Here is a 115,343-nt window from a genome sequence, read left to right as displayed (position 1 = left end):
TTTCATGCGGGCAGTTACGGATTCCGGCAGCACGTTGCGGCCTTCGTTTAGCTTGTATTCCCATTTGCCCAGGCCTTCCCAAGTAGATAAGTCGCCGGCATGGCCCTGCACTTCAAACTGGGAAGGGGCTGTGTAAACGGCAGGCAGCAACTCCCGCGCGGGCAGGCTGTAGGCTTCCAACTCCAGTGCTGGCAGGTTCGCTACGCTCCACTCGTGCACCGTCTGGTTTCCCACCGTCTGATGTTTGATTTGCACATGGGCCGGCAGGTTAAGCTCGCGGTAACGCAGGGCCGGCAGCGAAACGGGCATCAGGACCTGAAAATGGGATTGTTCTACTCCCAGATGCGTGCTTAGCAGCGGCCGCCACACCGGGTAGAACAGCGTGTTGGTGGTAATATATTCCTCCTCAAACTCTACCGTGTAAGGATAGCTGCCTTGCTGCAACTGCGCTACCCGTGCCCGGTTATCATCCGAAAGGTTAGCGCCGCCGGACAGGCTGACGTCCTTAATATCAGCTGAGCGCAACGTGCGCAGCACCTTGCCATTAGCATCATAAGCCGTGCCGCGTAGGTAGTTGACGGTAGTGAACCGGTCGTAGTTTACTACATCCGTAGCATAATCGTCTCCCTGTTCATCCAGCACCGTAATAGCAAACCGCAGGGTATTCACCGCCTGCTTCGCTGATTTTACCGTGAAGGTATGCTCATACAGACGTATCACGGCGTGCGCATTTTCCCGTAGGGCAGCCGGCATAGCGGCCACCGGGTAGCGCAGGTTTGGCCCGGCTGAGGCAGCACTGGAAACGGCCAGCATGCCAAGCAAAAGAAAGAGGTGCCGCATATCAGGATTTCTTTTTAAGCACGATCTGCTCGGCATGCTTGGCCACAATATGATTGTAGAACTCCCGCAAATGGGCATATTCCTCGGCTGAGTACGAAGGCTTGCTGAAAGTAATGCGGCTGACTACTTGCAGGCCGGCGGGGCCAGGCGTAACGCTGTACTGAAAACGACCACCATTATCAGGCAGACTCACCATCACACTTTTGGGTAGCTCCTCTACTTCGTAGCCGGCCGGCAGTGTAAATGTGAGCATCTGGGTTTCTTCGTGGGCGGCGCCAAAGTCAACCGGAAAAAGACGGTTTTCCAGCAGGAAGGGGTTTCGGTTTTCTCCGAAATAACGCATGGGGTTGAGGTAGATGGTAGAGGAGGCTGTTTCGCCACCGGCCACTTTTACTTCCATATCCAGCGCCAACGGCTTGCTTAGCATGTCTTTCTGCTGGAACGTGTACTTCGATATTTCCCATCCATCCTGGTGCTTCAGGTAGTTATTCTCCACATATTTCTTCTCTCCGTCTTTGTGCAGCTTGGTGCGGGCCTGCAGGGCCTGATAGCCACTATGCTCATCATGCACTTTGCCGGTAAGGCCGCCGCGCTCATCCAGGGTCAGCTGGGCCATTTGAAAATGCACGTAGCGTTGAGAAGAAGTAACCCCGATCCAGCGACCTTGATCCGCCTTGTCGGGAATCAGGCGGCCCATTGTATTCAAGCAGCGCTCCGGCAGCATGCCCACGGCAGCCAGGGGCTCGGTGGCATCCAGCAGAAGCTCTTTGTTCTCAGGCAGTGCTACGTGCGCCAGCACATAGTTAAATCGGTTAACTATGGGTACATTTTCATCTACGCGACCATGGTCTCGGGTACTGAGAATAACGGGGGTAGTAGTCAGGCCTGCATCGCGCAGTAAACCAATCAGCAGCAGGTTTACATCGGCTGAGCTGCCGCGGTGCTGCTCAAAGGCCTTGCGGATGCCGTTGTTGCTGGTAAGCTGGTCGTTACCATCAAAGCCAATGCTCTGTTTTGCGAGGCTAACGATGGCGGCGGCCCGTTCGGCAAGGTCAGGGTATTTGGCTACAATGGCTGCTACTTCGGCTTTCAGAAAGCCAGTGCGGTTTAGCTGCAGCCCGAAGTTCTCGTTGCCCATTAGTTCATTGCCCACGCTTACCCACGTGCCCAACTTTACTTCGTATGGCTGCTCGGGCATTTTGGTGCCGGCCAGCTCAAAATCGATGCGGGCTACATAGTCCTGTCGGGTCGTCATGTACGGCTCGTCGCGGAAGGCGGGCACGTTTTTCATAGCCCACCGGTGATTGGTCACCTGGGGCGTGAGGGTAGCCGAGCCGCCTGACTCCCGGCCACCACGTGCCCCAGGCGTAATCTCACTGGACCAGCGAATATTCAGCTGCCCCGTAGACATAGGATGTTCACTCACCTCCAGAGGCTCGTAGCCCTGCATCAGCATCTTGTAGTCAAAATACTCCGGAATGTTGGCGCGGTACTCGCTCCAGCGCACGGGAATAGTATGTTGGAACTCCCAATCCTGGAAGTTGTACACGAAATCAGAGGAAACCGTGTAGGCGTATTCAATCACGGAGCCTTCCTTCACATTGGGCAGGGTGAATTTGCGGGCCGAATGATTGACATCTACCTGCTCAGTAAAAATGCCGGTTGATTCAAGCTTTTCCTTGACAATTTCCCCGTTTACCATATTATAGGTCATACCCTTCAGGGAGGTGACCTTCTCTTCACCCGAGTTTTTCTTGTACAGCGGAATGCGCACGGTAGCCCAGTCGTAGCCTGATTTTTTCAGGATTTTGATGCGGGTAATCCGGTCGAATACTACCCGGAAGCCTTCCTGCTGGTAATCAATCCGGGAACGGCCGAAATCACACAGAATAACAGCTTCGGAGCCACTGTCCGCCACAAAGTTTTTGGCGTCGAAGTCCTTGGGGTCCAGCTTGCCAAACTTAATAGGATCGGCCTGAGCTTGAGCTTGAGAAAGACCGGCTAGGACCAAGCCAGCTGTCAGGCCACAGGATAAGAGTACGCGTGATATCATAGGGAGAGAATAAGGAGAAGATTATCCGGAAAAGGCAGTTAAAAAAGTGGCTATGGCTGCGTGCCGGGCGCTTTGCTGAGTACCAGGGGCTCGGCGTGCTTGGCCGCTACCCGGTCGTACAGCTCCCGCAATGCACTGTATTCAGCGGCTGGGTACTGGGTTTTGAGCAGGCTTAGCCGGCTGGCTATGGTAATGGTATTGCCCTGTTGCTGGCAGGAATAGTGAAACTGGCCGCCCCCATTGGGTAGGGTAAGCGCCTGGGATTTAGGTAGCTCCACCACGGTGTAGCCCTTAGGCAGAGTCATAGTGATGAGGTGTACCCCGTCGTGGCCCATGCCGAAATCCACCGGGAAATAGCGGCTATCAGCCCGGAGCGGGTTGCTCGTCAGGCCGAAATGTTTCATCGGAGTAAGGTAGATTGTGCCTGCTGCCCCGCCTTCGCCTCTGGGAATCTGAATGGCCATGTCCAGCGCCAGGGGCTTGCTGACATCGGCGACGGCTGGCAGCACCGGAGCGGGGCCTGAGGTTTCCTCGCCAAGCTGCTGGCGGACAGTGCGGACCAGGTCGGCAGTGCCGGCGGTACGGGCTTCCAAACCCGCATAGCCGCTCCACTCCCAGTGGCCCTTGCCATGCAGGGCGCCATCGGGGGCCAGGGTAATGCTGGCATTGCTGTAGGTGGAGTGCCGTTGAACAGGCGATAAAGAAACCCAGCGGCTTTGGGCCGGTATATCCGTAATCAGGCGGCCTTGTCCGTTCAGACACCGCACCGGGAGCATGCCAACCGGCAACAGCGGATCGGTGGCATCTAGCAGGTACTCTTTCCCATCGGACAGGCGCATGTGCGCTACCACGTAGTTGAAGTGATTGAGAACCGGCATATCCAGCAGTACCTGCCCATGCGAGCGGGTACTGAGAATCAGGGGAGTAGCATTAAGACCCGCCTCACGCAGTGCCTGTACCAATAGCAGGTTTACAGCCGCCGAATTGCCCTGACCCTTTTGTACTGCCTGTTTCAGAGTGCCTTCGGTATATATCCGCTCCTGACCATTGTACTTTACTGCCTGCTGCACTTGGGCTAGCACGGCAGCAGCGCGGGCCAATGCCTCAGGGTAGCGGGCCGGCAACTCGGCCATAGCGGGTGCCAAAGGGGTAGCACGATGCAGGTCCTGGCCAAAATGCTCCTGCTTCAATAAATCCTCAGTAATCTTTTCCCAGGTATTTGCTACGTCCTGCGGGGGTTGATTGTAATACTGAATTACGGCCAGCTCAAACTCAATAGAAGAAAAATAATCCCGGGTCGTGGTGATGAAAGGCTCCTCGTTCAAAGCAGGAACATTTTGCATAACCCACCGGCTGCTTAGCGCATTGTTGGAAATAGTGGTTTCCTGCTTTGGAGCCACTGAATTCACACTATAAGAGATTTGCGTGCTATAGGGTACTACTTTCTCCTCTTGAACTGCGAAGGGCAGGTAGCCACGAGTTATCTGCTTATAGCGGAAGTAAGCCGGAATTAAGGTGCGGTATTCACTCCAGCGCACGGGTATGGTATGCTGAAACTGCCAGTCCTGTAGATTGAAGAGAAAGTCCGAACTTACCGTGTAGGTAAACTCAATTATGGAGCCTTCCTTCACATTCGGCAGCGTGAACCGACAGCTGTTATGCTCCTTATCTACCTTGTCCTGGAAGATGCTCTCTGAGCCCATTTTGGTGGCAATGAGTTTACCGCCTTCCAGATTATAGGTGGTGCCTTTCAACGTTTTAATGCGTTCCGTGCGCTCATCATGATGATACAGGGGCACCTCCACGGTAGCCCAGTCATACCCGGCTTTGCGACGAATCAGGATGCGGGTAGTGCGTTCAAAGTTTAGGCGAAAACCATCGTCGCCCCCAACTACTTTTGACACGCCAAAATCACAAAGCACCACTGCCGGGGCGGCAGAATCGGCCGCTAGCGGCGTGAAATCAGCTACGCTGACTTTGCCAAACTTAATAGGATCTGCCTGGGCTAGTGCCTGGCTCGCAAAGCCGCAACAAACTACGGCCAGCAACAGCATGCGCTGCCTGATTCGTAAAGTATTCAACACAAGTAATAGAGATTAAGAGAGTGATATAGCAGCCTTCTAGGGCACATATTATTCCGGCTAACCAATTTGCCGGTGCATATGGGATATGCTTAATCAAATGTACAGAATTCAGGTAGTTGTATTATACCCTGAGGTGCCAGGTGTTAAAAATAATTTCTTGAAACCTAAACAAAAACGTATTTATACCGTAGGGCGCGCCCTCACTCCAACAAACAGGTAAATCAGGGCCACCAGCGTGAGCCCGGCACTTACCCCGTGCACGTAGGGTAGATGGGCGGCTACGTTGCCATAAAGCCAGCCGGCCAGCAGAGCGCCCATGCCAATGCCGGCTTCCAGCGCAATGTACATGGTGGCTACGGCCCGGCCGCGCCGCTCGGGGTGGCTCAGATCTATAGTCCAGGCGTACAGGGTAGGGGAGTTTACGCCGGCGGCCAACCCAAAGAGCACCGCGGCTAGCAGAAAGGTAACCAGGGAATGGGCCCCGGCCAGCACCAGCAGCGCCACCAACATGAGGGCCGTGGAAGCACGCAGCACCGGCACCCGCCCGTAGCGGTCGGAAGCGCGGCCGGCCACCAGCCGCACCACCAGCGAGGCCAGCGTGTAGCAGGTGAAAAACAAGCCTTTGTTGCTGGTGCCCATGAGCTGACTCTGGTCGGGCACTACTGTGAGAATGACGCCGTAGGGGAACAGGCACAGCAGCGTAACCAGGGAAGGGGCCAGCACGCGGGGCTCTAGTATCTCCCGCCAGTTTAACCGGAGCAGGCCCCAGCTAAACCGCTCCCGCTGATCCTGGGGCAAAGTTTCCGTTAGGGTGCCCTGTACCAGCAAGGATAGCAGCGCCGCCCCGGAGGAACAGTAGAACATGGTGTTCAGCGAAAACCATTGTGTGAGCAGACTGCCCAGCGCCGGCCCGGCCGCCATGCCCAGGGAGCCGGCCACGCCCAGCAGGCCCATCGCTTCGCCGCGCCGGTTGAGCGGGACAATATCCGCTATGAAGGCGGCCGTGCCGGTAGGCTTGAAGCCGGTACTGAAGCCATGGATCAGCCGTAGAAACAGGAAGCCTGCCACCGTAGTGGCCCAGGGGTAAAAGAAGCCGCAGACAAAGCAAACCAGTGAGCCGAACACCATCACCGGAATGCGGCCCACTGTATCAGCCAGCTTACCGCTAAAGGGTCTGGAAAGCCCCGCCGTGAGGGTGAACAGCGCAATAATAAAGCCCTTGTAGTCAGCGCCGCCCATCCGGGTAAGGTGGTCGGGCAGCTCGGGCACGAGCATGTTAAAGCTCAGGAAAAACAGAAACGACGATAGAGCCATCAGCCAGAAGCCGATGGTATAGACGCGGGAGGAGCTAACAGGAAGCGGCATTGCCGTAAAGGTAGGCACCACAGCTAGTACCCCGGCAGTACCAAAAGCGCACTATATCCGGCTGCCTTAATAAAGATCAAAATTTTATAGGCGGTATTATAAACAGGCTGCCTTTAGGAATGGTATTTTAGATTAGCAATCATCATTTTACGATACGAGTTATGGATAAAAAGCCAAAAAATACCGCTGGCGGCAACGGCAACGGCCACACGCCCGCCGATGGTACCGGAACGGGCGTAACGGGTGCGGGTTCCTCGCAGGACCGGCGCACGGCCCCGGGCGAAACCGGCCAGACGCTGACCACCCGCCAGGGCCACCCCCTCACCAATAACCAAAACCTGCGTACCGTAGGCAACCGCGGCCCGGCCACGCTGGAAAACTATCAGTTCCTGGAAAAAATCAGCCACTTCGACCGGGAGCGGGTGCCGGAGCGCGTGGTGCACGCCCGTGGCGCCGGGGCCCACGGCGTGTTCGAAGCTTATGGCAAAGTAGGCAACGAGCCCATTGCGAAATACACCCGCGCCAAGCTGTTCAACACTAAAGGCAAGCAGACGCCTGTTTTCGTGCGATTCAGCACCGTGGGCCACGGTGGCCACTCCCCGGAAACCCTGCGCGACCCCCGCGGCTTTGCCGTGAAGTTTTACACCGAAGATGGCAACTGGGACCTGGTAGGCAACAACCTGAAGGTGTTCTTCATCCGCGACGCCATGAAGTTCCCGGACCTGATTCACTCCCAGAAGCCCGACCCGGTGACCAACCGCCAGAGCGGGGAACGGATTTTCGACTTCATCTGCAACACGCCGGAGGCCATGCACATGGTGTCGTTCCTGTTCTCGCCCTGGGGCATTCCGGCCAACTACCGGCAAATGCAGGGCTCCGGCGTAAACACTTATAAATGGGTGAATGCCCAGGGCGAGGCAGTGCTGGTGAAATACCACTGGGAGCCGCTGCAGGGCATCAAAAACCTGACCCAGGCCGAGGCCGAAGCCATTCAGGCCAAGAACTTCAACCACGCCACCCAGGACCTATTCGACCACATCAAAGCCGGAAAATTCCCGGAGTGGGAGCTGTGTGTGCAGATTATGAGTGATGATGAGCACCCGGAGCTGGACTTCGACCCGCTGGATGATACCAAAATCTGGCCCCAGGAGCAGTTTCCTTTCCTGCCCGTGGGCAAGATGACGCTGAACCGCAACCCCGAAAACTACTTTGCCGAGGTAGAGCAGGCCGCGTTCGGGACCGGGGTTCTGGTGGATGGCCTCGACTTCTCCGACGACAAGATGCTGCAGGGCCGCACGTTCTCCTACTCCGACACGCAGCGCTACCGCGTGGGCACCAACTATCTGCAGCTGCCCATCAACGCGCCCAAAAAGCACGTGGCCACCAACCAGCGCGACGGCCAGATGGCCTACCACGTGGACTCCGCGCCCGGCCAGAACCTGCACATCAACTACGAGCCCAGCAGCTTGAACGGTCTCAAGGAAGCGCCTCGCACCGCCCCTGACCACATGCCCGAGTACAAAGGCCGCCTGATTCGGGAAACCATCGACCGGCAGAATAACTTCAAGCAGGCCGGCGAGCGGTACCGTCTGCACGAAGACTGGGAGCGGGACGACCTCATCAATAACATGGTGGGCGCCCTAGCCGATGCCAATCAGAAAGTGCAGGACAAGATGATTGAGCTCTGCACCAACTGCGACCCGGACTGGGGCCGGCGCGTGGCCGAAGGCATCCGCACTGCCCGGCAGCACCAGGCCGGCGCCACACAGGCTAATGAAAGCAAAAGCGCTCAGGCTGTAGAGCAGGCCGAAGCTACCGCCCACGAAGCCAAACCGTACTAACTCACGCTTCGATAGGGTATGCCGCCCGGCAGGGGTTACGAAATCAGCAGGAACCATCCGGTGTTCTGGTGGTTGTAGCACCTGCCGGGCGGTAGTACGTTCTGCCAAAAAGGCCGGCGGGCTACTTCGGCGCGAAGTGTGCCATAGCCGCAGCTTATGTCCTGGTATTCCTCCTTTCTTAAGTCTATATCGGCCCAACGCCCCCGGCCGGATGGCAAGCCCACGCTCACCGTGCGAGAGCGGGTATCGGCGCTCCGGCACCTGCCAGCTTTTCTGCGCCTCATCTGGGAAACCAGCCCTTCGCTCACGCTCGGTAATATGGTCCTGCGCCTGATGCGCGCGGCCCTGCCGCTGGCCATGCTCTATGTGGGTCAGCTGATTCTGGATGCGGTAATCAGCCTCAACCGCCTGCCCGCCGCCGAGCGTATGCTCATGCCCGTTATAAGCCTGCTGGCGCTGGAGTTTGGGCTGGCGGTGCTTTCTGATGCCCTTGGCCGCGCCGTGGCGCTGCTGGATTCGCTGCTGGGCGACCTGTTTGCCAACCGCTCCTCGGTGCGGCTGATGGAGCATGCCGCCGAGCTGGACCTGGACCAGTTTGAAGACAGCACCTTCTACGATAAGCTGGAGCGCGCCCGCCGCCAAACCTTGTCCCGCACCGTGCTGATGTCGCAGGTGCTGGCCCAGGCTCAGGATACCATTACCATGCTGTTTCTGGCCGTGGGCCTGGCCGCCTTCAACCCCTGGCTGCTGCTGCTTTTGCTGATAGCCGTAATTCCCGCTTTTCTTGGCGAGTCGCACTTTAACGAGCGCAGCTACTCGCTGGTGCATTCCTGGACGCCCGAGCGGCGGGAGTTGGACTACCTGCGCCAGACCGGGGCTTCCGATGAAACGGCCAAGGAAGTCAAGATCTTCGGGCTGTCGGGCTTTCTCATTGAGCGGTTTCGGCTGCTTTCCGATGAGTTTTACCAGAAGAACAAAGTACTGGCCCTGCGCCGGGCGGGGTGGGGCGCTTTTTTTGCGGCCGTAGGGGCGGCAGGCTACTACGCAGCTTATGTTTTCATCATCAGCCAAGCAGTAAAGGGCGCCATCAGCATAGGTCAGCTTACCTTTCTGGCCGGCTCGTTTGCCCGCATGCGGGGCTTGCTGGAAGGAATTCTCAGTCGCTTCAGCTCGGTAGCTGAAGGTGCCTTATACCTGCAGGACTTTTTCGACTTCTTTCATCTTCAGCCCCGCATTGTGCGCGACGAAGCCCGGCCCGTACGGCCCTTCCCGCAGCCAATTCAGCAGGGCTTCACATTTGAGAATGTGGGGTTCAAGTACCGCAACGCCGCCGGCTGGGCCCTGCGCCACCTTAACTTCACGCTGCAGGCCGGCGAAAAGCTGGCGCTGGTGGGGGAGAATGGTGCCGGCAAAACCACGCTGGTAAAGTTGCTCGCCCGCCTCTACGACCCCACCGAAGGCCGCATTCTGCTGGATGGCTACGACCTGCGCGAGTACGACCCCGCCGAGCTGCGCCAGGAAATTGGCGTCATCTTCCAGGATTTTGTCCGGTTCCAGCTATCCGCGGGCCAGAACCTGGCCGTGGGCCGCATCGACGAAAAAGACAACCAGCCCCGCATTGAGCAGGCCGCCGCCCAAAGCCTCGCCGATTCCGTGGTGCGCAAGTTGCCCGAGGGCTACAACCAAATAATAGGCCGCCGCTTTTCCAAAGGGGTAGACCTAAGCGGGGGCGAGTGGCAGAAAATAGCGCTGGGCCGCGCCTACATGCGCGATGCGCAGCTGCTGATTCTGGACGAGCCCACTGCTGCCCTGGATGCCCGCGCCGAGCACGAGGTATTCCAGCGCTTCGCCGACCTGACCAAAGGCAAAACCGCCATCCTCATCAGTCACCGCTTCAGCACCGTACGCATGGCCAACCGTATTCTGGTCATTGAGAACGGGCAGTTTGTGGAAATCGGCTCACATGCGGAGCTGCTGGCAAAAGGTGGGCGCTACGCCGAGCTGTTTCAGCTGCAGGCCGCCGGTTACCGGTAGTAAAAATAGCCGGGCAGCAAGGCCAAAACATTTCGGGAGGAGAGTAGTTTGTGCTCTAATTATCAGTAGCTAAGCTGCGGTAAGATCTGTATCTTAATAGAACATATTTTACGATAAGCCTATGAAACCATCAGCCACGCTACTGGTTGCCCTGGGGCTTTCCCTCACGGGCTGCTTCACCGCCTATGAAGCCCAGATTGAATCAGATTATAGTTACAAGGCCGACTTTCGCCACTATCGCACCTTCTCCTTCGTTTCAGGCGACGGGCTAGCCGCCGACACCAGCAAACTAGGGCAAATTCTGCGCGATGCCATCCGTACCCGCCTGCGTCAGCAGGGCTACCAGCAGGCAGAACGCCGCCCCGATTTACTGGTGAACTTCAATGTATATGAGGGGGATTTGCGGTTTCGCGGCTTTGCCCAGCCAACCCTTACTTCCTGGATATCATGGGGGCAAGTTGAGACAGAAAATACGCCCTTCAGCCAGCGGGAGGCCTACCAGCCCCTGCGTTTGATGCTGCGGGAAGGCACCCTACTCATTACTCTGATAGATAACCGCACCAACCGGGCCATCTGGAATGGCTATGCCAGCGGCGTAACGGTGCCGGCCGGCACACAGGGAGTAACCGTGTTGCGCCGCTCCGTGCGCTCCATTTTTGATGAATACCGGGTCTTTACCAAAGGCTATATCAACCACGAGAAGTAAACCCATCGGCTTTAGCGCCGCCCCGTCGGAACCCGGAACTGCAGCCCCAGGGAAGGAATAAACGTCATGCCTTTCATCTTGGTAGACGCACCGTTCAGGAGCTCATAGGTGCCGTAATTCTGATAGAAAACGGCTAGCGCTGGCAGGACGTAGGCATAACGGAAGCCAAATTTGCCGTTGACGAACATGCCGAAAGAGGCAAAGTTGTTGCGCTGCACCAGGCCGGGAATACGGTTGCTGCTGCCCGGCAGATATAGCTTCTCCGGCTCAAAACCATAGCGCAGGAAAGTGTGGTTATAAACCACGCCATAAGACAGGGCGCCAATTTCCTCTTCCGGCCCCAGGGAGCGGCTGAAAACCAGCGGAATCATCAGGTCGTGGCGGGTAGCCCGGAAATTCAGAAACGAGGTAACGTCATCCAAAAAAGGCACATTGGGCAGTTTAGCCCGTTGCGTGGCGTACTGCAGGCCAATGCTGCCGTAGGTGGCCCCGGCGGCCCCCCCGGGACTTTCCGGAGTGCCCGTAGGCCCCAGGAACTGATACATGGCATCGAACACGTGCGTGCCGAAAGCATATTTATAGCCTACATCCACGCGGTCCACCAGGCCGTAGCGCAGGTACAGGTCAGAGTTTGGCTGAATGGGGTCCAGCACGTAGGCCAAAGCGGCCGTTTGCACCCGCTCTATCCGCTTATTGTAGTTAACGGTGTCTTTATTGGCGGCGGCGGCGGCTTCGTCCTTCACCGCATTGCCCAACTCACTCAGGGTTTTGGTGCCTACGTTAAAAATAACATCGCCCCCTACTTTGAACTGTCCCCGGGGCGTAACCTTGCCCGAGTGGATAACAGAGCGTGGAGCAGTACAGGAGGCAACAGCCAGGAGCAGACCCAGGGCAGGCAGCCCACAACGACGGAGTAGGAGAGAGTTCATAGGGGGCGAAGGTAAGGAGCGAACCGGAATTGTTACTGCTCAGCTAAAACCACGCCGAAGCCATGGCAGGACTGGCGGGCTCCCGGGAATTTGGCTACTTTGGCTGCGTATGCAACTCCTCCCTTGCTCTCCCCGGGCTGCTTTCACTGCGGCGCTCCTCCTGGGCCTGGCTGCCTGTGCCCCCCGTGTTCCGGTTTCCAGCCCATCCGTTACGGCGCCCGTTGGCCCGCCCAACAAGTACGCCGATGCTACCCTGCGGCAGATAGCCACTGCCCAGGATGAGCGCAGTACCAGCGCCCTGCTGCCTTTCTTGAGTAGCCCCGAGGCCGCGTACCGTCGTGAGGCCGCCCTGGCTTTCGCCTCGGTGCAGGACCCCGCCGCCGTGCCCGCGCTGGCTCAATTGTTGGCTGCTGACCCCGATGCCTCGGTGCGGCGCATGGCTGCCTTTGCGCTCGGGCAAACCGCTGATACAACTGCCGGCGCCGCGGCCCTTTCAGCGCGTATCACTTCGGAGCCCGACCGCGCCGTGCGGCGCTACGCGCTGGAGGCGCTGGGCCGCAGTACTTCCCGGGCTTCGTTTGAAACCCTGGTTCGGCTGCCGGCCCCGCTTCTGCAGGATACCAGCGCCCAGGTAGGGCAGGCGTGGGGCTTATACCGGGCCGCACTGCGCGGTATTACTTCCGAGGCCGCCGTAACGCGCGTGGTCCAGCTGCTGGCCATGCCCACGCCGTACCGGGCCCGCCTGGCCGCGGCCAATACGCTTGCCCGCATCCGCAACCTCAACCTCACGCCCTTTGCCGCCCAGATCACCAAAGCCTGCCAAACCGACCCTGACTATGCTGTGCGGGCGGCGGCTACACTGGCCCTGGGCAAAGTAACCGCCCCTGAGGTGGCGCCCACGCTGGCCGTGCTGGCCCGCCGCGACAAAGACTACCGGGTACGGTTAAGCGCGCTGCGCGCCATGACGAAAGCCATGTACAGCCCCGTAAAGGAAGCGGCCTGGGATGCCCTGGCCGATAAGGAAGAACAGGTAGCCCTGGTAGCGGCCGAATTTTTTCTGGCCAATGCCACCGGGGAACCCGGCTCTTTATTTCTTGATAAAGCCAATAAAACTGCGCCCTGGCGGGTTCGGGCCACGCTGCTGGCCGCGGCCCTCCGGCAGGAAGGGACCAACCGCGCCGATATCCGCCAGGCCATTGAGCAGCGGTTTGCCGCGGCCAGCTCCGTGTATGAGAAAGGATATTTGTTGAAAGCCTTAAGCGAAGACCCGGCGGCGTATGCATTTGTAGAGCAGGCCACCTTTGCCCCCGGCCAGCCCGTAGTGCTGGGCACTTATGGCATCGAGGCGTTGGTAGCCCTGCGCCACCAGCCGGCTTTCCCGGCGGCGCAGCGCCCTGCTTTTGCGCGGGCCCTAAAGCGCGCCATCAGCAGCGGGGATGTGGCCATGATGGGCACGGCCGCCGAGGCTATCCGGGACCCTAAGCTGGCTTCAGGCAATGAGCTGCCCGGTGCTGCTTTCCTGCGGGAGGCGCAGGGCCGCCTGGTTTTGCCCCGCGACCTGGAAGCCTGGCAGTCCATACAGCTCACCATCGATTATCTGGAGAAAAAGAAGCCCACGGCTCAGCCCATTGCCAAAGCCGCCACGCACCCTATTGACTGGGCCTTAGTGCAAACTATTCCGGCGGGGCAGAAAGCGGTGGTGCATACCAGCAAAGGTCCCGTTACGCTGCTGCTGCTGGTAGAGCAGGCGCCTGGGTCAGTGGCCAGCTTTGTGCAGCTGGTAAAAGCCGGGTTCTACAATCAGAAAAACTTCCACCGCATGGTGCCCAACTTTGTGGTGCAGGGCGGCTGCCCGCGCGGCGACGGCTGGGGCAGCTCTGATTACAATCTACGCTCCGAGTTTGCCGACCTGCGTTATGGCGAAGGAGCCGTAGGCCTGGCCTCGGCCGGGAAAGACACGGAAAGCTGCCAATGGTTTATCACCCATTCTCCTACGCCGCACCTGGATGGCCGCTACACCATTTTTGCGCAGGTAGAAAAGGGAATGGAGGTAGTCAGCCAGCTGGAAATAGGCGATAGTATTGACCGTATCGAACTGTTACCGTAATGAGCCGATTTGCCTTGTTACCTGCTGCCCGTAGGCGCAACCTAACTGCGCTGCTGGTCTGGCTGTGGCTTAGTGTTGCCGCTTCGCCGCTCCAGGCCCAAACCCCGGCCCCGGCCGACACGGTGCATAAGTATGAAGTGCCGGGCCAGGCAAAACGCTGGTATCAGACCAAGGCAGTGCGGGCCACGGCTATTCCGGTGCTGCTCATCGGGTATGGTCTTAGCACCATCAACGGCAACGGCATTTACAGCAGCTACGATGCTCAGCGCGACCTGCACCGCCATTTCCCCAACTTCCATACGAAAGTGGATGATTACCTGGTGCTGACGCCCTATCTGGAGCTGGCCGCTACCACGCTGGCCGGCGTAGAGTCGCACAACGACCGCCTGAACATGGCGTTGGTGATTGTCAAGTCCGAGTTGATTTTCGGGGCGGCGGTTATGGCCCTGAAATACACCACGAACATCCGCCGTCCCGATGACTCCAATATGCACTCCTTTCCCTCGGGCCATACGGCCCAGGCCTTTCTGGCGGCCAGCATTGTGCATACCGAGTTTCGGGATAAAAGTCAGTGGTATGGGGTAGGGGCCTATACGCTGGCCACCAGCGTAGCAGCCCTGCGCATGCTCAACAACCGCCACTGGCAGAGCGACGTGGTAGCAGGGGCCGGCATTGGCATTCTCTCGGCGCACCTGGGCTACCTCACGCACCGCAACCGCTGGGGCCGCAAGCCTATCGGCCGCTCTATCGGGCACGTATCGGCCACCCCTTGGCAAAGCCTGGATGCCACCGGCCTGCGCGTAGTGCTGAGCCTGCGCTGATAAGGAAATTCTTTTTATCTGTATAACCGAAACTGCCCGGCCCGTATTTACGGACCGGGCAGTTTCAGTTAGGCAGGCGGCAAATTATTTGTCCTCACGCCCATGCACGTGGGCAGGGGGCGAGGTGGTTTCTACGGCCGTGAAGGGCTCCAGTATTTTGTAACTGTGCTCGGCACCCTTGGGTACTACCCAGGAGTTGCCGGGCTCCAGTAGCACCATTTGCCCGGCCAGGTGCAGCTCAGCGCGCCCACTAATAACGTAGCCTACCGTTTCATAGGGGCGGGCGGCGGGCTTTTTCGCCGCTGCCGGCTGCTCGTTTTCCCAGAGGCGCATGGCCATATGGATACCGGAAGCCAGATATTTTTCGCCATCGTGGCCCTTGGGCGAGTAGGCAGAATCAACTTTGGTGATGGTCGTGTCAGACATAAAGGGAACAGCTAGAGTAAAAATGAAAGAACAGATCTTATATTTCCTGCTAACGCGCCGCTGAGCCGTGCGGTTACCCTGCGCCAAACCTTCCCGTTCCGCCGGGGTTATGTACGCTCAGTCCTGAGCGCCCTCGTATAAGGAGGCCTGCTTAGCTACACTCACCTATGGATCCTACCTTTATTCGTACGCTGGCTCATGCCCATCAGCAGGTAGCGGCCCCGGTGCCGGGCGAGGCCTTGTGCCACCTGGCCGAGCAAGTGATGAACGTCCTGTTCCCGGAGCGTACCGAGCACCCTTTGCCCACGGAAGAGGCTATTGCCGCCACGCTGCAGAAGCTGCAGGAGCACCTGGCAGCTATCCTGACGGCGCTGCCCATGGAGCCTGCCCTGGCCGATGAAACCGCCACGCACTTATTTAGCCGCCTGCCCGCCCTGCACCAGCTGCTCCTATTGGATGCGGCCGCCATTGTGGCGGCCGATCCGGCCGCGCAGGGGCAGACAGAAGTAGTGCGCACCTATCCGGGGTTCTATGCCATTGCTCTTTACCGGCTGGCGCATGCGCTGTATCAGCTGAAAATTCCTCTGCTGCCACGCATGCTCAGTGAGTATGCGCACGCCCGTACCGGTATTGATATTCATCCTGGAGCGCAGATTGGCTCCTCGTTCTGCATCGACCACGGAACCGGCCTCGTTATCGGGGAAACCGCCGTGATTGGGACGCACGTGAAAATATTCCAGGGCGTCACGCTGGGGGCCCTCAGCGTCACGAAAGAGCTGGCCAACATTAAGCGCCACCCCACCATTGAAGATTACGTGGTGATTTATGCCGGTGCCACCATTCTGGGCGGCAGCACCGTAGTAGGCAGCCACAGCATTATTGGGGGCAATGTCTGGCTGACGGAGAGCGTGCCTTCCCACTCCCGGGTATACCACCGGGCCCAGATACACGTCACCCGCACCGAGGACCCTACTGCCGACTTCACGTTTTCTATCTGAGCCGTCCTGGCCTTATTGCCGCGCCAGTAGTTCCGTCGCTTCCTATTAATTCTAATATCTGACATCAGTAACACCTAAGTTTTCCTCATGAAAGTCAACACCATTCTGGATACCATTGGCAACACCCCGCTGTTGCGCCTCAACCGCCTGTTTGCGCACCGCCCCGATGTAGAAGTCTGGATGAAGCTGGAACGGGCCAACCCCGGCGGCAGCATCAAAGACCGGATTGCGCTGGCCATGGTAGAACAGGCCGAGCAAGATGGTACCCTCACCCCGGACATGACCATTGTAGAGCCCACCTCCGGCAATACCGGCGTGGGACTGGCCATGGTAGCCGCCGTGAAGGGCTACAAAATTATCATTGTGATGCCCGAGTCCATGTCCATTGAGCGCCGCCGACTGATGGCTGCCTACGGAGCGGAACTGGAGCTGACGCCGCGCGAGAAAGGCACCAAAGGGGCTATTGAGCGCGCCCAGGAAATTGTAAAGAGCACGCCCGGCACCTGGATGCCCATGCAGTTTGATAACCCGGCCAACGTGAAGGTGCATAGCGAAACCACCGCCGCCGAAATTATGCGCGACGCTCCCGAGGGCTTCGACTACTATATTACGGGGGTAGGCACTGGCGGCCACCTCACCGGCGTGGCCGAAGTGCTGAAGCCTAAATTCCCCAATCTGAAAGTGTTTGCGGTAGAGCCGGAGCTGTCACCGGTCATCAGCGGCGGCGCTCCCGGTCCGCACCCGCTGCAGGGCATTGGGGCGGGCTTCATTCCCGGCAACCTGCACACGGAAGTGCTGGATGGTACCATCCAGATCAGCCAGCAGGAAGCCTATGAAATGGCCCGGCGCGCCGCCCGCGAAGAAGGCATCTTCATCGGGGTGTCTTCCGGGGCTTCTCTGGCGGCCGTAGCTAAAAAGCTGGATGAGGTTCCCCAGGGCGGCCGCGTGCTCACCTTCTGCTACGATACCGGCGAGCGGTATCTGTCGGTAGAAGGGTTGTTCGTCTAAACTATACCCTTGCCCTCCTCTGATAAAGCCAGAGTGGGGTGTGGGGAAGGCTGGCATTTTGCGGGCCTTCCTCTTTCCTGGTTCACCAACAAAAAAAGCCCTGCAGACTGCCGGGCTTTTTTGTTGAGTATAGACCGTTGTTAAAACGAATGAGCATAGGGCATAAAAAAAGCCTGACTGGTACAGTCAGGCTTTTAAAGAAAAGTGGAGAATATCGGAGTCGAACCGATGACCTCTTGCATGCCATGCAAGCGCTCTAGCCAGCTGAGCTAATCCCCCTTATTTCAAATACCAGCCGCCGTGAAGCGTTTGGTGGGACAAAAGTACAGCCGATATCTGAATCTGCAAGCGCTGAGCCACATTTTTTATAAAAAAAGAGGGCGGAGAAATCTCTCCGCCCTCTTTTGGCTAACTAAGCGGTTGACTTAGTTGAAGATGTAGCGCAGGCCAACCTGACCCTGCCAGCGCGAACCGAGACCACCGGTATCGTTGCGGAAGGTGCGGGACAGAGGCACGCCAGCGTTTACCGAAGTAACACCATTTACCGTTGAGGTAGATGGGCGCGTGAGGTAACCGTACTCAAATACGGGCTGACCCTGACCGTTGTAGCCGGCAAACGTCAGCGGGTTAGTGCGGTTCGTCTGCTGGAAAGTACCCCAGTCGCTGTTCAACAGGTTACCCACGTTGAAGATATCAATGCTCAACTGCAGCGTGTTGCGGTTCTCACCCAGGTCGGTGAAGATGTCCTGCAACAGACGCACGTCGAGGCGGTTCTGCCACGGACGAACGCCACCGTTACGCTCGGCATACTCGCCACGGTTCTGGCTCAGGTACTTGTCCTGCTTGATGTAGTAGTCCAGGTCAGCCCACTGCTGAGCAGCCGTGTAAGTATACGCTTGTGGCGTATTGGCGAAGAAGTTCTGATCACGCAGGTTGATTTCGCTCTGGTTACGAGGAATGTACATCAGGTCATTCGACGTCTGGTTGTCACCGTTCATGTCACCGGAGTACACATACGAGAAACGACCGGCCGGAGCAGCTTCAAAGAACATGGAGAGCGTAGTACCCAGGTGGCCCAGGTACTCCTTGCGGTACGACAGCGAACCGATAACGCGGTGCTGCTGCAGGAAGTTTGAGTAACTTAATGCTTCGGCGTTCGGGTCGCCAGAGATGGAACGGTCACGCCAGATAGACTGGGCAATAGAACCACCATCGTTTACCGAACGGGCGTCGGAGTAGGTATAGGCAGCGCTCAGGTACAAACCGCCGGTGAAGGCTTTCTGCAGCTGGGCCGTTACGGCGTATGAATAACCCTTGTTGGTGTTCTTCATCACAATGGCGTCGCTGATGTTCGGGCGAGCAGCGGTGTTTCCTCCCTGGCTGGAAGGCACCGGACCATAGATCTGGAAGTTGCGGGTAGAAGCCGCTAGGCCGTTGCTACCTACAGCACCGAAGGTGTAGAAGATCGGACGGTTGTCTGCACCATTTGCACGAGCGAAAGGAGCACTCTCGCTGCCGGGCAGGTTCACGTTCTGGTGGTATACGGCGTTCAGGTCGCGGGTATAGAAGGCTTCCAGGGTACCAATGATGCCGCCAGGGAGTTCCTGGTCAACAGCCATGTTGGTACGCCATACCTGCGGGAATTTGAAATCTGTATCCGTTACGGCCAGGTTGTAAGCGGTGTTAGCCGTTGCGTTCTGCGGCACATAAGCCTTTTCGTTTGGATCGAAGTAAGACGGCGTGCCATCAGGGTTGGTAGCGGTAACCGTGGTAGGGTTAATAGTGTTAGAACCGGTCAGGGTATAGGAGCCAAACTGCACGCCGTTGTTGCTGGCTTGGTTAGACAGCCAAACAAACGGTACGCGGCCGGTGAAGATACCGGTACCACCACGCAGCTGGGTTTTGCTGTCGCCGTTCACGTCCCAGTTGAAACCAACGCGGGGTGAGAGCAGTACGCGCTTCTTCGGTACTTCGCCGGTGTTGATTTTCACACCGTCGCGGAAGGTCAAAGCAGCCGCATTTGTGTTCTGCTGCAGGTCAGAGGTCAGGAAAGGAAGGTCAGCACGGATGCCGTACGTTACTTTCAGGTTGTTGAGCGGAGACCATTCGTCCTGGGCATACAGTCCCAACTGAGCAGCAGTAATTTCCGCGAAGGGGAACTCTCCACCCGGCAGAGCCGAGTACTGCAGGTTGTAGCGGGCTGGGCCCTGGCGCGACTGATCAGCTCCGAGAGGCGTGTATTTGCCGGTAGCACGGTCATAGTTATAACCTGCCGAAGCATAGAAGTCCTCCAGCGAGTTGAAGGAGTAGTTGCCGTAGTAGTTAGGCGCAAAGCCGTTTTTGAACTTGTAGTACTCATTGTAAGTACCCACCGTTACGTTGTGCTTGCCCAGGTAAGCCGTGAAGTTGTCACCAATCTGCGCTACATCCGAGTTCAGGATGTTATTAGCCGAGAAAGGCTCGTAGCCGAAGGAGGTAAATGAGTTTTGGGCGTTGATGCCGTTTAGGGCAGCACCCGTGCTCAGACCTACGGAGGTTCCAATATCAACCAGCGGGAAAATACCGCCGCTGCTTTCGCGGAAGTCGCGGAAAGCCGTGAAACCGGCCGTCAGGTTGTTCGAGTACTTACCACCACCCAGCGTGCTGTTCAGTTCAGCAATGAACGAATTCAGGTTGTTGTTGATGGTGTAGTAAGAAGACGAGAAGGGCAGACCGAACTGCGACTGGGAGCGTTGGCCGGCAATAGCGCCCGAGGTGCTCGGAGGAATATCGGCGTACGACTGCAGCCAGTTGTACTTGATGTTGAAGCGGTGGTTCTGGGTAATGTTCCAGTCCAGCTTTACAGTAGCCTTGTCACTGTTGGAGCGCAGCTGGTAGTTTTCAAAGTCACCGGCGCTGAACTGATATTTCTCCTGCAGGAATGTGCGCAGGGTTTCCAGGTCACGGGCCGAGGCCTGCGAGGTCTGGGAGCCAATTGCCGGAGGCGTATCGGAGCGGTTAGCGGTGAAGTTGCCGGTTGGCGGGTCGTTACGACGCTCACGCTCGGCATTTACGAAGAAGAACAGCTTGTCCTTAATGATAGGGCCGCCAAAACGGAAACCTTCGTTGTGCAGACGGAACTTGGGGTAGTCCTGCTCAAAGTCACCTACTTTGCTGCCTACCAGTTTCTGGTCGCGGTAGAAGCCGTACAGCGAGCCGGAGAATTTGTTGGTACCGGAACGGGTTACTACGTTAATGCCGGCGCCCGTAAACGAGCCCTGACGAACGTCGAAAGGAGCAATACTTACCTGAATCTGGTCAATAGCGTCCAGGGAGATAGGCTGCGCGCCCGCCTGGCTACCTACAGTAGACTGCAGACCAAAAGCGTTGTTGAAGATAGCACCGTCAATGGTTACGTTGTTGAAGCTGCTGCTGCGGCCACCAAAGCTGTTGCCGTTCGACTGCGGCGTGAGACGCGTATAGTCGCTCAGGGAACGGTTGATGGTAGGCAGACGCTCAATCTGCTCGCGCTGTACCGTGGTAGCGGCACCGGTGCGGTCAGAGTTGATCACCGGGTTCTGCTGACCAGTTACGGTTACGTTGCCCAGCTCCGTGGTAGCTTCGCTCAGGTTGATGTCTAAACGCTGGTTCTGGCCCAGCGAGAGAGATAAACCTTCACGGGTAGCATCCTTGTAGCCAATAAAGGTTACACGCACGGTGTAAGGTCCGCCTACACGCATGTTCTGGATGTTGAAGCGACCTTCCGAGTTGGTAGGGGCCACATACTGGGTGTTGGTAGGCGTGTGGATGGCAATAACCGTAGCTCCGGGAAGTCCGGCGCCGGCCTTGTCGGTAATAGTACCGTTCATGGCCGCTGTGGTTGTGCCTTGGCTCCAGCCCACATGCGCTGAAAGTACTGTCAGCAGCAGCAGTAAGAAGTGGCGTAAACCTAAATTCTTCATAGAAGGGAAAATTGGTGAAAAATGAGGAGCCTTAGAAAACGGATGCAAAAGTACTGAAATCACTTGGTCTCATAGATTACAAAATCATTATCAATGAGAGTTGGATAAAACAGCTATTGCGGCGCAAATGTACACTGAAGTATTAGATTTTTGGGCGTACCGCTTTAATAAAACGACTCAGATAATAGTCCGATTCTAAGCTGTTTTCCACTACACCTAGTGAGGTTGAGGAGTGGATAAATTGCACTCCTTCCGGAGAGACGTCGGTTACTAGGCCTACATGGGTAATGGCGCCGCTGCCAGGCGAGGCCCCAAAAAAGATCAGGTCGCCGGCCCGTAACTCCTGCGGGCGAATGGGAGTGCCCCATAGGGCCTGCTCATTGGAGGAGCGGGGAATAGGAACCTGAATTGCGCTAAAAGAGGCCAGGAGCAGGCCGGAGCAGTCCATACCCATGCGGGTGGTGCCGCCATACTTATAAGGCGTGCCCTGGTAGGAGCGGGCCGTTTCGATAACCGTATTGATTTCCCGGCTGGAGGGTGCTGAATTGCCTTTGCGCTTGGCTACTACTTTGGTGCGGCCGGCCGGCGTATTGCGCACCGTCTTACTCTTGCGGGCGCCGCCCCGACGGCGCTCCTCGGCCTTGATGCGGGCCATCTCGCGGGCTGATACATAGTGGCCGTTGCGGTAATTTACTTTCCGGGTGCTGTTGCAGCCCGTCAGAAACAACACCAGAGCCAGTGCTGTATAGTAAAACCAATGAACCCTGAACGTCGAAACCTGTACCTTAGCAGAGTAATGCCACATCGGGGCAAAGATAAGCGAGTTCCTCATCAAGCAGAAAATGTCTGAGTTTCAAATCATCACCCCGGCGCTGCTGGAGGCCTTTGAGCGTATTGTGGGCGCAACGCACGTTCTCACGGCCCAAAGCGCAGAAGCCGACGTGTACGCCGGCTATGGCCGGGACCATACCGAGGACTTGCATTTTGAGCCGGGCGTTGTACTTCGGCCGGGTAACGCCGAAGAGGTTAGCCAGATTGTGCGCCTCTGCCACGAAAATCATATTCCGGTTACCGCCCGCGGCGCCGGCACTGGCCTGAGCGGCGGCGCCCTGCCCATTCATCAGGGGGTAGTGCTGAGCCTGGAGCGGCTCAATAAAATTATTCAGATAGATGAGCGCAACCTGCAGGCTACCGTGGAGCCTGGGGTAGTAAATGAGGTATTTCAGAATGCGGTGAAGGAGGTGGGGCTTTTCTACCCACCCGACCCCGCCAGCAAGGGCAGTTGTTTCCTGGGCGGCAACCTGGCCCACAGCAGCGGAGGCCCCAAGGCTGTGAAGTACGGAACCACCAAGGACTATGTGCTGAACCTGGAAGTGGTATTGCCCACCGGCGACATTATCTGGACGGCTGCCAATACCCTGAAAAACTCCACCGGCTACAATCTCACCCAGTTGATGGTGGGGTCAGAAGGTACGCTGGGGATTATCACCAAGGCCGTTTTTCGTCTGCTGCCGTATCCGCAGCATAATATCCTAATGCTGGTGCCCTTCCGCCGGGAGGAGCAGGCGGCCGAAGCGGTGGCGGCCGTGTTCCGGGCCGGCATCATTCCCTCCGGCATGGAGTTTATGGAGCGGGAAGCCATTGCCTGGTCTTCTGATTATCTGAAAATTCCCCTGACGCTGCCCGAGGACATCCGGGCCCACCTGCTGATCGAGTTGGATGGGCAGGATCTGGATCAGCTATATAAGGAAGCCGAGCAGGTATATGGGGTATTGGAAGGCTACGACGTAGGCGAAATTCTGCTGGCCGACAATGCCACCCAGAAAGACGAGTTGTGGAAGATCCGCCGCAACATCGGCAATTCCGTGCGCTACAACTCCGTCTATAAGGAAGAGGACACCGTAGTGCCCCGGGCCGAGCTGCCCACCCTGCTGAAAGGGGTAAAGGAAATTGGCGCGCGCTACGGCTTCAAGAGCGTGTGCTACGGCCACGCCGGCGACGGCAACCTGCACGTGAACATCATCCGCGGCAACCTGACCGATGAGGAATGGAATGTAGGGCTGCGTCAGCCCATCACGGAGATTTTTGAGCTTTGCGTAAAGCTGGGCGGTACCATCTCCGGGGAGCATGGCATCGGGCTGGTACAGAAGGGCTACATCGGCATTGCGCTGAAAGAAGTTAACCTGAACCTGATGCGCGGCATCAAGCAGGTATTCGATCCGCACGGCATCATGAACCCCGGCAAAATCTTTTAACCACCCGTGTTGCTTTCTTCCCTGCCTTCTGCATGCTAGCTCCCCACCTCATCGATTTTTCGAAGCTGGGGGAACCCGATATTGGCTTTATTTCCGTGGCCGAAGAAGGCCGCACACTGCCCTTCGTGCCCAAACGCACCTTCTGGACGTATTATACCCCGGAAACCATTGTGCGGGGCCGGCACGCGCATTACAAAACAGAGCAGGTACTGGTGGCGCTGTCCGGACGCATCATTGTAGTCATTGAGCGGCCCGATGGAGAACTGCTGAGCTTTCGCCTCGACAGTCCGCACCAGGGCGTCTACATCCCGCCCAACAGCTGGCACACCATGCAGTACTCCGAAACGGCCATCCAGCTTACGTTTGCTTCCGAGCTTTATAATGAGGCCGATTATATCCGCAGCTATGAGCTGTTCCGGGAAGTCTGGGGTAAGAAGTAAGCGCAACGTAATTGAAAAACAGCCGGCGCTAACCCAGCTAAAAAGAAGCCCGGTCTTTTCCCTTCATTAAGAAAGGAAAAGACCGGGCTTCTTTTCCGGGTGCTTCCCATGCCATTGCGCGGCCGGGGAGCCCCCATTCGTTATTGCTGCGTTTTCAGTTCGTCCTCGCCACCGTATGGCGCTCCGGCGTTCAGATTACCGCGTAGGCCGCCGGCCGAGATACCCGGGCCTTCCCGCTGGGCTTTTTCTGTCCCGGGGGAGGGGAGTTCCTGAGACGTCTGGTCGTTTACCTGGTCGGAAGTAGCAGGCTGGCCGCTACCCGTGAGCAGAACGGCCTCTTGGTCCAGGGGTCCGGCAATTTCTTCTACCCGTCGGATGTACTGCCGCTTGGCTGCCTCCTCGCTCATGCCTTTGTATTTGCTCCAGGAGTCCCACTGCGCCTGCGACATGCATTCGGGCCCATCGGGGTTGTCATGCTGGTCAATATTTACGGTATCCGGCTGGGTATCATGGTCGCCCTGCGTGGCTTGTTTGTATAAGCCGTAAAGCTCGGTCATGTGGGGGCCGGCCTGTTCCTGGGGTAAGCCATCTACGCGCGTCACGGCGGCTTCAAATTGCTGTTGTAAATCCATTTGTTGCTGCAGATTCATAGGAAGGAAAGGCTAAAGAAGAGGATTATAGAATGCTTTACTCTGGGTCAGCGGGTTAGGTTGCGAGGGCCGGATGCACTTTTTCAAAACTTGCTACCCGATACTTCGTACTTTTGCCCGCTAATTATGTGTGGAATCACTGGAGTATTCGCTTTTACTGAAGCAGGCCGCAACTCGCTGGCTTCGCTTCATGCTTCTACTGACGCTATCAGCAGCCGCGGGCCTGATTCGCAGGGACATTATGTATACGATAGGGTAGGATTGGGCCACCGGCGCCTGAGTATCCTGGACTTGTCGTGTGATGGAAACCAGCCGATGACCGATGCGGCCGGCCGTTACACCATCATCTTCAACGGCGAGATTTTTAACTTCCGGGAGCTGCGGCAGAAGCTGGTGAAGAAAGGTTACACCTTTCATTCACAGACGGATACGGAAGTTATTCTGCAGCTGTATATCACCGAAGGCCGGGGCTTCCTGAAAAAGCTGAACGGCTTTTTCTCGCTGGCTATCTACGATAAGGAAGAAGATTCCCTGTTCATTGCCCGCGACCGGATGGGGGTGAAGCCCCTGCTGGTATACCGCGACGAGGACAAGATGCTCTTCGGCTCAGAAATGAAGGCCCTGATGGCCCTGGGCGTACCGCGCAAGCTGGACTACGCCGCGCTCAGTCATTACCTGCAGCTCAACTATATTCCGGGGCCAGCCACCATTTTTAAAGGAGTTAAAAAACTTCTGCCCGGCCATTACCTTTATGTAAAGGGCGAGAAGGTAGTGCGCAAGGCCTGGTATCGTATTCCTTACGATCCTAAGAAGGTAGCCAAAAACAAGCTCACCTACGATCAGCAGCAGCAAAAGCTGGTAGACCTGATGGATGAGTCGGTGGCGCGCCGCTTGGTGGCTGATGTACCGCTGGGATCATTCCTGAGCGGCGGCATTGATTCGTCGGTGGTTACGGCACTGGCGGCCCGCCACACCCCGCACCTCAATACTTTCAGCATTGGTTTCAAGGATGAGCCTTTCTTCGACGAAACGAAGTACGCCAACCTAGTTGCCAAAATGCACAAGACCAACCACACGGTCTTCTCCCTCACCAACCAGGACCTCTACGACCACATCTTTGATGTGCTCAATTACATCGACGAGCCCTTCGCCGATTCCTCGGCTCTGGCGGTGTATATCCTCAGCAAGCAAACCCGCGAAAAAGTAACCGTAGCCCTTTCCGGCGACGGCGCCGATGAGCTGTTTGCCGGCTATAACAAGCATATGGCCGAGTGGCAGGTGCGCCGCGGCGGCCCCAAAGCGGAGGCCGTAGCTGGCTTGGGCATTCTGTGGGAAGTGCTGCCGAAGTCGCGCAACTCCTTCATTGGAAATAAAATACGCCAGTTTCAGCGCTTCTCCCGCGGCATGAGCAGCGGCCCCAAAGACCGTTACTGGGATTGGGCTTCGCTGGCTTCGGAGCAGGATGCCCGCAGCCTGCTCAGCGCGGCTTCAAAACGCAAAGTGGGTAAAAAGCTGGTGGAAAAGCGCCGCAAGGACATCCTCCAGAATCTACGCCCCGAGGGTGACCTAAACGAAGTACTCCTGACAGACATGAACCTGGTGCTGCCCTATGACATGAATACCAAGGTGGACCTCATGAGCATGGCTAATTCGCTGGAAGTTCGCAGCCCATTCCTCGATTATAACGTGGTCAATTTTGCCTTCTCTTTACCCGTTGAAAGCAAAATCGACGCGAAGATGAAGAAGAAAATCGTGCAGGATGCCTTCCGCCCCATGCTACCCGAGGAACTGTATAAGCGTCCGAAACAAGGATTTGAAGTACCTTTGCTAAAATGGTTCCGCAACGAGCTCCGTCCCCTCATCGAAGACGACCTGCTTTCGGATGCCTTTATCGAGTCACAGGGGGTATTTGATGTAGATGCCATTCGCGGACTCAAAGCGCAGCTCTTCTCCCGCAACCCCGGCGACGTACATGCCCGCATCTGGGCGCTGATTGTATTTCAGCACTGGTGGAAGAAGTGGATGATGTAATGCCCTGCTTTTAGCTCCTGATCATTCGAAAACAGACGCAATAACGCAAGCAAGTAATATGAAAGTAGCAGTAGTAGGTACCGGCTATGTAGGCCTTGTAACAGGAACGTGCTTTGCTGAGGTTGGCATTGATGTGACATGCATCGACATTGATCAGAAAAAGATTGACAACCTGCACAAAGGCATCCTGCCTATCTATGAGCCGGGGCTGGAGGAGATGGTGTCGCGCAATGTAGCCGCCGACCGTTTACATTTCTCCACTAACCTGGGCGAAGCTATTAAAGATTGCGACGTAGCGTTTATTGCGGTAGGTACTCCTCCCGGTGAGGATGGCTCGGCCGATTTAAAATATGTTCTGGCCGTTGCCCGTAGCATTGGCGAGAATATGAATAGCTATAGTGTTATTGTAACCAAGAGCACCGTTCCGGTAGGCACCGCAGCCAAAGTGCGCAAAGAAATTGCGCAGGCGTTGGAAAAACGCGGCGTTGATATCGACTTTGATGTGGCTTCTAACCCGGAGTTCCTGAAAGAGGGTGCTGCTATTGATGACTTCCTGAAGCCAGACCGCATTGTGGTAGGCGTGTCATCAGAGCGTGCGGAAGAGGTAATGAGCAAGCTCTATAAGCCTTTCCTGCTCAATGGTCATCCTATCATCTTCATGGACATTCCTTCGGCTGAGATGACGAAATACGCCGCTAACTCCATGTTAGCGACTAAAATATCGTTTATGAACGATATTGCTAACCTGTGCGAAATCATGGGTGCCGATGTCAATATGGTGCGCAAAGGCATTGGCTCCGATGCCCGGATTGGCACCAAGTTTATCTACCCCGGCATTGGCTACGGTGGGTCCTGCTTTCCGAAAGATGTGAAGGCCCTCATCAAAACGGCCTCCGAGAATGGCTATGAGATGCAGGTGCTGAAAGCTGTAGAAAGCGTGAACGAAGCCCAGAAAGAAGTGCTGTTCGATAAAGTAGTAAAGCACTTCGACGGCGACCTGAAAGGCAAGAAAATGGCTATCTGGGGTTTGTCGTTCAAGCCTAAAACGGATGACATGAGAGAGGCGCCCTCGCTGGTAATCATCGACAAACTGTTGGCCCATGGCTGCGAAGTCTCAGCCTATGACCCGGTGGCAATGGAAGAAGCCAAGCATACGCTGGGTGAATCCATTACCTATGCCAATGATCAGTTCGAGGCTGTGATTGATGCCGATGCCTTACTGATTGTTACCGAATGGCCGGAGTTCCGCTCGCCCAATTTTGAGGTAATAGGGCGTCTGTTGAAGGAAAAAGTAGTTTTTGATGGCCGTAATATTTATGAGCCTCAGGAAATGGAAAAGGCTGGCTTTGCCTATCACTGCATCGGTATTCGTACTACCCACAAAGAGCCTGCTGCTTAGCGTTATTTGCTGCTCCTCGTTTCAATCTTAAAGCTCGCCGCTGGCTAAACGCTAAAAAATGGCTACTAATCCCGATCAAAAACGCATTCTTATTACCGGTGGTGCTGGCTTCCTGGGTTCGCACCTCTGCGACCGGTTCATGGCTGAGGGCTACCACGTTATTGCCATGGATAACCTCATCACCGGGGACCTGGCTAATATTGAGCACCTGTTCGGCAAGGAGAACTTTGAGTTTCACCATGCTGATGTATCGAAGTTTGTCTTCGTGCCCGGCAAGTTGGACTATATTCTGCATTTCGCCTCGCCTGCCTCGCCTATCGACTATCTGAAAATTCCAATTCAGACACTGAAAGTAGGCTCGCTGGGTACGCACAACCTGCTGGGCCTGGCCCGCGTGAAAGGCGCCCGCATGCTGATTGCAAGTACCTCGGAAGTGTATGGTGACCCGGAAATTCACCCGCAGGTTGAGGAATACTTCGGCAACGTAAACCCTGTAGGCCCACGCGGCTGCTATGATGAAGCCAAGCGCTTCCAAGAAGCCATTACGATGGCCTACCACAACCACCATGGTCTGGAAACCCGCATTGTCCGTATCTTTAACACCTATGGACCCCGGATGCGCCTCAACGACGGCCGCGTATTGCCAGCCTTTCTGAGTCAGGCCTTGCGCGGTGAAAACCTTACCGTATTCGGCGACGGCTCACAGACCCGTTCGTTCTGCTACGTAGACGACCTTATTGAAGGCATCTACCGACTGCTGCTCAGCGACTACGCTCTGCCGGTAAACATCGGTAACCCCGACGAAATCACCATTAAGGAATTCGGCCAAGAAATTGCCCGTCTAATTGGCGTAGACTTCAAGCATGATTATCTGCCGCTACCAACCAATGACCCCATGAAACGTCGACCGGATATCAGCAAGGCCAAGGAAATTCTTGGCTGGGAGCCGCAGGTAGGCCGTGCCGAGGGACTGCGCCGGACGCTGGAATATTTCCAAGAGAATCTATCCGGTGTAGTGACCGGTGAGTTATATAAAACACCGCGTAGCTTTTGATTAATAGATTGTACTGCTATTAGGAAAACCATTATGCTGTATGTAGGCGAGCATAATGGTCTTTTTCTGTACGATATTCAGGTCGTGCAATCAGGTAAAATGTGGGAAAGAAGTACGGCGTAAGCATATGATGCAAGATAATTTGACGGATAATGAGGTAATCTAGCTAAACCTGACACAATTAGAAAATAGTTTGAAAATGGGTTTGGAATGTGGTTGGGTGAGCGGTAACCAAGGGCTGAGTGGCGATGTTAGGTGTAGTAATAGGCACTGTGGTGTCTGATTTCGAGTTTGGTTTCGGCAAAGCCGTAAAGGCTGCCGTCGTGTAATTCGGCCTTGAAGACCTCGTCGTATTTTCACTCTTTGTCAGGAGCCGCCACGCTGGATTTGTTTGTCATAACATAAGAAAAATAAGTCCATCCATCGTCCGGCTAAACTTTACTACCTAATTATTCGATAATTCTAGTTGTCAGTGCTTAACCATTTACGTTGAGCAGGCGCTAAAAGGTGAACATGTATGACCGTGATGACTTATTAACACTAGTCTCTCTGCGTAGTGCCATAGCGTATTAAGGTCGACAATGAGAGTGAGTTTATCTGCAAATTCATGGATAAATGGGTCTATGAGCAGCAAGTCACGCTGGATTTCTCGAGACTAAGTAAACCGACTGATAACCCTTATATAAAATCGTTCAATGGCAGCATTCGGGATGAATTTCTGAACATGCATTGGTTTCTTTCGTTGGCTGATGCACCGGGGAAAAATCGAGCAGTAGCTGCATGAGTACAACGACTTCCTGCCTCACAACTCATAACAGAATTTAATATCCTATCAGGTAACGACTGCCACTACCGTCGAGCTTCAAGCCGCCATATTTTCCACTTCAAATCTATACAAGATTTAGTAGTAGCTCACAATATGGGGGAATGTACAACTACTCCTTAGTAAAGATGTTCGTATCTTTGCTCCCCGAAATGCATAAGGCAAGTTGTTCTGTCTCCAGTAACAAAATTTAGCGTTGCACGCTGTTGTTACATATTGTCATACCAACTTCCAAGCTTTCATCTTACTTCTGAAAAAAAAACGAACTCATATGCAAGGCCCGCCCCAACTAACTTTTCAACGTCGCGTTTTGAATAAGGCCAAACGGATGATGGGGCTTGCTCCTGTAATAGAATATCCTCATACTCAAGGTGCGTATTTAAACTTCAATCACATCGATTTATATTATTGGCGGCCTTTATGGACTTATGAACAAAATTTTGGTGACCATCTCTCCAAAATTATTGTATCTAAAATATTGGCTGATGGGGAATGTTTTCTGGAAGAAGAAACGCCTGAGAGCCACCGGATGTTCGCGATAGGTTCTATTATGCACGTTGCCAAGAACGACGAGGTAATCTGGGGTTCGGGAGTTCACGGCAATATGAAATCCGAGGACCATACTTTTCAACGCTTGGATGTGCGCGCCGTGCGCGGCCCGCTGACCAGAAAATTCCTGCTAAACCGCGGAATTCAGGTACCGGAAGTGTACGGTGATCCGGCACTGCTGCTACCTCATATATTTCCGCACAAGTTTAAACCAACCAGCCGGATGGCGTATGGGGTAGTGCCGCATCACACGGAATATGAGATGTTTGAGGCACAAAATACGCCCAACCTGATTTCATCGATGGGTAGCTGGAATCAGATTATTCATAAAATTTTGGAGGCGGATTTCGTAATCTCAAGCTCCTTGCATGGGTTGATTATTGCTGAGGCCTACGGTATTCCGGCGCGTTACCTGCGGGTAACTACCAATCAAGACTTGTTTAAATACAATGACTATATGAAGGGTACTGGCCGTGGAGATATTGAATATGCCAGTAGCGTTGAAGAAGCCCTGAAAATGGGGGGCAGGCCCCACCTGTATTTGATCATATCCCGTTGCTTAATTCCTTTCCCTGGGACTTGTGGGGAAAGAAAAAGGATTAGGTAAAAAGCAGGAATTGTATTAAAAATAAGTGTAAGCCGATGAATGGATTGCGAAAAAAAATAAGTGCAAGACTGAAAGCGGTTGGAAATCTATTGTCTTTCTATAAATTTTATCTTAGCAAGCCTAAGTCGGATGTTCAGCAGTTTGAAAAATACGTAATTCTTAATGTTAAGAATACGGTGATTGAGAGGGTGTACGCGCATATTTTGTTCGCTATGCAGGTTAATGGCTACAAGATATATCTCGTCAATAACCCCAGGCTTTTTGCCAATATTATTGAATATCCCGCTCAAATAGCATCTCTTCCGAATCTAACTATTGTTGACAACGTAAATAATGTAAGTCATGAAGCTTTATATATTTATGATTTTGATCTACAAGATGAAACTAGATTTAATAAGGTTAAATTACAGGAAAGTATATTAACTAATTCGAATAAACGAAATTTAAATATTATGCCATTTCCGATGATTCCCCGAAATTACTTTTCGGGTAACTACCGGAACGCTGAAAAGCTCAGGGATGGTAGAAGAAACATTGGAATATATTTTTCCGGTAACTCAGAACCCAAAGTGTATGATCATCCTATCTACAGAAATTTTCTGCGTTTGATGAGCCGTACCAGCGTAATAGATGCAGTAAAAAGGATGCTTCTGCCCAATGAACTAAGTATAGTTACGCAACAGGATCAGATGGCAGTCGATACGGATTTAACTGAAAAATTCGTGTTGTATGAGTGGGTCAGAAGTAGGGAAGGTATTATCGTTGGTAATCGTACTAGCAATGAGGACTGGTTTGTTCAACTAGCCAAGTGTAACTTCTTTCTGGGATGTCCCGGCTATATTCAGCCCCTATGCCATAATTTGGTAGAAGCCATGAGCGTTGGAACAATTCCTATTCTGGAATACGGGGATTACCTGAATCCAACTCTGGAAGACGGGGTTAACTGTATTTCTTTTTCAGGGGAGGAAGATCTAATAAAAAAAATTCGCCAAGCTCTTCGCATGACTGATGAAGAAATAGCCCGGATGCGGAATAATGTTATTAAGTACTATGACCAGCATCTATCTCTGACGGCTGTCTGCTCATTTTTAGAGAAGTCAGCAAGAAGTAACCAGAACGTTGATCTGATTACTTCCTATAATTATGAGAAGCAGTGGAATATGGGTTGCCTTAATACATAATAAATCGATATCCATAATAAACGCTTGATTTTTATGTAATTTTATAAACGATTAACTGTTCTCTCTCCAGACTCAGAAAAAATGGACTCCAGATTTGGGCCAATTGGCTTTGCCTTTCGTAGCATGCTTTATTACCTCAGTGCTGCTCAGAGGAGGCAGGGGGTAGTGATGTTTGTGCTATTAGTTGTTTCCTCGCTACTGGAAGCAGTAGGTTTGGCAGCACTCGTGCCGGTTATTATGATGGCTGCAAAGCCTGGGGCAGTTCATGAGAATAGATGGTTTAGCCTAATTTATAACTATCTGGGTTTTATTACTGAAAAATCATTCCTGTTATTTCTTATAATTGCAATATTTGTATTTTTTATACTAAAGAATATATTTAATTCTTGGGTTTTATATGCACAAGCTCGATTTACTTCTGAAATCGGAATGGATGTAGTACAAAGCCAAATAGATAAATATCTTAATTTTCCACTTTGGAAATTTCAGGAATTGGGTTCGGCTAAATTTATAAATGGTACTATACAGGCAACTTATATGTATGTTAATACAGTGCTTAGGCCGTTGTTTAGCTTTTTCTCGGAAATAGTTATTGTTTTGATTATAGTTGTTGGAATACTTATTTATAAGCCAATCTTAGTAGTTATACTTGTGATAATTATGGGAACTGCATCATGGGCTACTTACGGAATTTTGCGAAACAGAACCCAGGCAGTGGGGTCTCAAATTCATCAACTAAAACCCGCTTCTCTGAATATACTTAATAACTTATTTAATGGCTTTCTGGAGCTGAAACTTGCGAATAAGCAGCACTATTTGCGTAAGCAATTATTGAATAATGAAGATACTTTGCAGAGGCTCAATGCGCAGGCGTATCTGTACAACCTGATGCCGATTAAGATTATAGAAATGGTAGCTATATTGGGCTTGCTCACCATTCTTCTATACTCTGTTTTATTCACTGGAGCATCAGACTCGCTGATTACCCTATTGGGGTTATTTGCCGCAGCTGCTTACCGGCTTATGCCTTCCATCAATAGAATGTTGTCATCGATGGTTAGTATCAAACAAGGCCAGGCATCGATTGAAGAACTGTGGGCGCATCGTACTATGGATTATGATGCTTCGTTGCCTGCGGTTCAATTACCTCTCGCATTTGAGCGGGACATTGTATTCAAAAAAGTTAGCTATACCTTTCCTGGTAGTAAACAGCCTGTACTGAATAATATAAATATCGCTATTCAGAAAGGCGATATTGTTGGATTTGTGGGCAGTTCGGGGTCAGGAAAGACTACTCTTATGAACGTGCTTCTCCGTTTTTTACGGGAGCAGGAAGGGCATATCGCAGTAGATGGTCAAGCGTTGACTCCGGATTACATGTTGTCCTGGTACAAACTTATTGGCTATGTCAAACAGGATACCTTCCTGATGGAAGCATCCATAATGGACAATATAACTCTGCAGCAGGGAGAAGATGATGTGGATATGGCTCAGTTACTGGATGCCATAGATAAAGCTTCATTAACTACCTTCATACAGAGTCTGCCGGAAGGGGTAAATACCCTTATAGGCGAGAGAGGGTCACGACTGTCCGGGGGGCAGCGGCAGCGCATAGGAATTGCCCGAGCCCTGTATAAACAGGCCCAGATTCTGGTACTGGATGAGGCAACCAGTGCCTTGGACAATGAAACAGAGCGCGAGGTAAATGAGGCTATCCATAATTTATCGAATAGTCAGATTACAATTCTGATTGTAGCCCATCGTCTGACTACACTGCGGGAGTGCAACCGTATTCTTGAGCTCAGTCAGGGTAAGCTGGTCGGTGATTATGATTATGAAACGTTGATCAGCACCAAAATGCCCTCCTAAACGCTGATGCCAGTGCTCCGGCATTACGTGACCTACCCTTCTAGGTATTTCAATTCCTTAAATTCGTAGCTCCAACATGCCCCTGAAGCATTACATATGAATATCAACGTCACTAAAGCCTATTTGCCACCATTGGCTGAGTATTCTGCCTACTTGCAGGGGATTTGGGAACGGGGATGGCTCACTAATAATGGCCCGCTGGTACAGCAACTTGAGAAGGAGTTGAGCGACCATCTGGATGGTAGTCTAGTGCAGTTCACAGGCAATGGGACTATTGCGTTGCAAGTCGCCATTAAAGCGCTTGAGTTAAGCGGTGAGATAATTACGACGCCTTTCTCCTACGTAGCAACGACCACTGCTATTCTGTGGGAAAACTGCACACCGGTATTCGTTGATGTAGAAGATCGGACGTTCTGCCTGGATGCTACCAAAATTGAAGCTGCTATCACTCCTCAGACTACTGGTATTCTGGCTACTCATGTGTATGGCTATCCTTGCGACGTTCTGGCTATTGAGGATATTGCTCGTCGGCACAATCTTAAAGTGATTTATGATGGTGCGCATGCTTTCGGGGTACGGGTGCATGGTAAACCATTGTTGAGCTATGGCGACCTGAGTACCTGCAGCTTTCATGCCACCAAACTATTCCACACAGCTGAGGGAGGAGCTATCGTTATGAACGATCCGGCTCTAGCGAAGAAGGTGTGGCTTTATAAATCGTTTGGCCATATCGGGGATGAGTACTTTTCCCTTGGTATCAATGGTAAGAACTCTGAATTTCACGCTGCCATGGGGCTGTGTAACCTACCGCGGGTACCAGACTTTATCGTGGCTCGTCAGGCTTTAGCGGTCCTTTATCGGCAGGAACTTGTCGGGCTTCCACTGCAGTATCCGGAGCCCACAGAAGATAGCCTGGAGTATAACCACGCTTACTTTCCGGTCGTGTTCGATTCTGAAGAGCGGTTACACGTGGTGAAAGATGGGTTGGCGGCGCAAATGGTGAATACCCGACGGTATTTTTATCCGTCCCTGAATCATCTCCCCTATCATAAGGGGGCTTCCTGTCCTGTTTCGGAGGACATTGCTAAGCGAGTACTTTGCCTTCCGTTTTACCAAGAGTTAGCAGCGGAACAGGTCCGCTGGATCTGTCAGCTTGTGCGCAAGTTTCATGGTTTCGTTTAAGCCCGATACCCCATGCTGATTCTTGGAGCCAATGGGCACGCCGTCGAAATACTACAATGTCTGTCAGCTGAACAACGCGAGAAAGTAGTGTTTTTTGACGATGTATCTCCGGCGGAAACTTTCGGCGACATAATAAAGCGGTACTTGGTGTTGCGGAGTTTCGAGGACGCTCTTGCTTATCTATCCTCAACAGACAAGAATTTTGCTTTAGGTCTTGGTAATCCATACCTGAGAAGCAGACTGGCTACGAAATTCCGGGCGTGCGGTGGCAATCTTACTTCAATAGTGGCAGATACTTCCGTTGTAGATGCTCCTAGAAAGCATTTAGCAAGAGGGTTAAACATCATGCATCACACCTTGGTCGCGCCTGGGGCGATATTAGGGGAGGGGGTATTAGTTAATGCCGGAGCATCAATTCATCACGATGTGAAAGTAGGAGACTACTGCGAAATATCCCCAGGGGCACGGTTGCTGGGACGTTGCCAGCTGGGACGCTACTGCCAAATCGGCTCATCAGCAGTTGTGTTGCCAGATGTTATTGTCGGAGAAGGAGCAGTAGTGGGTGCGGGTGCGGTAGTTACTAAAAACGTAGTGGCCGGAGAAATTGTGATAGGCATCCCGGCTCGTAGCATAATGAAGTAACTCTCTGCCTATGAATGTTAAATCAGAAAATTCTCCTGTAGTAAGCGTTTGCTGCATCACCTATAATCACGCAGCTTTCCTAGCTGAAGCCATAGAATCGGTACTGATGCAGAAAACCAATTTTGTGGTGGAAATGGTAATTGGGGAAGACTGTTCTACAGATGCAACGCGAGCTATTGCATTAGAGTATGCCAGCCGGTATCCGGAACAGATACGCGTTTTGCTGCCTAAAAAGAATCTGGGCGCTATGCAGAATCTTATGGCAACAATGTCAGCCTGCCGCGGAGAATTCATAGCCTTCTTGGAAGGAGATGACTATTGGACGAATGAAAATAAGTTGCAGTTGCAAGTTGATGCACTAAGAGAAAACACAGATTGTTCCTTTTGTTTTCATGACTCTAATATATTAAGCGATAAGTTTCCGGAGGGATTAATTTTTAGTCAGAGAATAGCTCCTGATATTCTGCCAATTCCATCTGAAGATGGATGTTTGCTAAAATTTTCCCAAAAACATTTGATCAAGAGATGGTTTGTGCCATCAGCTTCGATGCTGTTTCGATCTAACAGTTTGTGCTTGCCTCTGCCCGATTGGTGTGCTTCCATATTTAGTGGAGACCGTACCCTGCAATTGTTGAGTTCGCGTCATGGACTCTCGCTTTACATACCAAGAGTAATGAGTACATACAGAGTACATGCAACAGGACTTGCTACTATCACTAAGAATACTATATTTCATTTTGAGAAAAAAATTTACGATGGAATAATGTTTCGGAAATATCTTATTCTCCCTAAATATAAAAAATACGCAAATTATTATTTGTCTACTCAAATCGCTTTGTATGCTAATTATTTGAGAGATAATGGTGATTATTCAAAGTATAATATGCTTTTATTTAAGAATATATATAATCTTGCTCCGCGCTATATTCCTTTTATCAAAAATAAAATTCATTCTATAATAAAAAAAATAGCTCACTAGTTTTCTTTTTGATCATGAAAAATTTAGTATCAATTCTATTGCCGGTTTATAATGTTGAAGATTTTATCCATAAAACAATATATAGTCTGCTTAATCAAACATATCAAGATCTTGAAATAATTGTTGTAGATGATCGATCGACGGATCGTACCGTTGAAAAAATTCGTGAGATTAACGATCCACGTATCAAGTTGATCGTAAATGAAACAAATTTAGGAAGGGCGGGCTCGGATAATGTGGGGATGCAATATGTGAAGGGAGAGTACGTAGCCAAAATGGATGGCGACGATATCTGCCACCCTGAACGCCTAGCCCGGCAGGTAGCGGTTTTGGATTCGCGGCCGGATATAAACGTAGTAGGTTGCTGGCTTCAAAACTTTGGGGCCAGTGATTATCTGCACAAGTATCCTATTACACCGGAGGAACTCAAAGTCCGGACATTATTCACATTGCCGGGGGGAACAATTGCTTTATGCTGCGGACTGCGTTGTACAAGTCGCAAGGTATGAGCTACGATGGCTTTCTTAGACAAACGGAGGACTATGATTTTTTTGTTCGGTATATTGATGAGTTAGCTATTCTAACTATTCCCTACCCCCTTGTCAAGTATAGAGTTATTCCCAAGAGTATTAAGCGCCCTATACTGGAGGAGAGGTCCCGCGTTTCTACTCAAATTCAGAAGGAGTTGTTTAGGTCATGGGGTCTTGTGGCTTCAGATTTGGAACTTAATATTCACACCATGTTATCATTTATGGATAGCTCGAAAATAGATATTTCTGCGAAAGATGTAGAAAAATGGTTGTTAAGAATTATTGATCATAATATTCATTATCCAAAATTTCAGCACAATGCTTTGGTAAAAGGCTTGGCGGAAAGATGGTTTGAAATTTGTTACAATCTAGTTAATATGAATGGATTCAATGCTAATGTATATAAAAGCAGTGTATTATCAAACTTTTGGAAGCCTGGTTTGTGGCAATTAGCAAGGATGAATATTAGAGAAATTTTAAGACGCTAATATTCTTATTGGTTTCTGTTGAGGTGTTTTTTTGTTTTTAAAATACACACAAAAAAATTTAAATGAAAGTATTTGCAATAAGCTTGGAGCGCGACTTGGCGCGTCGATCTTACATTGGTAACCACTTGAGTAGTCTGAATTTGGATTACGAAATAATAGATGCAGTAGACTATAGAAAGATAAGCAGTGATGATTTTGCTAAACAGGTAGATTTAAAGGCTATGGAAAAAAACTATTGTTTGACTTCAGGTGCAGCAGCATGTGGCTTATCTCATTTAAAAATTTATGATAAAATAGTTGAAGAAAATATACCCTTTGCATTAATCGTCGAAGATGATGTGTGTCTACCATATAATATATCTGAATTGCTGTTAAAAATCGAAAAAAGTATCAAAAATGACGAAATAATAGCATTTTCATATTACAGTCATTTTGATGAAAAGATGCATCTAAGCAAAAAATACGAAACGGTTCTTGATGAGGATAACTTTCTTCTATATCCCGTGAATATTGCAGCTGTTGCGTCAACTATGGCCTATGTTATTACTAAGTCTGTTGCTAAGAAAATGGGTCAGAAGCTAATGCCTATATCTATTCAGCCTGATGACTGGGGAAAAATATATAGCAAAAGCTGTTTTACATCATTTCGCTGTCTGTATCCTGTACAAGCTATGCCTGCCTTGTTTGATACAACGCTGAATTATAGTGCGGCTAAAGGATGGAAAAATAAATTATCGACTTTTATTAAAAAACACAATGTTATTGTGCTTAATGATGTATTGAAAAAAATATATGTTTGGCGTATGAAGCGTAAGCACGCCACTGTTATATCAAATGAGTCTCCCTTCTTTGAAAATGCAAAGCAAACTAGTAACAGATAAAAACCTGCTTCTCCTCATCCCCAACCTGGGCCTGGGAGGGGCACAGCGCGTTTTTCACGACCATAGCGTAGAACTGGCCAAGCACTATCACGTGACGGAGGCCGTATTCAATCTGGAAGGGGGCAATATGTACCCTAGTGGTAACGAGATGCTGAGCTTGGACGTGGCTGGTGGTGGCAGTCCGGTGGAGAAGCTCCTCAACTTCGGCCGCCGCATCGGGCGGCTGCGGGCGCTCAAGCTCCGCCTGCGGGCCAAGGTGTGCGTGAGTCATCTGGAAGGAGCCGATTACGTGAACCTGCTCAGTAAGGGCTCGGAGAAGGTGGTGCTCTGCATTCACGGCTCCAAGCTCCACGATGGCAACATCACGGGGCTTGTGGGCTGGCTGCGCAAGAAAGTGCTCATGCCCGGCCTTTACAACCGCGCCGATAAAATTGTAACGGTCAGCCGAGATATCAACCCCGAGCTGATTGAAGGCTTTGGTGTGAAGCCGGAGAAACTGGTGACCATCAACAACTTTTTTGAAGTAGCCCAGATTGAGGCTAAATCACGAGAGCCGCTGACGGCCCGGGAGCAGGCGGTGTACGACTCGGCGCCGGTGCTCGTCACGTCAGGCCGCCTCACCATTCAGAAAAACCAGGCGCCCCTGCTTGATTCGTTTGCGGCCCTGATCAAGCGGCGACCGGCCAAGCTGGTATTCGTGGGTGATGGAGAACTGCGCAACGACCTGATCGGCCACGCCCGGCAGTTGGGCATGCGGGTGTATGAGGCCTGGAGTCAGGATACCCTCACGCCCGATTACGACGTATACTTCCTAGGGCTGCAACAGAACCCGTTCAAGTACATTCGGCCAGCTTCGCTGTTCGTGTTTCCTTCGGCCTGGGAAGGCTTCCCGATGGCCCTTGGCGAAGCCATGATTTGCGGTGTACCGGCTGTCACGACTGATTGCCCGACGGGGCCCCGCGAAATCCTGGCTCCCAGTACTGCCACCCCCCACCTCCTGATCCGGACGGCCGAACGGGCCGAGTTCGGACTCCTGATGCCCATGCTTAATCAGCCCGCTACGTTGGCCGCCGATCAGCGGGTCTGGACGGAAACGCTCTACCAGCTACTCGGCGATGCGGCTGAGCGGGAGCAGTTGGGGCGTCTAGCCAGCCTGCGCATGCGGGATTTTACCCGGGAAAAGATTTTCCGCCAGTGGGTGGCCGTACTCGAAGACGTACTCTCAAACTAATGCCACAAAAGACCACCAAGCCCGTTATCCTTATTGCTGATAACTCCACAGCCGTAACGGGGGCTCTTATGGCTATCTGGAATGCAACTGATCCACTTCGCCACAATTTTGAATTCATTTATGTATTGCCTAAAAATAGTCAAGGACGTAATATGATAGAAAAGGCCGGCTATGTTGTCCATGAATTGCCCTTTGTGGAAATAAGTCGCCGGAAAGGAGATTTAGTGCGTTATCTGCCAATGCTGCTACTAAACGGCTGGCGAGTGTTTCAGTTAATACGTCAGCATAATGTAGCGTTACTACATGTAAATGATTTTTATAACCTCACAGGTTATATAGCCAAATTATTAAGCTTCGGGCGCCTGAGGCTGGTTATTCATGTGCGGTTTCTTCCCCAGAGCCTGATACAGCCATTGGCACGCATGTGGAGGTGGCTTGGCGAGCATTATGCTGACAGAGTAATATGTGTGTCAGAAGCTGTTCGACATTACTTTGACGCACCCAATGTCCATGTTGTATTCGATCCAATACCAGGGGTAGAGCGTCACCCAGCTGCACCGACTCCTGCTATACGTCCTGACAGTACGGTGCAGCTGCTTTACCTTAGTAACTACATTCAAGGAAAGGGGCATGATCTGGCATTGCAGGCTTTTCAGCACGCATATACAAGCAATCCGAATTTGCGGCTTACCTTTTTGGGCGGCGACATGGGTATGCCAAAAAATCAAAAATTTCGGCAGTTACTGGAGTCGACTGTTCTTACACAAGGCCTTACTAATGTAGTAAGCTTTGGAGGCTTTGTAAAAGATGTGGAGTTGGCTATTAAACAGGCCGATATTATTCTAAACTTTTCCGAGTCTGAGTCGTTCTCACTGACTTGCCTTGATGCTTTATTTTATGGTACACCTTTGATTGCTACTGATTGCGGCGGGCCAGCAGAGTTGTTTGAGAACGAAAAGTCAGGTCTACTAGTTCCTAACCGGGATGTGTCAGCTATGACAGTTGCAATTCTACGGCTTGCAGATAATATCTCCCTTCGGCAGCAGTTTTCTAAAGAAGGCAGGTCGTTTGTGCAAAGTAAATTCAATGCAGGATCTACCTATGACAAAATCAGAAAAATATATGAAGGTCTTCTATAATCGGGTAGTAAAAGGTAAAAATGGCTATAAAAGTATTTGTTAATTATTGTATTATGTAAGTATTTTAAACTTAGATTTGCGCTTGTTTGCGTGTTTCGCTAATAGGAACAGACTTATATTGCATAATATACAAAGCACTTAAATAGAAAGGCATTAATGGTATTTTATATCGTACAAGCGTTCCGAAATTTCCGCTGTTTGTGCCCACGCCAATAGCGAAAATTATTGAAAATAGGAAACAGAATAGAATAACGGGCTCACTAACAATCAATTTAAAGCCTTTTAAAATTCCTGTTTTATAAAATAAGGCAATGGTAAGATATAAGAACAGGAATGCTTCTAATGATGATAACACCATGACGGGGTTTTTGGCCTCAAAAATAAAAGGTCGAAATAAGGATATGAAAATAGCTTGAGGGGAAACTCTTAGAATGGATCCCAAGGAGCCATCGAGTGTGCCAATATCATACGCTGAACCACTGATTACATAAGTGCTAAGATAGTCTTTAGTTATTTTAGTTCTTTCTCCTATTTTATCTACGTCAAATCTCTCATCGCCGGCTGTTATGTTAATTGCAATGAGATAGGCAGCAAAGGCACCTGTAATAATAAATATGGGCTTTAAAAGATTTCGCGTGGTTGCTGATTTTATTCTTTTGTTATTTTCAATAAAGACCCAAAATAATGCGGCTGGTATAAAAGAAAGTAAGATATATACTTTCGTTGCTGTTAATATATAAATGGCTATTAAACCGAATACTGATGAAGTTATTATTTTATTTTTCAGAATAAAAATATGATTAATGGCGTAAAATATCCAACCAAGGGCGCCAATGCATAAAGAGTCCTTCATTAGTCCTGATCCCCAAAAAAATACAGATGGTAAAAAAAACACTGGTAAGGAAAATTTATTATAAATTCCTGGATATAGACTGGAAAATGTAATATACATAGCCCACATACCGGTGAAACTTAGGGCAGCAAAAAATATTGCGATAATTGTATATGTGTTAAAACATAATAATGAAAAAAAGCCAGCTAACTGAATTACAAAATATTCGGTTGATGAATTATACCAATATATTCTATTTGTATACGTAATTATAGCTTCTGAAGAACTATGCATCAAAAGTTTTAATCCTATGTCAAAAGATTTATCGAAGGCTTCATATATTACTTTTGCCTGATTATAATAATTAAACGTATCGCCGCCTTTATAATAGAATTGATAAATAACTCCCAGGCCTATGGCTCCAATAAACTTTACAGTCAATGCCGGTATAAAATATTTCTTAGTATATACATTCGTGAACTTCGGGCGCACTGCGTAAGCAATAGCATAGAATATCCCCAGATACAGAGGCGTTAGAAAAAGGTCCTTTAAGTCCATGCTGTTTCTACTTCTTGTTCTTCTTCAAATACTCCTTCGCCTCGCGATACTGCTCTGACTTACGCTCTGATTTCTCCTTAACGATATCATAATACCGTCGGGCAGTCTGCTTATCCTTTTCTTTGGCGGCCATACGCGCCAGGTTTAGGTTGGCATAGAGGTAAAAGCCGCCGTCCGTATCACCGGTGGATTCTGCGAATACAATACAGCGTTGGTAATAATCCTTTGCTTTTGCCAAGTCCTTGTACTTGTTCTGCATCATCCACCCGAGGAAATAGGTGGCATAACGTCCGCTGATGCCTTCATAGCCGGGCATTCCCCGGTTGATTTTATCCAGTATTTCGCGGCTTACCCGCTCACACTCCCTAAATTCTCCTTCGTTATAACACAGCAGCGCGTAGAAGCGCTGGAAGTAGCCGTTGTCGGGGTAAGTAGTGGCTAGGTAGCGCGCCACGGGCATTGCTGTGGCTGGGTTGTTTTCTTCGTTGTTGAGGATGCGCATCAGGAAGAACCGGGCCTCCGTACCGGTGTAGAAGCCATTCTCCGAAACGTTGCGCAACTGTTGCAGCCCTAGCTGCTGGTTGCCTTTAGGGAATAGTAGCAGTACCGGCTTTAAGATGGGGTAGTGCTCCGGTATCCAGACGGAATAATAATTGAACAAGGCCTGCCCAAACAGGAACTCGGGGCTGAGACCATTAGCTTCATTACTAATTTCAACATACTTCAGTGCCCGCTTTGCGCTGATGGTAGCCTTGGGCCAGTTGCCTCTTTCAGCATGTAAACGGCCACTAAAACCATAGGCTGCTGCCAAGAAGAAGCAGGCCTCATAGTTCTTACTGTCCTGCTCATATAACTTCTCACCGTACACAACGGCGGTATCCATGTAAGCGAAGAAGAGCTTATCGTACTGCTTGGTCTGAACGTTAGTTGGGACTATTTTCCACCAGGTGCTCAGGCCCAACAGGAAATAGGGCATTGGATGGTTGGGGTAGCGCCGACGTAAAGAGCGAAATTGCTTTTCAGCCCGGTCAAATTTGAAGTTGTAGAGGTTCTCTACAGCTCCATCCAGTTCCAGTTGAATATCCCGGTCGAGGAGGAGCCAGCCTTTTGTATCCACAGCGCCGGGAGCAATGTCTACGTTCTCCAGCTCAATATTGCGGATAGGATCGGCCGGGCGAGCGGTATCGGGCTGCTGTGCCTGACTCCAAAACGGAAGCAGGCAAAGGATAGACAGGATAAAACGCAGTTTGAGCATGGTAACAAGCCTAGTATACGGCCATAAATCAGCGCACCTTTTATTTGGCAAAGCTGCGGCGAAAGGACGAAAGTAGGTCAATTAAACTAGATTTGGACAAAGTAGATATTCGTATGCGCCTGTTACACACCTTATGCCGGATTCCGGCACCATCCGGAAACGAAGCAGCTTTGTCGCTGTTTCTGCAAAACTACATAAACCAGCACAAAGTCACTTGGAAGGTGCAGCCAGAAATGGTGGTGGGAGAAGAATTTCAAGATTGTATTATTTTGATTTTTGGCAAACCCCGTACTGCCGTTTTCGCGCACATCGACTCTATTGGCTTCACCGTACGTTACGGCCGGGAGCTGGTGCGTATCGGTGGCCCAGTAGCAGAAGATGGATACCAGCTAGTGGGCCAGGACGAGCAGGGTGATATCGCCTGTACGCTTTCCATTGAAGAAGAAACCGGTGCACTGGGTTATGAGTTCACCCGCGAGATTGAGCGGGGAACGGAGCTAACCTTTCAGTGCGACTTCCGGGAAACAGAAACCAGTGTTCAGAGCTGCTACCTCGATAACAGATTAGGCGTCTGGAATGCTTTGCGGCTGGCTGAAACCCTAGAGGATGGCATCATCGTATTCAGCTGCTGGGAGGAGCATGGTGGCGGCTCCGTGTCGTATTTAGCCAAGTATATTCATGAGCGTTTTGGGGTACGTCAGGCGCTCATTTCAGATATAACCTGGGTAACAGAAGGCGTGCAGCCGGGTCAAGGGGTAGTGATTTCCCTGCGCGATTCCCTTATTCCTCGCCGGGCCTATGTCGACCGCATCCGGGAAATTGCCCGTAAGGCCGGTATTCCGCATCAGCTGGAGGTAGAGGGCAGTGGCGGTTCTGATGCGAAAGAACTGCAGCACGGTGCCCAGCCATGGGATTGGTGCTTTGTAGGCGCCCCGGAAGATAATGTACACACCCCGCATGAAATAGTGGATAAGCGGGATATTGAGAGTATGCTGGCTTTGTACCAAGTACTCATGCAAGAGTTGTAGAAAGATGAGACAGAGGATAGTAGCGTACTAAAAAAAACTCTTCTTAATAAACTAGTTGCAAAGGGCTGATAAAATTGAGGTTTAGCGAATAACCTCTATTTTACCAGCCCTTTGTCTGTTCTCATCCAACCTAACACCAACTCTCTTACCACCGCTTTATGACCCCATTTCTTTACGTAGTGCCCGGGCTGGGCATACTGGCCCTTTTGTACACGTGGTTGCGCTCCGGCTGGGTGACGCGGCAGGACCCCGGCGACGAACGAATGCGCACCATTGCCGGCTACATTGCCGATGGCGCCATAGCCTTTCTGAAAGCCGAGTACCGTGTTTTAGTCTTATTTGGGTTGATTGCCAGCGCGTTCCTGTTTTACCTGGGATCAACCGGTGAGAAATCCAGCCCAGTCATTGTCATAGCCTTCATTATCGGTGCTGTTTTCTCCGCTTTGGCGGGCTACATCGGAATGAAGATTGCCACCAAGGCCAACGTGCGCACGGCCCAGGCGGCCCGCACCAGCCTCTCGCAGGCGCTTAAGGTTTCCTTCTCCGGTGGCTCTGTTATGGGCATGGGCGTAGCCGGACTGGCTGTGCTGGGCCTGGGCTCCCTGTTCATTGTTTTCTACCAGATGTTTGTAGTAGGCAAAGGCGGCGCCAATGGCGTTGAGATGGAAAAGGCGCTGGAAGTACTCACGGGCTTCTCCCTCGGGGCAGAAAGCATTGCCCTATTTGCCCGCGTGGGCGGCGGTATCTACACCAAAGCAGCCGACGTAGGCGCCGATTTGGTAGGTAAAGTAGAGGCCGGTATTCCCGAGGACGACCCCCGCAACCCCGCCACCATTGCCGATAACGTAGGCGACAACGTGGGCGACGTAGCCGGCATGGGCGCTGACCTGTTCGGCTCTTATGTGGCCACCATTCTGGCCACCATGGTGCTGGGCCGCGAGGTAATTGCCACCGGTGACCAGTTCGATGGCCTTTCGCCTATCCTTTTGCCGATGGCTATTGCCGGCATGGGCATTGTCGCTTCCCTCATTGGTATCCTGATGGTGCGTGTGAAGGAGGGCGGCAGCGTACAGGCGGCACTCAACCTGGGCAACTATATATCGGTCCTCGTTTCAGCTGTAGCATCCTACTTCCTGATTATGTGGATTATGCCTTCCGGCAGTCTGGAAATTCGGGGAATTACGTTTGATGCCATGGATATTTTCTACGCCGTGGTAGTAGGCCTGATTGTGGGCACGCTCATGAGCATCATTACTGAATATTACACGGCTATGGGCAAGCGGCCCGTGCTCAGCATTGTTCGGCAGAGCAGCACGGGCCACGCCACCACCGTTATCGGTGGTCTGGCAGTCGGCATGGAATCAACGGTTCTACCCATCCTGGTTTTGGCCGCGGGTATTGTGTTGAGCTACGAAGCCGCCGGCCTCTACGGTGTGGCTATTGCCGCAGCCGGTATGATGGCCACTACGGCCATGCAGCTGGCTATTGATGCATTCGGCCCCATTGCTGATAACGCCGGTGGTATTGCTGAAATGAGCGAGCTACCCAAGGAAGTGCGCGAGCGGACGGATATTCTGGATGCCGTGGGTAACACCACCGCTGCCACGGGTAAAGGCTTCGCCATTGCCTCCGCGGCCCTTACCTCGCTGGCACTGTTCGCTGCCTTCATGGGCACAGCCAATATCACTTCTATCGATATCAGCAAGGCTCCCGTATTGGCGGGCGTTTTCATCGGTGCCATGATTCCCTTCATCTTCTCTTCCCTGGCCATTGCCGCCGTGGGCCGCGCTGCCATGGCTATGGTGCAGGAAGTGCGTCGGCAGTTCCGCGAAATTCCCGGCATTATGGAAGGTACGGGCCGTCCGGAGTATGAAAAATGCGTTGCTATTAGCACGCAGGCCGCAATTCGGGAAATGGTGTTGCCTGGTGCCATTGCCTTGCTTACGCCCATTGTGGTAGGCTTCGGCTGCCGGGGCTTGTTTGCCACGGCTTCCGCACCCGAAATACTGGGTGGTTTGCTGGCCGGCGTAACGGTGAGCGGCGTACTGATGGCCATGTTCCAGAGCAACGCCGGTGGCGCCTGGGACAACGCCAAGAAGTCATTTGAAAAAGGGGTGATGATTGACGGAACCATGCATTACAAAGGCTCCGATGCCCACAAAGCCTCCGTTACCGGCGACACCGTCGGCGACCCTTTCAAAGACACCTCCGGCCCGTCCATGAACATCCTCATCAAGCTGATGTCCATTGTGTCGCTGGTAATTGCCCCCCACATTGCTGCCCCCGATGTGGCGCCGCAGCGGGGCGTGGCCATGCCGGTGCCCTCGGAACAAACCCTGGAAAGCCTCTCCAAACCCAAGGTGCAATACGCTGATATAGCGCCTGCCGCGGCTAAAGCTGTCTTCATGATGCTGCGCGAAACCCGCTAGCCTGGTGAATATGGTCTAATGAAACAGCCCCTCCGGCGCGGAGGGGCTGTTTTTTTTCTGCTACCTTTGACCACGCTTACGCCCTAAGAATCAACCCCGCACTGAATGCCGCTGTCCACTATTTCATTGCACGACAAGGAGTTTTCGCCGTATTTGTCGGCAAATGAGCTTTCGACGGCTATTCGCCTGCTGGCCCAACGCCTCAACGAGGAGTATGCCAACAGGCAGCCGCTCTTTGTGGCCGTGCTCAACGGCTCCTTCATGTTTGCGGCCGATCTGCTGAAGGAGATAACCATTCCCTGCGAAATCACCTTCATCCGCGTGGCTTCCTACGAAGGTACCGGCAGCACGGGCCACATACAGCAGGTGCTGGGCCTGCGGGAAGAAGTAAAAGAACGCCACGTGGTGCTGCTGGAAGACATTGTGGATACCGGCAACACCATGCAGCTCTTGCTGGAGCAGTTCAACAAGCAGGAGCCTGCTTCCCTGGAGGTAGCTACCCTGTTTATGAAGCCCGAGTGTCTTCTCCATGACCTGCATATCCGCTACGTGGGCCTCAGCATTCCCAACGATTTCATTGTGGGCTATGGCCTTGATTATGATGGGTTAGGGCGTAATTACCCCGATGTCTATAAGGCCGTCTGACAGAAAAGGATAGCCGAAAACTGTCGGTTGTCGTACCGGGCTTTTTGCCCCTGATTCAGTATCTTTCCCAACCTCCCGCATTTCTCCTTCGCGAAACACTCCGCTCTATGCTAAATATCGTGCTGTTCGGCCCTCCCGGTGCCGGTAAAGGAACCCAAAGCCAAAAGCTGATTGCCCGCTACAACCTGGTGCACCTCTCTACCGGCGACCTGCTCCGGGCCCAGATTACGCAGGGCACCGAGCTGGGCCTGCGGGCCAAGCGGCTGATGGATGAAGGCCTGCTGGTACCCGATGAAGTGGTGATTGGTATGATTGACAGTGCCTTGCAGGCTAATAAGCAGGCAGCAGGCTTTATTTTTGATGGTTTTCCCCGCACCGTACCGCAGGCGCAAAGCCTGGATGAGCTACTGGCCCAGCACAACACCAAGGTGACCTGCATGGTGGCCCTGGAAGTAGCGGAAGAAGAGCTAGTGAAGCGCCTGCTGGAGCGGGGCAAAACCTCCGGCCGCCCCGATGATCAGAACGAAGAGAAGATCCGCAAGCGTGTAACGGTGTACAATACGGAAACCGCGCAGGTGGCCGGCTACTATGCGGAGCAGAACAAATTCCACGCCCTGAACGGCATTGGCGCCATCGACGATATCTTCGGCCAGATCTGCGCTATCATTGATCAGCACCAGCCGGCCACCCCGGAAAGCAGCCGTCAAGCAACCGACGAAGTAAAAGCGTAACTTTGTAGCCGCTGCCCATGTGGGTAGTAGCAGATAACGTCTGTCATCCGGAGCGCAGCGAAGGACCTATCCCACCAGAACGATACTCGTTCCGCCAGGATAAGGTCCTACGCTGCGCTCCGGATGACAGTTGTTTTTGAGTTGGCTGCCAAGTCAACCGGCAACCTTCAGCAATCAACACGCAAACCAGTGGCTTCTAATAACTTCATCGATTACGTCAAAATCAACTGTCGCTCCGGTAAGGGTGGGGCCGGCTCGCACCACTTTTTCCGGGCCAAAGGCCTGCCCAACGGTGGCCCCGATGGTGGCGACGGTGGCCGCGGTGGCCACATCATTCTGGAAGGCAGCTCCCAGCTATGGACGCTGCTGCACCTGCAGTACCAGAAGCACCTTATTGCCCAGGCAGGCGAAGGCGGCGGCGAAAACCTGCGCTCCGGCAAGCAGGGCGACGATATCATCATTCAGGTTCCGCTGGGCACTATTGCCCGCGACGCCGAAAGCGGCGAGAAAAAGGTAGAGATTACCGAAGATGGCCAGCGCGTTATCCTCACGCCCGGTGGCCGCGGCGGCCTCGGCAACGACCACTTCAAGTCCGCTACCAACCAGGCCCCGCAATACGCGCAGCCCGGCGAGCCCGGCATTGACGAGTGGGTGATTCTGGAGCTGAAGCTGCTGGCGGATGTGGGCCTGGTAGGTTTCCCCAACGCCGGCAAAAGCACCTTGCTCTCCGTAGTATCGGCGGCCAAGCCTAAAATTGCCGATTACGCCTTTACCACCTTAGTGCCCAACCTGGGCGTAGTAGCGTACCGCGACTACAAATCCTTCGTAATGGCCGATATCCCCGGCATTATTGAAGGGGCCGCTGAGGGTAGGGGCCTGGGCCACCGTTTCCTGCGCCACATTGAGCGCAACGCCATTCTGCTGTTCATGATTTCCTGCGACAGCCCCGACATTGCGGCCGAGTATCAGGTGCTGCTCAGCGAGCTGGAGCAGTTTAACCCCGATTTGCTGGATAAGCGCCGCATGCTGGCCATTACCAAGGCCGATATGCTGGATGAAGAGCTGGAGGCTGAAATCAAGGCTTCGCTGCCCACGGACATTCCCACCATTTTTATTTCCAGCCTGACCAACAAGAATATCCAGCCGCTGAAGGATATGATCTGGCAGGAGCTGCACGCGTAAGACTTCGGCCGTAATTTCCGAACTAAATGCCTGTTGGGTAAGGTTGTTGTGCCAAATTGACACCTGCCGGGCATTTGGCAGGTTCCTTGTGCCTGCCGCAGTTGCTTATGTCCAACCGATTCAACCCATTCCGACGATTTCAAGCGAAAATGGCTGACGATAAAGTACCACACCCCGACGAGTTGCAGAACGACCAAAATACTTCCGGTGCTGCCACCGACCATGTTGCCGGCGAGTTGCCCGAAGACCCCAATGCCCCCGATCTAGGCGAGGTAGAAGGCGCGCCCAAACAGGCCGAGTCTAAAACCGATGCAGAACTGGCTGATTTGAAGGACAAATACCTGCGCATGGCGGCCGAGTTTGAAAACTACAAGCGCCGTACCACCAAAGAGCGCACGGACCTGTTCAAAACGGCCAATCAGGAGCTGATGGTGGCCTTGCTGCCCGTGCTCGATGATTTTGACCGCGCCCGCAACTTCACCAAGGATACCGACGATATCAACGCCGTGCGCGAAAGCATCGACATTATCCATGGCAAGCTCGCCAAAACGCTGCAGCAAAAAGGCCTGGTTTCGATGGAAGCCAAGGGCGGGGCGTTTGACCCGGAGCTGCACGAGGCCATCACTCAGATTCCGGCTCCTTCCGAAGACCTGAAGGGCAAGATTGTGGATGAGATTGAAAAAGGCTACTACCTGGGCGACAAGGTTATCCGGCACGCCAAAGTAGTATTAGGCCAGTAACAATATTCGTCATGCAAACCAAGAAAAGCATGACAGACGAGTAACAAAACAATGGCAACGAAGCGAGACTATTACGAGGTGTTGGGTGTGGCCAAAACCGCGGCGGGCGACGAGATAAAGAAGGCCTACCGCAAGGTGGCCATCAAATATCACCCTGATAAAAACCCCGACGACCCTACTGCCGAGGACAAGTTTAAGGAAGCCGCTGAGGCCTACGAAGTACTGTCTGACGAGCAAAAGCGGGCCCGATACGACCGTTTCGGCCATCAGGGTGTGGGCGGCAATGGCGGTGGCCCCAACATGGAAGACATCTTCTCCCAGTTCGGCGACATCTTCGGCGGGGGCGGCTTCGAGGGATTCTTTGGCGGTGGTGGCCGCGGACAAGGCGGCCGGCGCGTGCGCAAAGGTTCTAACCTGCGCATCAAGCTGAAGCTGGACCTGGAAGAGGTAGCCAACGGCGTAGAGAAAAAAATCAAGGTGAAGCGCTACGTAGCGTGTGCCCCTTGCTCCGGCACCGGCGCCAAAAACGGCACCGACCTGAAAGACTGCAGCACCTGCCACGGCCAGGGCCAGGTAAAGCGGGTGGTAAACACCATGCTGGGCCAGATGGTGAGCTCTTCTACCTGCCCCACCTGTAACGGCGAAGGCAAAGTAGTAACCAGCAAGTGCGACGTATGCCACGGCGAAGGCCGTCAGCTGCAGGAAGAAATCATTCCAATCAACATCCCGGCCGGCGTAGCGGAAGGCATGCAGCTCTCCATGAGCGGCAAAGGCAACTACCCCGAGCGCGGCGGTGTGCCCGGCGACCTGCTCATTCAAATTGAGGAGGAGCCGCACGAAGTGCTACGGCGCGACGGCAACAACATCATGTACGAGCAGTACATTTCGTTCGTAGATGCCGCCCTGGGCGCTAACATTGAGGTGCCTACCATCGAAGGCAAAGTCAAAATTAAGGTGGACCCCGGTACCCAGCCCGGCAAGATCCTGCGCCTGCGCGGCAAAGGCATCAAAGACCTGAATGGCTATGGCCGCGGCGACCAGCTTATCCATCTAAATGTCTGGACGCCGAAGAACGTAACCGGCGAAGAGCGGGAGCTGCTGGAGCGTCTGCGGGACTCGCGCAACTTCACGCCCAACCCCGGTAAAAACGATAAAGGCTTCTTTGAGAAAGTAAAGGAGTACTTCCAGTAAGCGCCTGCGCTAACGATAGAAAAGCCCGGTTTCCAGTTTGGAAGCCGGGCTTTTTTGTGTTTGGAGTAACACCAAATGCCTGTCATCCTGAGCTTTGCGAAGGACCTTCTCACGCTAGCACAAGTCGTGGTTACGATTATCGTTCAGACGTGATAAGGTCCTTCGCAAAGCTCAGGATGACAGGTAGAATGAGGAAGGAAACTGGGGTAGGATGACAGCGGGGTGAGGGGCTCCTGAAAAAAATATCTGGCAGGAGTTGTAATGTTGAAGCCGGAGCGGCGACTGATAAGCCAAACCCTGCCGCTATGTCTGCTGATGCTTCGCCGGATTTCCTGGCTGTTCTGAACCAGTACCAGCCCTTGCTGCGGCGGGTAACCCGCGTATATGGGGCTGATGCCGATGACCAGCAGGATCTGTACCAGGAAATAGTGCTGCAGCTGTGGCGCGCGTGGCCCAGCTTTCAGGGGCGCGCCAAGGTAAGCACCTGGCTCTACCGCATTGCCCTGAACGTGGCCATTTCGGCGCTCCGGCACCGTGCGCGCAGCCCCGCCACTGGCCGGCTGGATGCGGCCGCGACTGATGTGCCATTGCCACCGGAATCCGGCCCCGATGCTGATGACCTGGCCGAGCTGTACCGGGCTATAGAGCAACTCTCCGATGTAGAAAAGGCCTTTGTGCTGCTGTATCTGGAAGAGCGCACCTACGAGGAAATGGCCGATATCCTGGGCATTACCCAAAATAATGTGCGGGTAAAGATGCATCGTGTACAGGACAAGCTTCGCCAACTTTTAACCCAACCCGCCTGATGGAACTCGACGACCTCCGCCGCCGCTGGCAGGAACAACCCGCTGGCCCCTCCGAACCTTCTCTCACTCAGAAAAAGTTACAAGCCATGCTAGCCAGTCAAACCGATACGCCTCTGAGCCAAATGTTACGCAACGCCCGCAAAGAGCAGCGGATGCTACTGTTCGTTCTGGTGCTGAATTTGGCTAATGTTGCCAACCTGATGAACCGCTATCTGAGTGATACAGTCTTCCTGGCCCAACTGCTGCTCTATATCTGCGTGGGCCTGATGGTGGTCTTCATGGCGTGGACTACCTACCGCCAGCGGCGACTCCTAACCCAGTTGCAGGCTGGGGATGCCTCTACTTATACCCACCTAAGACAGTCAATTCACCAGATACGAATCCTGATGACTACTAAAATGAATGCCGGTATGCTGTTTCTGGCCTCGATTATTCTGGTGGGTTTTTATATCCGCTACGACACTATTGTGCAGGCTTTGCACCAGGGAACTATAGACTGGCCCCTAACTATTCTGGTCATTTTAGCCATCGTAATGCTGATTACCGGGTTGCTGTATGTAGACCAGCGCATGCAGCAGCGGCGCTACGGCCAATACTTAGACCAGCTAGAGACTACCCTGCGCGAGTTGGAAGAATAAAATAATGGGTTGGCCTCTGGCATGATAAACATAGCAAAACACCTACATTAGCCCCCAAAATCGTCCACAGATCCTTTCAGCCGTGAAACCAATTCTTCAAGTTATTGACGTACATAAACAGTACGCCAGCCACACTGCCCTGGATGGGGTAAGCCTGGAGGTGCCGGAAGGCTCCATCTTCGGGTTGCTGGGGCCCAATGGCGCTGGCAAAACCTCCCTCATCCGCATCATCACCCAGATTACCGGGGCCGATTCCGGTGAAATCCTGTTTCGCGGGGAACGACTGAACCCCTCGCACATTGGCCAGATTGGCTATTTGCCCGAGGAGCGCGGCCTCTATAAGAAGATGAAGGTAGGGGAGCAACTCCTGTACCTGGCTCAGCTGAAAGGCATCAAGAAGGATGAGGCCCGGCACAAAATCAAAGGCTGGCTGGAGCGCTTTGATATTAAGGGATGGGCTGATAAGAATATTGAGGACCTCTCTAAAGGCATGCAGCAGAAGGTGCAGTTTATTGCCACTGTGGTGCACGACCCCACGCTGGTGATTCTGGACGAGCCTTTTTCAGGCTTCGACCCCATTAATGCCAACCTGCTGAAAGACGAAATCCTGGCCATGCGCGACCGGGGCGCCAGCATTATCTTCTCCACGCACCGCATGGAATCGGTGGAGGAAATGTGCGACCATATTGCCCTGATTAACCGCTCCAAAAAGGTGCTGGATGGTCCCGTAAGTGAGGTGCGCAACGCCTACCGTACGCAGACCTACGAGGTAGAAGGCCGCGGCCGCCTGATAGTAGTACACCCCGATTTTGAAGTGATAGAGCACAAAGAGCGGGAAAACGGCCACTTCTACGACCGCATCCGCATTGTGCACGGCACGCCCAACGACCTGCTGCGCTACCTCATCGGGCCGGCCAACGTGGAGGTGCACACGTTCCGCGAGAAGGTGCCCAGCATCAATGACATCTTCATTCGCCGGGTGCAAGAAACTCACCCCGACTATGTGCCCCAGGAAGAGGAGCTGGTAGCCAGAAGCTGATAGGCTCTGTGCTGCTCCGATAACACGCTTTTTCTTCTGACTTCCTGCTCCTAGCTCCTAAAAATATCATGTCCAAAATCTGGCTTATCGTACAGCGCGAATACCTGACCCGCGTGCGCAAAAAGAGTTTTATTATCATGTCCCTGATCGGGCCGCTGCTCACCGTAGGGCTGTTTGCAGTACCCTTGCTGATTGCCAAAATGTCGGATGGGGGCAAAGTAGTGGCCGTGGCGGATGCCGGTGGCCTCTTCACCGAAAGACTGCCCGAGCCCAAGGACGATATCAGCTTTACGCGGGTATCGGCGGACCTGGCCACAGCGAAAGCCGAGTTTAAAAAGGCGAAGTACGATGCCCTGCTGTACGTGCCCAAGCTGGATGCCGCCAACCCCACCGGCTTCCAGGTGTTTTCGCGGAAAGGGCTGGGCATGTCGCTCGAAAACGACATTAACCGCGCCGTCAATAAAGCCATTGAAACCCAGCGCCTGCGCGCCGCCGGCATCGACCGGTCCGTGCTGGATAACCTGAAGGCCGACGTAGACCTGCAAACCGTGAGCCTGAGCGACGATGGGGAGAAAAGCTCCAGCACCGGCATCAGTACCGGCGTGGCCTATTTCTTTGGCTTCCTCATTTACATCTTCATCTTCATTTACGGCGTGCAGATTATGCGCGGGGTAATGGAAGAAAAGACCAGCCGCATTGTGGAGGTAGTTATTTCCTCTGTGAAGCCCTTTCAGCTGATGATGGGCAAAGTGCTGGGTATTGCCGCCGTAGGCTTCACGCAGCTGGCCCTTTGGGTGCTGCTATCCATAGGTGTCAGCTCGGTTATGGCCGGCTCTATCAGTCCAGATAAGATTGTGGAAGACCGCGCGTCCCGCACCACGGCCCTGGTGCGCCCCACTACCACACAGGATCAGGCGGCCAAGCAGGAAAATGTAGCGGCCAAATTCTCGCAGGCACTGGCCAGCGCTGATCTGAATATGCCCTTGCTGATAGCCTGCTTCCTGTTCTATTTCCTGGGCGGCTACCTTTTCTACGGAGCCTTATTCGGCGCCATTGGCTCGGCCGTGGATAGCGAAACCGATACCCAGCAGTTTATGATGCCCGTGACCATGCCGCTGGTTCTCACGTTTGTAGTGTCGCAAGCTGTGCTCACTACCAATCCCAACGGTTCGGTGGCGTTCTGGATGTCCATGTTTCCCCTGACCTCGCCCATTGCTATGATGATGCGCCTGCCGTTTGGCGGCGTGCCCGCCTGGCAGCTGGGCCTGTCTATGCTGCTGCTGATTATCGGGTTTGTATTTGCCATCTGGATTGCCGGCCGCATCTACCGCGTGGGTATTCTCATGTATGGCAAGAAGGTGAATTACCGCGAGCTGTCGCGCTGGCTGTTTTACAAAGGCTAAATCAGCCTCTGAATTGTTAGTGGAAAGCCCCGATGTAGCTGCACCCGCAGACTGGCATCGGGGCTTTCTACGTAGCTTCGTTGCTGTTCCCGGCCTTGCATGTTGTCTGTATGATATCCTCCAAACTGCTGCTTCCCCTCGCTCTGCTGCTAGCCAGCTTTACCGCTGCCGATAAACCGGCCTATCGGCTGTTCACAGGTGCAGGCCGCCCGGTGCGCTACGCTAAAATGCTGAAAGAGCTGGTCAAGGCCGATGTAGTGCTGTTTGGGGAGCAGCACAACGATGCCATGGCCCACTGGCTGGAGCTGCAGGTAGCCCGCGACCTGGCCCAGCTCAGGCAAGGGCAGCTGGTGCTGGGCCTGGAAATGTTTGAGCGAGACGTGCAGCCCTTGGTAGAGCAGTACAACGTAGGCGAGCTGGACGAGAAGGAGTTTGAAGCCCAAAGCCGCCCCTGGCCCAATTACCCCACCGACTATAAACCGCTCCTCCAACTGGCCCGGCAGCAAAAGCTGCGCGTGGTAGGCACCAACGTGCCGCGCCGCTTTGCCTCCCTAGTAGCCAAAGGCAGCCTCACCGCCCTTGATACCCTGACAGCCAATGAAAAAGCCTGGCTGGCGCCCTTACCTATCACCGTTGATTTTGACCTGCCCGGCTACCAGAACATGCGCAAGATGTTTGGCTCGGATGCTGCCCATGCCAGCGCGGTGCAGAACATCATTCAGGCGCAAGCACTAAAGGATGCCACCATGGCCTACTTCATCCGCCAAAGCCGTCAGCCCGGCCAGCTCCTGCTGCACTTCAACGGCAGCTACCACTCCGATAACCACGACGGCATTGTGTGGTACCTGCGCCAGGCCGAGCCCCAGCTGCGCATTATGACCATCAGCACCGTTTCGCAGGAGCAGTTAAAAGAGCTGGATAAGGAGAATCGGCAGAAAGCGGATTATGTGCTGGTGGTGCCGGAGGATATGACCAAGACGTATTGAAACTACTTAGCCTCTAAATAGGTAATTCAGAAGCGCTTTCTAGTGATGGAACAATTATAGAATCGATCGGACCGGAACATGCCTCAGATGAATAGATGGACCCAAAAATATGATTCATAAAACGGCATATAGGGTAAGAGGTAAATAATCTACTGAAAATTGGATATTTAAGAGATAATGTGGTTGTTTTGTAACGATGTTTAATAACTGTATATGAATAAATTTCTACCTCTGTTTTTACTTCTTATTATCTTTTTTTCGGATTCTTGCTTAGCGCAGGTGCCCGCCTTTCAGCTAGATAAAAGGGTAGGTGTGCCAATTGATTTTCCTTATGATATAGGTGTAGATGGGCAAGATAATATCTATATAATGGAATTTGATCATATTACTAAACTCAATTCCGAAGGACAGTATTTACTTACCATACCTAAAACGCGACCGGGCTCTTTTGGGGTAGACCGGGCTGGTAATGTGTACGTGTCCACTAGTTATACTTATGCTGATAGTATTAGCCAGTATGATTCTAAAGGAAAGTTGGTAGCTAAGTACAGTGCAGATCCAGATACAACACTATATAGGGAACTTCAAGTATTAGCAGTTGATCAACAAGGTGTAACCTACACTTTTGATAGTTATTATTTACTGCAGAAAGTAGCCAACACGGGACAAGTTGTATATTCCCGCCAGATAGGGGAATATGGTAGAGGAGTTGTAGCGGGCGCAATAGATGAAGCTGGATTTTTCTACGCTTTTTGCGAAGATTACTCTGTATTAAAGCTGAATAAGCAAGGCCAAGTAGAGGATACAATTAATCTTCAGGCTGTTTATAAAGATGATATAACTCATGGTTTGATAGATAAGAATGGTACGATCTATATATCAACACTTCGCCATAATAAAATTGAAAAATTCAATCAACAGGGCCAGTACATTGGTGATTTAGGAGAGAAAATAATAACGGAAACAAAGAGTGCAATGGCATTGGACTCTAAGGGTAATTTTTTGATTACCAGTCCTGCACATCAAGTAAATAGTTCTTCTATTTTAAAAGTTAACCCTGAGGGAGAGTTATTAGCACGCTGGGGACACTTAACAGCTTATTCCGATGTCGCACAGGATGAATTTGGCAACTTTTATATTTTCGATTATCTGAGTCTTAAACTTCTGAAATATTCTGCTACGGGCGAAAAACTGTTAGAAATTGGTGCAGGTAAATTTGCAAGAGGGGTTAGAGCAATCAAAATAGATCTTTTGGGAAATATCTACACCTTATCGGGCTATGCCGGATTTAATAGTAAATATGATTATTTTATTCAGAAATTTGATTCGGAGGGCAATTACCTTACATCTTATACTCCGCCTAACATAGGTGGTGATGACATCTATACCGACTTTGCGGTAGATGCTATGGGTAATCTTTATCTGGCTGATTACTATGGGGGCTGTGTGCGGAAAATCAATCCAAATGGTTTGCTTGTAGCCTCAATTGGAAAATGGGGAAAAGGAAAGGGTGAAGTTTGGATTCCACTTGCTGTAGCAGTAGACATCCGGGGTAATGTGTATGTAGCCGATTATGAAGGCCAGCGTATACAAAAATTCACGGCTGGCGGTAAACTGGTACGCGCCTTTGGGGCGGAAACTACTTCAGAGGATTTTTCACCATCTCAAGGTGCCGTAGTAGGGCTAGCGGTTGATGGTTTGGGTAATGTGTACATCAATGGAAATAGAGGAGAAAATGGCCTACGAGTGTACGGTTCTAACAGTGAGACGGCAACTACTGTTGTCGGTAGTTATACAGATAGATTGACTATTAATGCGCAGGGCTCACATTTAGTAGCTATTCCTACGGGTTCTGATTTAATCTATATATATAACTCTAATGCAACAAAAGTTGACACACTAAACCTGATTACTGGTCGGATATATCAGGATAATAACGCCAATTGCTTGCGGGATAATGAAGAATTGCCGCTGCCTGGGATGATAGTAATGGCTGGCAACTATTATGGAGTTTCGGATGCAAATGGTCGCTATAGAATTGCGGTTGATACAGGAACATATGTAGTAAAGCAGTTACAGGCAAATCAAGACATTGGTAGAATTATAACGCCAACCTGTATTGTAAATCAAGCGGTTAAAGTTACCAAGCAGCAACAAACTGCGGTTGGGCCTGATTTCGGCAATCAAGTGACCTTGTCGCCCTATTTGTCGGTAAATATTACTTCTAACCGTCGTCGGCGCTGTTTCCGCAATGTCACTACTGTTTCTTATTCCAATAGAGGATATAGTGTCTCGGAGCCTGCCTTTGTTACGGTAGCATTGCCGCCGCAGGTAGCATTTATTTCAGCTAGCTTGCCCTATGAGCGAAATGAAGCTGGCCAATACGTTTTTGCAGTTGGCAGTCTGAAGCCCGGCCAGCAGGACAACATTATTATTCAGGACTCCGTGGTGTGCGGTGATGAGAGTATACGTGGACTTACCGTGTGTACAAAAGCGTGGATAACTCCACCCAATGTTACTTCCACTACTGGTGGTGTACGTCCGGCTTCTCTTACAGTTGAAGGCCGGGCAGAAGGGAATAAGCAGGCGCGCTTCGTAGTTCGTAATGTAGGTCAAGAAGCCACCGCTGATAGCTTAGGACTGCGTGTGTTTTCTAATACCAAACTAGCTCTGCAGCACAATATTTCCTTGCCTGCTGGCGACAGTTTAGTATTGCGTATTCCTAGTACCACTGCCGTTGTACGGGTAGAAACTGACCAGCCTGCCAAATATTCAGGGCCCAAAATAGCCAGTGCCACATTGGAGCTATCGGAGCTTCGTACCATGGGACAACCCAGCCCCGCTATGGCGGCATTTCCACCCGACGTAAATACGGCGGAAGTAAAGGAAGATTGTCAGGCTATTGTAGACTCCTACGATCCGAATGATAAGCTGGTCATTCCAGGCGGTATTACAGATCAGTATTATACCACTCGCAAAGCACCACTCCGGTATAGAATTCGCTTCCAGAACACGGGTAATGACGTGGCCTATCAGGTGCGCGTTGTGGATTCCTTATCAGCTAATCTTGATATCAGCACGCTACAGCTAGAAGGGGCCTCGCATCCGTACCGGTTTGAGTTGCATGGCAAAGAACAGCCTGTTCTGACTTTCAATTTCGACGATATTCAGCTGCCGGATAGCTCGCGAAATATGGCTGCTAGTCAGGGGTTTATTCAATTTTCGATATGGCCTAAAGAAGGCTTGGTAGATAAAACGTTGGTCGAAAACTACGCCGATATTTATTTCGATTACAACTCAGCTGTTCGCACTAACTATACCTTCAACCGGATTTACGATATACCTGCTACGCTTAATACGACCCTACATTTTGACGATGTGGTGGCTACACCAAAAATTGTAGGTATTAGTCCTGCTCAGGGAGCCATTGGAGCAACTATTACCATAACGGGGCGCCAGTTTGCTAATGTAATGGCTAATAATCTTATCAGTTTCAATGGGGTGCAAGCTACCTCATTGTCTTTAAAGGCCGATACAATACGAGTTAAGGTGCCAACGGGTGCCACTTCCGGTCATATTCAACTTACTACGCCCGACGGACACACCCAGAGTCTGTCTGAGTTCATTGTGTTTCAGAAACCTACCATAACTGCGGTTTCGCCTAATGAATCAGTACCGGGCAGCACTGTGACTTTATCCGGTACACACTTTTCTGCCATAGCCGAACAGGATACGGTCTTATTCAATGGCGTAGCTGCCACTGTTCTGCAGGCCACAATTAATTCGTTGAAAGTGAAAGTGCCAGAGGGGGCACAATCGGGCAAAATAACCCTTCAAACCTGGGGTGGAAAAGCGGAAAGTGCCGAAGCTTTCAAAGTGTGGTATCCGCCTACGGTTATTTCCAGTAGCCTTTATAAAGCGAAAGCCAATACAGTACTCACCTTAACCGGGACAAATTTCTCTGAGACGCCAGCCCGTAACATTGTTTCACTGGGTGGTATCCAAACACCTGTTCTGCAGTCTTCTTCCTCTGGCTTACAACTGCGCGTGCCTGGTACGGCGCTGTCTGGTAAAATAGAGGTGAAAACACCAGGTGGACAAGCGGCAGCAGCTACTGATTTCACGTTTCTGCCTGCTCCTAACATCCTTGGTTTCTCTCCCGCTGAAGGAATTATTGGAACCGAAGTAACAATTACGGGCACAAACCTTGGGGTAGATGAACAACAGGATACCTTACTGTTGAATGGCGTTAGTGTAAAGGTGATGCAGGCTACCGCATCAACTATGGTTTTCAAGATTCCGAAAGGAACTCACTCTGGCACTTTGATGGTAGCCGGTATTGGTGGACGTGCCACTTCATTAAAGGAATTTCGAGTAGTTGATTTGCCTGATGAAGATGCGGTTACGGTGTCTCCTAATCCTTCACATGGGGTGGTAACCGTAGACTGGGCCAAAGCTAATTTTGAAGTACAAGCAATTCAGATTTATTCAGCCTTGGGCAGTTTAGTTTCCTCCATAGAAATTCCGACTACCAGTCCGGCTCACACTACTCTCTCTTTCACTAACTATAGCCCAGGTTTGTACTTGGTCATTATTCAATCGGATCATGGGCGTTTGATTAAACGCCTGCTAGTGCTTTAAAATGTTGTTTCACTACCAAAAAGCCCCGGCAACTTCTGTTGCCGGGGCTTTTTGGTAGTGAAACTTAAAGGTACTTGCTTATGGTAAGGAGAAGAACAGGCAAAAGGCCAACTTTGTGCTGGTGGTGCCGGAGGATACGACCAAGACCTATTAAAGACTATATAACTTTAATACGCGCTTAGAAACGAAGTAACAGGTGCTAGTTAACTACCCTAAGGCTGTTGGATTGGGTAATTAATACTGCCATTGTTGCTAATAGCCCCAGGATATGCTTTGTAGTCACGAGCATTTCCGTCATACCCGTTGGCAAGCTGTAATCCATAAGCACCTACAATGTAGGGCATCTGACAGGAGTCAGCCTTAATATTGTCAATTGCTATTGCCCAAGGCAGTTGAGGATCAATATTCTTAGACTTCAAACTGGCATAATAAATTGTATCCAGAAAGCCATTGTTAAGATTATCCTTTATTAGCAGGCTTCCTTTATTTACTTGAATGTTATAACCTTCATGGGAGAGGAATGCCGGCGAAAAGACATACCGATGATAGCGGGGCTTGGCTTCCGGCCATGATGGTGCCCCTGCACAGTTCTTTAATACGCCCTTTACTACCGTATATCCCTTATCCGGATGCCGCACCATTTCGCAGGTGTAACTGGCACAGGAGGTAATTCCCATCTGAATTACTTCCGGTAATGCCACATCCTTTTTGTCAAAAGGTAGATCATCGGTGAAGTATAAGGCATATTCAGGTAATGAAGATTTATATATGGACATTCTCAGGCGATGGCCGTGCGCCAGCTTTTTGGCAGTAAGCGAGAATTGACCATCTGCTGATGTTGTAGTTTTAAAACTTCCATCCAGTGTTTCTACCTGCAAGCCGCTATTATCGGTCAGGGCATCACCATACTGGTCGTATAGCTGAATACGCCCGGTAAAGGTTTGCTCCGTGAAAGTAGGGTCGGTTTTGTCGCCTTTTTTGCAGCTAGCCAGCAGGCACGTGGTAAGAGTTACTGCCAGCATCCACTGATATAAGTATACAATCTTCATGAAGGAAGGTGATAAGGAAGTAGAATGGACATAAAGGGAGAAGTAATACCGGAAAAGATGCAAGGACCTTAAAAAATCCATAAATACTAGAAAGAATAATTAGTCAATAAGAGCTGTTTGTCAGGAAAATTACTCTGACCTAGAGATTTACATATATGGCAATTTTGAAAATAAGAAAAAGTTAGTCAGTTATTTACAATTATAAATTTACATTCTTTCTATTGATAGCCCGTAACAGACTTCGTTTTTTTGCTTAACAGCTAGCAGCATATATCTAAACAATCACTATGCAAAGCCTCATGTGACGGCATGGTGAAAAAGATAGCGGGCAGGATACATTCATGTATCCTGCCCGCTATCGGGAAAACCTAACAAAGGCTTTGGAAAGCTAGGTAAGCAGCTTATGCTGAGAACGAAGTGCCACAGCCGCAGGTGCTCTTGGCCTGAGGGTTATTGAAAATGAAGCCGCGGGCGTTCAGGCCGTCCTGGAAGTCTACTTCCATGCCCATCACATACATGGCGTGCTTCTTATCCATTACCAGGCGTACCCCGTCTAAATCGAAGGTTTCGTCCTGTTCTTTGGGTTTATCGAAGCCCAGCAGGTAGCTTAGGCCGGAACAGCCGCCGCCCTGCACCCCTACGCGCAGGCCATATTCGGCCGGAACATTCTTCTCACGCAAAATATTTCTAACCTCCTCCAACGCGCGGGGAGTAAGGCTGATGGGAGCAAGTTTCGTGGCAGTTGCCATAGTGTGTGCAGAGTTAGACGATAACAGACGGCAAAGATACAAAGCCCGGCGCACTGCTGCTACTCCCGGGCTTTGGCCTATAACAACAGACACAAGGCTGGGGTTCACCGTATATCTTTGCCAGCCGGGCTTTGCCTGCGTACATTTCCTTTCCTTCCTCACTTGTTTGGCCGTCTTGCCCGCATGGATACCACTACCTACGTCTTCGATCTGCTAAAAATTATCCTGCCCGCGCTGATTGTTGCCGGGGTTATATTTTTCCTGATCAAAGAATACCTGCAAAAGGAGCAGCAGCGCCGCCTGATTGAATATCGGCTGGAAACCAGCAAAACCACACTGCCGCTGCGCCTGCAGGCCTTTGAGCGCATTACGCTGCTGCTGGAGCGCATTACGCCCAACAACCTGCTGGTGCGCCTGAGCAGTGCCGGCCAAACTGCCCCCGACTACCACCGCCAGCTACTGCAGGAAATCCGGGCGGAGTATGAGCACAACCTCTCGCAGCAGCTGTACATGAGCCCCGAAACCTGGGGCCAGGTAAAGCAGGCCAAGGAAAACGTACTCACTATGATTAACAAAGCCTACCACGCCATGCCCACGCCCCAGCAGGCCCGGGGTACGGAGCTGGCCAAGCGCGTGCTGGAAACCCTGATAAACGAAGAAGTAGACCCCACGGCCCAGGCCCTGTTTGCGGTGAAGCGGGAAGCAGCCCAGCTTTTTTAAGCGGCGTACTGCGAACGGCGTCAGCCAAACTTAAGTCCACCAAAAAGCCCTTCACGCTCATGAGCGTGAAGGGCTTTTTGGTGGACTGTACGGTGTCTTTCAGGCAACAGGAGTTGGAACTGCTGATGACAGCGCCTTATGCTACATCGTGGCCATTTGGGTGGCAATGGCGCGCTGGTAGCAGTCTTCGTAGCGGGGGAGGATCTTATCTACCGCAAACTCCTCGGCCCGGGCCCGGGCAGCGTCTTTAAAGCGGGGGAGGTTCTCATCCTGCAGTACGTACAGCGCATTCTTAACCATATCGGCCACGTCGCCAATTTCGCTGAGCATGCCCGTTACGCCGTGCACGTTCAGCTCGGGAATGCCGCCGGCGTTGGTGCTGATAACGGGTACCTCACAGGCCATCGCCTCCAGCGCGGCCAGGCCAAAGCTTTCCTTCTCCGAAGGCATCAGAAACAAGTCTGAAATGCTGAGGACTTCTTCCACGGCCTCCAGCTTGCCCAGGAAGCGGATATCGTTGCAATAGCCTGTTTCGCGGCAGAGCTTCTCAATGCGCGGGCGGTCAGGCCCGTCACCTACCAGCAGGAGCTTGGCGGGTATTTGCTTGCGCACGCCGGCAAAAATCTGCACCACGTCTTCCACGCGCTTCACACTCCGGAAGTTGGAGGTATGAATCAGCAGCTTTTCGCCTTCGGGGGCAATGGCAGCCCGGAAATGCTCCTTTTTCTGCTTTTGAAAACGGTCCAGGTTAATGAAGTTGGGAATCACTTCAATATCCTTCTCAATGGCAAAGTACTCGTAGGTTTCCTTGCGCAAGTCCGCCGAAACGGCCGTTACGCCGTCTGACTGGTTGATGCTGAAAGTAACCACCGGCTCGTAGCTGGCATCTTTACCCACCAGCGTAATATCGGTGCCGTGCAGGGTAGTAACCACCGGAATCCGGATGCCGCGCGTGAGCAAAATCTGCTTGGCCATGTAGGCCGCCGAGGCGTGCGGAATGGCATAGTGCACGTGCAGCACATCCAGCTTCTCGTTCTGCACAATGTCTACCATTTTGGAGGCCAGCGCCAGCTCGTACGGCGGAAACTGGAACAGCGGGTAGGGAGGGATATAGACCTCGTGGTAGAACAGGTTTTCGTTGAAGAAATCGAGGCGGACGGGCTGGCTGTAAGTGATAAAGTGCACGTGGTGCCCCTTCAGCGCCAGCGCCTTGCCAAGTTCAGTGGCCACAACGCCTGAGCCGCCGAAAGTAGGATAGCAAACAATTCCGATGTTCATGGGTGGGAAAGCAGACAGGCCGACGCCTGTGGGAAAGATGAAGAAGGGCAGGGGCCCAAAACTACGAGAAGGAAATAAGCCGGCAGCTTACCATAAAAAAATAGCGGTGGGTCATTCTAAGAATGTCCCACCGCCACAATGCGGTTCAGGAAGAACGGAGGTGCTTACAACAGGTCATGTCTTGATTAATGACTTGTAAATGACTTCATGGATGCGTGAACGGATATTGAATTGCACCAGCTTGTTGTTGCCGGCATCCGGATACACCCGATTGGAAAGAAAGATATACATGATTTTGTTTTCGGGGTCCATCCAGACGCAGGTGCCCGTGAAGCCCGTATGGCCAAACGTGCTAACCGGGGATAGGTTGGAAGTAGGCCCGTGCGGCTTGTTAGGGTCGCCGTGGTCCCAGCCCAGGCCGCGCCGGCTGCCAGCCTCGGTAGATCGGGCAAACTCCGCAACCACGGGGTTCTGGAAATAGCGCTGCCCGCCATAGCGGCCGTTCTGCAGATTCATCTGCATGAGAATGGCCAGGTCGTTGGCGTTGGAGAACAGCCCCGCGTGCCCGCTCACGCCCCCAATCATAGCGGCGGCCTGGTCGTGAACGGTGCCTTGTAGCTGCGTGCGGCGGTAGTAGGTATCGTTTTCGGTGGGCGCAATGCAGGATTTGGGGAAGCGCTCCAGCGGGTGATACGTCATGGTGTTAAGCCCCAGGGAGCTGTAGAAGTTTTCCTGCAGGAATTTTTCCAGGGGCTGGCCCAGCAGCTTTTCGCTCAGGCGCTTCAGCACAATAAAGCTCAGGTCGCTGTACTCGGAGGGGTATTTGCCTTTCACCTTGGGTAGCAGGCCGGAGCGCACCGTCCAGACCCACATAGAGTCTTCCGCCGATTTCAGGCTGTAGGTACCCGGCACCACTTCGCGGGGGAAGTCCTCGGTTTTGGTGCTGGCGTAGAAGGTTGATTTCAGGCCGCCGCTCCGGGTAACGGTCCGCTCCCAGAAAGGAATGCCCGGCTTCAGGCCGGCCTGGTGCAGCAGCACATCCCGCACCACCATATCCTTTTTGTTGGAAGCGCGCAGCTCGGGCAGATAATCAGAGAGCTTGGCGTCCAGGTTCAGCTTGCCCTGGTCTTTCAGGTACATAATGGCCTGCAGCGTGCCGGCTACTTTGGTCACCGAGGCCAGATCATAGAGCGTGCTGTTGGTGACGGGGTTCGACTTATCGTAGGTGGTGTAGCCGTAGCTTTTATCGAACACCACCACGCCATCCTTGGCCACCAGCACCTGGCAGCCGGGGGCGGCAGCATAGGCCACGGTTTCCAGGGCAATGTTGTCTATCTGGGCCAGTACTTTCGAATCGAGGCCGACGCTTTCCGGAACCCCGTAGCGTAGCCGGCGGAAATCGGGGGTGGGCAGGCCCAGCCCGGCTTGTAGCTTGTCGGAAACGGTGACGGGCAGCTGGCCCTTGGCCGGCAGGGCGCCAAACAGCACCTGCGGTACTACGTACTGAGAAGCCGGGTTATCCTCGTAGCCGCATACCAGGGTGCGGGCCTCTTCCAGATATTTCAGCGCATAGGCGTTGCCCATGGCCACCACCACCACTTTCAGCCGCGGGTTGGCCTGCAGGCGCTGAATAAACCGCAGCGTACCGTCGCCGAGGCCGTAGCTGTGCGCGGGGGTGTTGTTCATGTTGTGCAGGCTCACCACTACCGTGTTGTAGGGCGTGAGCCGATCCGCCAGCCGGTCGAAGGTAGAGTCCGAGGCGTAGCGGTTAGGCACGGAATAGGTGGCGCAGGGCATGTAATTAGCCATGGTCTGCGCGAAGATGTTGCCGGTGGGCGCCCCAATGGTAATGGAAGCCATGCGGAGAGTGTCCAGCCGGTGAAAGGGCAGGATATCATCGGCGTTTTTAACTACCGTAACAGCGTGCTCGTAAATCTGCTGCTGCACGGCCCGGCTCAGCGGCCGGTTCAGGTTATCCATCAGGCGGGCCATGTCCACGGGCTTGTAGCGGTTGAGGCCGGCCCAGAATTTGGCGCGCAGAATCTTCCGCACGCGGTAGTCAATGTCTTCCTGCGAAATCTTGTTGGCGGCCACCATCTCCTTAATCCTGCGGATGGCCACCGGCACATCTTCCGAAAACAGGAGTACGTCGTTGCCGGCCATCAGCGCCAGCGCATCCAGCTCCCCGGGCTTATAGAGGTCTGATACGCTCTTCATGTTAAGCGCATCAGTGAATACCAGACCCTTATAGCCCATCTTCTCCTTCAGCAGCCCCGTTACCAGGTTGTGCGAAAGAGTGGTAGACTGAGTACGAACCGTATCAAACAGGGGCATGTACAGGTGCGCCACCAGTACACCCATTACCCCGGCTTCAAACGACTTCTGAAAAGGGTAGAGGTCCACGCTAGTCAGGCGGGCCATATCCGTGTTGATGACGGGCAAGGCCAGGTGAGAATCGGTATCCGTGTCGCCGTGGCCGGGGAAGTGCTTGGCTACGGCAATAACGCCATAGTCCTGCAGGCCCCGGATGTAGGCCACGCTACGCTTGGATACCTCCTCCTTGTTTTCGCCGAAGGAGCGGTTGCCGATAACCGGATTGTTGGGGTTGGAATTAACGTCTACTACCGGCGAGAAGCTCACATGAACGCCCAGCGTTTTTAGCTTGAGGGCAATTTCGCGGCCCATCTGGTACACGTACTGGTCGTCGTCCATGGCGCCCAGGGTCATTTCCTTGGCGAAGTGCATGGAGCTGTCCAGGCGCATGTCCAGGCCCCACTCCGCATCCATGGCAATGAGCAGGGGCACTTTGGATTCAGCCTGGTAGCGGTTGGTCAGAACGGCCTGCCGGCGCGGGCCACCCTGCATAAACATTATGCCCCCTACGTGGTATTCTTTTACCAGAAAATCAATGTACTGCGTGTGCTTACGGTCCTTGTTGGAATAGGCCGCCACCATAAACAGCTGCCCCAAGCGTTGATCAGGGGTGAGCGAGGTGAAGACACTATCTACCCACGACTGTTCAGCGGCGCTGCTGGGCCGGGCGCCCTTGTCAAGAGGTGCAGAAGATGAGATGATCAGACCCGTAAAGGCGATAAAAACCAGTAAAAGTCTAATCCGAAATTCCTTGAGCATCGACTCCCGTTATAGCTGCGTAAAATTGAATGCGAGCGGAAATAGCCCTACTTTTGCCAGCACTGAAAAGTTTCGTGGGGGCGAGCTATTGCCGCATTACACGCCTGAATACAGGCCCCTTTCCACTCACTTCTCAATGCACCGATGCGGGCATCCGACCGATGCCCCACGGGCTTATGCTGACTGCAAACTTACGGATTATTTCCCGAGGCTGGACGTGTAGAATATCGTGCCAGTTGAATTTTTTTCGGATAACCCGCTCATTATCAAGTCTAGCTTTTCCCTGTTATGGCCGATATCATCCAGCTGCTACCCGAATATCTGGCTAACCAAATTGCCGCTGGCGAGGTAGTGCAGCGCCCGGCTTCGGTGGTAAAAGAACTGCTGGAAAATGCTGTGGATGCCAACGCCACGCAAGTGCAGCTTATTGTAAAAGAAGCCGGCAAGCAGCTGGTGCAGGTAGTGGACAACGGCACCGGCATGTCGGCCACGGATGCGCGCATGAGCCTGGAGCGGCACGCCACCAGCAAGATCCGCACCACCGACGACCTGTTCCGCATCCGTACCCTCGGCTTCCGGGGCGAGGCCCTGGCTTCTATTGCCGCCGTGGCCCAGGTAGAGCTGCGCACCAAGCAGCGCACCCAGGACACCGGCACCCTGCTTCTGATTGAAGGCTCCCAGATTACCAGCCAGCAGCCCGTGGCCTGCCCCGATGGCACCAGCATCAGCGTAAAGAACCTGTTCTTTAACGTGCCGGCCCGGCGCAACTTCCTGAAAAGTAATGCGGTGGAAATGCGCCATATTCTGGACGAGTTTCAGCACGTGGCCCTGGCTAACCCGCAAATCGGCTTCTCCCTGTACCAGAACGACCTGGAGGTGTTTAACCTGCCGGCCGGCAAGCTCAGCCAGCGCATTGTGGCCTTGCTGGGCAATGGCTACAAGGAGCAACTGGCGCAGGTGGAGGAGGTAACCCCGTTTCTGGCCGTGAAGGGCTACATCGGCAAGCCTGAATCAGCCAAGAAAAGCCGGGGCGACCAGTTTTTCTTCGTCAATAACCGCTTTATCCGTTCGGCCTACCTCAACCACGCCGTGCTCACGGCCTACGAGGGTCTGCTGCCTAAAGACACGCACCCGTTTTACGTGCTGTTCTTGGAGCTGGACCCCAAGACCATTGACATCAACGTGCACCCCACCAAAACGGAAATCAAGTTTGAAGACGAGAAAACCGTGTACGCCATTGTGCGGGCCGCTGTGAAGCAAAGCCTGGGGCTGCACAACATGGCTCCGTCCCTGGATTTTGATGGCAACGTGAACTTCGCGCCCATTCAGCCCCTGCGCCTGTCGCCGGACGCCAAAAATCCCTTCGATTCCAACAACGACTATCAGCCCGACGCCCTGGCCAACGCCGCTTCCCGCGCCGCGGCGCCTGCATCCCCGGGGAGCGGCCGCACCAGCAGTCAGGAAGCCACCGATGCTTATGCCCGCCAGCTGCCGCCTCGCCCCACGGAGCAGGCCAAGCGTGAGCTGGAGCAGTTTTATAAGTCCCTGGGTCAGATCAGCGTGCCCGATGTAGAGCACGAGGCCACGGCCATTGGGGTGCCGGTGCCCTCGGCCGCGGCCTTTGTGGAAAGCCAGCCCGAGTTATTGCCCGAGCCTGCCCCGGCGCTGCCGGAACCCTCCGTGAACCCTGGGAACAAAGTTATTCAGCTGCACCAGCAATACTTACTGGTGCCCGTAAAGTCGGGGGTGATGCTGATTGACCAGGTAGCGGCCCGGGAACGGATTTTGTTTGAGCAGTATGCCCAGCAGCTGGAGCGCGAAAACGGCGCTTCGCAAACGCTGCTGTTCCCGCGCACCATCACCTTCTCGCCCCAGGATTTTGCCGTGCTCAGCGAGCTGACGGAGGAGCTGCAGGCCCTGGGTTTCCGCTATTCCGAGTTTGGCCGCTACACCATTGCGGTAGAAGGCATTCCCGCTGATGTACCGGCCAGCGACGAAAAAGAGCTGCTGGAAGGAATAATTGAGCAGTTTCGCACCCACTCCGGCACGGTGCGGCTGGACCAGCGCGAGCAGATGGCCCGCGCCATGGCCCGGCGCGTGGCCGCCCGGGCCAGCAATGCCCGCCTCTCGGAAGTGGAAATGAATGCCCTGGTAGACCGGCTCTTTGCCTGCCAGGTGCCAAACTACACGCCCGATGGCCGCCACACGCTGGTCTTGCTGGAACTTGGCCAACTCCAGGAGCTTTTCCGTAAATCCTGAAATTTCACTTTTCCCGCTACTGCTGCGCCCATGCTCAACCTGACCCCCATGGTTCGGAACCTGTTGTTTCTGAACCTGGCCTTCTTTCTGGGACAAAACTTTATGGGCCCTGTGCTGAACATGCTGGCGCTCTATCCGGTGATGTCGCCGCTGTTTCAGCCGTTTCAGTTTATCAGCTATATGTTTCTGCACGCCGGGCTGGGCCATATCTTCTCCAACATGTTCGGCCTGATTTCCTTTGGCCCTTTGCTGGAGCAGCGCTGGGGTGCCAAACGGTTTCTGATCTTCTGGCTGGTGTGCGGCATTGGGGCCGGGGTATTGTATTCCGGCGTGCGCTACTACGAGCTGACGGCCATGAATGAAGCCCGTCTGGCGTTTCAGGAGCAGCCATCGGGCCTGGGCTTCAGCGACTTTTTCCGGGATTTTGCGCCCACGGCCCGGGGCTACGAGGTAGTGGCCGCCGCATTGCAGCGCAACCCCACCGACGCTGGCCTGGTATCATCAGCCAATGAAACGCTGGCGGCTATTTATGACAGCGCCATGAATGGCCCCATGCTGGGCGCTTCCGGCGCATTATTCGGGATACTTTTTGCGTTTGCTTATCTGTTCCCCAACACGGAACTGATGCTGCTTTTCTTCCCTTTCCCCATCAAAGCCAAGTATTTTGTCTTTTTGTATGGCCTGTATGAGCTATATAGCGGCGTGCACCGTACCCCCGGCGACAACGTAGCCCACTTTGCCCACCTGGGCGGTATGCTCATTGGCTTTATTCTGCTGATGATCTGGCAGCGCAGTCGCACCAAAATGTATTGATACCGATTCCTACCCGCCCATGAGTATTATTCACGATATCCGAACAGCTTTTAGTCGCCGCGACAATGCGCTGAATCAGCTGTTGCTGATTAATGTGCTGGTGTTTGCGGTGCTGGTAGTGTTGGGCGCCATTCTACACCTGAGCGGTGGCGATGCCCTGTACGCCCGCCTGGTGCGGCTGGTGGAAATACCTTCCGATCTGCCTTCCCTGGCCTGGCGCCCCTGGACTATTATTACCTACGCTTTTGCCCACGTCGGCTTTCTGCACATCCTCTTCAACATGCTCAACCTGTACTGGTTTGGCTCCCTGGTGCGCGAGTACCTCGGCGACCGGAAGCTGGTGAGTATTTATATCCTGGGCGCGCTGGTGGGCGCCGCCTTTTTTCTGCTGAGCTTTAATCTGGTGCCGGTACTGCGCCCGCAGTTGGGCATTCCCATGTTGGGGGCTTCCGGGGCCGTTACGGCCATTATCGTAGCCGCCGCTACACTGCTGCCAGATTACACCTTCAATCTGATTCTGCTGGGCCCCGTCCGCATTAAATACATTGCGGCCGTAGTAGTGCTGATTTCGCTGGCCGGCATCAACAGCAACAACCCCGGCGGCGAAATTGCCCATATTGGCGGGGCTATCCTCGGCTATCTTTACATCAAGCAGCTGCAGCGCGGCCGCGACCTGGGCCGCCCCGTGCAAGCCACCGGCGACTGGCTGGGCAGCCTGCTCAGCGGCCGTCCCCGCCTGCGCGTAACCCACCGCAACCGCGCCGAGGAAGCCGCTACTGCCACACCCGCCAAAAAAGCCGGCCCGCGCAAACCCGAGCAGGAAGAAATAGACATCATTCTGGACAAGATTTCCCGCTCCGGCTACGAAAGCCTGTCCAAGGATGAAAAGCAGAAGCTGTTCCGGGCAAGCCAGAAGTAATTGTCTGGTTTTTAACTACCATAACATAGTCTGGTGGTTTCAGCACTAACGATTTAATGAGCATCACATTCCTAAATTTTCTTGTCATCCTGAGCAAAGCGAAGGACCTTCTCACGTTAAAACAAGCCGTTGTTATGCCAGTCGTGCTAACGTGAGAAGGTCCTTCGCTTTGCTCAGGATGACAAGAAGGTTTGGATGAGTTTAAAGACACTAATGCGGCTAAGTGCTTAACACCCTTGAAAATAAAAGAAGCCCGACCAGAAAATCTGGTCGGGCTTCTTTTTTAGCTTGAACTAAGACAAACAGAGCTTAAGCCGTGGCTTTGCTCATGTTGTCCAGGGCATCCATTACCTCTTTCACGTGGCCGCGCGAGGTTTCCAGCATGGCTTTCTCTTCGTCGTTGAGCTGCAGCTCAATTACTTTCTCGATGCCGTTTTTGCCCAGGATAACCGGAGCACCGAGGTAAACACCGTTGATGCCGTACTCGCCCTGCAGCTCAATGCACACGGGGAATACGCGGCGCTGGTCGCGCACAATGGCTTCTACCATTTGAGCAGCTGCCGCACCGGGAGCATACCAGGCGGAGGTACCCATCAGTTTCACCAGCTCACCGCCACCTACGGCCGTGCGCTGTACAATGGCGTCCAGCTCTTCCTTGCTGATGAGCTCAGTTACCGGAATGCCGCCCACGGTGGTGTAGCGGGGCAGGGGCACCATGGTGTCGCCGTGGCCACCCATGAGGACGGCCTGAATGTCTTTGGGGCTCACGTTGAGGGCTTCGGCCAGGAAGGCGCGGTAGCGCGCCGTGTCCAGAATGCCGGCCATGCCAAACACCTTCTCGCGGGGCAGGCCCGAGGTAATGTGTGCCTGATAGGTCATCACGTCCAGCGGGTTGCTGACGATAATGATAATAGCGTTGGGCGAGTATTTCACCACCTGCTCCGTTACCGATTTCACAATGCCGGCGTTAGTCGAAATCAGGTCGTCGCGGCTCATGCCGGGCTTGCGGGGCAGGCCAGAGGTGATAACCACCACGTCGGAGTTGGCGGTGCGGGCGTAATCGTTGGTGACGCCTACCGTGCGGGAATCGTACCCGATGATGGGCGCTTTCTGCCAGATGTCGAGGGCTTTACCTTCAGCGAAGCCTTCTTTAATGTCAACCAGAACAATTTCGTTGGCAATTTCGCGGGTGGCAAGAACATCGGCGCAGGTTGCGCCCACGTTGCCAGCCCCAACTACGGTAACTTTCATCGGGTGATGGGTTGGGTGTGAGAATTTATTCGCGGCCGTAAAGCTAAGCGAAAACGGGTTTCGGGCGGTGGGTTTTTGCGAAAGTTCGCTTAGCTACATGCGCTTCACTATTAGCACCCGCTCGGTTTCCTCGGTCACCTTAAACCGGTCATCGGGCCGGAAGCCAATAACCCAGGCAATTTTACCGTCGCCGGAAACCAGCACCTGCACGTTGTCTTTCAGGTTAAGAGGCACTTTCTGATCAATCAGAAAATCGGAGAGCTTCTTCTTGCCTTTCATGCCAATGGGCATAAACCAGTCTCCTTCCTGCCAGGTGCGCACAATGAGCGGGAAGTGCAGCTTGTCGGCATCCAGCGCGGCCACGGCTTTGCCCTTCGGAATATCGAAGCCTTCGGTTACCTCCAGCAACTCCAGCCGCAGGTGCAGGCCATCTATCTTGAGTACTTCCTGCCCGGCGGCAATCTGGTGGGTGCCAAACTTCGACAGATTTTTGGGCGTGATAACCAGCTGCTCCCGATCCTTCACCAGCCGGTGCGAAGGAGACTCAAAGCGGCGGCCGGGCTCAGCATTGAAGGCGGCTACAATTTCCTTTACTACGGGGTAAGTGAAGCCGAAGGGGCGCAGCAACTCCTGCAGCACCAGCGTCGTGGCGGCCGTTTTTTGCAGGGTGGCAATGTTGAGGTAGGTGGCCTCGGGCTCGGTGCGCTGGGCCTGGGTGGCGGTGTCCTCTACGTAACGGCGCAGAATTTCCTCGGCCCCGCCCACGCGCTCGGCCGTGAACTGCAGGGTTTGGTCGAGGTTGGGGTTGATGTCGCGCAGTACGGGCAGCACCTCATGGCGGAGGCGGTTGCGCTGGTACACGGGGCTGTCGTTGGAGGCGTCTTCGCGCCAGATCAGGCGCTGCTCCACCAGGTAATCGAACAGCTCTTCTTTGCCGATGGCCAGCAGCGGCCGCACCAGGTAGCCGTTTTTGGCCCGGATGCCGTGCAGACCCGCCAGGCCGGTGCCGTGCGTGAGGTTCAGGAGCATGGTTTCGGCGGCGTCGCGCTGGTGATGGGCGGTGGCAATGTACTGGAAGCCCTGGGTCTGGCGGATCTGCTCAAACCAGGCGTAGCGCAGGGCGCGGGCGGCCATTTGGGTGGAAATACCTTCCTGCTGGGCAAAGGCTTTGGTCTGAAAGAACTCCACGAAGTAGGGTACCTCGTACTTCTTGGCCAGCTTGCGCACAAACTGCTCGTCGGCATCGGCCTCGTCGCCGCGCAGGCCAAAGTGGCAGTGGGCAATGGCAAATTGTACCCCCAGGCGGTGTAGCACATCGGCCAGCACCACGGAGTCCTGGCCGCCGCTCACGGCTACCAGCAGCTGGTCGGTGGTGGGGGAGAAGAGGTTGTTTTCTTCGATATACTGCAGGATGCGGTCGAGCATGGGAGGGTACTTTTACCTTGGGAAAGGCATAAATTGTATCAGAACTACAAAGATGGCCGTTAGCAGCCGGGCTTCTGTACCTTTGCGCCGAAATGTCGTCTCTAAAGCACTTTTTTCTTCTTTGCTGCCTGCTGTTGCCGGCCTTGGCCTGGGCCCAGCAAACGCCTGCCCGCAAGCCCGCTACTCTGGCCAAAGGCCAGCGCATTGAGCTGCTGCCCGGCACCCAGGAGCTGATTGGCGGCGAGTTTAACGGAGTAGAAATCCGCAAGCTCATCGGCAACGTCAGCTTTAAGCAGGGCGACACGTTTATGTACTGCGACTCAGCCTACCAGTACACCGACCGCAACTCTATTGAGGCGTTCAGCAATGTGCGCATTGTGCAGAACGACACGCTCACCATTACCGGCGACCGGGCCACCTACGACGGCGACGCCCGCAAAGCCCGCATGACCGGCAACGTGGTGATGCGCGACCCGCGCATGACGTTGACGGCGCCCGTACTGGACTACGACCTGAACCGGAAGCTGGCCTACTACAGCGGCGGCGGCCACCTCACCGACCCCGAAAATACCCTGGACAGCCGCCGCGGCTACTACAACACCCAAACCAAGGTATTTAGCTTCAAAAGCGGCGTTCAGGTGCAAACCAAGGACTATACCATTAACAGTGATACGCTGCAGTACAACACGGTTTCTAAAATTGTGTACTTCTTCAGCCCCACGCGCATAAAAGGGCAGCAGGGAACACTGTACGCGGAAAACGGCTACTATAATACGGTCACGCGGGTATCCAACTTTAAGCGGAACGCCAAAATTGAAACCCGGGACTACCTTCTGGGCGGCGACCAGCTGTACTACGATGAAAGTCGGCAGTACGGGCTGGCTACGGGGCGCGTATCCATGGTCTCGAAGAAAGATAACATCACCATTCGCGGCGACGTGGGCAAGTACTGGCGCACGCTGGGCCGGGCCAAGGTGTACGGCAACGCCGTGATGCGCAACATTGCCGATAAAGATACCCTGTACCTGGCCGCCGATACGCTCATGAGCGTAGACAGCCGCGACCCCGCCAAGCCCGGCGGGGTGGTATATGCCTATCAAAAGGTGCGCATATTCCGCAAAGACCTGCAGGGTCGCTGCGACTCCCTGACCTACAACCGGGCCGACTCCGTGATTTACCTCAACCGCAAGCCGGTTTTGTGGAGCGGCACCAACCAGCTCACGGCCGATAGTATGGAGCTGCGCATGCGCCGACAGAAAATAGATCAGATGCGCCTGTATGCCAACTCCTTTATTGCCGGCAAAGACACGCTGCTGAACTACAACCAGGTGAAGGGCCGCAACATGGTGGGCTACTTCCAGGGAAATAAATTAAAAAAAGTTGATGTGCTTGGCAACGCCGAGAGCCTCTATTTTGCTCTTGAAGGAGATACCAGCCTGACCGGCATGAACAAAGCCGTGAGTGCCAACATGGCGCTGCGCTTTTCCGAAGACAGTAAACTGCAGACCATCAGCTTTCTAACCAACCCCGATGCCAGCTTTATTCCGCCCCATGAGCTAAAGGATGAGGATAAGCAGCTGAAAGGGTTTCAATGGCGGGAAAAGGAGCGGCCTACCCGGCGCGGAACTCTGGGCAAGCACTTTGCCCTGCCCGTGAAAGCAAAGCCCAAAACCAAAGCCAAACGCAAAGCCACCACCACTAAAACCCGGGCAGCCACCAAAGCAAAAGCCAGGCCCGCAGCGGCTCCTAAAAAGCCCGCTCCGGCCCCCGCCAAGCCTGCCCAGAAAGTTACAACGCCTCCTGCCAAACCCTCTACCGTAGTGCCTGCGCCCAGGAAACCGTTGGCGCGGCCGGTGGATATCCTGCGTCGGAAGCCGCTGAAATAGCTCCCAAGGGCCAGATCTTTGATTCGGCTCCGTAATCCGTTACCTTTGCGCCCCTTATGCTCTTCATTCGTCCCCTCTTATTTGTTCTATTGTTCGGCAGCCTGCTGCTCGGCTCGTGCACCGGCTATCAAAAGCTGCTGAAGAGCGACGACGTGAACAAAAAATATAATGCCGCGCTGCAGTATTACGAGAAGGGCGACTATGCCCGGGCCGGTACGCTGCTGGAAGAGCTGCTGCCGCTACTGAAAGGCCGTCCGGAGTCGGAAAAGGCCGAGTACTACTTTGCCAATACCAACTTCCAGGAGCGCAACTACGTGCTCAGCGCCTACTACTTCAAGCAGTTCTACGACACGTATCCTACCTCCGCCCTGGCGGAGGAAGCTACGTTTATGTATGCCAAGTCTCTGTTTCGCGACTCCCCGGAGTATGAGCTGGATCAGACCAACACCTACACGGCCATTGAGTCTCTGCAGGATTTTCTGAACCAGTACCCGGAAAGCAAGTTTCGGCCCGATGCCGAGAATATGTCGAGGGAGCTGCAGACCAAGCTGGAAACCAAGTCTTTCGAAGGTGCTAAGCTGTACTACCAGCTGCGCTACAACCAGGCCGCCGTTATTGCTTTCAACACGTTTCAGCAGCAGTTTCCGGCTTCCGCTTACAATGAGGAAGCAGCCTATCTGAAGGTGGCGGCGCAGTATGAGTTTGCCAAGGAAAGCGTGGAAAACAAGCAGCGGGAACGGTATCTGGAAGTTGTTGCGTTCTACCAGAACCTGCTGGATACGTATCCGCAAAGCAAAAACCTGAAAGCGGCCGAAACCATGTACAACGCTGCCCGCGAACAGCTGGCCAAGTTGAAACCGGAAGACGCCGCCGCTTCGAAATAATTTTTTGTTGGCTGATCTGCCTATTTTGCCAGGGCAAAGCCTCCCATTTGTAACTCAGCTTCTTATTATATGAAAACTCCGAACAGCGTATCTGCCTCTATCGTGACCCGCAACATGTCGGATCTGGCCGTGGACACCGGCAACGTATACGAGTCTCTTGCCATCATCTCGAAGCGGGCCAACCAGATTTCTGTGAAGCTGAAAGAAGAGCTGAACAGCAAGCTGGCTGAGTTTGCTACCACGGTTGATAACCTGGAAGAAGTATTCGAAAACCGCGAGCAAATCGAAATTTCGAAGCACTACGAACGTCTGCCCAAGCCGACCAACCTGGCTATTGAAGAATTTCTGGAAGGCAAAATCTACTACCGCACGCCAAGCGCTGAGGAAAGCGGCGAGTAATTCATTCTTCTGCTGATACCCCGCTGATGTCGCTGCAAGGTCGTCGTATTCTGTTGGGGGTGTGCGGGAGTATTGCTGCGTATAAAGCTGCCGCTTTGGTGCGGCTCCTGGTAAAGGCCGGGGCTGAGGTGCAAGTCATTCTGACTCCCTCGGCCCCGGCCTTTGTTACGCCCCTTACGCTCAGCACGCTCTCCAAAAAGCCGGTGCTCACGGGCTTCCTGAAAAGCGAAGCCACCGGCGAGTGGCACAACCACGTGGCCCTGGGCCTGTGGGCCGATGCCTACCTGATAGCACCCGCCAGCGCCAACACCCTCGCTCAGCTGGCGCACGGCCATTGCCCCACGCTGCTGGCTGCCGTGTACCTCTCCGCCCGCTGCCCGGTGTTTCTGGCCCCGGCCATGGACCTGGATATGTACCAGCACCCGGCCACCCAAGAAAACCTGGCCCGCCTGCGTTCCTTCGGCAACCATATCTTCGACTCTCCGGCCGGCGAGCTGGCCAGTGGGCTGGAAGGCCCGGGCCGCATGCTGGAACCGGAGGATATTGTGCGGGAACTGGAAAAGTCGCTTTAAATCGAGTGCTTTGATTATAATTATGAATGATAAATTAAAAAATATTATTTCATATTATGTAATTGTTTTTGGCTTATTAAGTCTCATTTCTAATATAATCATTTGTTTTGATTATTATTCTGCTGAGCATTATTTTCATTTTGTGTTATTTATTTTATTTTCGTTGTTAAGTATTATATCTGGCTTATTATATTATAAATCTGTTGAATGGTCATTTTGGTTGCTGATAATCTTGCAGTTACTTCAGGTGGCCACAATATCTATTCTTAATATTCAATTTTATTTAAGAGCGGGTGTGTCGTTGATTATAGACAGGGTGAATATATTTTCTATTCCAGTGCTAAATATACCTGACCTGAATTGTTTTTATTCTATAAATGAATATATGGTTAAAGATGATGTTAATATATTTCCATTCTTGATAATATATTTGCTTGTTTATAGAAAAACAAACAGAATTGCTTAAATGTGTTTTATGAATTAATGTTATTATTTCAAATTGATCTTCTTTCAATGCGCGTCCTCATCACCGCCGGCCCCACTTACGAGCCCCTCGACCCGGTCCGGTTTATCGGCAACCACAGCACCGGCAAAATGGGCTACGCGCTGGCCGAAGCCTTTGCCACCGAAGGCGCGGACGTAGCGCTTATCAGCGGCCCCACTAACCTGCCCGACCCCGTTCACGCGCGCATCCACACCCAGCGCGTAGAAACCGCCGACCAGATGTACGCTGCCGCCGCCGCCATTGCGCCCACGGCCGATGTATGGGTATTCGCCGCCGCCGTAGCCGACTACAAGCCGCGCCACGTGGCCGAAAATAAAATCAAGAAAGACGGCGACACGCTCACCCTGGAGCTGGTGAAGAACATTGATATTGCCGGCACGCTGGGCAAGACCAAGCGGCCCGAACAATTTTCGGTGGGTTTTGCGTTAGAAACCAACAACGAAGAAGACAACGCCCGCGACAAGCTGCGCCGCAAAAACTTTGATATGGTGGTGCTGAACTCCCTGCGCGATGCCGGGGCCGGTTTCCGGCACGATACCAACAAAGTGACCCTGCTAACAGCCGATGGGCAAATGTCTATCTTTGAGTTGAAGCCTAAAGCGGCCGTAGCCCACGATATTGTGGCCGCCGTTCTTGCCCGTATTCCGCGCCATGCCTAAATCTCTGCTGCTTTTCCTGTTGATGTGGTGCTGCACCGCTATTGTGGCCACAGCGCAGGAACTCAACTGCGAAGTGCGCGTCAGCACGGAAAACGTGACTATTGCCGACCGGCAGCTGGTGTCGCAGATGGAAAAGGACATCAGCCAGTTTCTGAACAAGCGCCGCTGGACCAACGACACGTACCGGCCGGAAGAGCGCATCAACTGCAAGCTTTTCATCGGCATTCAGGCCATTCCCCAGTCCGGCACCTACCAAGCCACGGCCCGCATCGTCAGCTCGCGGCCGGTGTATGGCACCGGCTACGAAACCAACCTCCTGACCTTCGCTGATAAAGGCTGGGTATTCAACTACTCGCCCCAGAACCCGCTGGATTACTCGGAAACGTCGTTCGTTTCCAACCTCTCGTCGCTGCTGAGCTTCTATGCTTACATCGTCATTGGCATGGACCACGACAGCTTTGCCCGCATGGGCGGCTCGCCGTACTATGATGTGGCCCGGCAGATTGTAGCCAATGCCGCTTCCCAAACCTTGGAAAACGATAAAGGCTGGAAAGATTCGGAGTCCCGCAACCGCTACTGGCTGCTGAATAACCTGCAGGATCCGCAGCTGGAGGCCTGCCGCACGGCCCTGTATGCCTACTACCGGCAGGGGCTGGACGTATTTATTGAGAAGCCCCGGGATGCCCGCGCCAGCATAGTTACTGCCTTGCAGGGCATTCAGCAGGCGGCCCAGCGCCGCCCCGGCACCTTGCTTATCCGGGCCTTTTTTGATGCCAAGGCCGATGAAATTGCCAACGTTTTCCGCACCAGTCAGGAGCAGGAACAAAAGGCTACGGTAGTCACCATGCTCACAGAAATAGACCCCACCAACTCCGCCAAGTATCAGTCGATTTTGCAGCGGTAGAATAAAAAATTTAGCAACTAACTAATTGAGTTAGTAGATTTGTGGTTAGCAGGCTACGCTCTGACGAGCGCTGGCGGATTGGAAAGTGCTAACCACGGGTCAGGAGCCCGTTTTGCGCGGATTATGCTCGTTGATCTTCGAATTCAGAACTACGCTCTCATTGAGCAACTGGAGCTGCGGCCCTCGGCCCTGCTCAACATTATTACCGGCGAAACCGGTGCCGGCAAGTCTATCATGCTCGGTGCCATTGGGCTTCTGCTCGGTAACCGCGCTGATTCGCGCCTGCTCTTCAACACAGAGCGCAAATGCGTAATTGAAGGCCAGTTTGATATTTCCAGCTACCAGCTGCAGGATATTTTCGAGTCGGAAGACCTCGATTATGATACCCAGTGCATTCTGCGGCGGGAAATCAGCCCGGCCGGCAAGTCCCGGGCATTTGTAAACGATACGCCCGTGACGCTGGAAACCCTGCGACACATTGGCGCCAATCTGATGGACATTCACTCCCAGCACGATACGCTGCTGCTGGGGGATGCCGTGTTTCAGCTGAACCTGCTGGATTTGTATGCCGGCCTGGTGCCCACCCGGGCCCAATACAGCAGCTCCTACCGCCAGTACCGCAAGCTGGAAGCCGACCTGAAAGACTTGGAAAGCCAGGTAGCCCAGGCCAACAAAGAGCTGGACTACCATAGCTTTTTGCTGAGTGAGTTGGAAGAAGCCCGCCTCGATAACGAAGACCAGGAAGCCCAGGAGCAGGAAATCAAGCAGCTGGAGCACGCCGAGGAAATCAAGGTGAAGCTTAGCCACGCCTATCAGTCGCTGTCAGAAAGCGAGTACTGCGCCACCAGCAGCATGAAAGAAGCCGCCACACTGCTGGGCCAGATTGCGGGCTATGCAGACTCCTTCAAAGAGCTAAAGCAGCGCCTAGACAGCTGCCTGATTGAGCTGCATGATATTGCCGACGAGGTAGAAGCCGCCGAGCGCCGCACCGAAGCCGACCCCAAGCGCCTCGATGAGCTGCAAAGCCGCCTCACGGTGCTCTATAATCTGCAGCGCAAACACCAGGTGCGCGACATGGAAGCCCTGCTGGCTGTGCGCGAGGAGTTACGCCAGAAAGTAAGCTCCGTTCTGAACCTGGACAAAGAAATTTCCCGCCTGCGCAAGGATACGGATGGTGCGCTGGCCACCGTTACGCGTCAGGCCACCCGGCTTTCCGATGCCCGCCAAAAAGCCTTCCCGCTGTTTGAGCTGGAGCTTTCTTCTCTGCTGGCAGACCTGGGCATGCCGCACGCCCGCATTGTAGTGCAACACCACACGGGGCAGCCCGGCCCCAGCGGTACCGATGTGGTGAGCATACTATTCACGGCCAACAAAGGCGCCCAGCCCCAAACCCTGAGCAAAGCCGCCTCCGGTGGAGAATTCTCCCGCCTCATGCTTTGCATCAAATACATGCTGGCCGATAAAACCGCGCTGCCCACGATAGTATTCGATGAAATTGACACCGGTATTTCCGGCGAAATAGCCGTGAAAGTGGGCCGCATGATGCAGCAGATGGCCCAGAAGCACCAGCTGGTGGCTATTTCGCATCTGCCGCAAATGGCCGCCGCCGGCGATACGCACTACTTTGTGTACAAGGAAGACCGCGCCGACCGCACTGTTAGCCGCATCCGCCAGCTGAACACGGAAGAGCGAATCCGCGAAATTGCGCAGATGATTGCCGGGGCTAACCCCAGTGAGCATGCCTTCCAGAGTGCCCGCGAATTGCTGGCCATGCGTGGCGAAGTGATGATGGGATAGGGAAGGGAATGGTTGAATTGCTAAATTGCCCTGTCGTTGCGCCTGTAGCAAGGACGGTTGCTTAGTCACTCCCTCATTTCAATAGCATGTCTAATAACCTACTCGCTGGTAAGGTCGGCATCATTTCGGGTGCCCTGAACGAAGAATCTATTGCCTGGAAAGTAGCCCTGAAGGCCCACGCCGAAGGTGCCCGCTTTGTGCTGACCAACGCCCCGCTGGCTATGCGCATGGGCGAAATCAACAAGCTTTCCGAGCAGTGCAGCGCGCCCATCATTCCGGCCGATGCCACTTCCATGGAAGACCTGGAAAAGCTGTTCAGCGGCACTCAGGAGCACTTTGGTGGTAAGATTGACTTTGTGCTGCACAGCATTGGCATGAGCGCCAACATTCGCAAAGGCAAGCACTACGGCGAGCTGAACTACGAGTGGTTCCAGAAAACGCTGGACGTATCGGCCCTGTCGTTGCACAAAATGCTGGCCGTTGCTGAAAAGCAGGATGCCTTCAATGAGTGGGGCTCCGTGGTAGCGCTGTCTTACATTGCGGCCCAGCGCGCCTTCCTTGATTACACGGATATGTCGCAGGCCAAAGCGGTGCTGGAAAGCATTGCCCGCAGCTACGGCCAGCGCCTGGGTAAGCTCAAGAAAGTGCGTGTGAACACCGTTTCGCAGTCGCCCACCAAAACCACGGCCGGCACCGGCATTAGTGGTTTTGATGCATTTTATGAGTACGCCAACAAAATGGCTCCGCTCGGCAACGCTCCCGCCGAAGCCTGCGCCGACTACTGCATCAGCCTGTTCTCAGACCTGACGCGCTACGTAACCATGCAGAACCTGATGCACGATGGCGGCTTCAGCACCACCGGTATTTCGGAAGAAATTGTAGAAGCTATTATGGCTTCGAAAGCGTAATTCGAATATCCTTCTCTAATACAAAAAGCCCGACCAGTAGTGGTCGGGCTTTTTTGTTTCTATGCAAAAACGGCGTTTGTTTTCGACCGGTCATATTCCAGAATCCAGCCCTTATATGTTTCATATATACACTCTAGCGACGCTTTTGAACTTCCAATAATATCCAGGCCACGGTCATCATACATATGAAAAACAATGCCCTTGGTTTTATTTAGAAAATAGACTTCACCCTGAATAACCGGCTTTTTAGCGGGGAAATCCTGATTGCCAATTGCAGCCAAAATAGTTTGGTGAGGTATTCGGGAAGCTTTTGTAGAAAAGGACATGCGCCGCCACTTACCTCGGGTAGAAGAGGAAGGCTGAGAAATGACTGAGTTATGAAAGGTCACATCTGACTTCTTAACCGCCAGCTGGCGTAGCAAATAATGGCTGGCCCTAATACGCTTTCTGCCATGACTGTAGACCCGATAAATAATAAGTACATCATCTGTTAGCTCAAAAACAGCCTGAAACAAAGCCGTCGCCCGCTGCAGCATCTCTTTAAAATAAGCTTCATCAGTCGCGGGAAAAATGCCCGTTAAATTGAAACGAATGCCGAAAGGGTTATTATAAAATAATGGTCGCTGAAAAATTAAATCGGAAAAATAGAGGTGTTTGAATTGAGCTATGGGAGATGCCACCGGACTATACTAAATAGGTTACGAAGACCGATAAATCTAAAAAGCCCGACCATTGCTGATCGGGCTCCTATGTTGATAACCGGTTAATAACTCACGGCCAAAGAATCATCAACGGGCTCCTGGCGCCGCAGGGGCAGGCGCTGGCCGTAGCTTAACTGCCGCCATACCCACTCAACCGGACCATATTGATAGCGGGCCAGCCACCACTGACTAAACCATACCTGCAGAATAAAGATTAACCAAGCTATTCCTACATGCCACACAAGTGGTTGTTTGCCGAGTTGAGCCAGCCCAAAACCCGAAAAAATAAGCAGCATGAGCAGGTTCTGGACTAGATAGTTCGTCAGTGTCATGCGCCCCATTGCTTGCAAGCTTTTAAACAAGTTAGAGAAGTGTCTAGTCTGGTGCAGCCAGCAAATAGCGCTGGCGGTTAACAGCATTATGCTGAACACCATCCAGAAATTGGGCTTAAACAGAGTAGTGAAGAAATAAGACTTACGCTGGCTTACCAGTATAACAGAGAATACGAATACCACTGCGAAGCTGCTCCAGAAGATGCGTCGCGCCAACCGGGGAGTAGAAGACAGGCGCCCGAAGAAGTCTGCTTTCTGCGCGGCAAAACCGAGGAAGAAACAGGCCAGCATTTCCAAATGCACATCAATGATATAACGAAGGTTAGCTACCTGCAGCAAATAAGAGCCCTGCAGGTTAGCCTGCAGAACCTGGAGAGGATTATGACTCAGGTACAAGGTTTTCAGGCCGTTCATTTCAGAAGGGGAGCCCACACCACCGGGCAGCGTAGCTACAAATGCTGAAACAAACGGAATAAGCAGGAGCAGAACCAAAGATGCCCGAAATGCCTGACGGGCTGAAAACTGAGCAAATAGTAAAAACACAAACCCGAGCAGGGCATAATCCTTCAGGAAATCCCCAAAGTAGAAAGCACTATCTATAAAGCCCAGCACTAAAAGCCAGCCCATGCGGCGGGCGAAAAACGGCGCAGCATTTTGGTTTCTTTCAGCCAGATTACGGAGCAGGATAGCGAAGCCATAGCCAAAGAGGATGCTTAAAAGCGTCCAGGATTTTCCATGAAATACTGTTTCCTGCGTCATGTACAGGATGTTGGTAAGTATGCCGTGCTTAATGCCCTCAGCAGCCTGCGTTAGTTTCCACAAACTGGTATAGTTCATCAGTACTACGCCCAGCAATGCCCAACCTCGAAGCACATCTACAAGAGCTGTCCGTTTGGAAATAGGAAGGGGGGATATCGTGTTAGTTAGAGTCATGCAACAGACAAATTGATTGCTTGAAATTACAGAAATATATGTTCGGTCTTTCGCTCTTTTACCGGTTCAGTAATGGCAAGTATAAGAAGCATGTATAAGGGATGGACGACGAACGGGCTAAGGCATTAGCTGCCGCCAAGGTGTTGGCTAGCCCCATATGATGAGGTAAAAATGCAACATGATAGGCCCGCTTCACCAAACCGCAAATGCCAACTAGAACATTTTATACTTTCAGCAGGACTAGATAAAATTTTTAGTCATGCTGTTTAAGTCCTGTTTCCGAATACTTGCTCGTCTCTGCCAGAGAAATGATGTGCTGGTCACTGATGAACCGGAGCCAGCCGGGTGTATTCAGCATCTCCCTGATAAAGGCGGCGTCTTCGGTAGTAAACTGGTATAGCGCCAGACGCTCCGTTTCAAGAATAAGCATAAGAAAAGCAGAGAAGGGGAGGTGAAGCGGCGCGCGTTAGGGGATAATATTCAGCGTGATAAGCATAATTGTTACAAAAATAATCATAAGGCCCCCGAGGAAAATGAGGTCGGCTAGCCGCTCAAAAGCATTTGTCTGCCGGCTATTTCTCATCGATAAAAACGACAGAATGCAGCTGGAAATAAAGAACAGCGTGGCCACCGACGTCAATTCATCGATGATGGAGGCATCCGAAAGCTTATTGACTTTCAGGGAGGTTAACACAATAAAACACAGGCCCATCAGGTTGGCCGAGGTGTTCAGGATATGTGGTGAATTATTTTTCATAGAGCCTACTAATTTAATAATTCCGACACTAGCTTCTGGGCGAGGTGCCCCCTGTTTATAATAGCATGGTACGCCTTTTTAGGCCATAGGAAATCAGGCTTTCAGAACGATAAGTCCATATTTCAGAAGCCTACAAATTCCGGGGTATGCAGCGGAGGCTGATTTCCCGAGGTCCGAGGAAAGATAATCTGGTTAGCGTTTGGGCCTGTTTATAAATACATTAGCAAGGAAGCGTAGAAGTGTATTGGTAGAGAACTATATTTATGGCTGCTGGCCTTATTTCGGGCAGGTAGCTATTGTATAAAAATAGGGGTATAGCGTTAAAGGTGAATGGTCCAACTCTCGGGTAAATTCTGGGTATGAAACAGGCTTTCGTCGGCTTAGCCTGTTGGCTGTTCTGGTTATCTGCTCTGCCCGTATGGGCGCAAAGCCCTGAAACGGGCACTATAAAAAACGTACTTGCCCGCACTACTACCGATACCAGCCGGGTGTTGCTGCTGGCCGACTTAAGCGCTACCTACCGGTATTCGCACTTCGATTCGGTGTTGAATTATGCGCGGGAAGGCCTGCAGTTGGCGCAAAGTATTGGCTACACCAAAGGCGAAGGCCGGTGCCTGTCGCGCATTGGCATTATCCTGAGTGAGCGGGGAAACCTGCCGCAGGCTCTGCGCACCAACCTGGATGCCCTGCGGCTGGCGGAAAAAAGCTACGATCTGGAGGGCACCGCCCGCATCCTGAACCAAACCGGCCTGCTCTACCAGGCCCTCGATGACTTCCGCCCTGCCCTGCAGTACTATTTTCAGTCCCGGGCCATTTATGAGAAGCAGCATATTGCGGATTATTCCCAGCGAATCAGCGTACTCACCAACATTGGCTCTACCTACGTGGGTACCGGCCAGCTCGACTCGGCCGCTTACTTTCTGCGGCAGGCCTACGCCCTTACGCTAAAGTCGCAAAAGCTGGGCTATAGCTGCTGGGGCAACCCCTTGCCCTACGTATTGCGGGAAATAGGCTTGCTGGAAGCCGCCCGCAAGCATCCCGATAAGGCGCTGAGCTTTTACCGGCGCAGCGCCCAGGCCGCCATTCCCGAAAATGACCTGCGGAGCCGCTCCCGGGCATACCAATATATGGCGGAGCTGTATGCCGAGCAGCAACAGGTAGATTCCAGTGTGTATTATGCCCGCAAAGCCCTAGTGGTAGGTCAGGCGCTGCCGTTTGTAATTGGCATAGTGCGCAACAGTGGCCTGCTCTCGAAGGCTTTTCAAGCCCGGCGCCAGACAGACAGCGCCCTGAAATACATGCGCATCATGGTAACGGCCGAAGATAGCCTGTACAACCCGCAGCGGATTAAGCGGCTGGATGCCATCGGGTTTGCCGAGCAGCGCCGGTTACGCCAGCTGGAGGCAGAGCGCACGCAGTTTGAAGCCCGCACCCGCCTGTATGCGCTGATGGCCGGACTAGGCGTACTTATTCTGATTGTGCTGCTGCTGTGGCGGAGCAACCATTTGCAGCGCCAGGCCAACAGCCGCTTGCATAAGCTGCACGCCCAGGTTACGCGGCAGAAAGAGGAGCTGACCACCCAGCGGGACCTGCTGGCCAATATGCTGCAGGAGTTGAAAACCACCCAGAGCCAGCTGGTGCTGCGCGAGAAGATGGCTTCCTTAGGAGAGCTGATGGCCGGAGTAGCCCATGAAATACAGCAACCGGCCAAAACCATTAAGGACCTGGCCGGGGTAAGCGTGGGCTTGTGCCAGGAAATGCGCGTGGAGTTGCCGGAAGGCATCTACATCACTGCTGAGCAGGAAATGCTGGACGAAATGCTACTGAACCTGAGTCAGTATCAGAACAAAATAGCCGAACACAGCCAGCGGGTAGAGTCTATTGTGCGGGTAATGCTGGAATACTCCAGTAATACCCCCGGCCCCCGGCAGCTGACGGAAATCAACACCCTGGCGCATGATTATCTGCGGCTTTCCTACCATGATCTGCGCGCCAAAAACCGGCAGTTTGATGCCGAGCTGCTGGCGCAGCTGGACCCTGCCGTGGGTAGCATAGAAGTAGTGCGGCATGATCTGGGCCGGGCACTGATTTGCCTGTTTTCCAATGCGCTTTATGCCGTGCAGGAGCGCATGCGGCAGGAGCCGGCTGGGTACGCTCCCCAGGTACAGCTCAGCACCCGCCGCACGGGCAGCGAAGTAGAAATCAGAGTGTGGGACAATGGCCTGGGTATCCCGGCCGCCGACCGCGCCAGCATTTTTGATGAGTTCTTTACCACCAAGCCCATCGGGGAAGGTACCGGCCTGGGGCTATCCTTCTGCCATGATGTAATTACCCGGGGTCATGGGGGCAAGCTCCGGGTAGAAACGCAGGAAGGGGAGGGTACTGAGTTTATTATTACCCTGCCGGTTTCCTCGGCTATTGTCGAAGAACAGAAGGGGTAAGGCCCTGCCATCTTCCGAAGACAGCATAAGGGCCTACCGTGCCTTGGGTAAGCGAGTTCCTCAGCCTTCATCTAAGGTGCGCGCAATTTTCTCAATGTTGAGGCTGCGGGCCGAGGCGTCGAAAATCTCGCGGTAGGCACCATGCTGGTCGTAGAGTTGCTCGTGGGTGCCGCTTTCCACGATGTAGCCCTTCTGCATGACATAAATGTGGTCGGCATCAATAATCTGGGAGAGACTGTGCGAGATAACCACCACCGTGCGGCCCTTCTTTAGGGCGTCGATACTGTTTTTGATTTGTTCAACCGTTACCGCATCCAGCGAGGCAGTGGGCTCGTCGAGGAAAATAATGGGTGGGTTTTTGAGCAGCATCCGGGCAATGGCAATGCGCTGCTGCTGCCCGCCGGATACCTGCTGGGCATCGGTCTGGTATTGATGAGGGAGCTTTATTACCTGCTCATGCAGGAAGGCTTGTCTACTGGCCTGCTCCAACTCGGCCGCGGTTGCCTGCGGATTACCGTAGCGGATATTCTCCTCAATGGTGCCTTTGAAGATGTGGTTTTTCTGCAGCACCAGGCCAATCTGCTGGCGCAGGGCATGGGTATCGTAATCGGCCAAGGGGCGGCCATCCAGCAGCATCTGGCCCCGGTCGGGCTCATAGAATTTGCAGAGCAGGTTGATGACGGTGCTTTTGCCGGCCCCGGAAAGGCCCACCAGAGCGGTGGTTTTACCTGCTTCCACTGTCAGGCTGACATCGTGCAGGGCCTGCGTGCCGCTGGGGTAAGTAAAGGTTACGTGGCGCAGCTCAAAGGTGCCCTGCAGGTGGTCGGGCAGTAATGTCCCGGAAGGTTCCACGGCCTCTTTGGCATCCAGAATATCAAAGAAGGCCTCCGAATACGTGTGCACCTCATTCATTTCATCATACATGTGATGCAGCTGCCGAATGGGGCCTGAAACGTTATTAAAGAGCATAATGTGGAACATAATGGCCCCAATAGACATATGCCGGCCCAGTACCAGGTAGGCCGTCAGCACTATCACCAGTACCAGGCCAATCTGCTCCACAAAGGTTTTCAGCCCATCAAACAGAAAGTTGGTTTTGCGCATCTGCAGCTGCACGGTTTGCAGGTCGAGCTGCATTTGCTGCTGCTTCCGGTCTTCGTAGTCCTCGCGCACAAAGCTCTTGATAACCACGGCGGCCTCAATGATATTAACAATGCCGTGGTTTTTGGTTTCGCGCAGCTGGCGCATGTTGCGGCGCACGCCACTCAGGCGGGCCGCCTGCCGGTAGCTGATCCAGAAATACACCGGAAGAATGAAAAGCGCTACCAGCCCCACGTGCATATCGGCCATAAACATGACCACCAGGGCCACCACGGCATTGGCGCACAAAGGCAGAATATCAATAAAGAAATTCTGTACCAGTTTCATCAGGCTGTCTACGCCCTTATCAATGCGGGTCTGGAGCTTGCCGGTCTGGTTGGTGGCCGCGTCGTAGAAGCTGAGCTGATAGCTCAGGATTTTGCGCACGGCGTCCTGGGAAAGGTCGCTGGAAACGAAAATGCGGATTTTCTCGCCGAAGAATTTCTGCCCGAACTGGATAAAGATGTTGATGACTTCCTTACCCAGCAGTATCCCGCTCACCAGCAGTAAAAGCGGCATCCCCTGCGATACTCCTTTGCCCTGCTCCAGTAGCAGCTGCACATTATCCACGGCGTAGCGCAACACAAAGGGGTTTACCTGGGCCGTGAGGGAGCCTACCAGCGTAAGCAGCAGCGTGCCCAGTACCAGCCCCCGGTAGGGCCGTACGTAGGGAATAAGATGCTTGATGATGTCCCAAAGGCTCATGGCCGGCCGCTTGCTGATGAGTAGGAGAGTCCGGCTGCACCGCCCGCCCCATTTCCCTGTGCAGGGGCTGAACAGGGGGCCGGCGCAGATGCTCTTATCTAAGATAAGCAACCTGCGGGGCCGGTGCACCCCAGCGGCACTCTTTCTAATGCTTGGCCATGAACGGTTTAAAATCGAAGGTCAAGGCATTCATCAATAAAGGCTTAAATAAAAAAAGCTACCGCGCTGCACCACTGAGTGGTGTAGCGCGGTAGCCCTTGGGCCTGCTCAGGATGCTGGTAGCTGCCTGGCTGTCGGCCCTGGGTTCTTACTCTTCCTCCGCTACCGTTTCCTCGGCCTGGGTAGCTGCTTCATAGGTATCGGCATATTTAAAATCATCCAACCAGTAGGCCGAGCTAACTACTTCAAATACTACCGTTTTATCCGCTTTTTCCACGGTGCGGAGCTGCCAGATAATGTCCTGGGCTTCGGGGAAGCTGGTGCCGGCCAGTTGCTCACTGAACAGGCGCTTCAGCAAGGTGTTGTCGGGCATTCCCTGAGCCAGGAGGCGCAGCAGCGGGGCTTCGGGCTGGGTGTCAAACACTGCCAGGGCCTCCGGGTCTTCTGTGTTTAGCCGCACCTGAAACTGCACGGCTTCTGTGCGCGGAAATTTGCCGTTGTAGGCTTCGTATAACAGCTGCGTCGCCTTGAAAAAGCCCTCATGCTGCCCCAGCTCCGGGTTTTCCTCCCATAGTTTTTCCGTCAGCATCTGGTGGGCCAGGTTTTCTATCTGGCCGGCATTCAGCTGGTCAGCAAACAAATAGCTTAGCACCAGCTGCGCGGCTTCGGTAGGTTCCAGGTCCGTCAACGACATCTGGCACATGGCCTTTAGCTCGGTCGGCTCTATTTCGTCGGGGTTGTCGTAGTTCATTTTCAGCAGCAGCTCCTTGTAATCCTGGTTTTGCCAGGAGTTCGGCAGCTCGCTGAGGGTATCGAAAGAGAGGCGTTCTACGGTGAAATTCTTCATGAATGGAGTATTACTGCTGGCAGCCAAAGGTGGCCGGGTACCGGCGGCAGCTGCGCGCCTGGTTATAGTAGGTTTACGGCAATGCCCGCTAAATACTCATAAAGTATTCTGTTTATGTGCAGAACCGGCACCTGGGCATCCGGCGGGCTGTTTTCTTAAGCGGCCGTATCGCCTACCTCATCCTCATCATCTACCATGATGCGGGCCAGCTTCTCAATGTTGAGGCTGCGAGCCGAGGCGTCAAAAATCTCGCGGTAGGTGCCGCGCAGGTCATAAAGGTGCTCGTGGGTGCCGCTTTCCACCATGCGGCCCTGCTTCATCACGTAAATGCAGTCGGCGTCCACAATCTGGGCCAGACTATGGGAAATGATAACCACCGTACGGCCGCGCTTAATGGCATCCAGCGAGTTCTTGATTTGCTCGGTGGCAATGGCATCAAGCGAAGCGGTAGGCTCGTCGAGGAAAATAATAGACGGGTTTTTAAGGAACAGCCGCGCAATGGCAATGCGCTGCTGCTGCCCGCCGGAAAGCTGCTGGGCATCACTCTGATACTGTTTAGGCAGTTGCATTACCTGCTCGTGCAGGTACGCCTGCTTGCCGGCCGCTACCACCTGCTCAAAGGAAGCATGCATGTTTCCGTAGCGGATATTCTCCTCAATGGTGCCTTTGAAGATGTGGTTTTTCTGCAGCACCAACCCGATTTGCTGGCGCAGGGCATGGGTATCGTAATCGGCCAAGGGGCGGCCGTCGAGCAGCATCTGGCCCCGGTCGGGCTCGTAGAATTTACAGAGCAGATTGATGATGGTGCTTTTGCCGGCCCCGGAAAGGCCGACCAGAGCGGTAGTTTTGCCCGCTTCCAATGTCAGGCTGACATCGTGCAGGGCCTGCGTGCCGCTGGGGTAGGTGAAATCCACATGACAGATTTCGAAGGTTCCCTGCAAATGGTCGGGCTGAATAAGGCCGGTTTTCTCTGTGGCATCCTCGGCGTCCAGAATGTCAAAGAAGCCCTCCGAGTAGGTGAGGGCATCGTTCATCTCATCGTAAATGCGGTGCAGCTGCCGGATGGGGGCCGAGACGTTATTGAACAGCAGAATATGGAACATGATGGCCCCAATGGAAATCTGGCGGTCCAGCACCAAATAGGCAGTGAGAATGATGATCAGCACCACGCCTACCTGCTCCGTGAAGGTTTTGAGGCCATCGTAGCGGAAGTTGGTTTTGCGGGTTTCCAGCTGGGCGGCCTGCAGGTTTTGCTGGAGCTGATTCTGCTTTTGCTCCTCATAGTCTTCGCGCACAAAGCTTTTAATGACTACGGCCGAATCGATGATATTCACCAGGCCCTGGCTTTTCTGCTCGCGCAGGCTGCGCAACGCGCGGCGGGTGCCGTTCAGCCGGTCGGCCTGCCGGTAGCTGATCCAGAAGTACACCGGCATCACCGCCACGGCCACCAACCCCACATATAGGTTGGCCATAAACATGACCACCAGCGCCACAATGGCGTTGGCAAAGAGGGGGAGAATATCAATGAAGAAGTTCTGCACCAGCTTCATCAGGCTCTCCACGCCCCGGTCGATGCGGGTCTGGAGCTTGCCGGTCTGATTGCCGCTGTCGGAGTAGAAGCCGAGCTGGTAGGAGAGAATTTTGCGCACCGCGTCCTGGGCCAGCGTGCTGGATACATTAATGCGGATTTTCTCCCCGTAAAACTTCTGCCCAAACTGAATGAACGTGTTAATAATTTCTTTGCCCAGCAGCAACGCACTCACCAGCAGCAGCATATCAGCGCCCTCGGCCAGGCCCTTGTTCTGGTTCAAGAGCCCCTGCACGGTGTCCACGGTGTAGCGCAGCACGAAAGGGTTTACCTGGGCGGCCAGAGAGCCCACTAGTGTCAGAAGCAGCGTGCCGATAACCAGCGGCCGGTATGGGCGCACGTACGGGTACAATCGTTTAATAATTTCCCAGAGACTCATGAAGTAGGGGGCTTAAGCGGGCAGCAACTAGCCGATAAGACGCGTGGGGGAGGAGTGGGGTTATCAGAAAGACAAAACGCCCGGCATTGTTGCCGGGCGTTTGGGAGCAGAAGCGCTGGTTGCTTGAGGAAATAATAGAGTGGGTTGATTACACATCAGCACAACTACAATCAAAGCCTACGCAAATAGAAGGCATAAAAAAGCCTCCCCGAAATGGAGGAGGCTTTTTTGAAAGTAAAATATTAGTAACCAGGATTCTGTTTCACCAATTCCAAGCTGTTCTGGATTTCACGCTGTGGAATAGGCCACAGGATGCGGAAGTCCTGCGTAATGGCGGGCAGAGTGGCCATCACCAGACCAGTACGGCGCAGGTCAAACCACCGGAAGCCTTCGTTCGCCAGCTCCACCCGGCGCTCTTTCAGAATAGCCGCTACCACAGCATCGTTCGTCTTAGCTACAATTACGTGGGGTCGCACGGTACCATCAGTACCAGGAGCAGGTGCTTCAAAAGCGTAAGGAGCCAGGCCGGCACGGGTCCGCACCCGGTTAACCAACACCGCTGCAGAATCAAGATGACCCTGCTGAGCCACGGCTTCAGCCCACGTGAGGATTACTTCACCACCGCGAGCCAGAACTACGTTGTCGTCGCTGGCAGAAATCCGGAAATACTTGCGGGTAGTACCGGTAGGGTAGATAGAAGTGGCAGTGCTAGCGGTTACCACGTTCACGTTGCGGCGCAGGTCACCTGCTTCGTGGGCGGCGCCCAAGGTCGTAGCAGGGTCTACCTCGTTACGTCCACCAGCCCCAGCTGGGAACCAGAAAAAAGCCAGCTGGTTAGGATCTACCGCATCAAACGGAATTTCCCAAAGAGCCTCGCTCGAATTTTTCTGGGAGAAGATAGCACCATAGTCACCTTCCAGACGAACACCACCCGTCAGGGCAGTATTCAGCTCGCTGGCAAAGTTAGATGCGGCCGTGTAGTTACGCAGGCGCAGCTCCAGGCGGGCACGCAGGGCCAGTGCCGTGGCTTTGCCAATATACGCTTTGGTGCTACGGGCTACGGGCAGGTTGGCAATGGCAAAGTCCAGGTCAGCGCGGATGGCATCTACCACTTCGGCCTCTGAGGCGCGGGCCTTGGGCTTAATTTCCTCGCCGGTAATGGAGGTAGTTGGCGTCAGACGCAGGGGTACTCCCAAACCATCAGAGAAGCCGTAGCCTTCTGGTTTGCCACCCCAATAAGCCAGCAGGTTCATATAGTGGAAGGCGCGCAGGGCGCGGGCTTCCCCTATAGTGCCGTTCTTATCAAAGCTGGGGTCAGTAATCAGATCAGCCTGCTGGATAACATAGTTTACGCGGTTAATACCCACGTAAATAATGTTCCACATGTTAGTAAGCTCTACGTTAGCTGGCAGAATACCACCGTTCGCAATTTCTGCGAATGAAGGAAAAGTACCGGTGTGGCGGGCATTATCAGCGGCCAGGTCAGCAAACAGCTGGTAGCGCAGGCCGTAGTAGTTGGCGCTCTGAATAGCATCATAAGAGCCACGCAAAGCTGCCTGTACGTCGGCAGGGGTCTTCAGCCCGGCTGCTGAGTCAAGGCTTGCCTGAGGCTCTACATCCAGAATCTTCTCGCAGGAAGAGATGCCGAAGCCAACGGTGAGAGCTAGCGCTGCGGGAAGCAAGCGCCGGCCAAAAGAACGAATATGTACCATTATGTAATGTCGGATTTAAGCTGAATTAGAAGCCCAGGCTGATACCACCCGTGATGGTGCGGGCCTGTGGGAACGTGAGGAAGTCAGTGCCCAGCGAGATGTTAGAGCCGCTGAAGGTGTTAACTTCCGGATCAAGACCCGAGTAATCGGTTAGGGTGTAGAGGTTCTGGCCCTGTACATATACCCGTACGTTGCTCAGGTGGGCGCGCTGCGAAATAGCCTTGGGCAGCGTGTAACCCAACGTCAGGTTCTTGAGACGAGCATAAGAGCCATCTTCAATGAAGCGGTCGGACGTACGACGGTTGTTGTTAGGGTCGCCGTATACTGCACGGGGAATGTTGGTGTTAGTGTTGGTAGGCGTCCAACGGTTCAGTACCGCGGCATCCTGACCAAATACACCGTTCATGCCCTGAGCAAACGAGATGTTGTTGTTGAAAATCTCATTGCCGTAGCTGTACTGGATGAAGGCGCTCAGATCGAAGCCCTTGAAACGAACCGTGTTGGTCAGGCCACCGAAGAAATCAGGCTGGCCATTGCCCAGAATTTCCTGGTCGTCGCCGGTAATGCGACCATCGGGTTTGCCAGTCAGCTTGCCAGCCGCGTCACGGCCATTGATGTCGCGGAACTTGATGTCGCCAGGGCGGGTAGCCGCAAGCTGGTAACGGGCCGTAGGGCTGCCGGTTTGTTCCCGTGCAGCGGCATCCAGGGCGTTAATCTCTTCCTGCGTCTGGAAAATGCCGTCTACACGGTAGCCGCGGAAAGCACCCAGTGGCTGGCCCACTTCCAGCCAGCTGGCAAAGCCCGCAGCCGTACCTTGGTCGCCATCAACCAGTTTAGTCACCTCGTTCTTGTTGAAGGCAATGTTGAAGTTGGTTTCCCAGTTGAAGCCACCATCTTCCTGGGCACGAATGTTCACCGTGTTCAGGGCAAACTCAAGGCCGCGGTTAGTCATGTTGCCAATGTTCTCCTGGTACGACAGGTAACCGGTGTTACCGGGTACGGCACGGGCGAGGAGCAGGTCACGGGTTTTGCGGTCATAGGCATCTACCGACAGGTAGATACGGTTGTCGATCAGACCCAAGTCAATACCTACGTTGGCAGTAGCGGTACGCTCCCACTTCAGGTTGGGATTTTCCAGCTGGCCAATAGCCAGACCACCTACCTGAGCGAAGTTAGCACCCGTGTTAATCAGGCCACGCGAAACGAAGTTGCCGATTTCCTGGTTGCCCGTCTCGCCATAGCTGGCGCGCAGCTTAATGTCCGTGATGGTAGCATTATCCTGGAGGAAAGCCTCCTCCGAGATGCGCCAGCCCACCGAAGCAGCGGGGAAGTAACCGTAGCGGTTGTTGCGGCCAAAGCGCGAAGAACCATCACGACGCAGGGTAGCACCGAAGAGGTACTTGTCTTTGAAGTTGTAGTTCAAACGGGCCAGCGTGCCGAACAGGCGATATTGAGTTTCGCTGGAAGAGGCGTTGGTTTTCACTGCGGCAGCCGACAGCTGACGAACGGTGTTGCCGGGGAAGCCGGTACCCTGCGCAATTACCGAGTTGAACGTGCTCTGCTGATAATCCAGAACGAACTGGCCATCAAAGGCATGGTCACCGAAAGTTTTGGAGTACAGGAAGGAGCTGATGTGGTTGAAGTTCGCGTCCGTGTTGATGGAGAACGTAGCCGCACCGCTGGTGCCCCGACCAGCGTTAGTGGTAGAAGGGTTGAAGGTTTCGTCCTTGAACTGGATATAGTCCAGACCGAAGGTAGCCCGGTACTTCAGGTTCTTGATGAATTCAAACTCTGTGTACTGTGTGCCGATAATGCGGGAGCTGATGCCTTTGTTGAAAGGCTCACGGGCAGCTGCAATGGGGTTTTCAGTAGAGGAAGCAGGGTCGCGGGCGTAGGTGCCGTCGGCTTTGTACTTAGGAATGTCGCTGGCTACCAGAATGGCCGTGCTCAGTACACCGTAAATGTTGTTGTCGTTCTGAATACGGTTGTTTACCGAGCGGTTCAGGCCCAGGTTTACGCCCATACGGATATGGTCCGACAGCTTGTTATCAAGCACTACCCGGCCGCTGGCACGGTTGAAGCCCGAACCTAGGATGATACCCTGCTGATCGAAGTAGCTGCCGCTTACACGGTAGCTGGACTTCTCCGTACCACCGCTGATGCTCAACTCGTGGTTGGTGACAGGGGCCGTACGCAGAATTTCATTCGCCCAGTTCGTGTTAGGCGCTTTGGTAGGGTCCTGGAATTGAGCCAGGTCACGGATACCATCGCCGTTATCCACGATGAAGTACTGTCCAACATCATTCACATTCAGACCAGCGTCGCTGAACAGGTAACCCGTCAGGTCAGCATAGCTGCGCCAGTTTACGCCAAAGGCGTTGATGTTACCGGCAGCATTAACCGGGTAACGGTTCTGTGCCTGCTCCAGGAACAGCTCCGTTTGCTGCTGGCCGGTGAGGGCATGCGGCTTTTTCCAGGCAGACTGGGAGCCACGGTAATAGTCGAGGGTTACTTTGGTCTTGCCTACACGGCCACGCTTGGTGGTAATCAGCACAACGCCGTTAGAACCACGTGAACCGTAGATAGCCGCCGCGGCAGCATCTTTCAGAATCTCCATTGACTCAATGTCGTTGGGGTTCAGGTCAGACAGGGCGTTAGTCGTCTGGTTACCCACGCCAACGTTGCTATAGCTGCCCGTATTGATAGGCAAACCATCAATTACGTACAGCGGCTCGTTGCCGGCACCAATAGAGGCACTACCCCGCACACGAACGGCAATACCCGAACCAGGCGTACCCGAGTTCTGGGTTACCTGCACACCGGCGGCGCGGCCTTGCAGGGCCTGGTCAACGCCAGCAATGGGTTGGTTTTCAAAATCCCGGGCTTTTACAGTGGCAATGGAACCCGTGAGTTCCTTGCGCTCTTGTGCAATACCGAAACCGGTTACTACAACTTCGCTTAGCTGGCGGTTATCCTGCGCCAGAGCAACATCAATACGGCTTTCGTTGGCTACTACACGCTCTGTAGCGGCATAGCCTATGAAAGAAAAGGATAGAGTACCGCCCGAAGAAGGGATAGACAGCGAGTAAGTACCATCACTGCTGGAGGAAACCCCAACCGATGTGCCTTTCAGAAGAACAGTAACGCCGGGCAAGCCCTCATTAGTCGTTGCGTCAGTTACCCGTCCAGAAATGGTGCGGTCCTGCGCCGAGACGGAATGCAGGATGCCCACTAGGAACAGGAAACTCAGTAGTAAGAGTTTTCGCATGTTGAGAGAGGTGTGAAATTAAAAGGTTTTAATGGGGTGAAGTTGCATTCTGGTTGAGGGCAGAATGATTACAATTATACAGCTGAAATGACTTAATGACAAAAATGTTTCCCCTATGTTATCATTATGAAAGAAATGTAGAGGTATAATTATCATTTTAGTATTTGCTGTTTGTTGGTGCTTAATTGTGTTATTTATATAAGACATATGTCTATATACATTCAAATTATGCCCAGGCATAGGCTGACTTTTTGAATTTTTACCTTAATCATCTAATTGTCAATCAATTGATGATTAAACAAGATTATGATTGCAGAATTGATTTTCGCATATAAAATTCAATTTCTAAGAACATAATTTTAATGCTGGTGAGTGCCTAGAAGCTGCTTATACAGCTTCAAAAGCGCTTATTAAAAATCTTTAATATAGCTGGTGCTAGTTGAGTTATTGGAATAATTATATTATAATATTATATTAATAATATACTATATTCGGCTGCATAATCGAATTTGTATGATGGAAGTCCCACAAGCTTTTGTATCACATGTCTATCAACCCAGACGAGATTAATCAAGCCTACTCAACAAAAAAATGCCCTACCAACTGTATAAACAGGGTAGGGCGGTTTCCTTTGCGGCCTGAATTCCTTTCAAGCCATGAAATAGCCAGCTGGATCAGCTTAGTTTCTCCTGAAATAACCGCAGGGTTCTTTCCCAGGCCAGTTTAGCGGCTTCGGCGTTGTAGCGGGCCGGGGAGGAGTCGTTGTTGAAGGCATGGTTTACGCCAGGGTAAATGTATTGCTCAAACGATACTCCGGCCGCTTTCAGGGCTGCTTCGTAGGCGGGCATGCCGGCATTCACCCGCTCATCTAGGCCGGCGTAATGCAACATCAGGGCCGCTTTAATTTGGGTGAGGTCGGCGGTGGCGGCGGGTTGGGTGCCATAGTAGGCTACAGCGGCGTTCAGCTGCGGGTCGTGCAGGGCCAGCTGGTTGGCTAGTGCCCCGCCCCAGCAAAAGCCCACGCAGCCCGTACGGCCGTTGCTTTCCGGGCGGCTGCGCAGATAGCGCAGGGCCGTGAGGTAGTTATTCAGGTTCTGCTGCTTATCCAGCTTGCCAATGAGCGTGCGGCCTTCATCCTCATTCGCCGGGGTACCGCCAAATACCGATAAAGCATCGACGCCCAGTGCCAGATACCCGGCCTGAGCCACGCGGCGCGTTACGTCTTTAATATGGGGCGTGAGGCCCCGGTTTTCGTGAATCACCACCACGGCCCCACGCTTTTTCTTCTTTTTCGGCTGTACCAGGTAGCCCTTCATTGTAATGCCAGCATCTCCCGGCCAGGTAACCTCTTCTGCCAGCAGCTTGCTCTTTTCCGTTTCCAGAGCAGAAGCCTGTGCATAGCCGGGCTCCAGGGCGGCCAAAGCCACTGCTGCCAGGGCCGTGCCACCGGCCAGCTTTACTAGGCGCTCCAGAAACTCCTTGCGGCTGAGCGGAGCGTGCGTATACTCATCAAACAGGGTAATAATGCGCTGGTCCATAAAGCGGAAAGGTGAAAGCCAAGAGAAAGTGCCGACGGATAGCTACAACCGCTAATCTTCCTCCCGGTTCACGGAGTCCATGGTAAAAGCAGGCACGCAGATAGACCAGTATTCCACCTCCTCATCAAAGGGGTTGGAATAGCGCACGCGGGCACCGGCCTTTATCAGCAGGGATTCGCCGGGGCCTAGCTCTATAAGGTCGCCATCTACCTCAAACTGCTTGCGGCCGCGAATAACAATGGTCACCTCATCAAAATCCGGGTTCTGGTGCGGCTCGCTCCAGTGGGGTGGGGCCACCATGTGGGCCACGCTGTATTCACTGGTTTGGGTGCTGGCCCAGCCAATGTGCTCCTCAATGAGCTTACCATCGGTGGTGGGTACGCGGAAGGGGTTTTGCTGGCGGAAGTAGCGCTTGTGTAGCATCAGGTGGAAAGTTTAGTTGGTTTTGGTGCCCGGGCATTCGCCCTGGGTAAAGCTGGTGAGGCCGGCATTCAGGGCCTGGCAGGCGTTGCCGTAGGTTTTACCGTCGCAGCCGCATACTGGGTCATACTGCATGGTGCACATCATGTCCTTGCGGATTTTACTGGGGTCGATGCAGGGCTTGGTTTCGGCAGTGGGGGCCGCGGCGCGGTGGCAGTTGAAGGCCAGCAGCAGGGGCAGGGCAAGTAGTAGTTTCATAGGAGCAGGGCGGCGGGTGAAGGCGGCAAAATACGGAGCATGGATGGGAATGGCTGCGGTGGGGCGGAATATTTGCTCTTCGCTATTTTTTTACGCGCCCTATAAAACCCAAGGCACAGCCCTGCGTATAGGCAGGCATTGGTGATTTTCGCTCGGAAGAAAAGCCGCCGCGATTCATGGCTTATCAGTCAGGCATCAACCCTAACATTAACCGTTCACACTTTCTCCCTCCCTTATCATGTCCTATCACGAAGAAGACAACTCCGGTAAAATCCTCCTTGCTGTTCTCGCCGGTGCCGGCGCTGGTATTATTGCCGGTATGCTGATGGCTCCCGACAAAGGCAAAGCTACCCGCGAAAAGCTGGGCTCGGCTGCCACGAAATATAGCGGCCAGTTTGGCGAGCAGCTGTCGAAGTACAGCGGCCAGTTTGGCGAGCAGCTTTCCAAATATGGCGAAGAGCTGGACTCCAAGTTCAAAGGCTACGTGGAGAAGCTCGAAGATATGGGCGTAACCGGTGCTGGCAGCAGCCTGCAGCTGAAAGGCGACTGGAATGAAGCCAAAGGCAAACTGCGTCAGCAGTACGCACAACTCACCGACGAAGACTTGAACTACGTTGAAGGTCAGGAAGAAGACCTCGTAGGCCGCCTGCAGCAGAAGCTGGGCAAAGGCAAGCGCGAAATCACCAAAATGCTGAACGACCTGTAGGTCGTAGCCAACGCTATAGCGTTTTGGTAAAAAGAGCCTTTCCCTTCCCGGGGAAAGGCTCTTTTTCTGTCAACTCTTTCCCCGCAGCCGCGTTACTTCCAGCAGTGGCAACGCCTGCCGTTGCGGCTTTTCCTTTTACCTCCTTATATCTTTTTACACGCTATGAAAAACGACAGCGGTAAAGTAATTCTCTCTTTGTTGGCGGGTGCAACAGCCGGCATTGTAACGGGCCTGCTTCTGGCCCCGGAAACGGGCGAAGAAGCCCGCACGGCGCTGCGCAAAACGGCCGGCCGATTTTCCGAGGATCTGGGCAAACTGCTCAAGGAAGGCGTTAGTCGCCTCAACGATTTGAAAACCGGCGGCGTTACCGGCGAGCATACCCAGGCCCGCTCCGCAGCCGATGACCTGTTGCAGTCAATGGCTGCCGGTAGCCAAGCGGGCCAGGAAACGGCTGGCCCGGGTGCCAAGCCTGCTTCCTCTGCCAATACCGATGAAATGGTTGGCGATACCCGATTGGGTGGCTAAGCAGCTCATATCAGTTATGGCCAAAATAATGTAATATCGGCTGGTAACTTTTTGATGATGAGTGCGTTTAACTAACTACAACGGCTTGAAAGAAGATTGGAGAATCACACGAAGTAAAATTGCCGACGGTTGACTTTCTGGTAAGACATGGTCTATTTGTTTTAGCAGCAAAATCTGACTTGTTCATCGCAAATTTCTTCGCCTCGACCCAATTGGAAGGGTAAGCTGATTGTTAAGGAAAGCCTCTCACACCTGTTGTGAGAGGCTTTTCGATTTTTTGACGCCCAAAAAAACTCGAACAAAGTGTAACCTCTTTTTTTAGAACCTCGTTATAAAACTCATAACCGACTGGTAAGAGGTACGGAGTTCGTTTACGAAAAGTAAAATTGCCGGCAGTGGAGTTTCTTTTAGGATCTGGTAAAACAGCCTCTCAGTAAATTCGTACTGGTTCCTCGCAAGATTCTTTTGGTAAAGCTCTGGTTATCATACTAAGTCGATTAAAAAGAAAAGCCTCCTGTGCTAAACACAGGAGGCTTTTCGATTTTTGAACCGGGGCCTTTATGCCTGGGCTTCAGGCTTCGGCGCGTTTTCCGATTTGGTGTACTCCGGCTTCATCTGCGGGAAGAACAGCACGTCCTGAATGGAGTTGGAGTTGGTCATGATCATGCTCAGGCGGTCGATGCCGATGCCCAGGCCGGCCGTAGGCGGCATACCGTACTCCAAGGCGCGCAGGAAGTCCTCGTCCAGCACCATGGCCTCCGTGTCGCCGCGCTTGCCCAGTTCCAGCTGCTCCTCGAAGCGGGCGCGCTGGTCAATGGGGTCGTTCAGCTCGGAGAAGGCATTGCAGATTTCCTTGCCGTTGCAGATTGCCTCGAAACGCTCTACCAAACCGGGCTTGGAGCGGTGCTTCTTGGCCAGCGGCGACATCTCCACCGGGTAGTCGGTAATGAAGGTGGGCTGAATCAGCTTCGGCTCCACGTGCTCCCCAAAGATTTCGTCAATGATTTTGGCCTTGCCCATGCTTGGGTCCAGTCCTACTTTCAACTCCTTGGCGGCAGCGCGCAGCTCTTCCTCGCTCTTGCCATCAATATCAAAGCCCGTGAAGTGCTTGATGGACTCAGCCATGGTGTAGCGCTTCCAGGGGCGCTGGAAGTTGATGAGGTTATCACCGACCTGCACCTCAGTTTTGCCGTGCAGCGCCATGGCTACGCGCTCCACCATTTCTTCTACCAGATCCATCATCCAGTAGTAGTCTTTGTAGGCTACGTACAGTTCCATCTGGGTGAACTCCGGGTTGTGGAACCGGCTCATGCCCTCGTTGCGGAAGTCTTTCGAGAATTCGTAAACGCCATCAAAGCCACCCACAATCAGGCGCTTCAGGTACAGCTCGTTGGCAATGCGCAGATACAGCGTCATGTCCAGCGTGTTGTGGTGCGTTTTGAACGGGCGGGCCGCCGCGCCCCCGTACAAGGGCTGCAGAATAGGCGTTTCCACCTCCAGGTAGCCTTTGTCGTTGAGGTAGTTGCGCATGGCCTGCACCAGCTGTGTGCGCTTAATAAAGGTTTCGCGCACCTTGGGGTTCACCACCAGGTCCACGTACCGCTGGCGGTAGCGCTGCTCAGGGTCAGTGAAGGCATCAAACGTTACTTTGTTGCCCTGCTCATCTACGGCTTCCTTCACCACCGGCAGGGGGCGCAGGCTCTTGCTCAGTAGGGTAAGGCCGGTTACGTGAATGGACGTTTCGCCCACCTGCGTTTTAAATACGTGGCCTTTCACGCCTACAAAGTCGCCCAGGTCAATGAGCTTCTTGAAGACGATGTTGTACAGGTCCTTATTCTCGCCGGGGCAGATTTCGTCGCGGTTGACGTAAAGCTGAATGCGGCCGGTGGTGTCCATCAGCTCGGCAAACGAGGCTTTGCCCATCACGCGCACCGACATAATGCGGCCGGCCAAGCTTACATCCTGAAAGTTGTTAAGCTCCGGATGGTAATTGTCGTGGATTTCCTGCGCATAGAAATTCACATCGAACAACTCCGACGGATAGGGCTCAATACCGAGCTTTTGGAGTTCTGCCAGCTTATGGCGGCGCAGTTGCTCCTGTTCGCTGAGGTGCTGCATGGGGGAGGAGGCTTAAACATAAGGCCCACACGGGCCCCGAAAAATCAAGCTGCAAAAATAAGCCGCTTATTCCGAATCCCGACTGTCGGAACAGAATTAGCCGTGCGTGCCAGGCGGTGTTTGCTTTCGATGCCTTTAAAAACAAAAAAACGCCGCCCCAAAGGAGCGGCGCTTACGATATATGGAGTGGTGTTAAAAGAGGCAACGCTTAAGCAGCCATTCCCATCTGATTGTTGGGGCTGATGCCGGTAATGGCGGGCGCCACCTGCTTGCGCAAACGTTCCTGCACAAAGCTGTGCTGCAAGTGCTTGGGCAGCTCAACTATCAGCTGCTCGTAACGCTCCAGGCCCATAGCCTTGGCTACGTAGCTTTCATGGATACCATTGAGGTAGCTGACAATGTTGAGCAGCGACTGATGGAAGAGTTTAAAGTCGATGTCGGCCTCCACGAAGCGCTCAATCTCCCGGCTGGTCTGCGAAATGCGCAGGCGGCCCAGCAAATCGAAGATGGTGGTATAGCCCAGGCGCCAAGTAATCTGCTGCCAGTGCGAGGCCGTCCATTTATCCAGCACTTTGCCGGTCTTCTGGCTACGAATAGCCGTGTTCGGGTTGGCCTGCACCTGCTGGCGGGTAGCCAGGGCTTTGATCTTGCGCGTGGTGCGCAGGAACTGCCCAATCTGGGCCTGCGCCTCAATCTCCTTGCCCGCAATGTGCAGCCCCGGCTTGTAGCCCGCCAGCGGCAGCCGATGAATGCTAAAGTCGCCGTAAGCGCCCGCCGCATAGAAGGAAACCGGCCGTGGATAGGCATTGCGCACCACCAGGCGGCCCACCTCCCGCCGAATCAGCGAGGGGTTATTGGTCCGTACGCCCGCCGTGTACAGGAAAGCCTGAAGGCCGGAGAGTATGGCATGGTATGCCTGCGGAAACGTCCAGTGCAGAGCGTTACGCAGGTAATCTTCATCACCCAGCTCTGCTGTGGCACGCAGCGCATACTCCGTACTCCAGGAAGCATGCAGCATCTTGGTCACTGCCTGCAGATCTTCTTCCGTCAGCTCGGCTTGGTGCGCCCGGAAATAAGGTAGGTGCTGCACGCCGCCAGTAGCATCATCGTGCTCCTGGATATGATAGTTGATGGCAAAAAAGTAGTTGAGGAAAACCTGGGCCGGAATGGATTTGCGCCACGTTTCCTCCGCTTGTTTCTGCTCGTCCGTAACGAGCGGAATGATATTGTTTTCCAGTATCGTTGTCATGATTAGTAAACACAGGGACTCTAAAATCAGTTGCATATTTACTAAAAATAATAGCGAAATATTTTACGCGTTTAAACAGCATTTAAGGCGTTTTATAGCCTGTTTATTGATGACTATGGATGATTGTGTTTCAAGGTCTATTTGCTAAATATATTGTCAGGTATAGACAGGGTAAAAAAAAGCCTCCTGCTCAATCAGAGCAGGAGGCTTTTAGCAGTTTATGAGGCAGGATTAGATCTGGTCTTTAATAACCGCTACTGCTTCTGTCAGGTCAATGTCCTTCTTCAGGTTTTTGGTGAAGCGCGAGGCACGGTTCACTTTCACGGTGTCGCCACCCAGGGCCTGCACGTCAGCAGCCAGGGGAGCAATAGCCAGCGTAGGAGCCGCTTTCTTAATCTCATCGTAGCGGTTAGATTCTACTTTGGCCTTCTCCTGCTCTGTGCGGAAAGCCGCCAGTTTCAGAGATACCATCGTTTCATCCTTGCGCTTGCGCATGCGCTGCACCATTTCGTTTACCATTTTAAACGAAGGGTTAGTGGCTACGCGCGCCTGGCTTTTTGCTTTTACTTTGTCCAGGGGTAGGGTAGGCGAGTTCCAAGTACGGTAACGAGCCGCGCCAATTTCGTCCCATTTCAGGGCATAGTCGGACTCTTTCTCACCCTGGTCCAGGTAGCTGTAAGCATCGGGCAGCACGATGTCTGGCACCACGCCTTTAAACTGGGTAGAGCCGCCATTGATGCGGTAAAACTTCTGCGTGGTCAGCTTCAGAGAGCCAAAAGGCTTCAGGCTGCTGAAATCACCCAGCACATCATCCAGATCAAAAATGCGCTGCACGGTGCCCTTGCCATACGTGCTGGCCGAGCCCATAATAATGCCACGCTTATAGTCCTGAATGGCGGCAGCCAGAATCTCCGAAGCGGAGGCACTGTACTTGTTTACCATTATCACCAGCGGGCCGGAGTACTGCACGCGGGGGTCACGGTCGTTGAGTACAGTGGCAGCACCCTGGCCACCTTTTACCTGTACTACCGGACCACTGTCAATAAAGAGGCCAGCCATTTCAACCGCATCTTGCAGGGAGCCGCCGCCATTGTAGCGCAGGTCCAGCACAACGCCTTCCACGTGCTCTTTCTGCAGTTTTTCCAGCTCTTTACGAACATCCGTGGCGCTGCTGCGGCCACCGTTGTCATTAAAGTCGGCGTAGAATGTGGGCAGCCGCAGGTAGCCGATTTTCTTGCCATTTTCATTGATGGTAGCCGACTGCGCGAAGGTTTCTTCAATCACTACCACGTCCCGTATAATCGGAATGACTTTGATAGCGCCATCCGGCTTCTTCACCGTGAGGCGAACCTCCGTGCCTTTTTTGCCCCGAATCAGGGAAATTGCCTTATCCAGGCGCCAGCCTTCTACTGATACAGGTTCTTCAGCACCCTGCGCCACCCGCATAATAATGTCGCCGGCTTTCAGCTCGCCCTGGCGGTAAGAGGCACTGCCGGGAATAATCTCCGACACTTTAATCTGGCCATCTTTCTCACCCAGGGAAGCCCCAATACCTTCAAAACGGCCCGTCATGGCTATATCAAAGGATTCTTTGTCCCGGGGGGCAAAGTACTCGGTGTGGGGGTCGTAGGTATTGGCAATGGTGTTGGCATACAGCGCCAGCCGGTCATTGGCATCGTTCTGCAGCAGGTCGCTGAACTTATCGTCGTAGTTTTTCAGCACACGTTTGCGTGCCTCGGCTTCCATTTTAGCCGGTGTGGGGTTGGGCTCAGCAGAAGCCACTTTGGGGTCCTTTTTAGCCTGGGCATCCATCATCTCTGAAATACGAACCATGGTCTCATATTTCAGGAATTTGCGCCACTGCTCCCGCTGTGCCGCTTTGTCAGCCGCAAAAGCCATTTTATCTGAATCAGTCTCCACGGACTCTTCCGTGGTGAAGTCAAACGGCTTGGAGAGAATATCCCGGTAAAGCGCCTGTACATCCTTCACCCGCTGATCCATGATCTGGGTGGTCAGGTCCATAAACTCGTGGCTGCCCGCCCGCGCCTGCTCATCAATAGCCGACTGATACTTGCGCAGCTGAGCTATGTCAGACTGCAACAGAAACATCTTGTTGTAGTCTACGCGCTTCAGGTATAGATCAAAGACGCGCTTAGAGAAGGCATCGTCTATTTTCTCCGGCTGATAGTGCGCCGCGCTCAGGCCCTGAAGCATGGCTTTAATCAAGACCTCATCTTTCTGCGGCGCCCGACTGGTAGTGCGGTGATACAGTTTATAAGAAGCCAGCACGAAAACGGCGGACACCAGAAAGGCATATAAGCCTACTTTTAATCGCAGAGATGACATGAAACCGATGCTAAAATGGTCGTAAACAAATATACGCAAAAGCGTATGCAAAAGCCGGTCCTAACTCTACGAGTCTGCCGGGGTGTCTGGTTGGGCTATAACGTGCATAGTGGGAAAATAAGTGCCCCTATGCATTACCATGGGCACCGCCAGCAGGCAGAAGGTTGCACCTTTTTAAGGAAGTTCCAAAAAGAAAAAGTCCCCCTCCAGAATAGGAGAGGGACTTTTTCAGGTAGCTAAAGCCAAAAGGGCTTAGCTATAGATACGGTCACCTTTGTGACGACGGAATTCCGACTCGAAATAACGGGCATCTTCTTCGCTCCGGGGTTTCACACCCATTACGATACCGCCGTTCTTGATATCAGATTCGTACTCAGCAGCACGCTCTTCGGGAATACCCGAGCCTACCAAGGCACCTACCAGGCCGCCCGTCAGGCCACCGGCACCAGCACCTGCCAGAGCAGCCGCAACCGGACCAGCAATGATCAGACCCAGGCCTGGCAATGCTACCGAAGTACCAATGGCAGCAATGGCACCAATAATAGCACCAGCGGTGCCACCAATGGCCGAGCCTACGCCGGCACCTTCCATAGCTTTGTCGCCCAAGTCGGTATCAGCGGTATGGTCGCCGAAGTGACGCTTGCGCGTTTCGTCCGACATCAACAGGTTTACATCATCTTTAGAATAACCGCGTGACGACAGCGAAGTATAAGCACGCTCAGCGCTTTCACGGTCACGGAAAGTAGAAGTCAGCATCCGGGGACCGGAAGTATTCTGATATGGCTGGCCGGTTACAGCGTGTGCTGCTTCGTCGGCTGCATTTTGTACGGCATCAACACCACGTCCTACCACTGCACCTGCAGTACCAGCGGCAGCAGCACCTTTAGCGGTTGCGCTGTAATCGTCGCCGGAAGCACCGGAGCCAGTGCTGGAGTTACCCATATTGCCACCCGAAGTTGAGCCAGTTGAGCCATAACCGGAGCCGGCAGTGCCGCTACCATAGTTTGCGCCCGAGCCAGTACCAGTATTCGAGGGATTATTTGATTCGTTGGTATTCATTTGAGTGGGAGTTAAGAGTACAAGAAAACATAGAGTGCTGGTTTCAAAAACCAGCGAATCTCATTGTGGGATTCTGGTAGCTTAACGGCCCACCTTACTGAGGGGTTACAGGTGGAATAAGAAAATGCCTAAATTCTATTAGAATATGAATAACTAAATTTTTCTATATTTATCAGGAAAACTCCTTGTAATTCAGGTCATTCTGCCAGAAGTCACGGCATTCCTGGCGCAGCTTCGGTAAAAAATCTTCATCCTGCTTCAGCGTGCGCCATTCGCCTAAGCCCAGCCGCTCGCAGAGTTTAAAGAACTGGTCGCCCTGGCCTTTGGAGCCCTTTACTTTAATAAGCGAGCTTAAAATGGGGCGGCCTGCCCGGTACTCATGCTCGGATATCTCCGCCAGAATTTCGTTGAGGCGGGATTTCTCGTGCGATATATCCAGATTCAGACCCAACTCAGCTTCCTGCACGAGGTTGATATAGCTGGTGGTGCCTATCTGGGTGCGGGAAAAACGAATTAAATGTTTGCGTACTCGGCCGTTCATGGAAGGAAGCAGGTGGTAATAACTGCGGAAATTACAAAAAAACCGCTGCCCGGCATAAATGCCAGGGCAGCGGCAAATTGCTAATAAATGGCTGATAAATAGCCATGCAAACTTAGCGGGCTGTTTTGCGGCGGGTCAGTTCTTTCTGAATGAGCAAAAACTCCCGGCTGCTTTGACCCGCAATGGCCGTGTTTTCATCGGCGCGGCGCAGCAAATAGGGCATCACAGCCTCCACGGGGCCATAAGGAACATACTTAGCCGTGTTATAGCCCGCGTGGGCCAGATTATAGCTCAGGTTGTCGCTCATGCCGTAAAGCTGGGCAAACCAGATGCGCGGGTCGCCGGGCTGCAGGTTATGCTGCTGCATCAGCTGCGTGAGCAGGAGGGAACTGTCCTCGTTGTGGGTGCCCGCGCAAATGCTGATGCGGTCAGCGTGCTCCACGCAGAAGCGTAGGGCCTTGTTGTACAGCTCGTCGGTAGCGGCTTTGCTGGGGTTGATGGGGTTTGGATTGCCGCGCTGGGCCGCTACCCGGGTTTCCTTCTCCATATAAGCGCCCCGCACCAGCTTGCCGCCCAAGTAATAGTTGCCTTTCTCGGCGGCCGCACAGGCCTGCTGAATGGCCTCGAGCCGGTCGTGGCGGTAAAGCTGGTAAGTGTTCCAGACAATAGCCGACTCCTTATTATACTTGGCCATCATCTCATAGGAGATCTGGTCAATGGTTTCCTGGAACCAGCTTTCCTCGGCATCAATAAATACCCGCACGCCATAGCGGTGCGCCTGGGCGCAGATGGCATCAATGCGGGCGTGGGCGCGGTCGTAGCTGGTTTGCTCGGCCGGCGTAAGCGGCTTTTTGTCCTGAATTTTCTCCAGCAGAGCCGCATCGGCCACGCCGGTTACTTTAAACACCGAAAAGGGAATATGCCGCGAGCGGTGCGCCATATCAATGGTGCCCAGAATTTCGTCCCGGGTATGGTCGAAGCTCTTTTCGCTGCCTTCGCCCTCTACCGAGTAGTCCAGGATGGTACCGATGTTATAGCGGCCCAGCTCTTCAATCACGGGCAGGCACTCCTGAATGGTCTCGCCGCCGCAGAACTGCTCAAAAATGGTGTTTTTGATGAGGGACTTGGTGCCGGGCAGGTGCCATTTCAGCGCGGCCTTCATCATGCCGCCACCTAATTTCACCAGGCCATTATTGTTCATGGCCGCAAATAGGGCGTACATTTTCCGCAGTTCCGCATTCGATTTAGAAGCGAAGGCAATAGCGGTATCTTCAAAAGAAACGGGGAGAACTTGGGTGGGGGGCATGCAGGTGGTAGTTTTGAGCGGTGCCAACAGATAGCACGTTCGCGCTGCGAAGATAGCCGGTAAACATCGTTTTGGCTGTGTTAGTTAGTGTGGTGCCTGGTACTATTACCTGACGGGCGCCCGGGCCGGCCAAACGGCACCGGCTGCTCGTATTCAATTGCTCTCTATGGAAGTGACTCCTCTCACCGATACTTTTTTTACCCGCCGCCTGGCGGCTAAAGGCCAGCCCTTACTCATTGCCGGCCCTTGCAGCGCCGAAACCGAAGAACAGGTGCTCGCAACTGCCCGCGGCCTGCAGGCCTTGGGCAATATCGATCTGTTCCGGGCCGGTATCTGGAAGCCCCGCACCCGGCCCGGTTCTTTTGAAGGTATGGGTAAAACCGCCCTGCCGTGGCTACAGCGCGTGCAGCAGGAGCTTGGAATGCCCGTAGCTATAGAAGTAGCCACGCCTAACCACGTAGAACAGGCCCTGGCCCACGGTATTAATGTGCTCTGGATTGGCGCCCGCACCACGGTAAACCCCTTTGCCGTGCAGGAGCTGGCCGATGCTTTGGCGGGAACCGGCGTGCCCGTGATGGTGAAAAACCCCGTGAATCCGGATGTAGCGCTCTGGGCCGGCGCTCTGGAGCGGCTGGAGCGGGCCGGTATTCAGGATCTGGCCGCCATTCACCGGGGCTTCAGCACGTTTGCGCCTTCCCGCTACCGCAATGCACCCACCTGGGCCCTGCCTATCGAGCTGAAAACCCGCTTTCCGCATATTCCGCTCATCTGCGACCCCAGCCACATTGGTGGCCGCCGCGACCTGCTGCTGCCCATCGCCCAGAAAGCCCTGGATCTGGACTATGACGGGCTGATGATTGAAACCCACCCCGACCCCGACCGTGCCCTTTCCGATGCCGAGCAGCAGGTAACGCCGGAGCGCCTGGGCGAAATCCTGAGCGAGCTGAAGTACCGCTACCGCTCTTCTGACAACGTGGAATACCTGAATAAAGCGGAGGAACTGCGGCAGAAAATGGACGTAGCCGACCGCGAAATTATTGAGGCGCTGGCCCGGCGCATGTCTTTGGTAGAGGAGCTGGCGGCTTACAAAAAGGAAAATAACGTGAAGATTCTGCAGCTGGACCGCTGGCAGGAAATCTTCGCCTCCCGCTCCGACTGGGCCGGGCGGGTAGGGGTGAATGAGAAGTTTGTGGAGGAGCTCTACAAGCTGATTCACATCGAAAGCATCCGGAAGCAAACCGAAATTCTGAATCGACCGGAGTAAGCGGCATTTTCGTACGCCGGAATACGCATTGCCTATCTACATTCTGCAACCCCCGAAACTGTGACCCAAAACGCCCCTATCATTGGCTCAGAAGCTTTACCGGCGCTGGAGGAAGTGCTGCGCCGGCCGGCCATCAGTCAGGTTTTTGTACTGACGGATGCCAACACCAGCCGCCTGTGCTACAACCGCCTGCTGCCTTACCTGCCGGAAGGCCATACGCTGCTGGAAATCCCGGCCGGGGAGGAGTATAAAACCCTGGCTTCCTGCGAGACGGTGTGGAGCGAGCTGACCGAACAGCGCGCCGACCGGTTTGCAATGCTGGTAAACCTGGGTGGCGGCGTCATCACCGATTTAGGTGGCTTCTGCGCGGCGCTGTATAAGCGCGGTATTCTGTTTGTGCAGGTGCCCACCACGCTGCTGGCTCAGGTAGATGCCAGCGTGGGTGGCAAAACCGGCATCGACTACATGGGCTTCAAAAACCAGTTAGGCGTTTTTCAGGAACCTACCGGCGTGTTCATCCACCCGCAGTTCCTTACCACCCTCGACCCCCGGCAATTAAAATCTGGCTACGCCGAAATGGTGAAGCACTGGCTGATTGCCGATGCGCGGGCGTTTGACAACTACCGCCAGGAGGGCGTATTTGTAGAAGACTGGACGCCGCTCATTCGACATTCAGTAGATATAAAGCGGAATATCGTCGCCCAGGACCCCTTGGAATCCGGCCTGCGCAAAGTGCTCAACTTTGGCCATACCGTGGGCCACGCGCTGGAAAGCTACCTGCTCACGCAGCCGGGCCGCGAAATTCTGCATGGCGAAGCTGTTGCGGCCGGTATGATTTGCGAAAGCTGGCTGTCGGTGCAAAAAGGCTTGCTGAGTGCAGAAGAGCTGGATAAGATTGAAACCTTCCTGTTCACGGTGTTCGAGAAGGTGCAGTTTGTCACCCTGGAAACCGATGCCATTGCCGACTACGCCCGGCAGGACAAGAAAAACTCCGGCACCACCATTAATTGCACGCTGCTGAAAGGAATTGGCCAGGCCGTGTACGACCAGCCCGTTACCCTGCAGGAACTGGCCGATTCGCTTCGTTACTACCATCATCTGTGAGTTCCACTTCTCTCTCCCTGCGCTGGAATGGTGGCCCGCTTCGCGGCATTGCCCAGCTTCCGGCCTCTAAAAGCGAAAGCAACCGGGTATTAATTCTGCAGGCATTGGCTGGCGGCGGAAGCCTCTCCAATCTGTCGGATGCCAACGATACGCAACTCATGCAACGGCTGCTGTCGATGCCGGATGCGGATGTGGTGGATGCGGAAGATGCGGGCACGGTAATGCGCTTTCTCACGGCCTATCTGGCCGTAACTAACCGTCATGTGCTTCTCACCGGCACCACCCGCATGCGTCAGCGGCCCATTGGGGTGTTGGTAGATGCCCTGCGCCAGCTGGGAGCCCGGATTAGCTACGAAGAGCAGCAGGGCTACCCGCCGCTGCGCCTGGAAGGCTGGGTGTCGGCGGCAACCGAAGAGATGCCCGAGTTGATGGTGCGCGGCGATATCAGCAGCCAGTATATTTCCGCGCTGCTGATGATTGCGCCTATGCTGCCGGGCGGGTTGCGCATCCGCCTGACCGGCACTGTGGGCTCCCGACCCTATATCCGCATGACGCAGGCTTTGATGCAGCATTTCGGCGCCCGCGCCCGCGACCTGGGCAGCGTGCTGGAAGTGCAGCCGCAACCCTATCAACCCGCTGACTACACAGTAGAAAGTGACTGGTCGGCGGCCAGCTATTGGTATGCCATGGTGGCGTTGGGGCCGGCTGGTTCCGAAATCACCCTGACGGGCCTGCGCCGACATTCCCTACAGGGCGACCAGGCCATTGTAGCCATTATGGAGCAGCTGGGCGTAGCCACGGAGTACGTAGCCGACGGCATGCACCTGACGCAGATAGCCCCTGGCCCGGCCGTAGCACAGGATTTCACCCATTGCCCTGATCTGGCCCAAACCGTGGCCGTAGTAGCCGCTGCCCTGGAAATTCCGGTGGATATGACCGGCCTGGAAAGTCTGCGCATCAAGGAAACCGACCGGATTGCGGCCCTGCAAACGGAGCTGGCCAAATTCGGCGGCGAACTGGCGGACCTGGGCGAGGGCCGTTTCCGCGTAACGGCCGCCAACTTCCGGGTGCACGGCCAAACCATAGAAACCTACCACGACCACCGCATGGCCATGGCGTTTGCTCCTTTAGCCCTGCGCGGCCCGCTGACTATTGTAGCGCCGCAGGTAGTGCGCAAATCTTACCCGCAGTTCTGGAAAGAGCTGAAAAAGGCCGGGTTTGAAGTGTACCCAGAGTTGTAACCCGAAATGAGAGTTTCGGGCTACTGCAGCTCCCGGAAATAAGCAGCGGAATGCAACAACCGGCTGCCATACCAGCTGAACAGCTCTCCATCTACAATACGAACCTGCGCCGCCGGGCAGATGGCCTGAAACTCAGCCAGGTGCTTTTCACCGAAAGGATAAGGCTCCGAGGAAAGCAGAATCTGCTGCGGATTGGCTGCTGCCAGCTGTTCCGCGCTGATTTCGGGATAACGCGAGAGGTGACCGAATACATTTTGAAAGCCCGCTACCCGCAGCATCTCATCAATAAAGGTGCCGCCGGCGGCCACCATATACGGCTTGCGCCAGATGAAGTAAGCCGCCGGAATCAGTTCCGCTGATGGTCGGGCCAGGTTAGTGAAGGAGGCCTGAATTTGTTGGGCAAGCGCCTCGGCGCGCTCCTTGCGGCCGGCAATAAGCCCCACGCGGCGTATCATATCCAGCGCATCGGCCAGTGTGCTAATGTCGCTCATCCAGACCGGGTACCGGGCCGCCAACTGCTCAATGCCTTCCTGGTAGTTCTCTTCCTTATTGCCAATAATCAAATCGGGCTTGAGTTCGGCAATCCGGTCGAAATGAAAGTCCTTGGTTCCCCCAATGATGGTAGCCTGCTGTCGGGCCTGCGCGGGGTGGATGCAGAATTTGGTAACGCCCACAACCCGCTCTCCCAGGCCCAGATCAAACAAAAGCTCCGTCTGAGAAGGCACCAGCGACACAATGCGCCGGGGCGGAAACGGCACTGCGACCCGCCGATTCATTTGGTCGGTAACAGTAAGCGGCAAATGGGGGAGGGGAGGAAGCTCCATAAATTAAAAAAGTGTCATCCTGAGCGAAGCGAAGGACCTTCTCACCATAGAACGACAATCGTATTAACGACTTGTTCTCGCGGGAGAAGGTCCTTCGCTTCGCTCAGGATGACAAAAAGGATAGGCTATTTGAAATAGCGGAAATCGTGGCCGTCTTCGATGCGCAATAGCGACTCATAGATGAGCTTGGTTACGTTTTCCACGTCGTCTTTATGCACTGTTTCTACGGTAGTGTGCATGTACTTCAGCGGCAGCGAAATGAGGGCGGAGGCTACGCCGGCGCTGGAGTAGGCAAAGGCGTCCGTGTCGGTGCCGGTGGCGCGGGTGGCGGCGGCGCGCTGGAAGGGTATTTCCGCTTTCTGAGCGGTTTCAATGATCAAGTCGCGCAGGTTGTTCTGCACGGCCGGGCCGTAGGTAATCACCGGGCCTTTGCCGCAAAACAGGTCGCCAGACGTCTTTTTCTCATACATCGGCGACTGAGTATCGTGGGTCACGTCGGTAATGATGGCCACGTCCGGCTGAATGCGGTGGGCAATCATTTCGGCCCCGCGCAGACCAATTTCTTCCTGCACCGCATTCACAATGT

90 protein-coding genes, 1 tRNA gene and 2 pseudogenes (2 of these 93 cut by a window edge) are annotated in these 115,343 nt (G+C 53.4%); 55 read left to right on the top strand and 38 right to left on the bottom strand.

Features of this window, described 5'->3' with window-relative positions; all coding sequences use genetic code 11:
• From AM218_RS10580 to AM218_RS10565, 4 genes are all read right to left on the bottom strand, one after another.
• Positions 1–813, bottom strand: partial view of a DUF3858 domain-containing protein gene (locus AM218_RS10580; protein WP_197273949.1) — the start only. The gene continues 1,095 nt to the left of window position 1, outside the view; the window shows 813 of its 1,908 coding nt (coding positions 1–813); it begins with the start codon at positions 811–813; its stop codon lies beyond the left edge, outside the window.
• A gap of 28 nt (positions 814–841) precedes the next feature.
• Complete coding sequence (locus tag AM218_RS10575) at positions 842–2,893, bottom strand: DUF3858 domain-containing protein (RefSeq protein ID WP_082318181.1); 2,052 nt, start codon at positions 2,891–2,893, stop codon at positions 842–844.
• Between the two features lie 50 nt (positions 2,894–2,943).
• Entirely contained in the window at positions 2,944–4,977 is a 2,034-nt protein-coding gene (locus AM218_RS10570) for a DUF3858 domain-containing protein (protein ID WP_197273948.1), read from the bottom strand.
• A 180-nt stretch (positions 4,978–5,157) separates the two neighbouring features.
• Complete coding sequence (locus AM218_RS10565) at positions 5,158–6,342, bottom strand: MFS transporter (RefSeq protein ID WP_054413833.1); 1,185 nt, start codon at positions 6,340–6,342, stop codon at positions 5,158–5,160.
• A gap of 161 nt (positions 6,343–6,503) precedes the next feature.
• On the opposite strand from AM218_RS10565, the gene AM218_RS10560 reads away from it, so the two are divergent.
• The 3 genes from AM218_RS10560 to AM218_RS10550 all read left to right on the top strand — a co-directional run bounded on the left by AM218_RS10560 (position 6,504) and on the right by AM218_RS10550 (position 10,923).
• Positions 6,504–8,183, top strand: a complete 1,680-nt coding sequence (locus tag AM218_RS10560; protein ID WP_054413832.1) for a catalase — start codon at positions 6,504–6,506, stop codon at positions 8,181–8,183.
• Positions 8,184–8,339: 156 nt separating this feature from the next.
• Positions 8,340–10,217, top strand: a complete 1,878-nt coding sequence (locus AM218_RS10555; RefSeq protein ID WP_054413831.1) for an ABC transporter ATP-binding protein — start codon at positions 8,340–8,342, stop codon at positions 10,215–10,217.
• 121 nt (positions 10,218–10,338) lie between these two features.
• On the top strand, positions 10,339–10,923 hold the full coding sequence (locus AM218_RS10550) for a DUF4136 domain-containing protein (RefSeq protein WP_054413830.1): 585 nt from the start codon (positions 10,339–10,341) through the stop codon (positions 10,921–10,923).
• Positions 10,924–10,934: 11 nt separating this feature from the next.
• On the opposite strand, the gene AM218_RS10545 is transcribed toward AM218_RS10550, so the two are convergent.
• The gene (locus AM218_RS10545) at positions 10,935–11,852 is read right to left on the bottom strand and encodes a hypothetical protein (protein WP_054413829.1); all 918 of its coding nucleotides are present in this window, start codon (positions 11,850–11,852) and stop codon (positions 10,935–10,937) included.
• Between the two features lie 109 nt (positions 11,853–11,961).
• On the opposite strand from AM218_RS10545, the gene AM218_RS16580 reads away from it, so the two are divergent.
• Complete coding sequence (locus tag AM218_RS16580) at positions 11,962–13,959, top strand: HEAT repeat domain-containing protein (protein WP_082318180.1); 1,998 nt, start codon at positions 11,962–11,964, stop codon at positions 13,957–13,959.
• 14 nt (positions 13,960–13,973) lie between these two features.
• Positions 13,974–14,780, top strand: coding sequence for a phosphatase PAP2 family protein (locus tag AM218_RS10535; protein ID WP_197273947.1), 807 nt, complete (start codon positions 13,974–13,976; stop codon positions 14,778–14,780).
• Between the two features lie 84 nt (positions 14,781–14,864).
• Here AM218_RS10535 and AM218_RS10530 read toward each other — a convergent pair whose 3' ends face one another.
• Entirely contained in the window at positions 14,865–15,206 is a 342-nt protein-coding gene (locus AM218_RS10530) for a cupin domain-containing protein (RefSeq protein WP_054413827.1), read from the bottom strand.
• Between the two features lie 167 nt (positions 15,207–15,373).
• Between AM218_RS10530 and AM218_RS10525 the strand changes: the two genes are divergently transcribed.
• Entirely contained in the window at positions 15,374–16,204 is an 831-nt protein-coding gene (locus AM218_RS10525) for a serine O-acetyltransferase (RefSeq protein WP_054413826.1), read from the top strand.
• A gap of 87 nt (positions 16,205–16,291) precedes the next feature.
• On the top strand, positions 16,292–17,212 hold the full coding sequence (cysK, locus tag AM218_RS10520; protein WP_054413825.1) for a cysteine synthase A: 921 nt from the start codon (positions 16,292–16,294) through the stop codon (positions 17,210–17,212).
• Between the two features lie 205 nt (positions 17,213–17,417).
• Here the strand turns inward: cysK and AM218_RS10515 are convergent.
• From AM218_RS10515 to AM218_RS10505, 3 genes are all read right to left on the bottom strand, one after another.
• Positions 17,418–17,491 (bottom strand) — tRNA-Ala (locus tag AM218_RS10515).
• Between the two features lie 146 nt (positions 17,492–17,637).
• Entirely contained in the window at positions 17,638–21,153 is a 3,516-nt protein-coding gene (locus tag AM218_RS10510) for a TonB-dependent receptor (protein WP_071843763.1), read from the bottom strand.
• Between the two features lie 142 nt (positions 21,154–21,295).
• Positions 21,296–21,958, bottom strand: coding sequence for a C40 family peptidase (locus AM218_RS10505; protein ID WP_082318179.1), 663 nt, complete (start codon positions 21,956–21,958; stop codon positions 21,296–21,298).
• 37 nt (positions 21,959–21,995) lie between these two features.
• On the opposite strand from AM218_RS10505, the gene AM218_RS10500 reads away from it, so the two are divergent.
• Positions 21,996–23,408: an FAD-binding oxidoreductase gene (locus AM218_RS10500; RefSeq protein WP_054413823.1), complete on the top strand. Its 1,413-nt coding sequence runs from the start codon at positions 21,996–21,998 to the stop codon at positions 23,406–23,408.
• Positions 23,409–23,440: 32 nt separating this feature from the next.
• The gene (locus tag AM218_RS10495; RefSeq protein WP_054413822.1) at positions 23,441–23,848 is read left to right on the top strand and encodes a sugar 3,4-ketoisomerase; all 408 of its coding nucleotides are present in this window, start codon (positions 23,441–23,443) and stop codon (positions 23,846–23,848) included.
• Between the two features lie 140 nt (positions 23,849–23,988).
• Here AM218_RS10495 and AM218_RS10490 read toward each other — a convergent pair whose 3' ends face one another.
• A complete protein-coding gene (locus tag AM218_RS10490) occupies positions 23,989–24,498 on the bottom strand; it encodes an acyl-CoA-binding protein (RefSeq protein WP_082318178.1) in 510 nt (169 codons plus the stop codon).
• Between the two features lie 126 nt (positions 24,499–24,624).
• Between AM218_RS10490 and asnB the strand changes: the two genes are divergently transcribed.
• From asnB to AM218_RS10430, 15 genes and pseudogenes are all read left to right on the top strand, one after another.
• Entirely contained in the window at positions 24,625–26,529 is a 1,905-nt protein-coding gene (asnB, locus tag AM218_RS10485) for an asparagine synthase (glutamine-hydrolyzing) (protein ID WP_054413820.1), read from the top strand.
• 58 nt (positions 26,530–26,587) lie between these two features.
• Positions 26,588–27,928: a UDP-glucose dehydrogenase family protein gene (locus AM218_RS10480; RefSeq protein ID WP_054413819.1), complete on the top strand. Its 1,341-nt coding sequence runs from the start codon at positions 26,588–26,590 to the stop codon at positions 27,926–27,928.
• A 58-nt stretch (positions 27,929–27,986) separates the two neighbouring features.
• On the top strand, positions 27,987–28,982 hold the full coding sequence (locus AM218_RS10475; protein ID WP_054413818.1) for a UDP-glucuronic acid decarboxylase family protein: 996 nt from the start codon (positions 27,987–27,989) through the stop codon (positions 28,980–28,982).
• 568 nt (positions 28,983–29,550) lie between these two features.
• Positions 29,551–29,797, top strand: a pseudogene (locus AM218_RS16575) (integrase core domain-containing protein); the annotation flags it as partial.
• A 318-nt stretch (positions 29,798–30,115) separates the two neighbouring features.
• Complete coding sequence (locus AM218_RS10470) at positions 30,116–30,961, top strand: polysaccharide pyruvyl transferase family protein (RefSeq protein WP_197273946.1); 846 nt, start codon at positions 30,116–30,118, stop codon at positions 30,959–30,961.
• Between the two features lie 35 nt (positions 30,962–30,996).
• A complete protein-coding gene (locus AM218_RS10465) occupies positions 30,997–32,142 on the top strand; it encodes a glycosyltransferase (RefSeq protein WP_054413816.1) in 1,146 nt (381 codons plus the stop codon).
• Positions 32,143–32,265: 123 nt separating this feature from the next.
• Positions 32,266–34,011: an ABC transporter ATP-binding protein gene (locus AM218_RS10460; protein WP_197273945.1), complete on the top strand. Its 1,746-nt coding sequence runs from the start codon at positions 32,266–32,268 to the stop codon at positions 34,009–34,011.
• A gap of 96 nt (positions 34,012–34,107) precedes the next feature.
• A complete protein-coding gene (locus tag AM218_RS10455) occupies positions 34,108–35,193 on the top strand; it encodes a DegT/DnrJ/EryC1/StrS family aminotransferase (protein ID WP_054413814.1) in 1,086 nt (361 codons plus the stop codon).
• Positions 35,194–35,205: 12 nt separating this feature from the next.
• Entirely contained in the window at positions 35,206–35,835 is a 630-nt protein-coding gene (locus AM218_RS10450; RefSeq protein WP_054413813.1) for a NeuD/PglB/VioB family sugar acetyltransferase, read from the top strand.
• Positions 35,836–35,845: 10 nt separating this feature from the next.
• Positions 35,846–36,814 carry a glycosyltransferase family 2 protein gene (locus AM218_RS16370; RefSeq protein ID WP_071843762.1) on the top strand — a complete coding sequence of 323 codons (969 nt, stop codon included), beginning with the start codon at positions 35,846–35,848 and terminating at the stop codon, positions 36,812–36,814.
• A 14-nt stretch (positions 36,815–36,828) separates the two neighbouring features.
• Positions 36,829–37,323 (top strand): glycosyltransferase family 2 protein, encoded by a 495-nt coding sequence (locus AM218_RS16365; RefSeq protein WP_157547625.1) that lies wholly within the window; start codon positions 36,829–36,831, stop codon positions 37,321–37,323.
• Positions 37,320–37,832 carry a hypothetical protein gene (locus AM218_RS10445; RefSeq protein ID WP_054413812.1) on the top strand — a complete coding sequence of 171 codons (513 nt, stop codon included), beginning with the start codon at positions 37,320–37,322 and terminating at the stop codon, positions 37,830–37,832. The genes AM218_RS16365 and AM218_RS10445 overlap by 4 nt, the downstream gene beginning before the upstream one ends.
• 62 nt (positions 37,833–37,894) lie before the next feature.
• Positions 37,895–38,713, top strand: coding sequence for a glycosyltransferase family 25 protein (locus AM218_RS10440; protein WP_071843760.1), 819 nt, complete (start codon positions 37,895–37,897; stop codon positions 38,711–38,713).
• On the top strand, positions 38,688–39,944 hold the full coding sequence (locus AM218_RS10435; protein ID WP_054413810.1) for a glycosyltransferase: 1,257 nt from the start codon (positions 38,688–38,690) through the stop codon (positions 39,942–39,944). Before AM218_RS10440 ends, AM218_RS10435 begins: the two co-directional genes overlap by 26 nt.
• Positions 39,944–41,083, top strand: a complete 1,140-nt coding sequence (locus AM218_RS10430; protein WP_054413809.1) for a glycosyltransferase family 4 protein — start codon at positions 39,944–39,946, stop codon at positions 41,081–41,083. Before AM218_RS10435 ends, AM218_RS10430 begins: the two co-directional genes overlap by 1 nt.
• Positions 41,084–41,153: 70 nt before the next feature.
• Here the strand turns inward: AM218_RS10430 and AM218_RS10425 are convergent, their stop codons facing one another.
• Together AM218_RS10425 and AM218_RS10420 are read right to left on the bottom strand one after the other, a co-directional pair.
• Entirely contained in the window at positions 41,154–42,473 is a 1,320-nt protein-coding gene (locus tag AM218_RS10425; protein WP_054413808.1) for a hypothetical protein, read from the bottom strand.
• 7 nt (positions 42,474–42,480) lie between these two features.
• Positions 42,481–43,728: a tetratricopeptide repeat protein gene (locus tag AM218_RS10420; RefSeq protein ID WP_054413807.1), complete on the bottom strand. Its 1,248-nt coding sequence runs from the start codon at positions 43,726–43,728 to the stop codon at positions 42,481–42,483.
• 113 nt (positions 43,729–43,841) lie between these two features.
• On the opposite strand from AM218_RS10420, the gene AM218_RS10415 reads away from it, so the two are divergent.
• From AM218_RS10415 to AM218_RS10355, 13 genes are all read left to right on the top strand, one after another.
• The gene (locus tag AM218_RS10415) at positions 43,842–44,756 is read left to right on the top strand and encodes a M20/M25/M40 family metallo-hydrolase (protein ID WP_054415503.1); all 915 of its coding nucleotides are present in this window, start codon (positions 43,842–43,844) and stop codon (positions 44,754–44,756) included.
• Between the two features lie 158 nt (positions 44,757–44,914).
• On the top strand, positions 44,915–47,185 hold the full coding sequence (locus AM218_RS10410) for a sodium-translocating pyrophosphatase (RefSeq protein ID WP_054413806.1): 2,271 nt from the start codon (positions 44,915–44,917) through the stop codon (positions 47,183–47,185).
• Between the two features lie 105 nt (positions 47,186–47,290).
• A complete protein-coding gene (hpt, locus tag AM218_RS10405; protein ID WP_082318175.1) occupies positions 47,291–47,830 on the top strand; it encodes a hypoxanthine phosphoribosyltransferase in 540 nt (179 codons plus the stop codon).
• Between the two features lie 107 nt (positions 47,831–47,937).
• The gene (locus tag AM218_RS10400; protein ID WP_054413805.1) at positions 47,938–48,561 is read left to right on the top strand and encodes an adenylate kinase; all 624 of its coding nucleotides are present in this window, start codon (positions 47,938–47,940) and stop codon (positions 48,559–48,561) included.
• Positions 48,562–48,750: 189 nt separating this feature from the next.
• A complete protein-coding gene (gene obgE, locus AM218_RS10395; RefSeq protein WP_054413804.1) occupies positions 48,751–49,743 on the top strand; it encodes a GTPase ObgE in 993 nt (330 codons plus the stop codon).
• A 149-nt stretch (positions 49,744–49,892) separates the two neighbouring features.
• Complete coding sequence (locus AM218_RS10390) at positions 49,893–50,483, top strand: nucleotide exchange factor GrpE (RefSeq protein ID WP_054413803.1); 591 nt, start codon at positions 49,893–49,895, stop codon at positions 50,481–50,483.
• A 51-nt stretch (positions 50,484–50,534) separates the two neighbouring features.
• Positions 50,535–51,674, top strand: a complete 1,140-nt coding sequence (gene dnaJ / locus AM218_RS10385; RefSeq protein WP_054413802.1) for a molecular chaperone DnaJ — start codon at positions 50,535–50,537, stop codon at positions 51,672–51,674.
• 305 nt (positions 51,675–51,979) lie between these two features.
• Positions 51,980–52,480, top strand: coding sequence for an RNA polymerase sigma factor (locus AM218_RS10380; protein ID WP_054413801.1), 501 nt, complete (start codon positions 51,980–51,982; stop codon positions 52,478–52,480).
• Positions 52,480–53,118 carry an ABC transporter ATP-binding protein gene (locus tag AM218_RS10375; protein ID WP_054413800.1) on the top strand — a complete coding sequence of 213 codons (639 nt, stop codon included), beginning with the start codon at positions 52,480–52,482 and terminating at the stop codon, positions 53,116–53,118. Before AM218_RS10380 ends, AM218_RS10375 begins: the two co-directional genes overlap by 1 nt.
• A gap of 82 nt (positions 53,119–53,200) precedes the next feature.
• On the top strand, positions 53,201–54,157 hold the full coding sequence (locus AM218_RS10370; RefSeq protein WP_054413799.1) for an ABC transporter ATP-binding protein: 957 nt from the start codon (positions 53,201–53,203) through the stop codon (positions 54,155–54,157).
• 68 nt (positions 54,158–54,225) lie between these two features.
• The gene (locus AM218_RS10365; RefSeq protein WP_054413798.1) at positions 54,226–55,560 is read left to right on the top strand and encodes an ABC transporter permease; all 1,335 of its coding nucleotides are present in this window, start codon (positions 54,226–54,228) and stop codon (positions 55,558–55,560) included.
• Positions 55,561–55,670: 110 nt separating this feature from the next.
• A complete protein-coding gene (locus AM218_RS10360) occupies positions 55,671–56,546 on the top strand; it encodes a ChaN family lipoprotein (RefSeq protein ID WP_054413797.1) in 876 nt (291 codons plus the stop codon).
• 213 nt (positions 56,547–56,759) lie between these two features.
• On the top strand, positions 56,760–61,187 hold the full coding sequence (locus AM218_RS10355; protein WP_054413796.1) for a DUF7619 domain-containing protein: 4,428 nt from the start codon (positions 56,760–56,762) through the stop codon (positions 61,185–61,187).
• 212 nt (positions 61,188–61,399) lie between these two features.
• Here the strand turns inward: AM218_RS10355 and AM218_RS10350 are convergent, their stop codons facing one another.
• On the bottom strand, positions 61,400–62,236 hold the full coding sequence (locus tag AM218_RS10350; protein ID WP_054413795.1) for a hypothetical protein: 837 nt from the start codon (positions 62,234–62,236) through the stop codon (positions 61,400–61,402).
• A 401-nt stretch (positions 62,237–62,637) separates the two neighbouring features.
• On the bottom strand, positions 62,638–62,985 hold the full coding sequence (locus AM218_RS10345; protein ID WP_082016981.1) for a HesB/IscA family protein: 348 nt from the start codon (positions 62,983–62,985) through the stop codon (positions 62,638–62,640).
• 162 nt (positions 62,986–63,147) lie between these two features.
• Between AM218_RS10345 and AM218_RS10340 the strand changes: the two genes are divergently transcribed.
• The gene (locus tag AM218_RS10340; protein WP_231717473.1) at positions 63,148–63,705 is read left to right on the top strand and encodes a DUF7935 family protein; all 558 of its coding nucleotides are present in this window, start codon (positions 63,148–63,150) and stop codon (positions 63,703–63,705) included.
• Positions 63,706–63,846: 141 nt separating this feature from the next.
• Here the strand turns inward: AM218_RS10340 and bshA are convergent, their stop codons facing one another.
• Both bshA and AM218_RS10330 read right to left on the bottom strand, forming a co-directional pair.
• Positions 63,847–64,983, bottom strand: a complete 1,137-nt coding sequence (gene bshA / locus AM218_RS10335; protein ID WP_054413793.1) for an N-acetyl-alpha-D-glucosaminyl L-malate synthase BshA — start codon at positions 64,981–64,983, stop codon at positions 63,847–63,849.
• Positions 64,984–65,157: 174 nt separating this feature from the next.
• Entirely contained in the window at positions 65,158–68,115 is a 2,958-nt protein-coding gene (locus tag AM218_RS10330) for a serine hydrolase domain-containing protein (protein ID WP_054413792.1), read from the bottom strand.
• Between the two features lie 288 nt (positions 68,116–68,403).
• Between AM218_RS10330 and mutL the strand changes: the two genes are divergently transcribed.
• From mutL to AM218_RS10315, 3 genes are read left to right on the top strand one after another with little or no spacing between them, the layout of a single operon-like run.
• Positions 68,404–70,374, top strand: a complete 1,971-nt coding sequence (gene mutL, locus AM218_RS10325) for a DNA mismatch repair endonuclease MutL (protein ID WP_054413791.1) — start codon at positions 68,404–68,406, stop codon at positions 70,372–70,374.
• Positions 70,375–70,404: 30 nt separating this feature from the next.
• The gene (locus AM218_RS10320) at positions 70,405–71,187 is read left to right on the top strand and encodes a rhomboid family intramembrane serine protease (RefSeq protein ID WP_054413790.1); all 783 of its coding nucleotides are present in this window, start codon (positions 70,405–70,407) and stop codon (positions 71,185–71,187) included.
• A 19-nt stretch (positions 71,188–71,206) separates the two neighbouring features.
• Positions 71,207–72,106, top strand: a complete 900-nt coding sequence (locus AM218_RS10315; protein ID WP_054413789.1) for a rhomboid family intramembrane serine protease — start codon at positions 71,207–71,209, stop codon at positions 72,104–72,106.
• A 309-nt stretch (positions 72,107–72,415) separates the two neighbouring features.
• On the opposite strand, the gene mdh is transcribed toward AM218_RS10315, so the two are convergent.
• Complete coding sequence (gene mdh / locus AM218_RS10310; protein WP_044512377.1) at positions 72,416–73,357, bottom strand: malate dehydrogenase; 942 nt, start codon at positions 73,355–73,357, stop codon at positions 72,416–72,418.
• Between the two features lie 93 nt (positions 73,358–73,450).
• Positions 73,451–74,782 (bottom strand): tRNA lysidine(34) synthetase TilS, encoded by a 1,332-nt coding sequence (gene tilS, locus AM218_RS10305; protein WP_054413788.1) that lies wholly within the window; start codon positions 74,780–74,782, stop codon positions 73,451–73,453.
• 92 nt (positions 74,783–74,874) lie between these two features.
• Between tilS and AM218_RS10300 the strand changes: the two genes are divergently transcribed.
• The 8 genes and pseudogenes from AM218_RS10300 (at position 74,875) to AM218_RS10265 (ending at position 83,296) form a co-directional block, all read left to right on the top strand.
• Positions 74,875–76,668, top strand: coding sequence for an OstA-like protein (locus AM218_RS10300; RefSeq protein ID WP_082318174.1), 1,794 nt, complete (start codon positions 74,875–74,877; stop codon positions 76,666–76,668).
• A gap of 56 nt (positions 76,669–76,724) precedes the next feature.
• Complete coding sequence (locus AM218_RS10295; RefSeq protein ID WP_054413786.1) at positions 76,725–77,552, top strand: outer membrane protein assembly factor BamD; 828 nt, start codon at positions 76,725–76,727, stop codon at positions 77,550–77,552.
• A 69-nt stretch (positions 77,553–77,621) separates the two neighbouring features.
• Positions 77,622–77,951 (top strand): DNA-directed RNA polymerase subunit omega, encoded by a 330-nt coding sequence (locus AM218_RS10290; RefSeq protein ID WP_054413785.1) that lies wholly within the window; start codon positions 77,622–77,624, stop codon positions 77,949–77,951.
• A gap of 26 nt (positions 77,952–77,977) precedes the next feature.
• Positions 77,978–78,514 (top strand): annotated as a pseudogene (locus tag AM218_RS10285) (flavoprotein); the annotation flags it as partial.
• A gap of 522 nt (positions 78,515–79,036) precedes the next feature.
• Positions 79,037–79,687: a phosphopantothenoylcysteine decarboxylase domain-containing protein gene (locus tag AM218_RS10280; protein WP_054413784.1), complete on the top strand. Its 651-nt coding sequence runs from the start codon at positions 79,037–79,039 to the stop codon at positions 79,685–79,687.
• Complete coding sequence (porD, locus tag AM218_RS10275) at positions 79,680–80,591, top strand: type IX secretion system protein PorD (protein WP_054413783.1); 912 nt, start codon at positions 79,680–79,682, stop codon at positions 80,589–80,591. Before AM218_RS10280 ends, porD begins: the two co-directional genes overlap by 8 nt.
• 123 nt (positions 80,592–80,714) lie before the next feature.
• On the top strand, positions 80,715–82,388 hold the full coding sequence (gene recN, locus AM218_RS10270) for a DNA repair protein RecN (RefSeq protein WP_054413782.1): 1,674 nt from the start codon (positions 80,715–80,717) through the stop codon (positions 82,386–82,388).
• An 86-nt stretch (positions 82,389–82,474) separates the two neighbouring features.
• Positions 82,475–83,296 (top strand): enoyl-ACP reductase FabI, encoded by an 822-nt coding sequence (locus AM218_RS10265; RefSeq protein WP_054413781.1) that lies wholly within the window; start codon positions 82,475–82,477, stop codon positions 83,294–83,296.
• A gap of 59 nt (positions 83,297–83,355) precedes the next feature.
• Here AM218_RS10265 and AM218_RS10260 read toward each other — a convergent pair whose 3' ends face one another.
• The 4 genes from AM218_RS10260 to AM218_RS10250 form a co-directional block, all read right to left on the bottom strand.
• Positions 83,356–83,976, bottom strand: a complete 621-nt coding sequence (locus tag AM218_RS10260) for a DUF3885 domain-containing protein (protein ID WP_157547624.1) — start codon at positions 83,974–83,976, stop codon at positions 83,356–83,358.
• An 83-nt stretch (positions 83,977–84,059) separates the two neighbouring features.
• The gene (locus tag AM218_RS10255) at positions 84,060–85,202 is read right to left on the bottom strand and encodes a DUF418 domain-containing protein (protein WP_197273944.1); all 1,143 of its coding nucleotides are present in this window, start codon (positions 85,200–85,202) and stop codon (positions 84,060–84,062) included.
• A 313-nt stretch (positions 85,203–85,515) separates the two neighbouring features.
• Entirely contained in the window at positions 85,516–85,692 is a 177-nt protein-coding gene (locus AM218_RS16805; RefSeq protein ID WP_157547623.1) for a hypothetical protein, read from the bottom strand.
• Positions 85,693–85,728: 36 nt separating this feature from the next.
• Positions 85,729–86,019, bottom strand: a complete 291-nt coding sequence (locus tag AM218_RS10250; protein WP_054413778.1) for a hypothetical protein — start codon at positions 86,017–86,019, stop codon at positions 85,729–85,731.
• 359 nt (positions 86,020–86,378) lie between these two features.
• Between AM218_RS10250 and AM218_RS10245 the strand changes: the two genes are divergently transcribed.
• The gene (locus AM218_RS10245) at positions 86,379–88,460 is read left to right on the top strand and encodes a tetratricopeptide repeat-containing sensor histidine kinase (RefSeq protein ID WP_054413777.1); all 2,082 of its coding nucleotides are present in this window, start codon (positions 86,379–86,381) and stop codon (positions 88,458–88,460) included.
• Positions 88,461–88,520: 60 nt separating this feature from the next.
• Here the strand turns inward: AM218_RS10245 and AM218_RS10240 are convergent, their stop codons facing one another.
• From AM218_RS10240 to AM218_RS10205, 8 genes are all read right to left on the bottom strand, one after another.
• The gene (locus tag AM218_RS10240; RefSeq protein ID WP_054413776.1) at positions 88,521–90,305 is read right to left on the bottom strand and encodes an ABC transporter ATP-binding protein; all 1,785 of its coding nucleotides are present in this window, start codon (positions 90,303–90,305) and stop codon (positions 88,521–88,523) included.
• 307 nt (positions 90,306–90,612) lie between these two features.
• Positions 90,613–91,311, bottom strand: coding sequence for a hypothetical protein (locus AM218_RS10235; RefSeq protein ID WP_054413775.1), 699 nt, complete (start codon positions 91,309–91,311; stop codon positions 90,613–90,615).
• A gap of 155 nt (positions 91,312–91,466) precedes the next feature.
• A complete protein-coding gene (locus AM218_RS10230) occupies positions 91,467–93,278 on the bottom strand; it encodes an ABC transporter ATP-binding protein (RefSeq protein ID WP_054413774.1) in 1,812 nt (603 codons plus the stop codon).
• Positions 93,279–93,520: 242 nt separating this feature from the next.
• Complete coding sequence (locus tag AM218_RS10225) at positions 93,521–94,990, bottom strand: RagB/SusD family nutrient uptake outer membrane protein (RefSeq protein WP_054413773.1); 1,470 nt, start codon at positions 94,988–94,990, stop codon at positions 93,521–93,523.
• Positions 94,991–95,015: 25 nt separating this feature from the next.
• Entirely contained in the window at positions 95,016–98,258 is a 3,243-nt protein-coding gene (locus AM218_RS10220) for a SusC/RagA family TonB-linked outer membrane protein (RefSeq protein ID WP_071843758.1), read from the bottom strand.
• Between the two features lie 674 nt (positions 98,259–98,932).
• Entirely contained in the window at positions 98,933–99,796 is an 864-nt protein-coding gene (locus tag AM218_RS10215; protein ID WP_054413771.1) for a dienelactone hydrolase family protein, read from the bottom strand.
• A gap of 51 nt (positions 99,797–99,847) precedes the next feature.
• The gene (locus tag AM218_RS10210) at positions 99,848–100,219 is read right to left on the bottom strand and encodes a cupin domain-containing protein (protein WP_054413770.1); all 372 of its coding nucleotides are present in this window, start codon (positions 100,217–100,219) and stop codon (positions 99,848–99,850) included.
• Positions 100,220–100,231: 12 nt separating this feature from the next.
• The gene (locus tag AM218_RS10205; protein WP_054413769.1) at positions 100,232–100,474 is read right to left on the bottom strand and encodes a Kazal-type serine protease inhibitor family protein; all 243 of its coding nucleotides are present in this window, start codon (positions 100,472–100,474) and stop codon (positions 100,232–100,234) included.
• 238 nt (positions 100,475–100,712) lie between these two features.
• On the opposite strand from AM218_RS10205, the gene AM218_RS17220 reads away from it, so the two are divergent.
• Positions 100,713–101,180, top strand: coding sequence for a YtxH domain-containing protein (locus tag AM218_RS17220; protein ID WP_071843757.1), 468 nt, complete (start codon positions 100,713–100,715; stop codon positions 101,178–101,180).
• 162 nt (positions 101,181–101,342) lie between these two features.
• Positions 101,343–101,705, top strand: coding sequence for a YtxH domain-containing protein (locus AM218_RS10195; protein ID WP_054413768.1), 363 nt, complete (start codon positions 101,343–101,345; stop codon positions 101,703–101,705).
• Between the two features lie 558 nt (positions 101,706–102,263).
• On the opposite strand, the gene lysS is transcribed toward AM218_RS10195, so the two are convergent.
• The 6 genes from lysS to AM218_RS10165 all read right to left on the bottom strand — a co-directional run bounded on the left by lysS (position 102,264) and on the right by AM218_RS10165 (position 110,324).
• Complete coding sequence (gene lysS, locus AM218_RS10190) at positions 102,264–103,823, bottom strand: lysine--tRNA ligase (RefSeq protein WP_054413767.1); 1,560 nt, start codon at positions 103,821–103,823, stop codon at positions 102,264–102,266.
• Between the two features lie 208 nt (positions 103,824–104,031).
• Entirely contained in the window at positions 104,032–105,072 is a 1,041-nt protein-coding gene (locus AM218_RS10185) for a hypothetical protein (protein WP_054413766.1), read from the bottom strand.
• Between the two features lie 231 nt (positions 105,073–105,303).
• A complete protein-coding gene (locus AM218_RS10180) occupies positions 105,304–107,418 on the bottom strand; it encodes a carboxy terminal-processing peptidase (RefSeq protein ID WP_054413765.1) in 2,115 nt (704 codons plus the stop codon).
• 252 nt (positions 107,419–107,670) lie between these two features.
• A complete protein-coding gene (locus tag AM218_RS17185; protein WP_316937413.1) occupies positions 107,671–108,477 on the bottom strand; it encodes a hypothetical protein in 807 nt (268 codons plus the stop codon).
• A 172-nt stretch (positions 108,478–108,649) separates the two neighbouring features.
• Positions 108,650–109,018, bottom strand: coding sequence for a hypothetical protein (locus AM218_RS10170; RefSeq protein WP_054413764.1), 369 nt, complete (start codon positions 109,016–109,018; stop codon positions 108,650–108,652).
• A 112-nt stretch (positions 109,019–109,130) separates the two neighbouring features.
• Entirely contained in the window at positions 109,131–110,324 is a 1,194-nt protein-coding gene (locus AM218_RS10165; RefSeq protein WP_054415496.1) for a proline dehydrogenase family protein, read from the bottom strand.
• Positions 110,325–110,490: 166 nt separating this feature from the next.
• Here AM218_RS10165 and AM218_RS10160 point away from each other — a divergent pair, with 166 nt between their 5' ends.
• Genes AM218_RS10160 through AM218_RS10150 form a run of 3 tightly spaced genes read left to right on the top strand, consistent with a single transcriptional unit; the run spans position 110,491 to position 113,933 of the window.
• On the top strand, positions 110,491–111,588 hold the full coding sequence (locus tag AM218_RS10160) for a chorismate mutase (RefSeq protein WP_054413763.1): 1,098 nt from the start codon (positions 110,491–110,493) through the stop codon (positions 111,586–111,588).
• Positions 111,589–111,648: 60 nt separating this feature from the next.
• Positions 111,649–112,692: a 3-dehydroquinate synthase gene (gene aroB / locus AM218_RS10155; protein WP_054413762.1), complete on the top strand. Its 1,044-nt coding sequence runs from the start codon at positions 111,649–111,651 to the stop codon at positions 112,690–112,692.
• A complete protein-coding gene (locus tag AM218_RS10150) occupies positions 112,689–113,933 on the top strand; it encodes a 3-phosphoshikimate 1-carboxyvinyltransferase (protein WP_054413761.1) in 1,245 nt (414 codons plus the stop codon). Before aroB ends, AM218_RS10150 begins: the two co-directional genes overlap by 4 nt.
• Before the next feature lie 20 nt (positions 113,934–113,953).
• Here the strand turns inward: AM218_RS10150 and AM218_RS10145 are convergent, their stop codons facing one another.
• Complete coding sequence (locus tag AM218_RS10145; RefSeq protein WP_054413760.1) at positions 113,954–114,757, bottom strand: ABC transporter substrate-binding protein; 804 nt, start codon at positions 114,755–114,757, stop codon at positions 113,954–113,956.
• Between the two features lie 125 nt (positions 114,758–114,882).
• On the bottom strand, positions 114,883–115,343 hold the 3' portion of the coding sequence (locus tag AM218_RS10140) for a M42 family metallopeptidase (protein ID WP_054413759.1). Its footprint extends 610 nt past the window's final position; only the last 461 of its 1,071 coding nucleotides appear in the window; its start codon lies off the right edge, out of view — the gene reads right to left on this strand; it ends in the stop codon at positions 114,883–114,885.

The sequence above is a fragment of the Hymenobacter sp. DG25A genome (genome assembly GCF_001280305.1).
GTDB lineage: Bacteria > Bacteroidota > Bacteroidia > Cytophagales > Hymenobacteraceae > Hymenobacter.
Note: the sequence above shows the minus strand (reverse complement) of the source record. Positions and strands in the feature narration are given on the sequence as shown.

What these genes read in the sequence shown, in the direction of transcription:
- AM218_RS10530 (WP_054413827.1), bottom strand. Translation starts at nt 15,206, where the DNA reads ATGTCTGACACGACCATCACCAAAGTTGATTCTGCCTACTCGCCCAAG.
- AM218_RS10390 (WP_054413803.1), top strand. Translation starts at nt 49,893, where the DNA reads ATGGCTGACGATAAAGTACCACACCCCGACGAGTTGCAGAACGACCAA.
- AM218_RS10430 (WP_054413809.1), top strand. Translation starts at nt 39,944, where the DNA reads ATGCCACAAAAGACCACCAAGCCCGTTATCCTTATTGCTGATAACTCC.
- AM218_RS10575 (WP_082318181.1), bottom strand. Translation starts at nt 2,893, where the DNA reads ATGATATCACGCGTACTCTTATCCTGTGGCCTGACAGCTGGCTTGGTC.
- AM218_RS10440 (WP_071843760.1), top strand. Translation starts at nt 37,895, where the DNA reads ATGAAAGTATTTGCAATAAGCTTGGAGCGCGACTTGGCGCGTCGATCT.
- AM218_RS10510 (WP_071843763.1), bottom strand. Translation starts at nt 21,153, where the DNA reads ATGAAGAATTTAGGTTTACGCCACTTCTTACTGCTGCTGCTGACAGTA.
- AM218_RS10280 (WP_054413784.1), top strand. Translation starts at nt 79,037, where the DNA reads ATGCGCGTCCTCATCACCGCCGGCCCCACTTACGAGCCCCTCGACCCG.
- AM218_RS10450 (WP_054413813.1), top strand. Translation starts at nt 35,206, where the DNA reads ATGCTGATTCTTGGAGCCAATGGGCACGCCGTCGAAATACTACAATGT.
- porD (WP_054413783.1), top strand. Translation starts at nt 79,680, where the DNA reads ATGCCTAAATCTCTGCTGCTTTTCCTGTTGATGTGGTGCTGCACCGCT.
- AM218_RS10365 (WP_054413798.1), top strand. Translation starts at nt 54,226, where the DNA reads ATGTCCAAAATCTGGCTTATCGTACAGCGCGAATACCTGACCCGCGTG.
- AM218_RS10230 (WP_054413774.1), bottom strand. Translation starts at nt 93,278, where the DNA reads ATGAGTCTCTGGGAAATTATTAAACGATTGTACCCGTACGTGCGCCCA.
- mutL (WP_054413791.1), top strand. Translation starts at nt 68,404, where the DNA reads ATGGCCGATATCATCCAGCTGCTACCCGAATATCTGGCTAACCAAATT.
- AM218_RS10300 (WP_082318174.1), top strand. Translation starts at nt 74,875, where the DNA reads ATGTCGTCTCTAAAGCACTTTTTTCTTCTTTGCTGCCTGCTGTTGCCG.
- AM218_RS10555 (WP_054413831.1), top strand. Translation starts at nt 8,340, where the DNA reads ATGTCCTGGTATTCCTCCTTTCTTAAGTCTATATCGGCCCAACGCCCC.
- AM218_RS10265 (WP_054413781.1), top strand. Translation starts at nt 82,475, where the DNA reads ATGTCTAATAACCTACTCGCTGGTAAGGTCGGCATCATTTCGGGTGCC.
- AM218_RS10460 (WP_197273945.1), top strand. Translation starts at nt 32,266, where the DNA reads ATGCTTTATTACCTCAGTGCTGCTCAGAGGAGGCAGGGGGTAGTGATG.
- AM218_RS10195 (WP_054413768.1), top strand. Translation starts at nt 101,343, where the DNA reads ATGAAAAACGACAGCGGTAAAGTAATTCTCTCTTTGTTGGCGGGTGCA.
- AM218_RS10475 (WP_054413818.1), top strand. Translation starts at nt 27,987, where the DNA reads ATGGCTACTAATCCCGATCAAAAACGCATTCTTATTACCGGTGGTGCT.
- AM218_RS10185 (WP_054413766.1), bottom strand. Translation starts at nt 105,072, where the DNA reads ATGACAACGATACTGGAAAACAATATCATTCCGCTCGTTACGGACGAG.
- AM218_RS16805 (WP_157547623.1), bottom strand. Translation starts at nt 85,692, where the DNA reads ATGCTTATTCTTGAAACGGAGCGTCTGGCGCTATACCAGTTTACTACC.
- AM218_RS10210 (WP_054413770.1), bottom strand. Translation starts at nt 100,219, where the DNA reads ATGCTACACAAGCGCTACTTCCGCCAGCAAAACCCCTTCCGCGTACCC.
- AM218_RS10350 (WP_054413795.1), bottom strand. Translation starts at nt 62,236, where the DNA reads ATGAAGATTGTATACTTATATCAGTGGATGCTGGCAGTAACTCTTACC.
- AM218_RS10250 (WP_054413778.1), bottom strand. Translation starts at nt 86,019, where the DNA reads ATGAAAAATAATTCACCACATATCCTGAACACCTCGGCCAACCTGATG.
- AM218_RS10180 (WP_054413765.1), bottom strand. Translation starts at nt 107,418, where the DNA reads ATGTCATCTCTGCGATTAAAAGTAGGCTTATATGCCTTTCTGGTGTCC.
- AM218_RS10425 (WP_054413808.1), bottom strand. Translation starts at nt 42,473, where the DNA reads ATGGACTTAAAGGACCTTTTTCTAACGCCTCTGTATCTGGGGATATTC.
- AM218_RS10145 (WP_054413760.1), bottom strand. Translation starts at nt 114,757, where the DNA reads ATGGAGCTTCCTCCCCTCCCCCATTTGCCGCTTACTGTTACCGACCAA.
- AM218_RS10170 (WP_054413764.1), bottom strand. Translation starts at nt 109,018, where the DNA reads ATGAACGGCCGAGTACGCAAACATTTAATTCGTTTTTCCCGCACCCAG.
- tilS (WP_054413788.1), bottom strand. Translation starts at nt 74,782, where the DNA reads ATGCTCGACCGCATCCTGCAGTATATCGAAGAAAACAACCTCTTCTCC.
- AM218_RS10435 (WP_054413810.1), top strand. Translation starts at nt 38,688, where the DNA reads ATGCAAAGCAAACTAGTAACAGATAAAAACCTGCTTCTCCTCATCCCC.
- AM218_RS17185 (WP_316937413.1), bottom strand. Translation starts at nt 108,477, where the DNA reads ATGAATACCAACGAATCAAATAATCCCTCGAATACTGGTACTGGCTCG.
- AM218_RS10315 (WP_054413789.1), top strand. Translation starts at nt 71,207, where the DNA reads ATGAGTATTATTCACGATATCCGAACAGCTTTTAGTCGCCGCGACAAT.
- AM218_RS10345 (WP_082016981.1), bottom strand. Translation starts at nt 62,985, where the DNA reads ATGGCAACTGCCACGAAACTTGCTCCCATCAGCCTTACTCCCCGCGCG.
- AM218_RS10465 (WP_054413816.1), top strand. Translation starts at nt 30,997, where the DNA reads ATGAATGGATTGCGAAAAAAAATAAGTGCAAGACTGAAAGCGGTTGGA.
- AM218_RS10360 (WP_054413797.1), top strand. Translation starts at nt 55,671, where the DNA reads ATGATATCCTCCAAACTGCTGCTTCCCCTCGCTCTGCTGCTAGCCAGC.
- AM218_RS10545 (WP_054413829.1), bottom strand. Translation starts at nt 11,852, where the DNA reads ATGAACTCTCTCCTACTCCGTCGTTGTGGGCTGCCTGCCCTGGGTCTG.
- AM218_RS10235 (WP_054413775.1), bottom strand. Translation starts at nt 91,311, where the DNA reads ATGAAGAATTTCACCGTAGAACGCCTCTCTTTCGATACCCTCAGCGAG.
- AM218_RS17220 (WP_071843757.1), top strand. Translation starts at nt 100,713, where the DNA reads ATGTCCTATCACGAAGAAGACAACTCCGGTAAAATCCTCCTTGCTGTT.
- dnaJ (WP_054413802.1), top strand. Translation starts at nt 50,535, where the DNA reads ATGGCAACGAAGCGAGACTATTACGAGGTGTTGGGTGTGGCCAAAACC.
- AM218_RS16370 (WP_071843762.1), top strand. Translation starts at nt 35,846, where the DNA reads ATGAATGTTAAATCAGAAAATTCTCCTGTAGTAAGCGTTTGCTGCATC.
- AM218_RS10225 (WP_054413773.1), bottom strand. Translation starts at nt 94,990, where the DNA reads ATGGTACATATTCGTTCTTTTGGCCGGCGCTTGCTTCCCGCAGCGCTA.
- AM218_RS10420 (WP_054413807.1), bottom strand. Translation starts at nt 43,728, where the DNA reads ATGCTCAAACTGCGTTTTATCCTGTCTATCCTTTGCCTGCTTCCGTTT.
- AM218_RS10550 (WP_054413830.1), top strand. Translation starts at nt 10,339, where the DNA reads ATGAAACCATCAGCCACGCTACTGGTTGCCCTGGGGCTTTCCCTCACG.
- AM218_RS10330 (WP_054413792.1), bottom strand. Translation starts at nt 68,115, where the DNA reads ATGCTCAAGGAATTTCGGATTAGACTTTTACTGGTTTTTATCGCCTTT.
- AM218_RS10215 (WP_054413771.1), bottom strand. Translation starts at nt 99,796, where the DNA reads ATGGACCAGCGCATTATTACCCTGTTTGATGAGTATACGCACGCTCCG.
- AM218_RS10295 (WP_054413786.1), top strand. Translation starts at nt 76,725, where the DNA reads ATGCTCTTCATTCGTCCCCTCTTATTTGTTCTATTGTTCGGCAGCCTG.
- lysS (WP_054413767.1), bottom strand. Translation starts at nt 103,823, where the DNA reads ATGCAGCACCTCAGCGAACAGGAGCAACTGCGCCGCCATAAGCTGGCA.
- AM218_RS10490 (WP_082318178.1), bottom strand. Translation starts at nt 24,498, where the DNA reads ATGAATCTGCAGCAACAAATGGATTTACAACAGCAATTTGAAGCCGCC.
- AM218_RS10415 (WP_054415503.1), top strand. Translation starts at nt 43,842, where the DNA reads ATGCGCCTGTTACACACCTTATGCCGGATTCCGGCACCATCCGGAAAC.
- AM218_RS10240 (WP_054413776.1), bottom strand. Translation starts at nt 90,305, where the DNA reads ATGAGCCTTTGGGACATCATCAAGCATCTTATTCCCTACGTACGGCCC.
- AM218_RS10525 (WP_054413826.1), top strand. Translation starts at nt 15,374, where the DNA reads ATGGATCCTACCTTTATTCGTACGCTGGCTCATGCCCATCAGCAGGTA.
- AM218_RS10480 (WP_054413819.1), top strand. Translation starts at nt 26,588, where the DNA reads ATGAAAGTAGCAGTAGTAGGTACCGGCTATGTAGGCCTTGTAACAGGA.
- AM218_RS10290 (WP_054413785.1), top strand. Translation starts at nt 77,622, where the DNA reads ATGAAAACTCCGAACAGCGTATCTGCCTCTATCGTGACCCGCAACATG.
- AM218_RS16365 (WP_157547625.1), top strand. Translation starts at nt 36,829, where the DNA reads ATGAAAAATTTAGTATCAATTCTATTGCCGGTTTATAATGTTGAAGAT.
- AM218_RS10165 (WP_054415496.1), bottom strand. Translation starts at nt 110,324, where the DNA reads ATGCCCCCCACCCAAGTTCTCCCCGTTTCTTTTGAAGATACCGCTATT.
- recN (WP_054413782.1), top strand. Translation starts at nt 80,715, where the DNA reads ATGCTCGTTGATCTTCGAATTCAGAACTACGCTCTCATTGAGCAACTG.
- AM218_RS10380 (WP_054413801.1), top strand. Translation starts at nt 51,980, where the DNA reads ATGTCTGCTGATGCTTCGCCGGATTTCCTGGCTGTTCTGAACCAGTAC.
- AM218_RS10445 (WP_054413812.1), top strand. Translation starts at nt 37,320, where the DNA reads ATGAGCTACGATGGCTTTCTTAGACAAACGGAGGACTATGATTTTTTT.
- AM218_RS10560 (WP_054413832.1), top strand. Translation starts at nt 6,504, where the DNA reads ATGGATAAAAAGCCAAAAAATACCGCTGGCGGCAACGGCAACGGCCAC.
- AM218_RS16580 (WP_082318180.1), top strand. Translation starts at nt 11,962, where the DNA reads ATGCAACTCCTCCCTTGCTCTCCCCGGGCTGCTTTCACTGCGGCGCTC.
- AM218_RS10455 (WP_054413814.1), top strand. Translation starts at nt 34,108, where the DNA reads ATGAATATCAACGTCACTAAAGCCTATTTGCCACCATTGGCTGAGTAT.
- AM218_RS10565 (WP_054413833.1), bottom strand. Translation starts at nt 6,342, where the DNA reads ATGCCGCTTCCTGTTAGCTCCTCCCGCGTCTATACCATCGGCTTCTGG.
- AM218_RS10355 (WP_054413796.1), top strand. Translation starts at nt 56,760, where the DNA reads ATGAATAAATTTCTACCTCTGTTTTTACTTCTTATTATCTTTTTTTCG.
- hpt (WP_082318175.1), top strand. Translation starts at nt 47,291, where the DNA reads ATGCCGCTGTCCACTATTTCATTGCACGACAAGGAGTTTTCGCCGTAT.
- AM218_RS10205 (WP_054413769.1), bottom strand. Translation starts at nt 100,474, where the DNA reads ATGAAACTACTACTTGCCCTGCCCCTGCTGCTGGCCTTCAACTGCCAC.
- cysK (WP_054413825.1), top strand. Translation starts at nt 16,292, where the DNA reads ATGAAAGTCAACACCATTCTGGATACCATTGGCAACACCCCGCTGTTG.
- AM218_RS10245 (WP_054413777.1), top strand. Translation starts at nt 86,379, where the DNA reads ATGAAACAGGCTTTCGTCGGCTTAGCCTGTTGGCTGTTCTGGTTATCT.
- AM218_RS10500 (WP_054413823.1), top strand. Translation starts at nt 21,996, where the DNA reads ATGTCTGAGTTTCAAATCATCACCCCGGCGCTGCTGGAGGCCTTTGAG.
- AM218_RS10160 (WP_054413763.1), top strand. Translation starts at nt 110,491, where the DNA reads ATGGAAGTGACTCCTCTCACCGATACTTTTTTTACCCGCCGCCTGGCG.
- mdh (WP_044512377.1), bottom strand. Translation starts at nt 73,357, where the DNA reads ATGAAAGTTACCGTAGTTGGGGCTGGCAACGTGGGCGCAACCTGCGCC.
- bshA (WP_054413793.1), bottom strand. Translation starts at nt 64,983, where the DNA reads ATGAACATCGGAATTGTTTGCTATCCTACTTTCGGCGGCTCAGGCGTT.
- AM218_RS10220 (WP_071843758.1), bottom strand. Translation starts at nt 98,258, where the DNA reads ATGCGAAAACTCTTACTACTGAGTTTCCTGTTCCTAGTGGGCATCCTG.
- AM218_RS10505 (WP_082318179.1), bottom strand. Translation starts at nt 21,958, where the DNA reads ATGTGGCATTACTCTGCTAAGGTACAGGTTTCGACGTTCAGGGTTCAT.
- AM218_RS10320 (WP_054413790.1), top strand. Translation starts at nt 70,405, where the DNA reads ATGCTCAACCTGACCCCCATGGTTCGGAACCTGTTGTTTCTGAACCTG.
- AM218_RS10400 (WP_054413805.1), top strand. Translation starts at nt 47,938, where the DNA reads ATGCTAAATATCGTGCTGTTCGGCCCTCCCGGTGCCGGTAAAGGAACC.
- AM218_RS10410 (WP_054413806.1), top strand. Translation starts at nt 44,915, where the DNA reads ATGACCCCATTTCTTTACGTAGTGCCCGGGCTGGGCATACTGGCCCTT.
- asnB (WP_054413820.1), top strand. Translation starts at nt 24,625, where the DNA reads ATGTGTGGAATCACTGGAGTATTCGCTTTTACTGAAGCAGGCCGCAAC.
- AM218_RS10375 (WP_054413800.1), top strand. Translation starts at nt 52,480, where the DNA reads ATGGAACTCGACGACCTCCGCCGCCGCTGGCAGGAACAACCCGCTGGC.
- AM218_RS10495 (WP_054413822.1), top strand. Translation starts at nt 23,441, where the DNA reads ATGCTAGCTCCCCACCTCATCGATTTTTCGAAGCTGGGGGAACCCGAT.